The following is a 110,589-nucleotide window of genomic DNA, read 5'->3' as shown; positions in this document are numbered from 1 at the left end:
CGGGTGGGCGACGGTGTGCTCGCGGGAAAGCTTGCTGGTGGCGTCGGACTCGCCGGCGAGCAGCGGGCGCAGGCCCGCGTAGACCCCCTGGACGTCGTCGCGGGAGAGCGGGGTGGCGAGCACGGTGTTGACGTGCTCCAGGAGGTAGTCGATGTCGGCGCTGGAGGCGGCGGGGTGGGCCTTGTCGAGGTCCCAGTCGGTGTCGGTGGTGCCGATGATCCAGTGCCGTCCCCAGGGGATGACGAAGAGGACGGACTTCTCGGTGCGCAGGATGAGGCCGGTGGTGGAGTGGATCCGGTCCTTGGGGACGACGAGGTGGATGCCCTTGGAGGCGCGGACGTGGAACTGGCCGCGCTCGCCGATGAGGGCCTGGGTGTCGTCGGTCCACACCCCGGTGGCGTTGACGATCTGCTTGGCCCGGATGACGTACTCGCCGCCGGTCTCGACGTCCTGGACGCGGGCGCCGACGACCCGCTCGCCCTCGCGGAGGAAGCCGGTGACCCGGGCCCGGGCGGCGGCCAGGGCGCCGTAGGAGGCGGCGGTGCGGACGAGGGTGAGGACGAAGCGGGCGTCGTCCATCTGGGCGTCGTAGTACTGGAGGGCGCCGGTGAGGGCGTCCTTGCGCAGGCAGGGCGCGACGCGGAGGGCGCCCTTGCGGCTGAGGTGGCGGTGGACGGGGAGGCCGCGGCCGTGCCCGGAGGAGACGGACATGGCGTCGTACAGGGCGACGCCGGAGCCCGCGTAGAGCCGCTCCCAGCCCTTGTGCTGGAGGGGGTAGAGGAACGGCACCGGCTTCACCAGGTGGGGGGCGAGCCGCTCCAGGAGCAGGCCGCGCTCCTTGAGGGCCTCGCGGACCAGGGCGAAGTCGAGCATCTCCAGATAGCGCAGTCCGCCGTGGATGAGCTTGCTGGAGCGGCTGGAGGTGCCGGAGGCCCAGTCGCGGGCCTCGACGATGCCGGTGGAGAGCCCGCGCGTGACCGCGTCGAGGGCGGTGCCCGCGCCGACGACGCCGCCGCCGACCACCAGCACGTCCAGCTCGTGCTCGGCCATGGCCGCCAGTGCCGCGGCGCGCTCGGCGGGTCCCAGTGTCGCTGTCCTCACGGCTGCCGCCTTCCCGTCGTCGTGTGTCGTCCCTGTCCCTCGTCGTCGCAGCGGCGAACCGGACCGCGTGCGGCCCGGCTCCCCGTCCCGATTCTGGACCGGTCCGGCGGCTTCGGCCACCGCCCCCGTGCGGACCTGTGGATAACACTCGGCGGCCTTCGATCATGCAATGCCGCATATCGGTCATATTTACTCCTAGTCTGACATTGGTTACCTGTTGCGCACGCGACAGACAACGGCTACCGGGAAGGACGGCCCACCCCCCATGCCCGCAGACCTCGCCGTCATCGGCCTCGGCCACCACGGACTCCCCCTCGCCCAGGCCGCGACCGCCGCGGGCATCGCCACCGTCGGCTTCGACACCGACCCCCGCCCGGTCGCCGAACTCGCCGCGGGCCGCCCCCCGGTCGACGGCTCCCTCACCGCCCCCGAGATCCGCCGCATGCTCTCCGGCGGCTTCCGGGCCACCACCAGCCCGGTCGAGCTCGGCCGGGTCCGCACCGCCGTCCTCTGCGCGCCGACCCCCCTCGGCCCCGACGGCGCCCTCGACCTCACCGCCGTCGCCGGCGCGGCCCGCGCGCTCGCCGCCCGGCTCCGCCCGCACACCACCGTCGTCCTGGAGTCCCCCGTCCCGCCCGGCACCACCGAGGGCCTCCTCCGCGAGCTCCTGGAGGACGGCTCGGGCCTGCGCGCGGGCCGCGACTTCCACCTCGCGTACTCCCCCGGCCGCTTCGACCCGGGGCGCGTCGACCCCGGCACCCGGCCCGGCCCCGCCGGCATCCCGAAGGTCATCGGCGGCCTCACGCCCGCGTGCACCGAGTCCGCCGCCGCCTTCTACGGCCGCTTCACCGACAAGGTGGTACGCGCGCGTGGCCCCCGCGAGGCGGAGACGGTCAAGCTCCTGGAGACCAACTTCCGGCACGTCAACATCGCCCTCGTCAACGAGATGGCGGTGCTCTGCCACGAACTCGGCGTCGACCTCTGGGACGTCATCCGCTGCGCCGAGACCAAGCCCTTCGGCTTCCAGGCCTTCCGCCCCGGCCCCGGCGTCGGCGGCCACGGCGTCCCCGTCGAGCACCTCGGCGCCCACGGCCCGCTCCGCCTCGTCGAACTCGCCGGCCAGGTCAACCAGCGGATGCCCCGGTACGTCGTCCAGCGCGCCGCCGCCCTCCTCAACGAGCACGGCAAGTCCGCCCGCGGCGCCCGGATCCTGCTCCTCGGCATCACGTACAAGCCCGACCTCGCCGACCGCGAGGGCTCCCCCGCCGACGAGATCGCCGGCCGGCTCATGGACCTCGGCGCGGCGGTCAGCTTCCACGACCCGCACGTCCCCGACTGGCGGGTGCGCGACCTGCCCGTCCCCCGCGCCGACTCCCTCTACGAGGCCGCCGCCCACGCCGACCTGACCGTGCTGCTCCAGCACCACCGCGTCTACGACCTCCAGGGCCTCGCGGTGAAGGCCCAGCTCCTCCTCGACACCCGCGGCGCCACCCCCGGCGGCACCGCGCACCGCCTCTGAGCCACGGGTAACGGGTGGGCCACTGTCGGAGCGGGCTGCTAGTGTCCGGCCCCATTGATCGCACGCCCGTGCGGCATCCGTCTTGGGGGACCACCATGAGCCAGCCCGTTCCGCCGCCCGGCAACCCGTACGCCCAGGGCTCGCCCGACCAGCCCGCCGGCCAGAACCCCTACGCCCAGGGCGTTCCCGGCCAGCAGCCCGCCGGCCAGAACCCGTTCGCCCAGGGCGTGCCCCCGCAGCCCTCGGGCCAGAACCCGTTCGGCGCCTACCCGCCGGCCCCGGCGCCCGCGCCCCGCCGGAACAACGTCGGCCTCGGCATCGTCGCCGCCGTCGTCGCCGCGCTGGTCACCGCCGGTATCTACGGCGCCATCCTCGGCGGCACCGAGACCGAGATCGGCTGGGCCGCCGTCGGCGTCGGCTTCGCGGTCGGCTTCGCCGCCGGCAAGGTCGGCGGCGCCAACCCGGCCCTACCGGTCGTCTCCGCGATCCTCTCCCTCGGCGCCGTCTACCTCGGCCAGCTCGTCGGCATCGCGGTCTACGCGGCCAAGGAGTTCAACGTCTCCTTCACCGAGATCTTCTTCCAGGAGTTCGGCATGCTGACGGAGGCGTGGAGCGAGGGCAAGGACGCCATGACCTTCCTCTTCCTCGCGCTCGGCGCGGCCGCCGCCTTCTCCGGCGCCAAGAAGGCCGCCTGATCCACGCGGACACGCGCGAGGGGCCCCGCACCGGTCGGTGCGGGGCCCCTCGCGTACGTACAGGGAGTACGGAAGTGCGGGAGTGCGGAACGCGTCAGCGGCGGTGCTGCGAGTCCGCGACGGTGACCTCGACGCGCTGGAACTCCTTGAGCTCGCTGTAGCCCGTGGTGGCCATCGCGCGGCGCAGGGCGCCGAAGAAGTTCATCGAGCCGTCCGGGGTGTGCGACGGACCGGTGAGGACCTCCTCGGTGGTGCCGACGATGCCCAGGTCGACCAGCTTGCCGCGCGGCACGTCCTCGTGGACGGCCTCCATGCCCCAGTGGTGGCCCTTGCCGGGCGCGTCCGTGGCACGGGCCAGCGGGGAACCCATCATGACGGCGTCGGCGCCGCAGGCGATGGCCTTCGGGAGGTCGCCGGACCAGCCCACGCCGCCGTCGGCGATGACGTGCACGTACCGGCCGCCGGACTCGTCCATGTAGTCGCGGCGGGCCGCGGCCACGTCGGCGACGGCGGTCGCCATCGGGACCTGGATGCCCAGGACGTTGCGGGTGGTGTGCGCGGCGCCGCCGCCGAAGCCGACCAGGACGCCCGCGGCGCCGGTCCGCATCAGGTGCAGGGCGGCGGTGTACGTGGCGCAGCCGCCGACGATGACCGGGACGTCCAGCTCGTAGATGAACTGCTTCAGGTTCAGCGGCTCGGCCGCGCCGGAGACGTGCTCGGCGGAGACCGTGGTGCCGCGGATGACGAAGATGTCCACGCCCGCGTCGACGACGGCCTTGGAGAACTGCGCGGTGCGCTGCGGGGAGAGCGCGGCGGCGGTGACGACGCCGGAGTCGCGCACCTCCTTGATGCGCTGCCCGATCAGCTCCTCCTTGATCGGAGCGGCGTAGATCTCCTGCAGACGGCGGGTGGCGGTGGCCTCGTCCAGCTCGGCGATCTCGTCGAGCAGCGGCTGCGGGTCCTCGTACCGGGTCCACAGGCCTTCGAGGTTCAGCACGCCCAGGCCACCGAGCTCGCCGATGTGGATGGCGGTCTGCGGGGAGACGACCGAGTCCATCGGGGCGGCCAGGAAGGGCAGCTCGAAGCGGTAGGCGTCGATCTGCCAGGCGATCGAGACCTCCTTCGGGTCCCGGGTGCGCCGGCTCGGTACGACGGCGATGTCGTCGAACGCGTACGCCCTGCGGCCGCGCTTGCCGCGCCCGATCTCGATCTCAGTCACGATGTGTGGCCTTTCCCTCTATGTCTGCGCCTACCAGTATCCCCGACACGCGCGCGAGGGGCGGCTCCGGCCACATGCCGGAACCGCCCCCTGGGTCACGCGGTGTTACTTCCTGCTGTAGTTCGGCGCCTCGACGGTCATCTGGATGTCGTGCGGGTGGCTCTCCTTGAGGCCCGCGGAGGTGATCCGGACGAAGCGGCCGTTCTCCTGGAGCTCCGGGACCGTCCGGCCGCCGACGTAGAACATCGACTGGCGCAGACCGCCGACCAGCTGGTGGACCACGGAGGCGAGCGGGCCGCGGTACGGCACCTGGCCCTCGATGCCCTCGGGGATCAGCGCGTCGTCGGAGGCGACGCCCTCCTGGAAGTAGCGGTCCTTGGAGAAGGACTTGCGCTCGCCGCGGGTCTGCATGGCGCCCAGCGAGCCCATGCCGCGGTACGACTTGAACTGCTTGCCGTTGATGAAGAGCAGCTCGCCCGGGGACTCCTCGCAGCCCGCGAGCAGCGAGCCGAGCATCACCGTGTCGGCACCCGCCACGAGCGCCTTGGCGATGTCGCCGGAGTACTGCAGGCCGCCGTCGCCGATGACCGGGACACCGGCCGCCTTGGCGGCGAGGGAGGCCTCGTAGATGGCGGTGACCTGCGGGACGCCGACGCCGGCGACCACGCGGGTGGTGCAGATGGAGCCGGGGCCGACGCCGACCTTGATGCCGTCGGCACCGGCGTCGACGAGCGCCTGGGCGCCGTCGCGGGTGGCGACGTTGCCGCCGATGACGTCCACCGAGGAGTTCGACTTGATCTTGGCGATCATGTCGCCGACGAGCCGGGAGTGGCCGTGCGCGGTGTCGACGACGATGAAGTCGACACCGGCCTCGATGAGGGCCTGGGCGCGCTCGAAGGAGTCGCCGGCGACGCCGACGGCCGCGCCGACGAGCAGGCGGCCCTCCTTGTCCTTGGCGGCGTTCGGGTACTTCTCGGCCTTGACGAAGTCCTTGACCGTGATGAGGCCCTTGAGGATGCCGGTCTCGTCGACCAGCGGAAGCTTCTCGATCTTGTGGCGGCGCAGCAGGTCCATGGCGTCGACGCCGGAGATGCCGACGTGGCCGGTGACGAGCGGCATGGGGGTCATGACCTCGCGCACCTGGCGGCTGCGGTCCGACTCGAAGGCCATGTCGCGGTTGGTGACGATGCCGAGGAGCTTGCCGGCCGGGTCGGTCACCGGGACGCCGCTGATGCGGAACTTGGCGCAGATCGCGTCGGCCTCGGCGAGCGTGGCGTCCGGGTGGACGGTGATCGGGTCGGTCACCATGCCGGACTCGGAACGCTTCACCAGGTCGACCTGGTTCGCCTGGTCGGCGATGGAGAGATTGCGGTGCAGAACACCGACACCACCCTGTCGGGCCATGGCGATCGCCATGCGCGACTCGGTGACCTTGTCCATCGCGGCGGAGAGCAGCGGGATGTTCACCCGCACGTTCTTCGAGATGTACGAGGCGGTGTCGATCTGGTCGGGCGCCATGTCGGACGCGCCGGGCAGCAGCAGCACGTCGTCGTAGGTCAGCCCGAGTGTCGCGAATTTACCGGGCACTCCGTCGACGTTGGCAGTCATGACACCTTCCCAAATGGCCTTGATCGGTGCGGGATGTCCATGCTAACGGGCCGGAGCGGTGTCTCATTCCACGATCAAGATCAGCGGGAAGCTTTGGACCTTCGTACGTGTACGAAAGGGATGATCGGGTGCGGTGAGGCTTACTGCTCGGCCAGGGCGCGGAGCCGGCTGAGGGCGCGGTGCTGGGCGACCCGGACGGCACCCGGGGACATGCCGAGCATCTGGCCGGTCTCCTCGGCGGTCAGGCCGACGGCGACCCTGAGGACGAGGAGCTCGCGCTGGTTCTCGGGGAGGTTGGCGAGGAGCTTCTTGGCCCATTCGGCGTCGTCGCTGAGGAGGGCGCGCTCCTCGGGGCCGAGGGAGTCGTCGGGCCGCTCGGGCATCTCGTCGGAGGGCACGGCGGTGGAGCCGGGGTGGCGCATGGCGGCCCGCTGGAGGTCGGCGACCTTGTGTCCGGCGATGGCGAAGACGAAGGCCTCGAAGGGGCGGCCGGTGTCCTTGTAGCGGGGCAGGGCCATCAGGACGGCGACGCAGACCTCCTGCGCGAGGTCCTCGACGAAGTGGCGGGCGTCACCGGGCAGGCGGTTGAGCCGGGTGCGGCAGTAGCGCAGCGCGAGCGGGTGGACGCGCGCGAGCAGGTCGTGGGTGGCCTGGGCGTCCCCTTCGACGGCGCGGTGGACGAGCGCACCGATCTCCCCCTGCCCGGCAGGCATGGGGGAACCCATGGTCTCGTCGTCGCGCATCGCTCCATGGTGCCTTGACGCCGGTCCGTCCGTGGCACCCTGTCCGTAGTTGTGCACCGAAGCGTTATGAGCAGGTGCGCCGGGATTCATCTCTGGCGCCCTCCCCTTCCGCTCGATCGACTCGTCCCCGAGGAACTCCACATCTCAAGGATGCGGCATCGGACGAGGAAGTGACACAGGCCCGCCCCGTCCGCCCCTCGGCGGACGGGGGTACGGACGGGGAGACGGCCGGTGCGCGGCGGCTCAGCGGACCAGGCCCCACCGGAATCCGAGCGCGACGGCGTGCGCGCGGTCGGAGGCGCCGAGCTTCTTGAAGAGGCGTCGGGCGTGCGTCTTGACGGTGTCCTCGGAGAGGAAGAGCTCGCGCCCGATCTCCGCGTTGGACCGGCCGTGGCTCATGCCTTCGAGGACCTGGATCTCGCGTGCGGTGAGGGTGGGCGCGGCGCCCATCTCGGCCGAGCGGAGCCGGCGCGGGGCGAGCCGCCACGTCGGGTCGGCGAGCGCCTGGGTGACGGTGGCCCTCAGCTCGGCGCGCGAGGCGTCCTTGTGCAGGTAGCCGCGGGCGCCGGCGGCGACCGCGAGCGCCACGCCGTCGAGGTCCTCGGCGACGGTGAGCATGATGATCCGGGCGCCGGGGTCGGCGGAGAGCAGCCGGCGGACGGTTTCCACCCCGCCCAGGCCGGGCATGCGCACGTCCATCAGGATGAGGTCGGAGCGGTCCGCGCCCCAGCGGCGGAGGACTTCCTCGCCGTTGGCCGCGGTGGTCACGCGCTCCACGCCGGGCACGGTCGCGACCGCGCGGCGAAGCGCCTCTCGGGCAAGCGGGGAGTCGTCGCAGACGAGAACGGACGTCATGACTGACCTCCGCGGCTCTCGCAGCTGATGCGCGTCACCTTGAGCCTCCAGGGCTGGTACGTATCGTCACCTGTGCGGTTGACGCTCCCGGACACTTGCCCGATCGCTTGTTCATCCAACCGCCTCGCACTCTCAACGATGGTCACTCGAAAGAGTTACGGGTCGGACGGGACCTTCGGCACTCCTTGTGAGGGGCCGTGCACGGAGAAGAGCGTCGCAGGTCGTTGCGTCCACCATCAGAAGCTATGCCCCATTTAGCGGGTTTTCTTCCCTTTTCGCGGTGTCTGTGGCTAGATTCGCAATGAGTCATATTTACATCTACTTCGACAGTAGTCGGACCCATCCGGCCCGCCGGGGTCCGAGGAGCCCCGGACCGACAAGCCACTTCCCGCCCACCCACCAACCCGTCTCGACACGGTTTCAAGGGGACTAGCGCAATGGCAGATTTCTCCCGCCTTCCCGGACCCAACGCCGATCTGTGGGACTGGCAACTGCTCGCGGCCTGCCGCGGGGTCGACAGCTCCCTGTTCTTCCACCCCGAGGGAGAGCGCGGCGCGGCACGGAGTGCGCGTGAGAACTCGGCGAAAGAGGTCTGCATGCGGTGCCCGGTCCGCGCGGAGTGCGCGGCACACGCACTCGCCGTGCGGGAGCCCTACGGCGTATGGGGCGGCCTCACCGAGGACGAACGCGAAGAACTCATGGGCCGAGCGCGCAACCGCCTGATCACGGCGGCGCCGGCGCCGGCCGCGTCCGCCGGCCGATCGATCATGGGACATGCATGAAGGAACGTTTCCCCTCATGAGCTGAGGCGCTGACGGCCCCGGCGCGCGCGGACTACGCGCGCGTGGCGGCGCGGGTCAGCTCGTCGAGGGTGGCCGCGACCGCCGGGACCTGGGCCAGGTCCGGCAGCGTCAGCGCCACGATCTCCCGCTCCACGGCGGGCTCGACGGCGACGGTCCGCGCCCCCTTGGGCCGTACGGACTCGATGGCCAGCTCCGGCAGGACGGCCACGCCGAGCCCCGCGCCGACCAGGCCCACCACCGCCGGGTAGTCGTCGGTGGCGAAGTCGATGCGCGGGGCGAAGCCGGCCTCCTCGCAGACGTCGACGAGCTGGCGGCGGCAGCGCGGGCAGCCCGCGATCCAGGAGTCGCCGGCCAGCTCGGCGATGGAGACGGAACCGGCGTCCGCGAGCGGGTGGGACTCCGGGACCAGGCCGACGAGCCGGTCGGTGAGGAGCGGGCGGACCACCAGGTCGTCCCACTCGCCGGGGGCGTGGGACGACCCGTACCGGAAGGCGAGGGCGAGGTCGCAGTCGCCCTCGCGGAGCATCTCGACGGAGCGCGGCGGTTCGGCCTCGACCAGGGAGACCCGGGTGCCGGGGTGGGCGGCGCGCAGGGCGGCGAGGGCCGTGGGGACGAGGGTGGAGCTGCCGCTGGGGAAGGAGACCAGGCGGACCCGGCCGGCCCGGAGGCCCGCGATGGCGGCGACCTCCTCCTCGGCGGCGGTGAGCCCGGCGAGGATGCCGGCGGCGTGCCGGACGAGGACCTCGCCGGCCTGGGTGAGGCGCATCTCGCGGCCGGTGCGGATGAGCAGCGGGGTGCCGGCCGAGGCCTCCAGGGCCTTCATCTGCTGGCTGACGGCGGGCTGGGTGCAGCCCAGTTCGCGTGCGGCGGCGGAGAAGGAGCCGGTGGCGGCGACGGCGCGCAGGACGCGGAGGTGGCGTGCCTCGATCATGGATCGAGCATAAGCGACTCTTGGATCCGACCGCGAATGTTCAAGCTGGGCTTTGAGGCGGGCGAAACTCCGAGGTGGGGTGGAGAAGGCCCGCCTAGGCTGCCCGCATGACCTTGTTGAGCGTGAACGCGGGCCGGGCGAAGAGCGTCGGCTACACCGACTCCCCCGCCGGGAGGACGGGCATCGACAAGCGGCCCGTCGACGGGCCCGTACGGATCGAGTCGCCCGGGCCCACCGGCGTGGGGGCGAGCGGGGTGGCCGGGGACGACGTGTGCGACCTGCGCTTCCACGGCGGCGCCGACCGGGCGGTGTACGCCTTCGCCCGCGAGGACCTGGACCGCTGGGAGCGGGAGCTGGGCCGGGAGCTGGCGAACGGCTCCTTCGGCGAGAACCTGACGACGAGCGGCGTGGACGTGAACGGGGCGCTGATCGGCGAGCGCTGGCGGATCGGCGAGGACGTGGTCGTCGAGGTCACCGGCGGCCGGATCCCCTGCCGCACCTTCCAGGGCCACCTGGAGGAGCGGGGGGTCGACGCCCGGGGCTGGGTGAAGCGGTTCACCCGGGCGGGGGCCGGTCCCGGCGCGCTGCTGCGGGTGATCGAGCCGGGCGAGGTGCGGGCCGGCGACCCGGTCACGGTGGTGCACCGGCCGGACCACACGGTCACCGTCGCCTTCCTGCACCGCGCGGCGACCACCGAGCGGGAGCGGCTGGCGGAGACGCTGGTGGCCGCCGAGTGGATGGAGTCGGGACTGCTCGACCTCGCCCGCACGTACGCGGAGAAGTACGCGGACGGGCACGGCGGCTGAGGCGGGGCCGTACGGGGGCCGGGGGCGCGCGTCCGGGCACTACGGTTCCGGTATGACCACTGCACTGATCACGGGAGCCACCGCCGGCATCGGAGCCGCCTTCGCGCGCAGGCTGGCGGCCGACGGCCACGATGTCGTCCTGGTGGCGCGGGACCTGACGCGCCTTCGGGAGCAGGCCACCGAGCTGCACGACCGGCACGGGGTGGAGGCCGAGGTGCTCGCCGCGGACCTCTCCGAGGAGAAGGGGATCGCCGCGGTCGAGGCCCGGCTCTCCGACCCGCGCCGCCCGGTCGACCTGCTGGTGAACAACGCGGGCTTCGGCAACAAGGGCCGTTTCCTCGACGTGTCGATGGCCGACGAGCTGAAGATGCTGACCGTGCACTGCGAGGCGGTGCTCCGGCTGACCTCGGCCGCCGCGGCGGCGATGAGGAAGCGCGGGCGGGGCGGGGTGGTCAACGTGGCCTCGGTGGCCGCCTTCGTGCCGCGCGGCACGTACGGCGCCTCGAAGGCGTGGGTCGTGCAGTTCACCCAGGGCGCGGCCAAGGACCTCGCGGGCAGCGGGGTGCGGCTGATGGCGCTCTGCCCCGGCTTCGTGCGCACCGAGTTCCACGAGCGGGCCGGGATGGGCACGGACAACATCCCGGGCTGGATGTGGCTCGACGCGGACAAGCTGGTGTCGGCGGCCCTGGCCGACCTGGCGCGGGGGAAGACCCTGTCGATCCCGGACCCGCGCTACAAGGCCCTCATGGGCGTGGTGAAGCTGGCCCCGCGCTCGCTGCTCGGCGGGGTGTCGTCGAAGGCCGGGCGCAAGTACGGACCTCAGTAGGTACGTCCGTGGTACGTCCCTGGTACTCAGGGGCGGTTGAGTACCTTCCCGGCTGCGTGGACCCGACCGCGTGCACGAATCTCGGACGCATGGACGGAATCCTTCGACGCACGCGCTCCCTCTCCCCGGCCGCCGCGGTGACGGCCCTGCTCGCGGTGGCCTCCTGGGCCGTCTGGCTGGGCTGGGACCAGAAGCGCGACGTGCACCCGGACGGCTCGCAGACGGGTCCGTACGAGGCCTGGCAGGTCGTCGGCCTCGCGCTGACGCTGCTGGTGCCGGTGGTCTGGGCGGCGGTGCGGGGGCACGGCCGGGACGGCGCGCTCGCCACCACGGCCGGGCTCTCGCTCGCCGCGTTCTACGACTGGTCGGACGACGCCAGCGGCCTCTACGCGATCGGCACGTTCATGGTCGCCGCCGGCTCCCTCGCCGCGACCATGACGGTGCAGGCGCTGGTCACCGCGTGGTCGGACCGGCGGACGCCGCGTCGAGGCGCGTGGACGCACCGTCCCACCACCTGACGTACAGCCCGGTGCCGCCGGTGGCCCGGACCTCCGCGAGGGCGGCGGCCGGGGCCGGGCCGGGCTCGCCGGTGAGCGAGGCGACGGCGGCGAAGAGCGCGACGGGCCCCCGGGTGGTGCCGTGGACGGCGGGGGTACGCGTCGGGGCCGGGCCCTGGAGGGTGGCCCCGGTGGCCAGGACGGTGACCCCGGGGTCGTAGCCGTGGACGGGGTGGAGCTGGGAGACCGGCGCGCCGGGTCCTTCGGCGGCGGCCCAGCCGGTCTGCCGTACGGGGGTCCCCTCCGGGGCGTCCAGGACGAGGTGGACGCGGAGTTCGGCGCGGCCGTGGACGACGGTGGTGGAGACGACCCGGACGCCGGGGAGCGGGGAGTGCGCGGACGCGGCGCGGTCGGGGCCCGTGGCGAGCGGTTCGGCGGGGCCGCGGTGGGTGGCCGTGCCGTCGGGGCCGAGCAGCGCGAAGTGGTTGTCGGCCGGGTCGGGGGCGCCGGTGGGGCCCGTACGGGTGGCGTAGGCGAAGCGGGCGTAGCCGGGGTCGTCGCCGTCCTCGCCGCCGGCGGCGACGTGGTTGCTGCCGTGGTTGTGGAGGCGGACGAGGCCGTCGGCGGCGGTGGTCTGGACGAGGAGTCCGGTGGGGCCGAGGGGGCGGGCGGTGTCGGCTCGTTCGGCCGGGAGGGGTTCCTCGGGGTCGGTCCAGGCGGGGTGGTCCGGCGGGAGCAGCAGTCCGAGGAAGCCCTTGGCGGCCCAGTAGGGGGAGCCGGGACCGGAGTACGCCTGGACCAGCGGCGGGTGGGGGCCGTGCCAGCCGAGGGTGAGGAGTCCTCCGGCGTCGGTGGCGCCGCGGTCGAGGAAGTACCGCAGGGATCCGGAGGCGAGGCGGCGGGTGGCTCCGGGGGTGAGCGGGGTGTGGCCGGTGAGGGTGCCGAGCCAGGGGGCGGCGGCCGCGGCGAAGCGGTAGATCAGCGAGCGCCCGTAGGGGACGGGGGCGCCGTTCGCGTCGAAGAGGTGGGCGTGGTCGGCGAGGTGGGCGCGGAGCCGGGGCCCGTACCGGTCGAGGAGGGCGCGGTCGCCGGCGAGGTGGGCGTGGAGCACCGGGTAGAGGTGCAGGGCCCAGGAGTTGTAGTGATCGAAGGCGCGGTTGTCGCCGTCGCTGTACCAGCCGTCGCCGAGGTACCACTCCTCGATGCGGGCGAGGGAGCGGTCGATCGTCGCGGCGGCGCGGTCGGTCTCGGTGCCGGCGTCCTGGAGGAGGCCGGCGACGGTGAGGCCGAAGAGCCACCAGTTGTTGTCGACGGGGGACGGGCCGAGGGCGGGGAGCAGCCACCGTACGAGGCGTTCGCGGACCGGGGTGTCGAGGCGGTCCCAGAGCCAGGGGCGGGTGAGGCGCAGGGCGAGGGCGATCGAGGCGGACTCGACGACCGCCTGGCGGGTGCCGGCCATCAGGGGCCAGGACTCCCGGTCCTCGCGGCCGGGGTGCGCGGTGCCGGCGGCGAGGCCCGAGGCGTACCGGTCGAGGTGGCCGTACGGGTCCGCCCCGCGGGCCCCGGCGACGCGGAGGGCCGCGAGGAGGAACGTACGGGCGAAGCCCTCCAGGCCGTCGGAGCGGGCGCCGGACCAGCTGGGGCGGGGGCCCGGCAGGTCGACGAGGGCGCCGCGCGGGGAGGCGTGGGGTCGGACGGCGAGGAGGAGCCGGTCGGCGGTGTCCTCCCAGTGCGCGCGGGTCCAGCCGGTGTACGGACTGAGCACGCGGTCCTCGGGCGGGGTGGGCATGCTGCTCCGATGCTCCCTCGGCTCCGGGGGCGTACGCGTCGGCGTCGACATCGACATCGACATCGACATCGACATCGACATCGACATCGACATCGACATCGACATCGACATCGACATCGACATCGACATCGACATCGACATCGACCGGAATCCTCGGCGGGGCCGATCGAATCGTCAAGAGATTCGGATCGAATGATCGAAACTCCCTCCGTTCGATCATCTTCGACTAAGGTCGGGGGACCACCACCACCGCGAGGGGGAACCGCACGTGCGCGAGAGTGCCGCCGAACGACACGCCCGACTGCTGGACCTGGTGCGCGAGCGCGGCACGGTCCGCGTCGCCGAACTGGCCGGCCTCCTGGGGGTCTCCCCCGTGACCGCCCGCCGCGACGCCGAGGCGCTCGCCTCGCGCGGAGTGCTCGACCGGGTGCACGGCCAGGTCTCCTGGCCCCGGGCCGCCGCGCCCGGCGCCCCGGCCGGCGAGGGACTGGTGCTCGGCCTGCTCGCCCCCTCCGCCACGTACTACTTCGCCGAGGTCATCCGGGGCGCGCACGAGGCGGCGGCCCGGGCGGGCGCCCGGCTCGTGCTGCGGATCTCGGACTACCGCCCCGAGGAGGACCGGGCCCGCGCCGAGGGGCTGCTCGCGGCCGGCGCCGAGGGCGTGCTCGTGGCGCCGGGGTGGCGCCGGCCCGAGGACCGGCTCGCGTACGGCGACTGGCCGGCGGAGCTGCCCGTGCCCGCGGTGCTCCTGGAGCGGCGCGCCGAGCCGGGCAGCCCGCTCGACGGCCTGGACCGGGTCTCCTCCGACCACGCCCACGGGGTGCTGCTCGCCCTGCGCCATCTGCTGGGGCTCGGGCACGCGACGCCGCTGCTCGTGGCGCGCGCGGACTCGCCGACGGCGCTGGCGGTGCGGGCCGGGTACGCGGAGGCCCTCGCGGTGCTCGGCCTGGAGCAGCCGCTCCCGGTCATCGAGTCCGTGCCGGCCGAGGCGGATCCGGAGGGCTTCGAGCGTGCGGTGCGGGCGCTGCACGAGGCGGTCCGCTCGGGCCTGGCGAGCGCGGCACTCGTCCACAACGACGTGGACGCGATCGAGATCACCCAGCGGCTCGCCCCGCTCGGCGTGCGGGTCCCGCGGGACCTCGCCCTCATCGCGTACGACGACGAGGTCGCCGCCCTCGCCGACACCCCGCTGACGGCGGTCGCCCCGCCGAAGCGGCAGGTGGGCCGGCACGCCACGGAGCTCCTCGTGGAGCGGCTCGCCGGCGGCGCGGACGAGGAGGAGCCGGCGGCGAGGCACGTGAGCCTGCTGCCGCGGCTGCGGGTCCGCGCCTCCTGCGGTGCCGCCCGCTGAACCGCCTGCCCTCCCCCTGATCGATCTGATCTTTTTTCGATCATTCAATCTTTCGCTCTTGACTTCGCTCAGGAACGGTCCCAGGATCACGGCCAACCCCCGTCCACGCCCTTCGATCAGGAGCCGTGCCGTGAGCCTCAGCCGGAGCAGAACGACCCGCGTCATAGCCTCCACCGCCACCGCCCTCGCCGTCCTCACGGCCTGCGGCGGCGGCGGTGACGCCACCGATTCCGCCGGCGGCAAGCCGGTCACGATCACCTTCTGGGGCTGGGCCAAGGGCACGAAGGACGTCGTCGACGCCTTCAACGCCTCCCACACCGACATCGAGGTGACCTTCGAGGAGATCCCCTCCGGCAACGCCGGCGGCTACGCCAAGATCTCCAACGCCGTGAAGGCGGGCAACGCCCCCGACCTCGTCTCCGTCGAGTACCCCTCGCTCCCCGAGTTCGTCTCCTCCGGCGCCCTCCAGGACATCGGCGACGCCTTCACCGAGGCCGACCGCGCGAAGTTCCTCCCCCAGGCCGTCGACCTCACCACCCTCGGCGGCCGGTCCTGGGCCGTCCCCTTCGACGCCGCCCCGCAGGCCTTCTACTACCGCAAGGACCTCTTCGAGAAGCACAGGATCGAGGTCCCCACCACCTGGGACGCCTTCCGGAAGGCCGCCGAGCAGGTGAGGAAGGCCGACGCCGAGGCCCGCATCGCCACCTTCTTCCCCGACGACCCCACCACCTTCGAGGCCATGGCCTGGCAGGCCGGCGCCCAGTGGTTCAAGGCCGAGGACGACACCTGGAAGGTCGACACCACCGACCCGGCCACCACCAAGGTCACCGCCTACTGGCAGGGCCTCCTCGACGACGGACTCGTCCACAAGAACGCCTCCTTCAGCCCCGAGTGGACCGGCTCCCTCAAGAACGGCACCACCCTCGGCTACCTCGGCGCCTCCTGGGGCGCCGGCGTCCTCAAGGGCACCCTCCCCGAGCAGTCCGGCAAGTGGGCCGTCGCCCCCGTGCCCAGCTGGGACGGCAGGCCCGCCTCCGGCATGCTCGGCGGCTCCACCTTCGCCGTGCCGAAGAACAGCACGAAGAAGGCGGCCGCCGTCGAGTTCGCGAAGTGGATGACCACCACCGAGGAGGGCGTGAAGGCGCGCATCGCCTCCGGCACCTCCAGCGCCTTCCCCGCCGCGACCGCCCTGCGCCCCGCCGCCAAGAAGGCCTTCGACGCGAGCTACTACGGCGGCCAGGACATCTACGCCCTCTTCGAGGCGGCCGGCGCCTCCATCTCCCCGCAGTGGTCCTGGGGCCCCACCACCGGCACCACCAACACCGCCATCAAGGACCGCTTCGGCGCCGTCGCCCCCGGCGGCCCCACCCTCGCCGAGGCGGTGAAGGCCGGCCACGACGCCACCGTCGCCGAGCTCACCAAGCGCGGCCTGAAGGTCGAGGGCTGAGCACGTGAAGGCCCGCACCCGTGCCGCGGCACTCCTGCTGACCCCCTTCTTCCTGCTCTTCACCGCGGTGCTGGTGGTGCCGATCGGCTACGCGGTCTGGCTGAGCCTCTTCACCGAGAAGCAGTCGGGACTGGGCTTCGGCGGCTCCGAGACCGTCTTCACCGGCCTCGGCAACTACGCCACGGCGCTGGGTGACCGGGCCTTCCGCGAGGGCTTCGGCGTGCTGCTCGGCTACTGCCTGCTCTATCTGCCGCTGCTGCTCGGCGGCGCCCTCGGCCTCGCCCTCCTCCTCGACTCCGCCCTCGCCCGCGCCCGCCGCCTCTTCCAGCTCGCGCTCTTCCTGCCGCACGCCGTGCCCGGCATCATCGCCGCGCTGATCTGGGTCTACCTCTACACGCCCCAACTCAGCCCGGTCGTCCGGGCGATGGAGGCCGGCGGGATCGGCTTCGACTTCTTCTCCCCCGAGGGCGCCCTGCCGTCCGTCGTCAACATCGCCCTCTGGGAGTGGCTCGGCTACAACCTGATCATCTTCTACGCCGCCCTCCAGGCCATCGACCGCTCCGTCCTCGAAGCCGCCACCGTCGACGGCGCCGGCGCCTGGCGCACCGCCTTCTCCGTCAAGATCCCGCTGCTGCGCGGCTCCCTGGCGATGGTCGGCCTCTTCACCGTCATCGGCTCCCTCCAGCTCTTCACCGAACCGCTGATCCTCAGCAGGGGCACAGGCTCCGCCGTCACCTCCACCTGGACGCCGAACATGTACGCGTACTCCGCCGCCTTCGACCGCAACGACTACGGCCTGGCCGCGGCCGCCTCGATCCTGCTCGCCCTGACCGCCGCGCTGCTCTCCTTCGCCGTCACCCGCCTCACCCGGGACCGGAAGGAGAAGGCCGCATGAGCGCCCGCCCTTCCCGCGCCCTCCGCTCCCGCTGGCTGTCGAAGGGCGCCGTCAACGGCGTCCTCCTCCTCGCCACCTGCTACATGCTCTTCCCCCTGGTCTGGCTGGTCACCGCCGCCACCAAGGACGCCGGCGGCCTCCTCGCCGGGAACGCCTTCTCCTTCGAGGGCTTCGACCTCGGCGGCAACCTCGCCCGGCTCGCCGCCTACAACGACGGCGTCTACTTCCGCTGGTACCTCAACAGCCTCCTCTACGCCGGCGTCGGCGCCGCCGCCTGCGCGCTGATCAGCGTCGCCGCCGGATACGCCTTCCACGTCTACGACTTCCGCGGCAAGGAGAAGCTCTTCGGGCTCGTCCTGCTCGGCGTCCTCGTCCCCACCACCGCGCTCGCCCTGCCGATGTACCTGCTCGCCAGCGAACTCGGCATCGTCAACACCTACGCCGCCGTCCTCCTCCCGGTCCTCGTCAACCCCTTCGGGGTCTACCTGTCCCGGGTGCTGTGCGCCGCCTACGTCCCCGACGAGGTCCTGGAGGCCGCCCGCATCGACGGCGCCGGCGAACTGCGCGTCTTCTGGTCGATCGGTCTGCGCACCGTCATGCCGGGCTTCGTGACCGTCTTCCTCTTCCAGTTCACCGCCGTCTGGAACAACTTCTTCCTCCCCCTGGTGATGCTCTCGGACCAGAAGCTCTTCCCGCTGAGCCTCGGCCTGTACGCGTGGAACAGCAACGCCCACGCCGAACCGGACTACTACCCCCTGGTCGTCACCGGCTCCCTGCTCGCCGTCGTCCCCCTCGTCCTCGCCTTCGTCTCGCTCCAGCGCCACTGGAAGGCCGGCCTCACCGCCGGCAGCGTCAAGTGAGGAGCCCCGTCACGTGAGGAGCTCACCTCCCACCATGCACCCGACCACCGACAACCGCCCCGCGCTGCTGCTCGCGATGGGCCCCGGCGTCGCCGACCGCCTCCTCACCGACGCCCACCGCGCCCGCCTCGCCGCCCTCACCCGCACCGACCCGCACCTGGTCGCCCACGACCTGACCGCCCCCGGCCCGCGCACCGCCGCCGCCCTCGCCGAGGCCGAACTCCTCCTCACCTGCTGGGGCGCCACCCCGCTCACCCCCGAGGTCCTGGCCCGCGCCCCCCGCCTCAAGGCCGTCGTGCACGCGGCCGGTTCGGTCAAGCACCACATCACCGACGCCTGCTGGGAACGCGGCCTGAAGGTCACCAGCGCCGCCGCCGCCAACGCGCTCCCGGTCGCCGAGTACACCCTCGCCGCGATCCTCTTCGCCGGGAAGCGGGTACTGCGCTCGGCCCGGCGCTACGCCGAACTCCGCGCCGGCCACGGCTGGCTCGCCGAGTCCGCCTCCTGGGGCAACTACCGCCGCACGGTCGGCATCGTCGGCGCCTCCCGGATCGGCCGCCGGGTCGTCGACCTGCTGCGCCCCTTCGACGTCGAGGTGCTGCTCCACGACCCGTACCTGACGACTCCCCCGCCCGGTGCGACCCTCGCCGGCCTGGACGAACTCTGCGCCCGCAGCTCGGTGGTCTCCGTGCACGCGCCGCAGCTCCCGTCCACGTACCGCATGATCGGCGCCCGCCAGCTCGCCGCCCTGCCCGACGGCGCCACCCTGATCAACACCTCCCGGGGCTCCCTCGTCGACGAGGACGCCCTCCTCCCGCACCTCACCGCGGGCCGCCTCCACGCCGTCCTCGACGTCACCGACCCCGAGCTTCCGCCGCCCGACTCCCCGCTCTACACCCTCCCCAACGTCCTGCTCACCCCGCACATCGCGGGCTCCCTCGGCAACGAGCTGCACCGGATGACCGACCAGGCGCTCGACGAGATCGTCCGCTACACCCGCGGCGAACCCTTCGCGGAGGAGGTAAGAGCCGCCGACCTCGGCCACTCGGCCTAGACTGGAGGGGTCCATCCGCGGCTTCGCCCGGTCGGAGGCGGCCATGACCTTCGTGCAGATCATCGATTGCAGGACGAGCCAGGTCGAGGAGCTCAACCGGCTCATGGACCGCTGGGTCGAGCAGACCCGGGGGAAGCGGACCGCCACCCACTCCATCGTCGGGACCGACCGGTCCGACGCCCAGCACGTCGTGGAGATCGTGGAGTTCCCCTCGTACGACGTGGCGATGCGCAACTCCCAGCTGCCGGAGACCGACCGGATCTTCCGGGAGTTGGTCGCCCTCTGCGACGAGATGCCGACCTTCACCGACCTGGACGTGGTCCGGGACGAGGCGCTGTACAAGGCGAACGCGCGGCAGCTGTTCGAGCGCCTTGCGGACGGCTCGGACCTGGCGCTGCTCGACGTCCTGCTCGCCGAGGGCTACCACGACCACGACCCGACCAACCCGCAGGACACCATCGGGCTCGACGCGGTCCGGCGCGAGGTGGAGATGTGGCGCGCGGGCTTCGACTTCGCCTTCGCGATCGAGGACCAGATCGCCGACGGCGACCGCGTGTGCACCCGCTGGACCTGGACCGGCTCCCACGTCGGGGACTTCATGGGCCTCCAGCCGACCGGCATGGAGGTCACCATGACCGGCACCACCATCCACCGCTTCCGTGACGACGGGAAGATGGTCGAGGGCTGGTGGCAGTACGACCTGCTCGGGCTGATGGGCCAGCTCGGCGCGGTCGAGGCGTGAGAAGCACCGAGGCCCGGTGCCCCCGCGACGGGGGCACCGGGCCTCGGTGATCGGTCAGTGGCCTCAGTGGGAGTGGCCGTGCGAGTGGCCGTGGCCCGCGTCCGCCGGCTCCTCTTCCTTCTTCTCCACCACGAGGGTCTCGGTGGTGAGCAGCAGGGAGGCGATCGACGCGGCGTTCTCCAGGGCGGAGCGCGTGACCTTCACCGGGTCGATGACGCCGGCCTTGACCAGGTCGCCGTACTCGCCGGTGGCGGCGTTGAAGCCCTGGCCCTTGTCGAGCTCGGCGACCTTGGAGGTGATGACGTAGCCCTCCAGGCCGGCGTTCTCGGCGATCCAGCGCAGCGGCTCGACGGCGGCGCGGCGGACGACGGCGACACCGGTGGCCTCGTCGCCCTCCTTGCCGAGGTTGCCCTCCAGGACCTTGACGGCGTGGACGAGCGCGGAGCCACCACCGGAGACGATGCCCTCCTCGACCGCGGCGCGGGTCGCGGAGATGGCGTCCTCCAGACGGTGCTTCTTCTCCTTCAGCTCCACCTCGGTGGCGGCGCCGACCTTGATCACGCACACGCCGCCGGCCAGCTTCGCGAGGCGCTCCTGGAGCTTCTCGCGGTCCCAGTCGGAGTCCGTGGACTCGATCTCGGCCTTGATCTGGGCGACGCGGCCGGCGACGTCGGCGGACTCGCCGCCGCCGTCGACGATGGTGGTGTCGTCCTTGGTGACGGTGACGCGGCGGGCGGTGCCCAGCACGTCGAGGCCGGCCTGGTCGAGCTTGAGGCCGACCTCCTCGGCGATGACGGTGGCACCGGTGAGGGTGGCCATGTCCTGGAGCATCGCCTTGCGGCGGTCGCCGAAGCCGGGGGCCTTGACGGCCACGGCGTTGAAGGTGCCGCGGATCTTGTTGACGACGAGGGTGGAGAGCGCCTCGCCCTCGACGTCCTCGGCGATGATCAGCAGCGGCTTGGAGCCACCCGCCTGGATGACCTTCTCGAGGAGGGGCAGGAGGTCCTGGATGGAGGAGATCTTGCCCTGGTTGATCAGGATGTACGGGTCGTCGAGGACGGCCTCCATACGCTCCTGGTCGGAGACCATGTACGGGGAGAGGTAGCCCTTGTCGAAGGCCATGCCCTCGGTGAACTCCAGCTCCAGGCCGAAGGTGTTGGACTCCTCGACGGTGATGACACCGTCCTTGCCGACCTTGTCCATGGCCTCGGCGATGAGCTCGCCGACCTGCTGGTCCTGGGCGGAGAGCGCGGCGACGGCGGCGATGTCCGACTTGTCGTCGATCGGGCGCGCGGTGGCGAGCAGCTCGTCGGAGACGGCCTTGACCGCGGCGTCGATGCCCTTCTTCAGGGAGGCCGGGGAGGCGCCGGCGGCGACGTTGCGCAGACCCTCGCGGACGAGCGCCTGGGCGAGCACGGTGGCGGTGGTGGTGCCGTCACCCGCGATGTCGTTGGTCTTGGTCGCCACCTCCTTGACGAGCTGGGCGCCGAGGTTCTCGTACGGGTCCTCGATCTCGACCTCGCGGGCGATCGTGACACCGTCGTTGGTGATGGTGGGGGCGCCGAACTTCTTGTCGATGACGACGTTGCGGCCCTTGGGGCCGATCGTCACCTTCACCGTGTCGGCAAGCTTGTTGACGCCGCGCTCAAGGGCGCGACGGGCGTCCTCGTCGAACTTCAGGATCTTCGCCATGGGAGCGGTTCAGCCCTCTCGGAATTCGTGTGGGAAAAGCGAACCGCGCCCCTGGACGCCCGTGGAATCAGGGGGTCAGGGGCGCGGTGTCACAGCAGGTACTGCTCGTCTTACTTCTCGATGATCGCGAGCACGTCGCGGGCCGAGAGGACGAGGTACTCGTCGCCGTTGTACTTCACCTCGGTGCCGCCGTACTTGCTGTAGAGCACGACGTCGCCGACCTTGACGTCGAGCGGCAGGCGCTCGCCGTTCTCGAAGCGGCCCGGGCCCACGGCGAGGACGGCGCCCTCCTGGGGCTTCTCCTTCGCGGTGTCCGGAATGACCAGGCCGGAGGCCGTGGTCTGCTCGGCGTCGAGCGGCTGGACCACGATGCGGTCCTCAAGCGGCTTGATGGCAACCTTGGAGCTGGCGGTCGTCACGATCCGACCTCCCCCTTCGGAGATCTCGCGGGGTTAACTGTCTGGGGTCGCGACCAGCGGGATCCGTCGTCGCGGGTGCCGGACCTGCCCGTCGCTGTCCTGGCACTCTCCTGCGGGGAGTGCCAGAGCCGAGACTATGACCGCGATTAGCACTCGGTCAAGCGGAGTGCCAATTCCTCACTCCGTGGCGCCCTCCGCGCGGACGGTTCCGCCGGCCGGACCGCGGTCGCCGACCCGCTCGACGGCCTTGCGGCCGAGGCGTTCGAGCGGGTCGACGGCGGAGGCGCAGCCGGTGAGGGCGAGGAGGAGGGCGGCGATCAGCAGGGGCCGCAGGCGGCTCATACGTAGTCCTCCAGCTTGGCGACGGCGTACCCCTTCGAGGTGATCACGTTCATCACCCGACGGATCATGTCCGGCATGCTGCCCTTCCACTCCTCCTCGCCGCGGAAGTGGGTGAGGACGATGTCGCCGGGGTGGAGGTCGCGGTCCCACTCGCGCCACTCCATGTGGTCGGGGAAGGCCTCGGAGGCCCAGAGCGGGACGGCCTTGACGCCGCAGGACTTGGCGGCGCGCAGGGTGTCCTCGTTGTAGTTGCCGTACGGCGGGCGGAAGAGCTCGGGGCGCTTGCCGTACTTCTTCTCGATGACGTCCTGCATGCCGCAGATCTCGCGCTTCTGGCGGGCGTAGGAGAGCCCGGGCAGGTACTTGTGGTTGAGCGTGTGGTTGTGGAGGGCGACCCCGCGCGGCTGGGACTTCCGCATCTTCGCGAAGTACGGGTAGTCGTCGCTGACCACGTAGTCGCTGAGGAAGGCGCTGTACGGGATGTCGAGGTCGGCCATCATCCGGATGAGATCGGGATCCTTCTCGGAGCCGTCGTCGATCGTCAGGAAGACGATCTTCTCCTTGGTGGGGACGGTGGTGAAGACGGGCGGCAGGCCCTCGCCGTCGGTCTCGAAGCCCTTGCGGGTGGTGATCTTCGGCTTGGTCTTCGGCGGGGCGGGGGCTTCGAGGGGGGTCCGCTTGAGCCCCCACTTCTTCGCGGCGGCGGCCCGCGCGGCCCGCCGCTTCGCCAGCGCGGCCTTCTTCGCGGCGGCGCGCTCGGCGGCGAGCTGGGCGGCGGTCTTCGCCGGGGCCTGCTGGCCCGCGGCGGGCGCGGGGGCGCCGCCGGAGCCCGCTCCCGAGCCGGTGCCGGAGCCACCGGAGCAGGCGGCGGTGGAGGTGAGCGCGGCGACGAGGAGCGCGGCCCCCAGGACACGGCGCGAGCCACCCTTTGTCATCATTTCTTCCTTTTGTCGCACGAGTCGTATGGCGCCGCATCCTGTCAGCGCGACCCGCCCCTCCGGCCGCGACACCGCCGAGGCGGCCCCACCGTCCCCCGCCCGGCCCACAGGGAGAATGGGACGGTGACCGACCTCGCCGCCTTCACCGCCCTGCTCGCCCCCGAGGGCCAGACGCTCCTCGCCGCCCTCCGCGACTACGACCCCGCCCGGGAACTGGCGGTCGCCTCCCGGCTGCGCCGCGACCACCCCGCCGAGCTGGTCTCGGCCGCCCTCGGGCAGGCCCGGCTGCGGCAGCGCGCGGTGGCGAAGTTCGGGCCCGAGGACGCGTACCGCATGTACTTCACGCCGAACGGCGTCGAGCAGTCCACCCGCGCGACCGTCGGCACCTACCGCGCGGCCCGCCTCAAGGCCCTCGGCGTCGGCTCGGTCGCCGACCTCTGCTCCGGCATCGGCGGCGACGCCCTCGCGCTCGCCCGCGCCGGCATCTCCGTCCTCGCCGTCGACCGCGACCCGCTCACCGCCGAGGTCGCCCGCGCCAACGCCGCCGCGCTCGGCCTCGACGGCCTGATCGAGGTGCGCTGCGCCGACGTCACCGAGATCGACACCAGCCCCTACGACGCCGTCTTCGTCGACCCGGCGCGGCGCGGCGGCCGGGGCCGTGTCTTCGACCCCGAGGCGTACTCCCCGCCGCTCTCCTGGGCGATCGACGCCGCCCGCAAGGCGCCGCGCGCGGCCCTGAAGATCGCCCCCGGCATCCCCCACGAAACCGTCCCGGACGAGGCCGAGGCCGAGTGGATCTCGGACGGCGGGGACGTGAAGGAGGCCGTCCTCTGGTTCGGTACGGAGCCGGGCGCGCGCCGCGCCACCCTGCTGCCCTCCGGCGCGAGCCTCACCGGCCGCGGCCTGCCCGACCCGGCGGTCCGCCCCGTCGGCCGGTACCTCTACGAGCCCGACGGCGCCGTCATCCGCGCGCACCTGGTCGCCGAGGCCGCCGAGGAGCTGGACGGCGGCCTGATCGACGGGACGATCGCGTACGTCACCGCGGACGAGCTGCGCCCCACCCCGTACGCCTCCGCCTACGAGATCACCGACACGCTGCCCTTCAACCTCAAGAAGCTGAAGGCCCTGCTGCACGAGCGCGAGGTCGGCCACCTGACGGTGAAGAAGCGCGGCTCGGCCGTCGAGCCGGAGGAGATCCGGCGCAAGGTGAAGCCGAAGGGCCCGAACGCGGCGACGGTCCTGCTCACACGTGTCGCGGGGGCCCCGACGATGCTGATCGGCCGGCCGGCACCAGCCTGAGCGCCATCCGGAAGTGCCCGACGGCCTTGAAGAGCCCGATCAGGCCGTTGATCCAGAGGATCAGCGCGACGCCCATGCCGTACGCGACGAGGCCGTAGCCGTCCGCCGGGTCCGTCCCGGCGGGCACGGCGAAACCCAGCCACAGCCCGAGCCCGCACAGGGCGGCGGACACCGCCATCCAGCAGGCGCTGGCGACGGGCGCCCGCAGCCGCGCGTCCGTCGGCCCGTGCCGGTCCAGGGCGGCCCAGGCGAGCAGCCGTGCGCGCACCACGCGGTCCCGGCGCACCCCGCGCACCGCGAGCCAGACGCCCGGGACCATCACCCCGAGGCCGAGGGCGGCGATGACCAGCCCGACGAGGAAGCCGATCGGGTCGAGGACCGCCCCGCGGCCGAGGTCGACGAGCAGCACGCCGACCATGCCCCAGCCGAGCTGGAGCACCAGCACCGCCCCGGCGAACAGCGCGAACCTCCCCCCGCCGAGCAGCCGCCGGGTCGACTCCCCCATCGCCAGCGCCCGGTCCGCGAGCAGCGCCTCCCGGCCGGGCCAGCTGCGGAGCTCGACGGGCGGGGGCGGCGGGGGCAGCGGTATGCGCGCGGACATGCCCAGCACCCTAGCCGTCCCGTCATCCGGTCCGGTGACCTCAGACGTAGTCCTCCAGGCGGGCCACCGTGAAGCCCTGTTCCTGGATCTTCCGCAGCATCGTCGCCGTCATCTCGGTCATGGTGCGGCCCTTGAGTTCGCCGGGGCCGCGGAAGTGGGCGAGGACGATGTCGCCGGGGTGGAGCTTCCGGTCGCCGCGCTGGTACTGCATGTTCTTGATCTGCATGGACTCGCGCCAGAGGACGATCGCGTCGACGCCGCAGGTGCCGGCGGCGGCGCGGGTGGCCTCGTTCCAGTTGCCGTAGGGCGGGCGGAAGAGGCGCGGGGCGGTGCCGTACCGCTTCCGCAGCTTCTCCTGCTGGCCGCAGATCTCGCGGCGCTGGGCCTCCGGGGAGAGGGTGCGCAGGTTGGGGTGGGTGAGCGTGTGGTTGGCGACGCCGTGGCCCTGCGCGACGAGCGGAGCGAAGTACTTGTAGTCCCCGCTGATCACCGAGTCGGTGAGGAACATGGTGAAGGGGACGCCGAGTTCGTCCATCATCCGCACGAACTCGGGGTCCTTCTCGGCCCCGTCGTCGATGGTGAGGAAGACGACCTTGTCGGTGGTCGGGATGTCGCTGATCACCGGGACCGGCCCGCCCGGCTTCCGCTTCACCGGCTTGGCGGCGGGCGGGGCGGGCGGCGCGGGGAGGGGCTTGATCCCCCACTTGCGGTACGCGGCCGCCCTGGCCGCCTCCGGGGCGGGCGCCGGTTCCGGGGCGGCGGCGACCGTCTTCGACGGCGTCGCCCGGGCCGGGGCGGGGGCCACGGCCGTGGGCGGGACCTCGGCCGTGCAGCCCGTCATCAGGAGGGTCACTGCGGTCAGCGCCGCCCACACCGCGATCTGCTTCTTCACGGGCTGTGGGATGCCCGATCCGATGGAAAGGTTGCCCAATCGTCGAACTATTCGCCTATTCGACCGATTCGAAGCGCCAGCGGTGGACCGGACGGGTGATCAGCTCCGCGTCCGGCTCCGGCAGCTCGGGCAGCTCGTCGTCGAACGCGTCCGCCTCCCACCAGGTGAGGACGAGGACCCGGTCCTGGGGCGCGCGGAAGACCTCCCGGCGGAGCGGCTCGCGCGCCAGGACCCGGGCCCGGGCCCACTCCAGGAGCTCGGGGCCGCGGCCCTGCACGGCCCGGGCCTCCCACATGAGCGTGACCCTCACGAGTAGAGGTTCTCCTTGCTGATCTCGTGCACGTGGTCGTGGGCGTGTCCGGGGACGTGCGGGTCGGTCACCGGGAGGGACGAGTCCGCCGACAGTTCCAGGTCGGAGGCGGCCCGGTTGCGGGCGACCATCTCGGCGCCGAGCGCGGCGACCATCGCGCCGTTGTCGGTGCACAGGCCCGGCCGGGGCACCCGGAGCCGGATCCCGGCCCGCTCGCAGCGCTCCTGCGCGAGCGCCCTCAGCCGCGAGTTCGCGGCGACGCCGCCGCCGATCATCAGATGGTCGACGCCCTCGTCCTTGCAGGCCCGGACGGCCTTGCGGGTGAGGACGTCGACGACGGCCTCCTGGAAGGACGCGGCCACGTCCCGCACCGGCACCTCCTCGCCGGCCGCCCGCTTCGCCTCGATCCAGCGGGCCACGGCGGTCTTGAGCCCGGAGAAGGAGAAGTCGTACGCGGGGTCCTTGGCGCCCGACAGGCCGCGCGGGAACGCGATGGCGGCCGGGTCGCCCTCCCGGGCGAGCCGGTCGATGACCGGGCCGCCGGGGAAGCCCAGGTCGAGCACGCGGGCGATCTTGTCGAAGGCCTCGCCGGCCGCGTCGTCGATCGTCGCGCCCATCGGCCGCACGTCGGAGGTGATGTCGGCGGAGAGCAGCAGCGAGGAGTGCCCGCCGGAGACGAGCAGCGCCATCGTCGGCTCGGGCAGCTTGCCGTGCTCCAGCTGGTCGACGCAGATGTGCGAGGCCAGGTGGTTGACGCCGTACAGCGGCTTGCCGAGCGCGAAGGCGTACGCCTTGGCCGCGGAGACGCCGACGAGCAGGGCGCCCGCGAGGCCGGGGCCCGCGGTGACCGCGATGCCGTCGAGGTCCTTCGCGGAGACGCCGGCGGTCTTCAGGGCCCGCTCGATCGTCGGGACCATCGCCTCCAGGTGCGCCCGGGAGGCGATCTCGGGCACGACGCCGCCGAAGCGGGCGTGGGTGTCGACGCTGGAGGCCACGGCGTCGGCGAGGAGGGTGGTGCCGTGCACGATGCCGACGCCGGTCTCGTCGCAGGAGGTCTCGATGCCGAGCACGAGGGGTTCGTCAGCAGCCATCAGATTTCGGTCCCAGTTCCTTGAACAGTCAGTCGCATCACGAGCGCGTCGACGTTGCCCGGCTGGTAGTAGCCGCGCCGGAAGCCGATGGGCTCGAAGCCGAAGCGCTCGTACAGCTTCTGCGCCCGGGTGTTGTCCACGCGCACTTCGAGCAGGACCTCGTCGCACTCGAAGGCGGTGGCGTGCTGGAGGAGGTCGGTGAGGAGCCGGGCGCCGAGCCCGGTGCCCCACTGCGCGCGGGCGACGGCGATGGTCTGCACGTCCCCGAGCCCGCCGGCCGCCGCCAGACCCGCGTACCCGGCGAGCTCCCCCGAGGGGGTCTCGGCGACCACGTACCGCCGGGTGGCCCGGGGCCCGCGCGCGTGCGCCAGCTCGGACCAGAACATCCCCTCCGACCAGGCGTCCTCGGGGAAGAGGTCGGCCTCGAGGGCCAGCACCTGCGGCAGGTCCCACCAGCGCATCTCGCGCAGCACGGCCTCGCCGCCCGCCACGTCCCCGCTCACTGGGGGGTGACCACCTTGTAGTTCTTCGGCACCTGCGCGTCGGGCCGCCGCAGGTACATCGGCTGCGGGTCGAGGAAGCCCTCGCCGCCCGCCGCGAGCCGCTCCGCCGCGAGGGCGGCGAGCGCGCCGGCGGACTGGTGCTCGGGGCCGCGGGCGTCGGGGAAGGCGTCCGGGTAGAGCAGGGCGCCCGCGCCGACCACCGGGAGCCCGGCGAGCCGGTCGGCGATGTCGGCGGGCCGGTCGACGGAGGCGTCGGTGACGCGGGTGCGGGCGTCGTCGTACCGCGCCCAGTAGACCTCCTTGCGGCGGGCGTCGGTCGCCACCGCGAAGGGGCCCTCGATGCCGGAGGCGTACGCGAGGCCGTCGAGGGTGCACAGGCCGTGCACCGGCACCCCGCCGAGCGCGGAGGAGAAGGCGGCGGCGGTGACGAGTCCCACCCGCAGTCCGGTGTAGGGGCCGGGGCCGACCCCGACCACGATCCCGGTCACCGCGTCGAGCGCGGTCCCGGCCTCCTTGAGGACCCGGTCGACGGCGGGGAGCAGCAGCTCTCCGTGGCGGCGGGCGTCGACGCGGGTCGACTCGGCGACGACGGCCGTGCCGTCGTGGAGGGCGACGGTGACGGCGGGGGTGGCGGTATCCATGGCGAGCAACAGCACGCGAACAGCCTACGGCGCCACGGGCGGGCGATGCGGCGCGCGGCCGTGCCGGGGCCCGGCTGCTACCGTCAGGCGCGACAGCTCGTCAGGCTCGGCACGTACGTACGAAGAGGTGGAGACGGTGGCAAGGAGCAGCTCGGGATTCGTGGCCGGGCTCACCGCGGCGGCGATCGCCGCGGTCGCCTTCCTCGCCTACCAGGCGTCGGCGAGCGTGCCGGCGGACCTCGCGGAGCCGTCGTCCCGGACGCCGGGCGCGGTCGCCCCGTCGGCGTCGGCCTCGGCCGGGGCGAAGAAGCCGGCGAAGAACCCTCTGGCGGTGCCGGCGGCCTCGGGCAAGGGCGAGCGCGTGGTGTACGCGCTCGGGGACCGCCGGGTGTGGCTGGTCGACGAGAAGAACAAGGCGGTCCGCACGTTCACGGTGATGCCGAGCTCGGTGAGCCCGGAGCCGGGGGCGTACGCGGTGACCTCCCGGTCCAATTCGGTGCGCGGCTCCGACGGGGTGCAGATCGAGCACGTGGTCCGCTTCACGACGGTGGAGAACGTGACGATCGGCTTCAGCGCGGCGGTCGACGGCTCGACGCCCGCGCCCGACCCGTCGAGGAAGACCGGCGGCATCCGGATGAAGCGGGCGGACGGCGACGCGATGTGGACCTTCGCGTCGATCGGCGCGAAGATCGTCGTCGTCTCCTGACGCCCGCCCCCGAAGCCTGACGCCTGCCCCCCCGAAGCCTGGCGTCCGCCCCCGAAACCGTCCCCGGAAGGGTTACGCGGCCTCGTCCCGCAGGTCCGCCTGGGGCTCCCGGGGCTCGGGGCGCGGCGGGGTCGAGACGGCGGTGGCCGCGGCGCAGGAGGCCAGCAGCTCGCTCATCGAGACGCGCTCCTCGGCGGTGCGGTCGTCGGCGGTGCGGTCGTCGCGCTCCGGCATCTGCGTCGCCATGCATGCCTCCCGTAGGTTAGGTTCACCTAACCAGCTCGTGCCTCCATGTGACCACGGCGCGGAGCGGCGGCGCAACATTTTCCCGACATGCTGTCGGAACCTACGTACGTTCACAGCTGTGCCAGGTCCTCCCCGGCCCAGCGGTCCCCGATCCCGCGCAGCACGACGGTGCGCCGGTCGTCGTCGGTGTCGCCGGTGACGCGGTGGATGAGGACGTGCAGCCGGTCGTCGGTCAGCTCCTCGACCTTGCCGTCGCCCCACTCCACGACCACCACGGACTCGGGCAGCGAGACGTCGAGGTCCAGGTCCTCCATCTCGTCGAGCCCGCCGCCGAGCCGGTACGCGTCCACGTGGACGAGGGCCGGGCCGCCGGTGAGCGAGGGGTGGACGCGGGCGATGACGAAGGTCGGCGAGGTGACCGCGCCGCGCACGCCCAGGCCCTCGCCGAGGCCGCGGGTCATGGTCGTCTTCCCGGCGCCCAGCTCGCCGGTGAGCATGACGAGGTCGCCGGGGCGGAGGATCTTCGCGAGGCGGCGGCCGAGCTCCTGCATGCGCTCGGGGGAGTCGACGGAGACGGTGGCGCCGGAGACGGGCGGGTGCGCTGCTTCCATACCCGCCAACCTATCCGTTGTCCGTGCCCTCCCCGGCCCTGGCCAGCAGGCCGGCGAGCGCCCCGGTGACCGCCTCGGGCCGCTCCAGCATCACCAGGTGGCCGGCGTCGGGGACGACGACCGGCTCGGCGCCGGGCAGGGCCTCGACGATGGCCTCGGTGTGCGCGGCCGGGGTGACGAGGTCCTGGTCGCCGACGAGGGCGAGCGCCGGCAGGCCGCGGAAGGCGGCGAGGGCGGCGAGCTTGTCGTGCGCGCCGAAGGCCGGGTAGAACTCCGCCACCACGTCGACCGGGACGGACTCGATCATCCGCTCGGCGAAGCGGACGACGGCCGGGTCCACGTCCTTCGAGGCGAAGGAGTACCTCTTCACGAGCCCGGCGAAGAGGTCCGCGGTGGCCCGGCGGCCCTTCTCGACCAGTTCGGCCTGGGAGCCGAGGGCCCGCAGCACCCCCGGCAGGACCCGGCGGACCGCGTTGACGCCGACGAGCGGCAGCCCGTACGAGACCTCCTCCAGACGGCCCGGGGAGGTACCGACGAAGGCGACGCCGACGACCCGGTCGCGGACCAGCTCCGGGTACTGCTCGGCGAGCGCCATCACCGTCATCCCGCCCATCGAGTGCCCGACCAGCACGAGCGGCCCCTCGGGCGCGGCAGCGTCGATCACGGCCTTGAGGTCCCGGCCGAGCAGGTCGATGCCGACCGGTCCGCCGTCCCCGCGCTCCGAGCGGCCGTGGCCGCGCTGGTCCCAGAAGACGGCCCTGACCCGGCCGCGCAGGGCGGCCCGCTGGTAGTGCCAGGAGTCCTGGTTCAGGCAGAAGCCGTGCGAGAAGACGACGGTGACGGGCGGGTCGGGGACCTCGTCCGTCTCGTACGCGAGGATCGTGCCGTCGTCGGCGAGTGCCCGGCCCGGGGTGCCGCGCAGGGTGCCGTACGGGCCGGTGGCGTCCAGGGCGAGCCGGGCCTTGCGGCGCACCGAGCGGCTCACGGTCAGCCGCTCGACGGCGACGCCCGCCGCCGCGCCGGCCGCGAGCACGCCTATCGCCGCGCCCGCGATCCCCGCGCGCCGCCAGCCCCCGCCCGACTCCCCCACGGCCGGCTACTCCCCGACGTACACGCGCGGCACGCGCGCGCCGATCCGGGTGACGATCTCGTACGCGATGGTGTCGGCGGCGTCCGCCCAGTCCTGGGCCGTCGGCTCGCCGTGCTCGCCGGAGCCGAAGAGGACGGCCTCGGTGCCGGGCGCGGGCCGGTCGCCGCCGAGGTCGACCACGAACTGGTCCATGGCGACCCGCCCGGCGACCGTGCGGACCTTGCCGCCGACGAGGACCGGGCCGCGGCCCGAGGCGTGCCGGGGGACGCCGTCGGCGTACCCCACCGGGATCAGGCCGAGGGTGGTCTCGCCGCCGGTGACGTAGTGGTGGCCGTAGGAGACGCCGTGGCCGGACGGCACCTCCTTCACAAGTGCGACGCTCGCCTTCAGCGACATCACCGGGCGCAGGCCGAGCTCGGCGGAGGTGCCGAGCTCGGGCGCGGGCGAGACGCCGTACATCGCGATGCCGGGGCGGACCAGGTCGAAGTGGGCCTCGGGGAGGGTGAGGGTGGCCGGCGAGTTGGCGATGTGCCGGACCTCGGGCTCGATCCCGGCCTTCTCCGCGTGGTCGAGCATCGAGCGGAAGACGTCGAGCTGGGCGGCGATCGAGGGGTGCCCCGGCTCGTCCGCGCAGGCGAAGTGGGACCAGAGGCCGGTGACCTTGACCAGCCCCTCCTTCTCGGCCTTCAGCGCCTCGGCGACGAGCGCCGGCCAGTCGGCGGGCTGGCAGCCGTTGCGGCCGAGGCCGGTGTCGGCCTTGAGCTGGACGCGGGCCGTGCCGCCGGTGCGGCGGGCGGCGGCGGTGACCTCGTCGAGCGCCCACCGGCCGCTCACCGCCATGTCGAGCCCGGCCTCGATGCCGGCGTCCCACGGGTCGCCGGGCGTCCACAGCCAGCACATGACCGGGACGCCGGTGATCCCGGCGGCGCGCAGCGCCAGCGCCTCCTGCGGGGTGGCCGTGCCGAGCCAGTCCGCGCCCGCGTCGAGGGCGGCGCGGGCGCAGCGCACGGCGCCGTGCCCGTACGCGTCGGCCTTGACCACGGCCATGATCCGGACGTGGGGGGCGACGCGGGCGCGCAGCGCGCGGACGTTCGCGCGCAGCGCCCCGAGGTCGATCTCGGCGCGGGCTCGGCGGGGCGGCGGTGCTGTCTCAGTCATCGCGCCCAGTCTCTCAGGTGGTCACAGCCCCGGCCGCTTGCCCCAGATGTAGACCCGGTCACCCTTGCGGAGGACCGACCACAGCTTCTCCGCGTTCTTGTAGGTCAGGTTCACGCAGCCATGGCTTCCGGTGGGAGTGGCGATGGCGCCGTAGACGCCGTGGAAGGCCTGGCCGCCGTCGAAGAACTGGGAGAACGGCATCGGCGTGTCGTAGATGGTCGACCAGTGGTCCTTGTGGCGCCAGTAGACGGAGTGCCAGCCGGTGCGGGTGCGGTAGCCGGCCCGGCCGCTGCGGATGTTGACCACGGCGTAGGTGATCTTCTTGCCCTTCTGCACCCACATCAGCTCGCGGTTCAGGTCGACGCAGGCGACGGGGTAGGAGCGGACGGGGCACTTCTTGGCGGCGTTGGGGTTCTTCCGCGCGGCGAGGAGTTCGGCGCGGGCCCAGGTGACGGGCCCGGCGTAGCCGTTGGCGGGCTTGATCTTCTGCTGGGTCTGGAAGGCGCGGATCGCCCGGCAGTCGGCGGCGGACTGCTTCCCGTCGACCTTGAGCTTCAGCAGCCTTTCGACCTGCCGCTGGTAGAGCCCCTTCTGGGCGGTGCAGGCGGCTTTGACGGCGTTGCGCGGGAGGTACTCGACGAGTTCGTCGACCTCCTCCTCCGGCGCGGGGACGGGGATCTCGCCGTCGGGGGCGGTCGGCGGGAGGACCTGGTCGGGGGTGTCCATGGGGTACTCGGGGAGCCCGGCGCCGGCGTTGCCGGGGACGAGGACGTCGGGATCGGTCTCCTCGGCGGAGGCGGAAGCGCCCCCGGCCAGCAGGGCGGCGGCGAGCAACGGCGGCAGGATGCGGTGTCTCCATCTGATCACCCGTCCATCCGAACCCGCCCCCGCCCGGCCCGGCACGCGCTGACCCCCGCCCGGAGCAACGGCGTTGGGCCGACCGGCGGCGCGCCGGGGTCAGGGCTCGCGCACGTCCTGCCAGGCGCCTGACAGGGCGTCGGCGACCTCGGTCGCGGTGATCGGCCCGCCCTGGCCCGCGGCCCGCCGGGCGGCGAGTCCGTGCAGGTAGGCGGCGCAGGAGGCGGCGTCCACGGGGTGGAGCCCTGCGGCGAGGAGGGAGCCGGCCAGGCCGGAGAGGATGTCGCCGGAGCCGGCGGTGGCGAGCCACGGGGTGCCGGTCGGGTTGACCCGCACGGGGCCGGTGCCGCCGGGCCCGGCGACCAGGGTGGTGGAGCCCTTGAGGAGGACGGTGGCGCCGTACCGGTCGGCGAGCTCGCGGACGGCGGCGAGCCGCCGGGCCTCCACGTCCGCCCGCTCGGTGCCGAGCAGCGCCGCCGCCTCGCCGGCGTGCGGGGTGAGCAGGGTGGGCGCGGACCGGTCGCGTACGGCGTCGGCGTCGAGGGCGCGCAGTCCGTCGGCGTCGACGAGGACGGGCACCTCGGAGGCGAGGACCTCGGCGACGGCGGCCTCCGCGCCGGGCCCGTCGCCGAGGCCGGGGCCGACGACCCAGGCCTGGACGCGGCCGGCCTTCTCCGGCGGCCCCGCGTGCACCAGGGTCTCCGGGTGGGCGGCGATCACCGCCTCGCGGGCGGGGCCCACGTACCGCACGGCCCCGGCGCCGCCGCGCAGCGCGCCCGCGACGGCGAGGACGGCGGCACCCGGGTAGCGGGCGGAGCCGGCGACGACGCCGAGGACGCCCCGCCGGTACTTGTCGCTCTCCGCGCCGGGCGCGGGCAGCAGCCGGGCCACGTCCTGGTGCTGGAGCGCCTCGGCGGCGGGCACGGAGGGGAGGGTGGCGGCGAGCCCGATGTCCACGAGCCGCAGGGCGCCCGCGTACTCCCGCGCCGGGTCGACGAGCAGCCCCGGCTTGTACGTGCCGAAGGTGACGGTCACGTCGGCGCGCAGGGCCTCGCCGGCGACCTCGCCGGTGTCGGCGTCGACGCCGCTGGGCAGGTCGACGGCGACGACGACCGCGTCGGAGCCCCGCGCGGCGCGGGCGACGGGCACGGCCTCGGGGCGCAGTCCGCCGAGCCCGCCGATGCCGGTGATGCCGTCGAGGACGAGGTCGGCGGCGGCCAGCGCCTCGTACGGGTCCTCGGTGACGCGTCCGCCGGCCGCCCGCAGCGCGGCGAGCCCGGCGCCGTGTGCGCGGGCGCCGAGCAGCACGGCGGTGACCCCGGCGCCGCGCCGGGCGAGCCGGGCGCCGGCGTAGAGGGCGTCGCCGCCGTTGTCGCCGCTGCCGACGAGGAGCACGACCCTGGCCCCGTACACCCGTCCCTTGCCGAGCAGCGAGCAGCAGGCGGCGGCGAGCCCGGCGGCGGCCCGCTGCATCAGGGCGCCCTCGGGCAGCCCCGCCATCAGCTCGGCCTCGGCGGCCCGGACGGTCTCCACGTGGTGAGCGGTACGCATGGGCAGCAGTCTGCCCCAGGTGAGGGGCGGCCGCCGGAGGAACGGCTTGACACCCCCACCCCCATAAACTTAGGTTTGCCTTACCTAACCGGGCTGGCCCCCGAATCGAGGACGGGGCCCGGCAGCGCCTCCCCGCAGCCGGGCCCCGCTCTCGCACCCATGGGCACCCGCTCTCGCCCCCGTAGGCACCCGCTCTCGCCCCCGTAGGCACCCGCTCTCGCCCCCGTACGCACCTACCGGCGCCTCAGCCCTCCGCGATCACCACCGCCGAGGCGACCCCGGCGTCGTGGCTCAGCGAGATGTGCCAGTGCTTCACGCCCAGCTCGGCGGCGCGCGCCGCCACCGTGCCGCGCACCCGAAGCCGGGGCTGCCCGGTGGACTCGGCGTACACCTCGGCGTCCGTCCAGTGCAGGTTCCCGGGCGCGCCCAGCGCCTTGGCCAGGGCCTCCTTCGCGGCGAAGCGCGCCGCCAGGGAGGCGGGGCCGCGCCGCTCCCCGCTCGGCAGCAGCAGCTCCTCCTCGACGAAGAGCCGCTCCAGGAGCGCCGGCGTCCGTTCGAGCGACGCGGCGAAGCGGTCGATCTCCGCCACGTCGATCCCCACCCCGATGATCATTTCTCTCCTCACTCCACCGTCACGGACTTGGCCAGGTTGCGCGGCTGGTCCACCTCGTTGCCCCGGGCTGTGGCCAGCTCGCAGGCGAAGACCTGGAGCGGCACCGTGGAGACGAGCGGCTGGAGCAGCGTGGGCGTGGCGGGGACGCGGACGAGGTGGTCGGCGAAGGGGACGACGGCCTCGTCGCCCTCCTCGGCGATCACGATCGTCCGGGCGCCGCGGGCCCGGATCTCCTGGATATTGGAGACGATCTTGTCGTGGAGGACCGAGCGCCCCTTGGGCGAGGGCACCACGACGACGACCGGCAGGTCCTCCTCGATCAGGGCGATCGGCCCGTGCTTCAGCTCGCCCGCCGCGAAGCCCTCGGCGTGCATGTACGCCAGCTCCTTCAGCTTCAGCGCGCCTTCGAGGGCCACCGGGTAGCCGACGTGCCGGCCGAGGAAGAGGATCGTGTCCTTGTGGGCGAGGGAGCGGGCGAGGGCCCGTACGGGCTCCATGGTCTCCAGGACCCGCTCGACCTCCTCGCCGATCCGCGCCAGCTCGCGGACCACGGCGTGGATCTCGTCGCCCCACTTGGTGCCGCGCACCTGCCCCAGATAGAGGGCGAGCAGATAGCAGGCGACGAGCTGCGTGAGGAAGGCCTTGGTCGAGGCGACGGCGACCTCGGGCCCGGCGTGCGTGTACAGCACGGCGTCGGACTCGCGCGGGATGGTCGAACCGTTGGTGTTGCAGATCGCCAGCACCTTGGCGCCCTGCTCGCGGGCGTGCCGCAGCGCCATCAGGGTGTCCATGGTCTCGCCGGACTGCGAGACGGCGATGACGAGCGTCCGCTGCCCGAGGATCGGGTCCCGGTAGCGGAACTCGCTGGCCAGCTCCACCTCGCACGGGATGCGGGTCCAGTGCTCGATGGCGTACTTGGCGATCAGGCCGGCGTGGAAGGCGGTGCCGCAGGCGACGATGACGACCTTGTCGGCCTCCCGGAGCACGGCGTCGGGAATCCGCACCTCGTCAAGGGTCAACCTCCCGTTCGCGTCGATCCGCCCGAGAAGGGTGTCGGCGACCGCCTTCGGCTGCTCGGCGATCTCCTTGAGCATGAAGTGGTCGTAGCCGCCCTTCTCGGCGGCGGAGGCGTCCCAGTCGACGTGGAAGGCCCGGACGTCGGCCGGCGCGCCCTCGAAGTCGGTGACGGTGACCCCGTCCCGGCTCAGCTCGACGACCTGGTCCTGCCCGAGCTCGATGGCGGACCGGGTGTGCGCGATGAAGGCGGAGACGTCGGAGGCGAGGAAGTGCTCCCCCTCCCCCACCCCGACGACCAGCGGCGAGTTCCGCCGCGCGCCGACGACCACGTCCGGCTGGTCGGCGTGGACGGCGACCAGCGTGAAGGCCCCGTCGAGCCGCCGGCAGACCAGCCGCATCGCCTCGGCCAGGTCACCGACGGACGAGAACTCCTCGGCCAGCAGATGGGCGACGACCTCGGTGTCGGTCTCGGAGAGCAACGCGTGCCCCCGCTCGGCGAGTTCCTCCCGCAGCGCGGCGAAGTTCTCGATGATCCCGTTGTGCACGACGGCGACCCGCCCCGCGTTGTCGAGGTGCGGGTGCGCGTTGGCGTCCGTCGGCCCGCCGTGCGTCGCCCACCGCGTGTGCCCGATCCCCACCGACCCCCCGGCCAGCGGCCGGTCGACCAGCTCCTTCTCCAGATTGACGAGCTTCCCGGCCTTCTTCGCCGCGGCCAGCCCCCCGTCCGCGAGCACGGCGACCCCGGCCGAGTCGTACCCCCGGTACTCCAGCCTCTTCAGCCCCGCGACGACCACATCGAGCGCCGACTGCCCACCGACGTATCCCACGATTCCGCACATGACGGCAGCCTACGGCCGAACCCCGCCCCCGGCCCGGACCCCGCACGGAGTCGGGGCCGCCGCCGTCCGCGGCTCGCCACGTGACCCACCCCACCCCCCACACCCCCCGCCGACCCGGGACAATGGGCGCGTGATCACTTCGCCGCCACGAAGCGCCAACGGCAACGGCAACGGCAACGGAGCCGGCACGGGGACCGGGGGGAGTCGTCGGGCGCCCGAGCCGACTCCGTACGTCGACCTCACCCGTGCCGAGTGGAGCGCGCTGCGCGACAAGACGCCCCTGCCGCTGACCGCCGACGAGGTCGAGCGGCTCCAGGGGCTCGGGGACGTCATCGACCTCGACGAGGTACGGGACGTGTACCTGCCGCTGTCGCGGCTGCTCAACCTCTACGTGCAGGCCACCAGCGGGCTCCGCGGGGCGCTGAACACCTTCCTCGGGGAGAAGGCGGAGCAGCGCGGCACGCCGTTCGTCATAGGGGTCGCCGGGTCGGTCGCGGTCGGGAAGTCGACCGTGGCGCGGCTCCTCGAAGCGCTGCTCGCGCGGTGGCCCGAGCACCCGCGGGTGCAGCGGATCACCACCGACGGGTTCCTCTATCCGATGGAGGAGCTGAAGGCGCGCGGGCTCATGGCCCGGAAGGGCTTCCCCGAGTCGTACGACCGGCGGGCGCTGACCCGGTTCGTCGCCGACGTGAAGGCGGGCAAGGACGAGGTCACCGCGCCCGTCTACTCGCACCTGATCTACGACCGGGTTCCGGGCGAGCAGCTCGTGGTGAGCCGGCCCGACATCCTCATCGTCGAAGGCCTTAACGTCCTCCAGCCGGCGCTGCCCGGCAAGGACGGCCGGACCCGGGTCGGCCTCGCCGACTACTTCGACTTCTCCGTGTACGTGGACGCCCGCGCCGAGGACATCGAGGGCTGGTACCTCAACCGCTTCCGGAAGCTGCGCGAGACCGCGTTCCAGGACCCGTCCTCGTACTTCCGCCGCTGGACGCAGGTCACCGAGGAGGAGGCCCTGGACTACGCCCGCACGATGTGGCGGACCGTCAACAAGGTGAACCTCCTGGAGAACGTGGCGCCGACGCGCGGCCGGGCGACGCTCGTGATCCGCAAGGGCCCGGATCACAAGGTGCAGAGGCTGAGTCTCCGTAAGCTCTGACCATGCTGCACCTGCGGATGATCGTCCCCCCGGATCGCACCGAGGCCGTGGTCGAGCTGATCGGGAGGACGGTCGGCACCGCCCACCTCGCCGTACTGCCGGGTGCGGCCCGGGACCCGTCCGGGGACCTCGTGCTGTGCGACGTCGCCCGCGAGGCCGGCGACGAACTCCTGCACGGGCTGCGTGAGCTGAGGCTCGATCAGGACGGGTCGATCGCCGTCGAGAACATCGACCTGTCGATGTCCGAGCGGGCCGACACGGCCGAGGAGGACGCCCCCGGCGAGGGCGCCGACGCGGTGCTCTGGGAGCAGCTGGCGACCTCCACGCACGAGGAGTCGACGCTCTCCTTCACGTACCTCGCCTTCATGCTGCTCGCGACGATGATCGCGGCCTGCGGCGTGGTCCTGGACAACGCGATCCTGATCGTGGGCGCGATGGCGGTCGGCCCGGAGTTCGGCCCGCTCGCCGGGGTGTGCACGGCGATCGTGAAGCGGGCCCCGCGGCTCGCGGTCCGCTCGCTGATGGCGCTGCTCGTCGGCTTCCTCGCGGCGATCGCGGCCACGACGGCGTTCAGTCTGCTGATGGACTGGATGGGCCTGTTCAGCAGGGAGCAGCTGGACGCCGAGCGCCCGCAGACGGCCTTCATCTGGCAGCCGGACCCCTTCTCCTTCGTCGTCGCCCTCCTCGCGGGCGCCGCCGGCACCCTCTCGCTGACCTCGTCGAAGGCGGGCGCCCTGGTGGGCGTGGCGATCTCGGTGACGACCGTCCCGGCGGCGGCGAACGCGGCGGTGGCGCTCAGCTACGGGGAGGTCGGCCAGACCGGGGGCTCGGTCCAGCAGCTGCTGCTCAACCTCCTGGGCATCATGCTCGCGGGCACCCTGACGCTCCTCGCGCAGAAGTGGCTGTGGGAGACCCAGCGCGGCAAGGTGAAGCGCCGGCTGCGCCGGGGCTGAGTCCCCGGATACGGAGAAGGGCCCCGCCGCACCGGAGTGCGCGGGGCCCTTCCCGTACCGCTCAGGAGGTTCAGCCGAGGGCGGACTTCACGACGTCGGCGAGGCGCTGCGCGACCGAGCGGGCCTGCTCGATGTCGGCGGCCTCGACCATGACGCGGACCAGCGGCTCGGTGCCGGAGGAGCGGAGCAGGACCCGGCCGGTGGTGCCCAGCTCGCGCTCGGCGTCGGTGACGGCGGAGGCGAGCTCGCCGGAGGTGGCGACGCGGGACTTGTCGACGTCCTTGACGTTGATCAGGATCTGCGGCAGCCGCTCCATGACGGAGGCCAGCTCGGCGAGGGACTTGCCGGTGGCGGCGACCCGGGCGGCCAGCATGAGGCCGGTGAGGGTGCCGTCGCCGGTGGTGGCGTGGTCGAGCACGATGACGTGCCCGGACTGCTCGCCGCCGAGGGCGTAGCCGTGCTGCTTCATGGACTCCAGGACGTAGCGGTCGCCGACCGCGGTCTGGAGGAGGGTGAGGCCCTCGCGCTCCATGGCGAGCTTGAAGCCCAGGTTGGACATGACGGTGGCGACGACGGTGTCACCGCGCAGGGTGCCGGCCTCGCGCATGGCGAGGGCGAGCACGGCGAGGATCTGGTCGCCGTCCACCTCGGCGCCGGTGTGGTCGACGGCGAGGCAGCGGTCGGCGTCGCCGTCGTGGGCGATGCCGAGGTCGGCGCCGTGCTCGACGACGGCGGCCTTGAGGAGCTCCAGGTGGGTGGAGCCGCAGCCGTCGTTGATGTTGAGGCCGTCGGGGGCGGCGCCGATGGTGACGACCTGGGCGCCGGCGCGGGTGAAGGCCTCGGGCGAGACGCGGGCGGCGGCGCCGTGGGCCTCGTCGAGGACGATCTTCAGGCCGTCGAGGCGGTTGGGCAGCACGCCGAGGAGGTGGGCGACGTACGTCTCGAAGCCCTCGGTGTAGTCGCGGACGCGGCCGACGCCGGCACCGGTCGGGCGGTCCCACGGGGCACCGGTGCGGTGCTCCTCGTAGACGGCCTCGATCTTGTCCTCCAGGTCGTCGGCGAGCTTGTGGCCGCCGCGGGCGAAGAACTTGATGCCGTTGTCGGGCATGGCGTTGTGGCTGGCGGAGAGCATCACGCCGAGGTCGGCGCCGAGGACGCCGGTGAGGTGGGCGACGGCCGGGGTCGGCAGGACGCCGACGCGCAGCACGTCGACGCCGGCGCTGGCGAGACCGGCGACGACCGCGGCCTCCAGGAACTCTCCGGACGCCCGCGGGTCCCGTCCGACCACGGCCGTCGGCCGATGGCCCTCGAAGGTCCCCGCTTCGGCGAGCACGTGCGCCGCCGCGACCGACAGGCCGAGCGCGAGCTCCGCCGTCAGGTCGGCGTTGGCTACGCCGCGTACGCCGTCGGTGCCGAAGAGTCGTCCCACAGCTGTCCTCCGAAAATGCGTGCCCAAAGACTGGAAGGTGAAAAAGGTTGAGAAAAAACGTACGCCCCGACGGCACGCGCAGTGCGCCGGGGCGTACGAACAAGCAGTGCGAGCAGGCGATTAACGCTTGCTGTACTGCGGAGCCTTGCGGGCCTTCTTGAGACCGGCCTTCTTCCGCTCGACCGCGCGGTCGTCACGGGAGAGGAAGCCGGCCTTCTTCAGCGCCGGGCGGTTGTTCTCGACGTCGGCCTCGTTCAGGGCACGGGCCACGCCGAGGCGCAGGGCGCCGGCCTGGCCGGAGACACCGCCACCGGCGATGCGGGCGATGACGTCGTAGCGGTTGTCGAGCTCGAGCACCTTGAAGGGCTCGTTGACTTCCTGCTGGTGGACCTTGTTCGGGAAGTAGTCCTCGAGCGTACGCCCGTTGATCTTCCACTTGCCGGTGCCCGGGACGATCCGGACGCGGGCGATGGCGTTCTTGCGACGGCCCAGGCCGGCGGCCGGCTGCGGGTCGCCGAAGCGGGACGCGAGGGACTCGGAGGTGTAGTCACCCTCGACGATCTCGGTCTCGGTGGTGTACTCCTCGACGCCCTCGAACTCGTCGACGGGGGTCTCGGGGGTGGTCTCGGCCACGATGCTCCTCAGATTTCTTTCGTTCTTAGGGGGTGTGGCCGGAACTACTGCGCGACCTGGGTGATCTCGAACGGGACCGGCTGCTGGGCAGCGTGCGGGTGCTCGGCGCCCGCGTAGACCTTCAGCTTCGAGAGCATCTGACGGCCCAGGGTGTTCTTGGGGATCATGCCCTTGATGGCCTTCTCGACAGCCTTCTCGGGGTTCTTGTCGAGCAGCTCGTCGTAACGGACGGAGCGCAGACCACCCGGGAAGCCGGAGTGGCGGTACGCCATCTTCTGGGTCTTCTTGTTGCCGGACAGGTGAACCTTGTCGGCGTTGATGATGATGACGAAGTCGCCCATGTCCATGTGGGGGGCGTAGACCGGCTTGTGCTTGCCTCGCAGGAGGTTCGCAGCCGTCGTCGCCAGACGGCCCAGGACGATGTCCTGCGCGTCGATGATGTGCCACTGGCGAGTGACATCGCCGGGCTTGGGGCTGTACGTACGCACTTCGTAGCCTTCGCTTCTTCAGTGGATGGAGTCCAGACACACCTGAAGCGATCATGCAGCTGGGGCCTGCACTGCCGGGTCACCGCCCGTATGCGAGCCACTGGTAACTGCTCCAGGGAACCTGCGCACGGCCTCTTCGCGTGAGAACGACGAAGCCACTACGCATAACAAACCGCAACAGTACCCGCGCCACCCCCGACGGGTCAAAATGCCACAGCCCCCCAGCTCAGCGCGCCCGCTCGACCAGGGGGGACCCCCACCTCGTCCCACACCGGCTCCGCGGACCCCGCTCCTGACGCCGCCCTCGCACGGCTCGGCCCCAGGGGGCCTCCCCGGCTTCGGCCGGCTGCGCCGGACTCCGCCCACCGATCGTCGGATGGACCTCGCCGCCATGCCGACCGCGCCGCCCGCCCGAACCTCCCCGTCCCGCCGACCGCCAGGTCAGCGCGCCCGCTCGACCCGCCGCTCGTCCCACACCGGCTCCGTGGTCTCCCTCACGACGCCGTCCGAGCCGAAGACCAGGTAGCGGTCGAAGCTCTTGGCGAACCAGCGGTCGTGGGTGACGGCGAGGACCGTGCCCTCGTACGACTCCAGGCCGTCCTGGAGGGCCTCCGCGGACTCCAGGTCCAGGTTGTCCGTCGGCTCGTCCAGGAGCAGCGCGGTCGTGCCGGCCAGCTCCAGGAGGAGGATCTGGAAGCGGGCCTGCTGGCCGCCGGAGAGCTTGTCGAAGGGCTGGTCGCCCTGCCGCTCCAGCTCGTACCGCCGCAGCATCGACATCGCCGCGCCCCGGTCCTTGGCGTGCTCCGTCCACAGGATGTCGACGAGCGGCCGCCCGGCGAGCTCGGGGTGGGCGTGGGTCTGCGCGAAGTGCCCGGGGACGACCCGCGCGCCCAGCTTCCACAGGCCCGTGTGGGCGACCGACCCGTCGCCGGCCAGGAGGCGGAGGAAGTGGGACTTGCCGGAGCCGTTCGAGCCCAGGACGGCGACCCGCTCCCCGTAGAAGATCTCCAGGGAGAAGGGCTTCATCAGGCCCGTGAGCTCAAGGTTCTCGCAGGTCACGGCGCGGACGCCGGTACGGCCGCCGCGCAGCCGCATCCGGATGTCCTGCTCGCGCGGCGGCTCCGGCGGCGGACCCGCCTCCTCGAACTTCCGCAGCCGGGTCTGCGCCGCCGCGTACCGGGACGCCATCTCGTGGCTGACCGCGGCCGCCTGCCGCAGGTTGACGACCAGCTTCTTCAGCTGCGCGTGCTTCTCCTCCCAGCGCCGCTTCAGCTCCTCGAAGCGGGCGAACCGCTCCCGCCGCGCCTCGTGGAAGGTGTCGAAGCCGCCGCCGTGCACCCACACGTCGGAGCCGCCCGCGCCGGGCTCCACCGCGATGATCTTCTGCGCGGCCCGGGAGAGCAGCTCCCGGTCGTGGGAGATGAAGAGCACGGTCTTACGGGTCTCCCGCAGCCGCTCCTCCAGCCACCGCTTGCCCGGCACGTCCAGATAGTTGTCCGGCTCGTCGAGGAGCAGCACCTCGTCGGTGCCGCGCAGCAGCGACTCCAGGACCAGCCGCTTCTGCTCGCCGCCGGAGAGCGTCCGCACCTGCCGGAACTGCGCCTTGTCGTACGGCATGCCGAGCGCGGCCGTCGTGCAGATGTCCCACAGCGTCTCGGCCTCGTAGCCCTGCACCTCGGCCCAGTCGGCGAGGGCCTGCGCGTACCTCATCTGCGCGGCCTCGTCGTCGACGGTCATGATCAGGTGCTCGGCCTCGTCGACGGCCTTCGCCGCCTCCCGGATCCGCGGGTGCGCCACGGAGACCAGCAGGTCGCGGACGGTCGACTCGTCCCGTACGGAGCCGATGAACTGCGGCATCACGCCGAGCCCGCCGCTGACGGTGACGGAGCCGCCGTGCGGCTGGAGGTCCCCGGCGATCATCCGCAGGAGGGTGGTCTTGCCGGCGCCGTTGGCCCCGACGAGCGCGACGACGGCGCCCTCCCCCACCCGGAAGGAGGCGTCCCCGAGGAGGACCCTCCCGTCGGGAAGGTAGTACTCCAGATGCGCGGCCTCGACGTGTCCCATGAGGTGCATTGTCACCGCCCGCGCCCGCTTCTCCCAAGCGGTTTAGGATGCGCGGCATGAGCTTTGGGGGACCGCAGTGGCCGCAGGAGCCGCAGCAGCAGGGGCAGCAGGGGCAGCAGGGGTACGGACAGCAGCAGCCGCAGCACGGGTACGGGTACCCGCCGCCGCAGCAGCAGCCCGGCTACGGACAGCAGCCGCCACCGTGGCAGCAGCCCCAGGGCGGCGGCGACGGCACCCCTGACTGGGGCGCCCTCGCGGACGCCTCCGCGGCCGGCAGCCGCCGCAGGCGCAAGCTGCTGATCGCCGGCGGGGTCGTCGCGACGCTCGCCGTCGGCGCGCTCGTCGCGACCGCCGTCGTCGCCACGAACAAGAAGAACGACGAGGCCAAGAACGGCGGCCCGACCCCCACGGGCTCCGTCACCGCGACGGCCTCCCCCACCCCCGCGCCGACCTTCTCCTCCGTCGCCCCGCCGCCCCCGCCGGACCCGAAGGACTACATCACCGACCCGAAGAAGGACACGGCGCCGCTGACCGCCGAGGGCCTCTTCCCCGGCACGAAGCTCACCATGTTCGGCCGCCCGTACAAGAAGGGCGCGACCTCGGCGACGACGAACTGCGCCTCGGTCACCTCGGGCGGGCTCGGATCGGTCCTGCAGAAGAACGGCTGCGAGCGCGTGCTGCGCGCCACCTACGTCAAGGACGGCGTGGCGATCACCGTCGGCGTGGCCGTCTTCCCCTCCGAGAAGGCGGCCCTGGCCGCGAAGAAGCAGGCCACCGGCGGCATCGCACCGCTCGCCGGCAAGGGCGTCGGCACCTTCTGCCACGCCACCGTCTGCCTGCGCCGCGCCAACTCGGTCGGCCGCTACGCCTACTTCACCCAGGGCGGCTTCGCGAACGGCAAGAAGGTCACCACCAAGGACAAGCCGGTCTTCACGGCCAGCGACGACCTCGGCACCTTCGTCTTCAACCAGATCTACGCCCGCGGCAAGAGCCAGGCGAAGGCGGCCGCCGCCGCCTCGGCCCCGCCCCGCTAGCCCGGCGGGGCCGGATGGGCTTCCCCCTGGTCAGCGCCGCAGCGCTTCGACCGGTTCGATCCGCGCCGCACGCCAGGCGGGATAGAGCCCGGCCACCAGGCCGGTCAGGAGACCGATAGCGGGAGCGGAGGCCACCGTCGCCGGGTGCAGGACCGGAGTCCAGTCCCGCGCGACCGCCACGCCGACGACCACGGCGGTCCCCAGGCTCGTACCGATCAGCCCGCCGAAGGCCCCGAGCGCGCCGGACTCGGTGAGGAACTGAGCCGTGATGTCCCGCGCCCGGGCCCCCAGGGCCCGGCGCAGCCCGATCTCGGCGGTCCGTTCAAGGACGGCGACCAGCGTGGTGTTGGCGATTCCGACGGCGCCGATGATCAGGCAGATCCCGGCGAGCAGCAGGAAGAGCTCACCGAGGTCGGACGAGACGTCGGAACGAAGCGTTCTGGGGTCGGGCGGCGGCACTGCCTTCACGTACTCCGGATGGTCCGGCCGGAGTGCGTAGGGCGCTTCCTCGCTCACCTGCCGGGCCGCGCCCATCCGCGTCGAGATCAGCATCTTGGCGCCCGTGGACGGGGCGCCCCAGATCCTCTCGGCCGTGGTGCGAGGCACGACGACGGAGAGGAGCAGGTCGGCCTTGCGCTCCACGTCCTTGACGATGCCGATGACGGTGAACGCCTCACCCCCGATGAACAGCGCGGGATGTGTCTCCAGGGTCGTGACGCCCAGTTGGGAGGCCAGCCCCGAGCCGATGAGCGCGACGGATTGCCCTGTCCGGTCGTGCCAGGGATCGAAGGTCCGCCCCTGCGACAGGACCGGGCGGGCGGCGTCGATCACCCCGGAGGAGGCGGCGAGCACCTGCATGTCCATACCGGCTCCGGTCCCGCCCCCGAACGGAACCGTGCTCACTTTCAGGGCCCGGTCGGGCTGCACCGTCCAGTAGACGCCCGCGTGCTCGACTCCGTTGAGCCGGCCCACCCGGCCGTCCGCATCCGGCGGAAAGGCCGCTCCGGCGAACTCGTTCTGCTCCTTGGCGACGTCCTCCACCGTCACCTCCGTCGCGGTGAGCACATTGAACCGAGCGTCGATCTGGGACGACGTGGTCGCCGTCAGCCCGAGGACGGCGACGAAAGAACCCACGCCCAGGACCGTGCCCAGCATGGTCAGGACGGAGCGCGCCGGTCTCTGCAGGACGCCTGCCACGGACTCCGCGATCAAATCGCGCGGACTGAAGCGGGAGGGGAGGACGGATGCCGCGTCTCTCCTCCTGCGGCCCTGGAGCCTACTCCGCTCGCTGAACCATCGGAGCGCCCGCCTCATACCGACACCTGCTCACTCATCACACCATCACGGATGGTGACGGTTCTGGCTCCGCGTGCCGCGACAGCCTGGTCGTGGGTGATGACCACCAGGGTCATTCCGTCGGCGTGCAGTTCGTCCAGCAGGGTCAGGATGGAGGCCGCGGTGGCGGAGTCCAGGTTTCCGGTCGGCTCGTCGCACAGCAGCAGCGACGGTCGGGACACCAGGGCGCGGGCGATGGCGACACGTTGCCGCTCGCCTCCGGACAGCATGGTCGGCAGGGAGTGCACCCGGTGCCCGAGCCCGACTCTTTCCAGTGCGTCACGCGCGGCGGCGCGGCGCCCCGCGCGCTCGAATCCGTTGTAGACCGTCGCGAGCGCGACGTTCTCAAGAGCGCTGCGGTGCGGCAGGAGGTGGAAGGACTGGAAGACGAACCCGATCCTGCGACCGCGCAGTGCCGTACGGTCCACATCCCTGAGCGTGCCCGTGTCCATACCGTCGAGCAGGTAGCTGCCCTGGGTGGGTACGTCGAGCAGCCCCGCTATGTTCAGGAAGGTCGACTTGCCCGATCCGGACGGCCCGACCACCGTGACGAACTCACCGCGCCGAACGGTGAGGTCACAGGGCTTGAACGCCTCCACCGGCGGCGGTCCTGGGTAGCTCAGACCTACGCGGCGGAACTCGATCACCGGTGCGGCGCCGCTCATTCCCCGCCCTCCCCGCCCCGCTCCGCCGCCGGTCCGGACCGCTCCCTCACCCCGACGACCACGTCGTCCCCCTCAGCGAGACGCTCACCGGCGACCGGTCGCACCTCCACGAAGCCGTCTCCCTGCGCGCCGGGGGTGACGCGTACGCGCTGCCGCCGGTCGCCGGGCCCGAGAACCGTGACGGTGGTCCGGCCGTCCGCGCCCGAGCTCACGGCCGATACGGGTACCACCAGCGCCTCGGATCTCGTTGCTGCGGCCTGCACCGTGAGCCGTACCTCCTGGCCGTTCAGAACCGGGGCGAGCTTCTTCTCGGGAGCGACGGTCATGAGGAAGCCCCGCCACTCCGGCCCGGTCGCGCCCGCGCCGTCCTGACCTGTGGCCGTCCCATCAGGGGTGCCGTCGGCCGGCTGTGCCTGCGCGACACGGTCCGCGACCGCGGCGACCTTGGCCGCCACCGTCTCACCGGACTCCTCGGAAAGGATCTCCACCTTCTGACCGGGCCGCACCAGGCTCTTCTGATGCGGCTGCAGATAGCCCTGGACGACCAGGTCGCCGGTGGAGGCGGTCAGTACCTTTCCCGTCACCTGTGAACCGACCTGGGCGGACACCGCGTCCACCCGCGCCGGGAAGCCGGGCATGAACACGACCTCGGACGCCGGCAGCATGGGGCCTGACTTCAGCCTGGCCTCCGCGAGCACACCGCGGGCCTTCACGAGATCCTCCTCGGCACGTTTGCGTTCCTGCCGGTCCGGATTCTCGTTCGCCGGGCGCTCGGCGCTCTTGTCGGCCGCGCCCGCCTCCCCGCCCCGCTCGCCCTCGTCCGCGGGCCGGCGGGCCGACCGGCGGACGTCCTCCAGGCGCCGTTCTGCGGCGGTCACCTCGTCCTGCGCGGAGGCGACCAGGGCTTCGCCGTCCGGCTCGGCCGGCTGCGGCGTGTATCCGATGCTCGCGTAGAAACCGGACAGCGCCCGCATGGTCCCCTGGCCGAACCGCCCCTTGCGGTCCGATCCGGTGGAGCGGCCGAGCTCGTTCAAGGCCCTCTGGAGCTGAGCCACGTCGTCCCCCGTGGCCCCGGGCTTCAGGTCCCGGTAGACGGGAAGCGTGCCCCGCAGCGCGAAGATCGGCCGACCGGAGACCTCCACCAGTACCCGGCCCGCCTGGAAAGTGCCCCCGGCCTTCACCCACAGCTTGGTGACGACCTGCTTACCGGCCCCGTCGGCGCCGGTTCCGGAAGGCGTCACGTCGACGGACTGCCGGGCGGTCACCTTCCCCCTGATGATGACGCTCTCTTCGAGGACCCGGCGTTCCACCGGCGCGGTCAGCACACTCGGCGGCGGTGCGGAGGTGTCCGCCGCCGCCTGGGCCGGCGACTTCACGACCTGTGCCGCGATCACCCCCGTACCGGACATGAGGACGGCACCGACTCCCACCACCACGACCCAGATCCGCTTCCCTCTGATCCCGGCCGAACGGCCCGCACTATTCGAGAGGTCGGATTCCGCTTTCCTCTCGGAGAACATGGTCTCCCCCTTCCCCCGGCATGATGGTCAATCCCTTCACTCATATCACAGCGAGGCAATCGCACACTCCGGGGAGAGGAAGCTCAAATCTAGCTCAAATAAGATGACGGATCGGCACGCTGCGTTGATAGGTTGATCACGCATCGACTGCACGGGGGGCGCATCGCAGCCATTCGGATGCAATGCGACAGGGGGACGTCCCGGGATGCACCGGCCGGGCATTCAGGACAAAGAATCACACCCCCTTTTTCTCTCCGCCACCTCACTGACCACGAGGAAGAGAAAGAGGAATCAATGTTCGCTCAGAACATCGCAGGAAAGATCGGCACCGTCGCAGCCGCCGGCGCCCTGGCGCTGGGTGTCGGCCTCATGGCCGCTCCGGCGGCCAGCGCCTCGACGGGCAACGGCTCCTGCAGCTCGACCGACCTGTGCGTCTACGACGCCACCCACTTCAACACGTCCAAGGGCTACTACGACCTGGGCACCCCCAACGACAAGAACTTCCACGGGAAGTACTGGTACCAGGGTGACCACGGCTACATCGGCGACGACATCAGCTCCGCCCGGGGCGGCGGCGGCACCTCCTGCCGCGGCTACTCGCTCTTCCCGCACGTCGACTTCAAGGGCATCCCGCTCAACATCCCCAAGGGCACCCAGCTGGGCACGCTCGTCTACCGCTACGGCCCCCAGGTCCAGCAGGTCGTGAACTACGACAACATCGCCTCCTCGTACTCCAAGTACGGCTGCTGAGAACTTCAGGTACAGGGGTGGGCGGCCCGGGCCGCCCACCCCTTCCGCGTAAGCAGGGAAGGCTAATAGCGTGCGCAGAAAACTCGCTCTTGCAGGATTGACGGCACTGGCACTGACCGGCTGCACAAGCTTCCAGGACCCGCAAGGGCCACCGAAGCCCACAGAGCCGAAAATCGCCGCCATACCGGCAATTCACGAGTTCAAAGCCAGTGCCGTGACGTCACCCATGGACGATTACTGGCCCAAGGAATCCGAGTACCTGGCGCTGCAGCAGGCAGAGGCAATCCTCGTCAATAAGTGCCTGAAAGACCTTGGCTACACAAAGAACCCGCAGCCCATCCCCCGAGCGGTCTCGTCCACCCAGGACTACTCCGAGATGGAGTTCCCGACCAAGGACGAAGCCGCCGCTCTCGGATACAAGAAGCCGGACAAGAGTACGACTGATATCGAGAACAGCCAGGGCGCCCAATGGGACATGCGCGCGGACAAGGTACAGCTCTCCCTCCTCAATGGAGAAACGACCTCGTTTGCCGGGAAGAAGGTCCCGGAAGGCGGCTGCACCAACCACGTGAACAGGGCCCTGACCGAAGGCGCCGAACCGCCGCGCACGGTGAAGTCCGACAACGGCCCGCCCCTGGAAGTGATCGACGGGCAGTCGATCACTCCGCTGAGCGCGGTGGAGTCCCTGCTCGGCCTGATCCAGTACGACGCCGCCGCCTACACCCTGCAGGACAGCCGGACGCAGGACATGCAGAAGAAGTGGTCCGGCTGCATGAAGGAAAGCGGATTCGACTACAAGACGCCGGGAGACGCCTCCGGTGACGAGCGCTGGGCGCGGAGTTCGCGAGCCACCGGCGAGGAGATCGCCACCGCGAAGGCCGACACCGAGTGCCGCCGGAAGGCGAACTACCTCGGCGTCATGCTCACGGTGCGGTCGGCTTACGAGAAGCAGATCATCGAGAACCGCGCCGAGGAACTCACCACGATGAAGAGCAACCTCAAGGTCTGGCTGCGCAACGCGCACGCAGCGCTCGGCAGGTGACCACCCGCACCCGCGGCAGGAGCCCGCTCCAGCTCAGCAGCAGCCGGCGACGCCCGGCAGGGTCCGCTTGTTGCGGGCCTCGCGGCTGCGCGCGGCCAGCTGGTCGTCGGCCGGGTAGCCGACCTCTTCGAGGGTGAGGCCGTGCGGGCGTACGACGTGGACGGCGGAGTCCCGCACGCCGGCGGCCAGCACCTTCCCCGGCCACTCCACCGGCCGGTGCCCGTCGCCGACGAAGAGGAGCGCGCCGACCAGCGAGCGGACCATGTTGTGGCAGAAGGCGTCGGCCTTGACCGTGGCCTCCATGATGCCGTCGGGCCGCCGCTCCCAGCGCAGCTCCTGGAGGGTGCGGATGGTGGTCGCGCCCTCGCGCTTCTTGCAGTACGCGGCGAAGTCGTGCTCGCCGATGAGCGCGGCCGCGGCCTCGTTCATGGCGTCCATGTCGAGCGTCCAGTCGTGCCACAGGACGTGCCCGCGCAGCAGCGGGTCGACGCCGCCGGGGTGGTCGGTGACCCGGTAGGCGTACCGCCGCCAGATCGCCGAGAAACGGGCGTTGAAGCCCGCGGGGGCCTCGGCGACGCTCCACACCCGCACGTCGTGCGGAAGCCGCCCCGCGAGCCGCCGCAGCAGCTTCTCGCGGTGCTCCTGCCACAGCCCCTCCGGCAGGTCCACGTGCGCGACCTGCCCGCGCGCGTGCACCCCGGCGTCGGTCCGGCCGGCGACGGTCAGCTCGTACGTCTCCGGGGACCGCGTCACGGTCTTCAGCGCGTCCTCGATCTCGCCCTGCACGGTCCGCTGCCCGCGGGCCTGCTTGGCCCACCCGGAGAAGTCCCGGCCGTCGTACGAAAGGTCGAGCCGCACCCGTACGAACCCGGGCTGCACGTCATCACTCACCAGAAAATCCTCTCAGACACACGGGAACGGGCCCGCACCCCAGGGGGTACGGGCCCGTCCGCGAGAAACGTCGCGGGAACGCTTACGCGTCCTTCGCCACATCCTCGGTCGCCTCGACGGCGGCGGCCTCGTCGGCCTCCTTGACGGCGCGCTTGGTGGCGGCCTCGGCCTCGGCGACGGTCGCCTTCTTGGCGATCTCGCCCTCGACCAGCTCGATCACGGCCATCGGGGCGTTGTCGCCACGACGGTTGCCGATCTTGGTGATACGGGTGTAACCACCCGGACGCTCCGAGTAGCGCGGGGCGATCTCGGTGAAGAGGGTGTGGACGATGCCCTTGTCGGTGATCGTCTGCAGCACCAGGCGACGGTTGTGGATGTCGCCCTTCTTCGCCTTGGTGATCAGGCGCTCGGCGACGGGACGCAGACGGCGGGCCTTGGCCTCGGTCGTCGTGATGCGGCCGTGCTCGAACAGCGACTTCGCCAGGTTGGCGAGGAGCAGCTTCTCGTGAGCGGCGGAACCGCCGAGGCGGGCACCCTTCGCGGGACGCGGCATGGTGTTTCTCCTTGTGATCTGCACCGGCCGTATGAGGTACCGGTGTCAGTATCCGAGCAGGCGGTTACCTGTCGGAGACCCCGCCCCGCAAGGGGCGCGGGGAACTGCGCGATCAGCCGAAGCGGACCCGCAGCAAAACTGCGACCGTCAGTACTGCTCGGTCTCGACGAACCCGGCGTCCGCGTCGTCGTCCGCGCCGAAGGCGTCCGCGGCGGCGGTCGGGTCGAATCCGGGCGGCGAGTCCTTCAGCGCGAGGCCCATACCGGCCAGCTTCGCCTTGACCTCGTCGATCGACTTCGCACCGAAGTTGCGGATGTCGAGCAGGTCGGCCTCGGAGCGCGCCACGAGCTCACCCACGGAGTGGATGCCCTCACGCTTGAGGCAGTTGTAGGAGCGGACCGTGAGCTCCAGCTCCTCGATCGGCAGCGCGAGGTCGGCGGCGAGGGCGGCGTCCGTCGGGGACGGGCCCATGTCGATGCCCTCGGCGTCGATGTTCAGCTCGCGGGCGAGACCGAACAGCTCGACCAGGGTCTTGCCGGCGGACGCCATGGCGTCGCGCGGGCGCATGGCCTGCTTGGTCTCGACGTCGACGATGAGCTTGTCGAAGTCGGTGCGCTGCTCGACTCGGGTCGCCTCGACCTTGTAGGTGACCTTGAGAACCGGCGAGTAGATGGAGTCGACCGGGATACGGCCGATCTCCTGGCCCACCTGCTTGTTCTGGACGGCGGAGACGTAGCCGCGACCGCGCTCGACGGTCAGCTCCATCTCCAGCTTGCCCTTGGCGTTCAGGGTCGCCAGGACGAGGTCGGGGTTGTGCACCTCGACACCGGCCGGGGGCGCGATGTCGGCGGCGGTGACCAGACCCGGGCCCTGCTTGCGCAGGTACATCACGACCGGCTCGTCGTGCTCCGAGGAGACGACCAGCTGCTTGATGTTGAGGATGAGGTCGGTGACATCCTCCTTGACGCCCGGCACGGTGGTGAACTCGTGCAGGACACCGTCGATCCGGATGCTGGTGACAGCGGCGCCCGGGATCGAGGAGAGGAGGGTGCGGCGGAGCGAGTTGCCGAGGGTGTAGCCGAAGCCTGGCTCCAGCGGCTCGATCACGAACCGGGAGCGGAACTCGTCGACGACCTCTTCGGTCAGCGACGGACGCTGAGCGATAAGCATGTGTGTTCCTTCAGTCGTGGACGCCCACTATTTGACGCCCGACGGGGGTCTTGCGGTACTGCGTACTGCAAGGGTACGGGCGGTACGCCCCCGGAAGGGGACGCACCGCCCGAAAGTCCTGCTCAAGCAGGCCGTGCGTCAGACGCGGCGGCGCTTGGGGGGACGGCAGCCGTTGTGCGGCGTGGGGGTGACGTCCTGGATCGAGCCGACCTCGAGGCCGGTGGCCTGGAGGGAGCGGATCGCGGTCTCACGGCCGGAGCCGGGACCCTTGACGAAGACGTCGACCTTGCGCATGCCGTGCTCCTGCGCGCGGCGGGCGGCCGACTCGGCGGCCATCTGCGCGGCGAAGGGGGTGGACTTGCGCGAGCCCTTGAAGCCGACGTGGCCGGCGGAGGCCCAGGAGATCACGTTGCCCGAGGGGTCCGTGATCGAGACGATCGTGTTGTTGAACGTGCTCTTGATGTGCGCGTGGCCGTGAGCGACGTTCTTCTTTTCCTTGCGGCGCACCTTCTTGGCAGCGCCCTGACGACCCTTGGGGGGCATCTATATCTCCTACGGGAGGTGGTCGGTCCTACAGCGAAGACCGTGTGGTCAAGCGTCCGCTGAGGACTACTTCTTGCCCGGCTTCTTCTTGCCGGCGATGGCGCGACGCGGGCCCTTGCGGGTACGAGCGTTCGTGCTGGTGCGCTGACCGCGGACGGGCAGGCCACGACGGTGGCGGAGGCCCTGGTAGCAGCCGATCTCGACCTTGCGGCGGATGTCGGCGGCGATCTCGCGGCGGAGGTCACCCTCGGTCTGGAGGTTGGCGTCCACGTACTCGCGGATCTTGACGAGGTCTTCCTCGGCAAGGTCGCGGACACGGGTGGACGGGTTCACGCCGGTCGCGGCGAGGATCTCCTCGGACCGGGTACGCCCGATGCCGAAGACGTAGGTGAGTGCGACCACCACACGCTTTTCGCGCGGGATGTCAACACCGGAAACGCGTGCCATTCAATGGCTCCTGTGTGCTCGGGGGTCTGCTGCAGAACCGTTCCCGGCTGCCGTATGAGGTACAGGTCGGGTCCCCGGCCCCCGCCGGAGGTGCCGTCAACCGCGCGGGGCGGTCGGACGGGCTCTGCGTATGTACGTATCGCTATGCGTCGCGCGAAGAACTGCGAAGTTGCAGGTCGGTCGGCGTGCGTCAGCCCTGGCGCTGCTTGTGGCGCAGGTTGTCGCAGATGACCATGACCCGGCCGTGACGGCGGATCACCTTGCACTTGTCGCAGATCTTCTTGACGCTCGGCTTGACCTTCATGGGATGTGAGGTTCTCCGGGTCAGTGCCACCACCCGCGCGCGGAGGCGGGGTGCGGGCAAGATCTACTTGTACCGGTAGACGATCCGGCCACGCGTCAGGTCGTACGGAGACAGCTCCACGACGACCCGGTCGTCCGGGAGGATTCGGATGTAGTGCATCCGCATCTTGCCGGAGATGTGCGCGAGGACCTTGTGACCGTTCTGGAGCTCCACCTTGAACATGGCGTTCGGCAGGGACTCGATCACGGTGCCCTCGATTTCGATGGCACCTTGCTTCTTGGCCACGCTTCGCCCTTCGAATCGGCTACCTTGATCGACTCTCACTCCCCGGTGCGGACACACGGGTACACGAGAGCCGACGCATCAGTCTACGTCAGGCCCCTGGAAAAGACGAATCCGGGGAGTTTGCCCAGCACTGAAGATCGATAAGCGGACCTGCGCCAGCGGGGCAGCCCTGCCTCACGCACCGCTCGCCGGCTCGGCGCCAGGGCGCCTCACAAGCCTCGCGACGCCGCGACGGCCTCCGACCGCCGAGACGGGACCCGCCCGGCGAGACGGGACCCGCCCGGCGACGACCGCTACGCCAGCGGGTCCGGCGCCGCCGACCCAACCCCTCCCGCACCGCTCGCGGGCTCGGCGCCGGGGCGCCTCACAAGCTTCGCGACGCTGCGGCGGCCTCCGACCGCCGAGACGGGACCCGCCCGGCGAGACGGGACCCGCCCGGCGACGACTGCTACGCCAGCGGGTCCGGCGCCGCCGTCACGCCCAGTTCCGCCAGCTTCGCCTTGCCGCCGTCGACCGCGGTGAGGACCAGGGGGCCCTCCTCGGTGAGGGCGACGCTGTGCTCCCAGTGGGAGGACCAGGTGCCGTCGGTGGAGACGACCGTCCAGTCGTCCGCGAGGACCTCGGTGTGTGGCGTGCCGAGGGAGACCATCGGCTCGATGGCCAGGCAGAAGCCGGGGACCAGCTTCGGGCCCTTGCCGCGCTTGCGGGAGACGTAGTTCAGCAGGTGCGGGTCCATGTGCATCTCGGTGCCGATGCCGTGGCCGCCGTAGTCCTCGACGATGCCGTACTTCCCCAGGCTGTGGTCGCCCACGGCCGGCCGCGGCTGGCGCTTGATGTACGACTCGATCGCCTTCGAGATGTCGACCAGGCGCGCGCCCACCCGCATCGCGGCGATGCCGGCCCACATCGACTCCTCGGTCACCCGGGAGAGCTCGACCAGCTCGGGGGCGTGACCGGTGCCGACGAAGGCGGTGTACGCCGCGTCGCCGTGCCAGCCGTCGACGATCGCGCCGGCGTCGATCGAGATGATGTCGCCGTCCTTGAGGACGGTCTTCTCGTCGGGGATGCCGTGGACCACGACCTCGTTGACCGAGGTGCAGATGGTCGCGGGGAAGCCGCCGTACCCGAGGAAGTTCGACTTCGCCCCGTGGTCGGCGATCACCTTGCGCGCGACCTCGTCCAGGTCCTTCGTCGTGGCGCCCGGCACGGCCGCCTCGCGCGTCGCCGCGTGGATGGCGGCGACGACCAGCCCCGCCTCGCGCATCTTCGCGATCTGCTCCGGGGTCTTGATCTGCACCATCGTGACGGGGGCCTTTCCAGGGGAGTACGGGGACAGAACAACGATACGGCCGCGGCGCCCGTGAGGGGCACCGCGGCCGTACCGCGTGAGCGTGGGGTTACTTCTTCAGCGCGTCCATCGCACGCGCGGTGACCTCGTCCACCTTGCCGAGCGCCGAGATCGTCACGACCAGGTTCTGCGCCCGGTAGTAGTCGATGATCGGCTCGGTCTGCGTGTGGTAGACCTCCAGGCGGGTGCGGACGGTCTCCTCGGAGTCGTCCGCGCGCTGGTAGAGCTCGCCGCCACAGGTGTCGCAGACGCCCGCGGTCTTGGGGGCGTTGTACTCGACGTGGAAGACGTGCGAGGAGTCGTTGCGGCAGATGCGGCGACCCGCGATCCGCTTCACGACCTCGTCCTCGGGGACCTCGAGGTCCAGAACCGCGTCCAGCTGCATGTCGTCGGCCTTCAGGACGACATCCAGGGCCTCGGCCTGGGCCACGTTGCGCGGGAACCCGTCGAGCAGGAAGCCGTTCGCGGCGTCCGCCTGCTCCATGCGGTCCTTGGCCATCCCGATGGTCACCTCGTCCGGGACGAGCTCGCCCCGGTCCATGTAACCCTTCGCCTCCAGGCCCAGCTCCGTGCCCTGCGAGATGTTGGCACGGAACAGGTCGCCGGTGGAGATGTGCGGGATGTCCAGGTTCTTGGCAAGGAACGCGGCCTGCGTTCCCTTGCCGGCCCCGGGCGGTCCGACGAGGACGATTCGCATCAGCGGAGGAACCCTTCGTAATTGCGCTGCTGGAGCTGGCTCTCGATCTGCTTCACGGTCTCCAGCCCGACACCCACGATGATGAGGATGCTCGTCCCACCGAAGGGGAAGTTGGCATTGGCACCGCCGAAGCCCGCCAACGCCATCGTCGGCACAAGAGCGATCAGACCCAAGTACAGCGAGCCCGGCCAAGTGATCCGGTTGAGCACGTAGCTCAGGTACTCGGCAGTAGGTCGACCAGCCCGGATACCCGGGATGAAGCCACCATACTTCTTCATGTTGTCCGCGACTTCCTCGGGGTTGAACGAGATCGCCACGTAGAAGAAGGCGAAGAACACGATCAGGAGGAAGTAAACGGCGACATGGAACGGTTTGCCGTCGACCATGTTGGCCTGGATCCACCGGGACCAGCTCGAATCCCCACCCGTGAACTGGGTCACGAGGAGCGGGATGTAGAGCAGCGAGGACGCGAAGATGACAGGAATCACACCTGCCTGGTTCACCTTCAACGGGATGTACGTGGACGTACCGCCGTACGACCTGCGGCCGATCATGCGCTTCGCGTACTGCACCGGGATACGGCGCTGGGCCTGCTCGACGAAGACCACCAGGGCCACCATCACGAAGCCGATGGCGATGACGGTGCCGAACTCGATCCAGCCCTGGGCGAGCTTGCCGCTCTCCTTGATGGCCCAGAGGGCGCCCGGGAAGCCGGCGGCGATCGAGATGAACATCAGGATCGACATGCCGTTGCCGATGCCGCGGTCGGTGATGAGCTCACCGAGCCACATGACGATGGCGGTGCCCGCGGTCATGGTGATGACCATGGTGGCGATGGTGAAGATCGACGGGTCCGGGACGACCTGGTCGGCGACGTTGCAGCCGCTGAAGAGAGCGCCGCTCTTGGCGGTGGCCACGAGGCCCGTGCCCTGCAGGACCGCGAGCGCGATCGTCAGGTAACGGGTGTACTGCGTGATCTTCGCCGTGCCGCTCTGGCCCTCCTTCTTGAGGGCTTCCAGTCGCGGGATCACGACGGTGAGCAGCTGCAGGATGATGCTCGCCGTGATGTACGGCATGATGCCGAGCGCGAAGATGGTGATCTGCAGCAGTGCGCCGCCACTGAACATGTTCACCAGGCCGAACAGGCTGTTGTTGCCCTCGCTCGCCTGGTCCACGCACATCTGGACGGCCTCGTAGCTGACGCCGGGAACGGGGATGTGGGCCCCGAGGCGGTACAGCACGATGATCGCCAGCGTGAAGAGCAGCTTCTTGCGCAGGTCGGGCGTCTTGAACGCCCGGGCGAAGCCGGTGAGCACGGTGCCTCCTGCGACCCCCGCGCTATGCGTCAGAGGTGACGGTTTTGTGATTCGACAATGACTGGGTGGATCGGTCCCGGCCCCGGCGGTCTATACCGCATGAGCATGGACGGTGCACGCCACCTTACCGGCGACCATGCCCCCCTAGGAACGACCAACCGGGGATGCCCCTTTTGAGAGGCATCCCCGGTCGGATGTTCAGGCCATCGAGTCGTCTCAGACGAGCTCGGTGACGGTGCCGCCGGCGGCGGCGATCTTCTCCTTGGCGGAGCCGGAGACGGCGTCGACCGTCACCTGCAGCGCCACGGAGACCTCGCCCTGGCCCAGGACCTTGACGAGCTGGTTCTTACGAACCGCACCCTTGGCGACCAGATCGGCCACCGTGACCTCGCCACCCTGCGGGTAGAGCGCGGCCAGCTTGTCCAGGTTCACGACCTGGTACTCGGTGCGGAACGGGTTCTTGAAGCCCTTGAGCTTCGGGAGACGCATGTGGAGGGGCATCTGGCCACCCTCGAAGCGCTCCGGAACCTGGTAACGGGCCTTGGTGCCCTTGGTACCACGACCGGCCGTCTTACCCTTCGACGCCTCACCACGACCCACACGGGTCTTGGCGGTCTTGGCGCCCGGGGCGGGACGGAGGTTGTGGATCTTGAGCGGGTTGTTCTCCGCCATGATCAGTCGACCTCCTCAACCGTCACGAGGTGGCGGACGGTGTGCACCATTCCGCGGAACTCGGGGCGGTCCTCCTTGACGACCACGTCGTTCAGGCGCTTGAGCCCGAGCGAACGCAGCGTGTCGCGGTGGTTCTGCTTGCTGCCGATGTACGACTTCGTCTGCGTGATCTTGAGGCGAGCCATTACGCACCCGCTCCCGCACGCGCACGAAGCAGAGCCGCGGGGGCGACGTCCTCGAGCGGCAGACCACGGCGAGCCGCGATCTCCTCGGGACGCTGCAGGCCCTTCAGGGCCTCCACGGTCGCGTGCACGATGTTGATCGCGTTGTCGGAGCCGAGCGACTTCGACAGGATGTCGTGAACGCCGGCGCACTCGAGAACGGCGCGCACCGGGCCACCGGCGATAACACCGGTACCGGGGGAAGCCGGCTTGAGCAGGACGACGCCCGCGGCCTTCTCGCCCTGGATCGGGTGAGGGATGGTGCCCTGGATACGGGGGACCTTGAAGAAGTGCTTCTTGGCCTCCTCAACACCCTTGGCGATGGCGGCCGGCACCTCCTTGGCCTTGCCGTAACCGACACCCACGGTGCCGTCACCGTCACCCACCACGACCAGCGCGGTGAAGGAGAAACGACGACCACCCTTGACAACCTTGGCGACGCGGTTGATCGCGACTACGCGCTCAACGTACGCGGTCTTCTCGGCGGCGGCAGCGCCACCGTCGCGGCCCTTCCGGTCCCGCCGCTCGCCGCCACCGGCACCGCTGCCGCGGCGCTGGGGTCCAGCCATTGGAATACCTCTCTCTGTTACGTCCGTTAGTCCCGGAACCGGGGCTTAGAACTTCAGCCCGGCTTCGCGGGCGGCGTCAGCCAGAGCGGCAATGCGCCCGGCGTACCTGTTGCCACCACGGTCGAACACGACGGCCTCGACACCGGCGGCCTTGGCGCGCTCGGCGACCAGGGCGCCGACCTGCTGGGCCTGCGAGGACTTGGAGCCCTCGCCACCGCGGACGGAAGCGTCCAGGTGGGACGCCGACGCCAGGGTGTGACCCTTGAGGTCGTCGATGACCTGCGCGGTGATACCGCGGTTCGAGCGCGTCACGACGAGGCGCGGACGCTCCGCCGTACCCGACACGTTCTTGCGGATGCGCAGGTGACGGCGCGCCTTCGCGGCGCGCTTGTAAGCGTCGCCCTTGGCGATCTTGACACCGTATGCCATGGCTTACTTACCAGCCTTTCCGACCTTGCGGCGGATGACCTCGCCCGCGTACTTGACGCCCTTGGCCTTGTACGGGTCGGGCTTCCGCAGCTTGCGGATGTTCGCGGCGACCTCGCCGACCTTCTGCTTGTCGATGCCCTCGACCGAGAACTTGGTCGGCGACTCGACCTTGAAGGAGATGCCCTCGGGCGCCTCCACCAGGATCGGGTGGCTGTAGCCGAGCTGGAACTCCAGGTTGGAGCCCTTCGCGGCCACGCGGTAACCGACACCGCTGATTTCGAGCGCCTTGACGTACCCCTGGGTCACACCGGTGATCATGTTGGCCACCAGCGTGCGGGACAGGCCGTGCAGGGCCTTGTTCTGACGCTCGTCGTTCGGACGGGTGACGTTCAGAACGTCGCCCTCGCCCTTAACGATCTCGATCGGCGCGGCGACGGTGTGGCTCAGGGTGCCCTTGGAACCCTTCACCGTGACCGTGCGGCCCTCGATGGTGACGTCCACGCCGGCGGGAACCGTGATGGGGAGCTTGCCGATTCGCGACATTGCTATTCCTCCGTTCCCGACTACCAGACGTAGGCGAGGACTTCCCCACCCACGCCCTTCTTCTGCGCCTGCTGGCCGGTCAGGAGACCGTGGGACGTGGAGATGATCGCCACGCCCAGGCCGCCGAGGACCTTCGGCAGGTTGGTGGACTTCGCGTAAACGCGGAGGCCCGGCTTCGAGATCCGCTTGATGCCCGCGATGGAGCGCTCACGGTTCGGACCGAACTTGAGCTCGACGACGAGGTTCTTGCCGACTTCGGCGTCCTCGACCTTCCAGCCGGTGATGAAACCCTCCTGCTGGAGGATTTCCGCGATGTGAGACTTGATCTTGCTGTGCGGCATCGTCACGGAGTCGTGGTACGCCGAGTTCGCGTTACGCAGACGCGTGAGCATGTCTGCGATCGGATCAGTCATGGTCATGAATTGGCCTTCGGCCTCTCTCGCCGGGGTTTCCTGGTGCACCATCCCTCTCCCCGATCCGAGACGGGGCGGGTGCGGTGCGGTGGACCTACGGCGTAGTAAGTCGTAAGGGCGGCGGACGCCCAACCCCACTAGCCTAAGCCATGCGGGGGTGGGAGTCCGCCATCCCAATGCTTACCGAGAGACTCCGGTCATTCACCAACGCCCAATGGGCGAAGGGGAATTACCAGGAGCTCTTGGTCACGCCCGGCAGCTCGCCACGGTGAGCCATCTCACGAAGGCACACGCGGCAGAGGCCGAACTTGCGGTACACGGAGTGGGGGCGGCCGCAACGCTGGCAGCGGGTGTACGCACGCACACCGAACTTGGGCTTGCGGGCAGCCTTCGCGATCAGAGCCTTCTTCGCCATCTCGCTTACGCCTCCTTGAACGGGAAGCCGAGGTGACGGAGAAGCGCGCGGCCCTCGTCGTCGTTGGTCGCCGTGGTGACCACGGTGATGTCCATACCCCGGGTACGGTCGATCTTGTCCTGGTCGATCTCGTGGAACATGACCTGCTCCGTGAGACCGAAGGTGTAGTTGCCACGGCCGTCGAACTGCTTCGGGGACAGGCCGCGGAAGTCGCGGATGCGCGGCAGCGCGAGCGACAGGGTGCGGTCCAGGAACTCCCACATGCGGTCGCCACGGAGCGTGACGTGGGCACCGATCGGCTGACCCTCACGCAGCTTGAACTGCGCGATGGACTTGCGGGCCTTGGTGACGGCCGGCTTCTGACCGGTGATCGTGGTGAGGTCGCGGATCGCGCCCTCGATCAGCTTCGAGTCACGGGCGGCGTCGCCGACACCCATGTTGACCACGATCTTCACGAGGCCGGGGATCTGCATGACGTTCTCGTACTTGAACTCGTCACGCAGCTTGCCCGCGATCTCCTCGCGGTACTTCGTCTTGAGACGCGGAGTGGTGGTAGCCATCAGATGTCCTCACCCGTCCGCTTGGCAACGCGGATCTTGTTGCCCTCGTCGTCGAAGCGGAAACCGACACGCGTGACGACCTTCTTGCCGTCCTTCTCCACGACCAGCTGGACGTTGGAGACGTGGACCGGAGCCTCGGTCGTCACGATGCCGCCGGCCTGGTTCGGGCCGGCCTTGGTGTGCTTCTTGACCCGGTTGACACCCTCGACGAGGACGCGGGACTCGGCGGGGTAGGCCGCGATGACCTTGCCCTGCTTGCCCTTGTCCTTACCGGTGATGACCTGGACCAGGTCGCCCTTCTTGATCTTCATGCTTACAGCACCTCCGGCGCGAGCGAGATGATCTTCATGAACTTCTTCTCGCGCAGCTCACGGCCGACCGGGCCGAAGATACGGGTGCCACGAGGGTCGCCGTCGTTCTTGAGAATGACAGCGGCGTTCTCGTCGAAGCGGATGTACGAGCCGTCCTGGCGGCGGCGCTCCTTGACGGTGCGAACGATGACCGCCTTGACGACGTCACCCTTCTTCACGTTGCCACCGGGGATCGCGTCCTTGACGGTGGCGACGATGACGTCACCGATGCCCGCGTAGCGGCGACCCGAGCCACCGAGAACACGGATGCAAAGGATCTCCTTGGCACCAGTGTTGTCGGCGACGCGAAGTCGCGACTCCTGCTGGATCACGTCTATCTCCTGATTGTCTGCCGGTTCCCGGCGGGGGCCGCTGGTCGCGACCCCCGCCGAGCCTGGCGGAACTGACCTGAGGGAAACCCCTCAGGTGATTACTTGGCCTTCTCGAGGATCTCGACGACGCGCCAGTGCTTCGTCGACGACAGCTTCCGGGTCTCCATCAGGAGGACGCGGTCGCCGATGCCGGCAGCGTTCTGCTCGTCGTGAGCCTTGAGCTTGTTCGTACGGCGGATGACCTTGCCGTACAGCGCGTGCTTCACGCGGTCCTCGACGGCGACGACGACGGTCTTGTCCATCTTGTCGCTGACGACCAGGCCCTCGCGGACCTTGCGGGCGTTGCGCTCGGTCTTCTCAGTCACGTTGTTCTCGCTCATCAGGCGTTCTCCACCGTCTCAATGCCGAGCTCACGCTCTCGCATGAGGGTGTAGATCCGGGCGATGTCCTTACGGACCGCCCGAAGACGGCCGTGGTTCTCGAGCTGGCCCGTCGCCGCCTGGAAGCGGAGGTTGAACAGCTCTTCCTTGGCCTCGCGGAGCTTGGCGACAAGCTCCTCGTTGCCCAGCTCGCGCAGCTCGGACGCCTTGGTACCGGCCGACATCACAGCTCACCTGCCTCGCGCTTAACGATCTTGCACTTCATCGGCAGCTTGTGAGCCGCACGAGTCAGAGCCTCACGCGCGATCTTCTCGTTCGGGTAGGACAGCTCGAACATCACCCGACCGGGCTTGACGTTCGCGATCCACCACTCCGGCGAACCCTTACCGGAACCCATGCGGGTCTCGGCAGGCTTCTTCGTGAGCGGACGGTCCGGGTAGATGTTGATCCAGACCTTGCCGCCACGCTTGATGTGGCGGGTCATCGCGATACGCGCGGCCTCGATCTGGCGGTTGGTCACGTAGGCCGGGGTGAGGGCCTGAATGCCGTACTCGCCGAACGCAACCTGCGTGCCACCCTTGGACATGCCGTCGCGCTTCGGGTGGTGCTGCTTGCGGTGCTTGACCCTACGGGGGATCAGCATTTCGGTCAGGCCTCCGTTCCGGTGCTCTCAGCAGCCGGAGCGGCGGCGGCCTCGGCCTTGGGGGCCTCGGCAGCGGGAGCCTGCTGCGGCTTGCGACCGCGACCGCCACGCTCGCCACCGCGGCCACCGCGGCCGGCCGGGCGGTCAGCGCCGCCACGGGCCGGGCGGTTGCCCGCACGGGCAGCAGCGTTCTCGGCGCGGACCTCGGCGATGTTCTTGACGTCGCCCTTGTAGATCCAGACCTTCACGCCGATGCGGCCGAAGGTCGTCTTGGCCTCGAAGAAGCCGTACTCGACGTTCGCGCGGAGCGTGTGCAGCGGCACACGACCCTCGCGGTAGAACTCCGAGCGGGACATCTCGGCGCCGCCGAGACGGCCACCACACTGGATCTTGATGCCCTTGGCGCCGGCCTTCATGGCGGACTGCATGCTCTTGCGCATGGCCCGACGGAAGGAGACGCGGGAGGAGAGCTGCTCGGCGACGGCCTGGGCCACGAGCTGAGCGTCGACCTCGGGGTTCTTGACCTCGAGGATGTTCAGCTGGACCTGCTTGCCGGTCAGCTTCTCCAGCTGGCCGCGGATCTTGTCGGCCTCGGCGCCACGGCGACCGATGACAATGCCCGGGCGAGCGGTGTGGATGTCCACGCGGACGCGGTCGCGGGTGCGCTCGATCTCAACCTTCGAGATGCCGGCGCGCTCCATGCCGGACGTCAGCATCCGACGGATGGCGACGTCTTCCTTGACGTAGTCCTTGTACAGCTTGTCGGCGTACCAGCGGGACTTGAAGTCCGTGGTGATGCCGAGCCGGAACCCATGCGGGTTAACCTTCTGGCCCATTACCGGGTTCCTTCCTTGCTGCTGACGACCACGGTGATGTGGCTGGTCCGCTTGCGGATCCGGTAGGCACGGCCCTGGGCACGCGGACGGAACCGCTTCAGGGTCGGACCCTCGTCGACGAACGCCTCGCTGATGAACAGCGAAGAGGCGTCCGTGTGGTCGTAGTTGTGCGCGGCGTTGGCGATGGCGCTGTCGAGCACCTTGCCGACCGGCACGGAGGCTGCCTGCGGAGCGAATCGCAGAACAGCCTGAGCCTCCGTGGCATCCATGCCACGGATCAGGTCCACCACGCGGCGGGCCTTCATGGGCGTGACGCGGATGTACCGCGCCTGGGCCCTGGCTTCCATGGTTGTCCCTCTCAGTTACTTACGTGTCTGAATGCGATCCGCTACTAGCGGCGCTTCGACTTCCGGTCTTCCTTGACGTGACCCCGGAAGGTGCGCGTCGGCGAGAACTCGCCGAGCTTGTGCCCGACCATCGACTCGGTGACGAACACCGGGACGTGGGTCTTGCCGTTGTGCACCGCGATCGTGTGCCCGAGCATCGCCGGGATGATCATGGAGCGACGGGACCAGGTCTTGATGACGTTCTTGGTACCGGCCTCGTTCTGAGCGTCCACCTTCTTGATGAGGTGGCCGTCGACGAAGGGTCCCTTCTTGAGACTGCGCGGCATCTAAACCCGCTCCTAGCGCTTCTTGTTCGTCTTGCGGCGGCGGACGATGTACTTGTTCGAAGCCTTCTTCGGCGAACGAGTACGACCCTCCTTCTGACCCCACGGGGAGACCGGGTGGCGACCACCGGAGGTCTTGCCCTCACCACCACCGTGCGGGTGGTCAACCGGGTTCATCGCCACACCGCGAACGGTCGGGCGGACGCCCAGCCAGCGCTTGCGGCCGGCCTTGCCCCAGTTGATGTTCGACTGCTCGGCGTTGCCGACCTCGCCGATGGTGGCACGGCAGCGGGCGTCGACGAGACGGATCTCGCCGGACGGCATGCGGAGGTGGGCCATGGTGCCCTCCTTCGCGAGCAGCTGCACGGAGGCACCCGCGGAGCGGGCGAACTTGGCGCCACCGCCGGGACGGAGCTCGATCGCGTGGATCGTGGTACCGACCGGGATGTTGCGGAGGGCCAGGTTGTTGCCGGGCTTGATGTCCGCGCCCGGGCCGTTCTCGACGCGGTCACCCTGCGTCAGACCCTTGGGAGCGATGATGTAGCGCTTCTCGCCGTCCGCGTAGTGGAGCAGCGCGATGCGCGCGGTGCGGTTGGGGTCGTACTCGATGTGAGCGACCTTGGCCGGCACGCCGTCCTTGTCGTGACGACGGAAGTCGATCACGCGGTAGGCACGCTTGTGGCCACCGCCCTGGTGACGGACGGTCACACGACCGGTGTTGTTACGGCCGCCCTTGCTGTGCAGGGGGCGGACCAGCGACTTCTCCGGCGTGGACCGCGTGATCTCGACGAAGTCGGCTACGGAGGAGCCACGACGGCCCGGCGTAGTCGGCTTGTACTTGCGGATACCCATTTCTCAGTCCTCGTCCGATATCGGACGACTCGACCGCCGTCAGGCGGTCGGGCCGCCGAAGATGTCGATTCGGTTGCCCTCAGCAAGGGTCACGATGGCGCGCTTGGTGTTGGCGCGCTTGCCGAAACCGGTGCGGGTGCGCTTGCGCTTGCCCTGGCGGTTGATCGTGTTGACCCCGGTGACCTTGACCGAGAAGACCGCCTCGACGGCCTGCTTGATCTGGGTCTTGTTGGAGCCGGGCGCGACGATGAACGTGTACTTGTTCTCGTCGAGCAGGGCGTAGCTCTTCTCGGAGACGACCGGCTTGACGAGGACGTCGCGCGGGTCCGTGAAGGTCTTGCTGGTGATCTCGGCCATCAGGCTTCGTTCCCCTCGTTGTCGTCGGCCTTGGGGCCAGACACGAAGGACTCGAGGGCGGCCTGGGTGAAGACCACGTCGTCGGATCGCATCACGTCGTACGTGTTCAGCTGGCCCGGCTCCAGGATGTGCACCTGGGGCAGGTTGCGGGCGGACAGCCACGCGGCCTCGTCGGAACGCTCGACGACCAGGAGCAGGTTCTTGCGCTCCGAGATCTTGCCGAACAGCGTCTTGGCGGCCTTGGTGGAGATGCCACCCTCGACCACGCCGGAGACGACGTGGATGCGGGAGTGGTTCGCCCGGTCGGAGAGGGCACCGCGGAGGGCGGCGGCCTTCATCTTCTTCGGGGTCCGCTGCGAGTAGTCACGCGGCACGGGACCGTGCACGACGCCACCACCGGCGAACTGCGGGGCGCGGGTCGAACCCTGACGGGCGCGGCCGGTGCCCTTCTGGCGGTAGGGCTTCTTGCCACCACCACGGACCTCGCCACGCGTCTTGGTCTTGTGCGTGCCCTGACGGGCCGCGGCCAGCTGCGCGACGACGACCTGGTGGATCAGCGGGATGCTGACCTTGGCCTCGAAGATCTCGGCCGGGAGCTCGACGGTCCCGGTCTTGTCGCCCGCGGGCGACAGAATGTCAATGGTGCTCATATCCTCAGGCCCCCTTGGCCGCGGTGCGGACCAGGACGAGGCCGCCGTTCGGACCAGGAACCGCGCCCTTGATGAGCAGCAGGCCCTTCTCCGCGTCAACGGCGTGAACGGTCAGGTTCTGGGTGGTCACGCGCTCGTTGCCCATGCGGCCGGCCATGCGCATGCCCTTGAAGACACGGCCCGGGGTGGCGCAGCCACCGATCGAACCGGGCTTGCGGTGCACGCGGTGGGCACCGTGGGAGGCCTTGCCACCACGGAAGTTGTGGCGCTTCATGACACCGGCGAAGCCCTTGCCCTTGCTCTTGCCGGTCACGTCGACCTTGATGCCCGCCTCGAAGACCTCGGCGGTGATCTCCTGGCCGAGGGTGTACTCGCTGGCGTCAGCGGTACGCAGCTCGACGAGGTGACGGCGCGGGGTGACGTCGGCCTTGGCGAAGTGGCCCTTGAGGGGCTTGTTCACCTTGCGCGGGTCGATCTCGCCGAAGGCGATCTGGACCGACTCGTAGCCGTCGACGTCGTTCGTACGCACCTGGGTCACGACATTGGGGCCGGCCTTGACGACGGTCACCGGGACGACCCGGTTGTTCTCGTCCCAGACCTGCGTCATGCCGAGCTTCTCGCCCAGGATGCCCTTGATGTTCTTAGCCATCTCGCGCGTCACCTCAGAGCTTGATCTCGATGTCGACGCCAGCCGGGAGGTCGAGACGCATCAGCGAGTCAACCGTCTTCGGCGTGGGGTCGAGGATGTCGATGAGGCGCTTGTGCGTGCGCATCTCGAAGTGCTCGCGCGAGTCCTTGTACTTGTGCGGCGACTTGATGACGCAGTACACGTTCTTCTCAGTGGGCAGCGGCACCGGGCCCGCGACCGACGCACCAGTGCGGGTCACCGTCTCGACGATCTTCTTCGCCGAGGAGTCGATGACCTCGTGGTCGTAGGCCTTGAGCCGGATGCGGATCTTCTGTCCCGCCATGGCTACTTCGTAGTCCTGTCTCTTTGTTAACGCCCTGGAACCCGGTCGGTTCGCGTTCTTCCTCCGACCCACGCGGTCGGGCGTGTCGCACTCCCTCTACGAAGAACTCCCGAAGGATTTCCCAACCAAGGGGGTGCGGGCCGAAGACCGCGGTGCGGGGGTGAACACCCACCGGACGCCTGGCTGGTACCCCGCTGACACTTCCCGGAAGATTCCCGTACGTCCGCCCCAAAAGGAGCGACGAGTACTGTGGGACTCGCTTCCGGTCCTCCCGGCGGGAGGCGCGCAGCATCGGCACTCAACCGAGCAACCCCGCTAGTCTGCCATACGGCCCCTGCGGGCCGCCAATCGGGGTCGAAGACTGTACCCCACGTCACGTACGGGTACACGCAGGGGGCGCGCGGGGTCCGGGACGCGCCGACTTCACCCTCCGGGGTGGTCATATCCCAAAGGCATATTCCGAATCGTGTCGGCGGTCGTACGTTGCGCCCCATGGTCACTTCCTCCCACGAAGCGTCCCACCGGATCTTCCAGGACCGCCCGGAGCTCCTCTCCCCCGTCTTCCGGGTCCTGGGGCTACGGCTGCCGCCGAAGGCCGCGGTCGAGGTGCTGACGCCTTCGCCCCAGGTCGACAGCGTGCTGCGGATCAGCCCCTCCGAGGGGCCCGGCTTCCTGCTCGCGATCGAGACCCGCGTCCGGCGCGATCCGGAGCAGGCGTCGGGCTGGACGCATCACCTCGCCCACCTCAGAGCCAAGTACGACGTCCCCGCCCTGCTGCTCGTCGTCTGCCAGGACCGGGCGACCGCCCGGTGGGCCACCGGCCCGTTCCTCACGGGCATCGACGGCTGGACGGCGCTGCGGACGCACCCACTCGTCCTCGGGCCCGACAACGTGCCCGTCATCACGGACCCGGAGGAGGCGGGACGGAACCTCGCCATGGCCGCCTTCTCCGCCATGACCCACGGCCACGACCAGGACCTCTCCACCATGCTGGAGGCACTGGCACAGGCCCTGTCGACGGCCGAGCCGGACTCGGTCGCGTACTACTCGGAACTGCTGGAGATCGGCCTGGGCGACACCCCGGCCAGGAACACCTGGAGGCACCTGATGCGGCACGTGGGCAGCTTCTTCCCCGGGCGGGGCACGCTCGTCGAGGAGACCTTCCTGGAGGGCCAGGCCAAGGGCCAGGCCAAGGGCCAGGCCCAGGCCGTGCTCCGCGTCCTGCGGGCGCGCGGGATCGACGTTCCCGAGGCCGTCGCCGAGCGGGTCACCGCCGTGACCGACCCCGACGAGCTCGACCTCCTCCTCGACCGCGCGGTCACCGCCGCCTCCGCCGAGGAGCTGTTCGACGCCGAGTAGGCGGTACGAGCCTCAGCCCAGCCCCCGGGCCCGCTCCGTCAGGTGGCGGCGCTCCGGGGCGCTGGACGTGCGGCGGGCCGCCTCGCGGTACGCCTCCGCCGCCGCGGCCCGGTCACCGGTGAGCTCAAGGAGGTGCGCGCGGGTCGCCAGGAGCCGGTGGTGGCGGGCGAGGCGCTTGTCGGCGGCGAGGGTGTCGAGGAGGGCGAGCCCGGCCCCGGGTCCCTGGACCATGGCGACCGCGACCGCCCGGTTCAGGGTGACCATGGGGTTCGGGGCCGCGTGCTCCAGGAGTTCGTACAGGGCGAGGATCTGCGGCCAGTCGGTCGCGTCCGCGGACTCCGCCTCGTCGTGGACGGCCGCGATCGCCGCCTGGAGCTGGTACGGGCCCACCCGGCCCAGCGGAAGGGTGCGGCTGATCAGGGCGACGCCCTCGGCCACCAGGCCCGCGTCCCAGCGGGTCCGGTCCTGCTCGGCCAGCGGCACGAGCTCGCCGTGCGGGCCGGTACGCGCCGGGCGGCGGGCGTCGGTCAGCAGCATGAGGGCCAGCAGGCCGGCGGTCTCGGCGTCGTCCGGGACGAGCCGGCACAGCAGCCGCGCGAGCCGGATCGCCTCCGTCGACAGCTCGGGCGCGGTCAGCTCCTCCCCGCCGCTCGCCGTGTACCCCTCGTTGAAGACGAGGTACAGCACGTGCCGGACCTCGGCGAGCCGGGCGGTGCGGTCCTCCCCCTCCGGCAGGGCGAGCGCGTCCCCCGCGGCCCGTACGGTCTGCTTGGCGCGACTGATCCGCTGCGCCATCGTCGCCTCCGGCACGAGGAACGCGGCGGCGATCTGCGCGGTGGTGAGACCGCCGACCGCGCGCAGGGTGAGCGCGATCCGGCTGGACGGCGACAGGTCCCGGTGGCAGCAGAGGAAGAGCAGCGCGAGCGAGTCGTCCGCGGCCCCCTCCCCCGCCTCGTCGGCGGCGGGCGCGAGCAGCTCCGCCGCCGGGGTGGCCAGGGCCACGGTGTCCTCGCGCCGCCGGCGGGCGACCTCGCTGCGCACCTGGTCGACGTACTTCCGCTGGGCGACGGTCAGCAGCCACGCCCCCGGCCGCTCCGGCACCCCCTGCCCCGGCCACTGCCGCGCCGCCGCGATCAACGCCTCCTGGACGGCGTCCTCACACCCGTAGAAGTCCCCGTGCCGACGGACGAGCGCGCCGAGGACGCGCGGGGCACACGCCCGCAGCACGTCCTCGACGCCGGCCTGCTCCGTGCTCACAGATCCGCCGCGGACTCGTGGAGGATCGGCCAGAGCTCTACCGGGTCGGTGTCCGCGAAGGGCATGTCGGCGGCGATCTGCTGGGCGCGTTCCAGGGAGTCGCAGTCGAGGAGGTAGAAGCTGGCCAGGTACTCCTTGGTCTCCAGGTAGGGGCCGTCGGTGACCGTCGGGGCGCCGGCCTCGCGGCGGATCAGCTGGGCGGCCGCGGCGTCGGCGAGGCCGTAGGCGCCGAGGAGTTCGCCGGTCTCGCGGTAGCGGCGGTTGAAGGCCTCCTGGCGGGCGATCGCCTCGGGCCAGGCCTCGGCCGGGAAGGAGTCCCACTTGGCCTGGTTGCCGTAGATCATCGCGACGTACTTCATGGTGGGTGTCCTCCCCGTACCCGCGCGCCCCTGTGACGCGCTGTCACCCTACGGTCGGAGCCGCCGCGCCGGTCTCGACAACGCCCCGGAGAAATCTTCGGAGAAGGTCTCCCCGGGCGCGCGCATCAGATCACGCCCTGCGCGACCGCCGGGGGTGCCGTAGCGGTCGGCGGTCTCGACGCGGGTGCGGTGGAAGTCCGTCATGACGGCCTCCGGCTCCTCGACGCGGGCCGCGGACCAGGACGTACGGGAGTGGTTCTGGTTCTGGGCCGTCTCCAGGGCGACGGCCTTGGCGCCGTCGCGGATCAGGGCCGCCGCGTCGGACCCGTTCCGTTCGTTCTGGGTGGCGGAGGGGAGGGGTCACGTCGGCGGGGACCTCCCGGCCCCGGCCGCCGGGGACGAAGCGGGCGGAGGCGCCGCGCCGTTCGGCGTCGTCGGCGGCCCGGCCGCGTTCGGCCTCCTTGATCTGCTTCAGGAGGGCCAGGTCGGTGCCCTCGTCGTCGTGGACGTGACCGCCGGAGTCGGAGACGACCGCGGTCCGGCCCTCCGGGTCCTCGCCGCGCTCGCGCAGCATCGCCGTGGCGAAGAGCACGCTGCCGTGACCCGTCGCCTCCGGCCGGATCGCGGAGCCGCCCCGGCCGGTGCCCTTGCCGGTGAGGACGCCGGCCTCCCAGCGGTCGGTGATCGGCCGGTACCGGCCGAAGGGGCAGCCGATCTCCCGGCCGGCGATGACGGCCAGTTCCTCGGCGCGTTCGCGGGCGGCCTCCAGGGTGGCGCGCGCCCTGGCCTCGGCCGCGGCCCGTACCCCTTCCGCGTACGCCCCGGCCGCCTCCCCGGCCTCCCGGGCCGCCACGCCCGCCGCCTCCGCGACGGCCCGGGAGGCGTGCGCGGCGGCGGGCAACCCGGGCCCCGCGCCGCCCGTCTTGCCAGGGACCGACCTTGGGGGAAGGGCCATCCGCCGTGCACCGACCGTCCCGCCGTACGCTCCTGGCCGCCGCCGTGACCACGGCGCTCGCCGCGGGCTGCTCCGTGCCCGCGGCCCCGCGCCGGACCTCCCCGGCCGCGGACCCCGCGCCGGGCAAGCCGTTCGCCGGCGGGGAGCCGCGCCGCGCGCTGCTGCTCCAGATCGTGGCCCACCCGGACGACGACCTGTACTTCATGAACCCGGACGCGCAGCGGCTGCTCGACGCCGGGGTGCCGCTGGTCTCCGTCTACGTGACGGCCGGCGAGCACACCGGCGTCAACCGCGTCGAGGGCATGCCGAGGACCCCGCCGGACCGGGCCGCGTACTCCTCCGCCCGCCGCCAGGGCCTGCGGCAGAGCTACGCCCGCGCCCTCGGCCTGCCGCTCTTCACCCCCTGGCGCCGCGAGGCGCTGGCCCTCGGCGGCGGCCGGACGGCCGAGCGGGCGGTGCTCGCGCACGGCGGGCGCCGGGTCGAGCTGGTCCACCTCGACCTGCCGATGCACACCCCGCGCCGGTACATGGCGCTGCCGGCGCTGTGGGAGGACCGGGCCCTGGAGCTGTCCGCGCACCGCTCGGCGGGCTCGCCGGTCGCGCGCCCGGGGACGTACGACCACGAGGGCCTGGTCGCGGCGCTGACCGGGCTGCTGCGGCGCTACCGGCCCACCGTGGTGCACACCCTCGACCCGGACCCGGACGTCCAGCCGAGCCCCGAGGCGGTCCGCCGCCGGGACTCCGAGCAGCCGGGCTACTCGGACCACGGGGACCACACGGCGGCGGCCTGTTTCGCCTGGTCGGCGCTGGTGCGCTGGGTGGCGGAGGAGATACGGGACGGGGCCCCGGTCCCGCTCTTCACGGCGGCCGCCTTCCGCGGCTACTACAACCGCCACTGGCCCAAGAACCTGCCGCCCGCCGTGCTGGCGGGGAAGGCGGCCCGCCTGGTGCCGTACGGCGGCGACCCGTCCTGGGAGTGCGGCAATCCGTCGGGGTGCGGCGACTACGGCGTCGGCGGCGACCGGCCGCTGACCAACCGCAAGGGCTGGGTCCGCTCCACCCACCGCCGCTGGCCGGGCCCGGGCCTCGCGCTCGCCGCGGAGCCGGACGGGCGGCTCGCCGCGTACGGGGTCCTCGGGCTGCGCGCGGTGCGGTGGCGGGAGTCCGCGCCCGGGGTGTGGGGCGGTCCCGAGGACCTGGGCGGCGGCCCGCTGGCGCCGGGCCTCGGTTCGGCGGTGCTGCCGGACGGGCGGGTGCTGCTCCTCGGGGTGCGGTTCGCGGCCCTGGAGGGGCACGGCGGCCCGAACCGGCGGGAGGTGGTCGTCCTGGAGCAGCGCTCCCCCGGCGGCCCGTTCCTCGCCTGGCGCGGTCTCGGCACCCCGGACCTGGGGGCGGACCGCAGCCGCCGGCTCGGCGCGCCGGTGGCGGTGGCGGATCCGGACGGCCGGGTGCGGCTGTACGTGCGGAACGCGGCGCGGGGCGTCGCCGAGCGGGTCCGCGAGCCGGACGGTTCCTGGGGGCCGTGGCGGACGCTTCCGGGTGACGCCGTCGTGCAGGACGGTTTCGCCGTCTCGACGGACCCGGACGGGCGAACGCATCTGTACGCGGCGGGGCCGGAGGCCGTACGCCACTGGGTGGACGGCCGGGAGGCGCCGGGCGCGCTGCCGCTGTCGGGTTCGACGGTGGCGAGCGCGGCCGGCGGGCTCTACCACCGGCCGCCGGCCTCGGCGCGGCTGCTCGGCCCGGACGGCGGGGACGCGGGCCTGGACGGCTACGGGGAGGTGCGGGCGGCGCGCTCGGCGGCGCTCGGCACGGTGCTGCTCGGCACGGACGCCGAGGGCCGGGTGTGCGTCCGGGCCGGCGGGCGGCTGCGTACCCGGAGGGAGGAGCCCGCGGCGGTGGCGGCCGCGCTGCACCTGGGCGCCGGCGGGGTGACGGTGGTGGGGCTCGGCCCGGACGGCCGGCCCTGGTCCTGGCGGCCGTAGGAGGTCGCCGTGCGAACGGCGCCAGGAAAGTGTCGCCGGGAACGTGTCGCCGGGAACGCGAGAAGGCCCCGCACCTTCCGGTGCGGGGCCTTCCCTCACTGCTAGCAGCTCGTACGAGCTACCAGGTCAGTTCAAGATCAGGCAGTGATCTTGACGACCTGGCCGGCGCCGACGGTCCGGCCACCCTCACGGATGGCGAACTTGAGGCCCTCCTCCATGGCGACGGGCTGGATCAGCTCGACGGACATGGAGGTGTTGTCGCCCGGCATGACCATCTCGGTGCCCTCGGGGAGGGTCACGACGCCGGTCACGTCCGTGGTACGGAAGTAGAACTGCGGGCGGTAGTTGTTGAAGAACGGGGTGTGACGGCCACCCTCGTCCTTCGACAGGATGTAGGCCTGGGCCTCGAACTTGGTGTGCGGCGTGACCGAACCCGGCTTGATGATGACCTGGCCGCGCTCGACGTCCTCGCGCTTGATGCCACGGAGGAGCAGACCGACGTTCTCACCGGCCTGGCCCTCGTCGAGCAGCTTGCGGAACATCTCGATGCCGGTGACCGTGGTGGTGGTCTTCTCGGTCTTGATGCCGATGATGTCGACGGTCTCGTTGACCTTGAGGACACCACGCTCGATACGACCGGTGACGACGGTGCCACGACCGGTGATCGTGAAGACGTCCTCGATCGGCATCAGGAACGGCTTGTCGACGTCACGCTCGGGCTGCGGGATGGACTCGTCCACGGCCTTCATGAGGCCGAGGAGCTTCTCGCCCCACTCCTTGTCGCCCTCGAGGGCCTTGAGCGCCGAGACACGGACGACCGGAAGGTCGTCGCCCGGGAACTCGTACTCGGAGAGGAGCTCACGGACCTCGAGCTCGACGAGCTCCAGGATCTCCTCGTCGTCCACCATGTCGGCCTTGTTCAGGGCGACGACGATGTACGGAACGCCGACCTGGCGGGCCAGGAGCACGTGCTCCTTGGTCTGCGGCATCGGGCCGTCGGTGGCGGCGACCACGAGGATGGCGCCGTCCATCTGCGCGGCACCCGTGATCATGTTCTTGATGTAGTCCGCGTGACCGGGGCAGTCGACGTGGGCGTAGTGACGCGACTCGGTCTGGTACTCGACGTGCGCGATCGAGATCGTGATACCGCGCTGGCGCTCCTCGGGAGCCTTGTCGATCTGGTCGAAGGCCGAGGCCTCGTTGAGCTCCGGGTACGCGTCGTGCAGCACCTTGGTAATGGCGGCCGTGAGGGTCGTCTTACCGTGGTCGATGTGACCGATGGTGCCGATGTTGACGTGCGGCTTAGTCCGCTCGAACTTCGCCTTCGCCACTGGGGTCCTCCTGTGGAGTGGTTCTGAACGCCTTGCTTCATCGGCGCCAGGTGATCTTTGCTGGGGTGCCGCCCGGCAGGGGGTATCCCTCTCGGGACGGCCCCCCACCGGTCGGTGTCAAGCCTAAAGCGTGTGGACGCGGTGCGTTGAACGCGGTGCGTTACTCGCCCTTGGCCTTCGCGATGATCTCCTCGGCGACGTTCCGCGGAACCTCGGCGTAGGAGTCGAACTGCATCGAGTAGCTTGCGCGACCCGAGGTCTTGCTGCGGAGGTCGCCGACGTAGCCGAACATCTCCGACAGGGGCACGAGGCCCTTCACGATGCGGGCACCGTGACGCTCCTCCATGGCCTGGATCTGGCCACGGCGGGAGTTGATGTCGCCGATGACCTCGCCCATGTAGTCCTCGGGCGTGGTGACCTCGACGGCCATCATCGGCTCAAGGAGCACGGGAGAAGCCTTGCGCGCGGCCTCCTTGAAGGCCTGCGAGCCGGCGATCTTGAACGCGAGCTCGGAGGAGTCGACCTCGTGGTAGGCACCGTCGAGAAGAATGACGCGGACGCCCGTCATCTCGTAGCCGGCCAGGATGCCGAACTGCATGGCCTCCTGCGCACCCGCGTCGACCGAAGGGATGTACTCCTTCGGGATGCGGCCACCGGTGACCTTGTTCACGAACTCGTACGACGCCTCGCCGCCCTCGATGGGCTCGATCGCGATCTGCACCTTGGCGAACTGACCGGTACCACCGGTCTGCTTCTTGTGGGTGAAGTCCACACGCTCGACGGCCTTGCGGATCGTCTCGCGGTACGCGACCTGCGGCTTGCCGACGTTCGCCTCGACCTTGAACTCGCGACGCATGCGGTCGACGAGGATGTCGAGGTGGAGCTCGCCCATGCCACCGATGATGGTCTGGCCGGTCTCCTCGTCCGAGTGGACCTGGAAGGAGGGGTCCTCCTCCGCGAGACGCTGGATGGCGACACCCAGCTTCTCCTGGTCACCCTTGGACTTGGGCTCGATCGCGACCTGGATGACCGGCGCCGGGAAGTCCATGGACTCCAGGATGACCGGGTTCTTCTCGTCGCACAGCGTCTCACCGGTGGTGGTCTGCTTCAGGCCCATGACGGCGACGATGTCGCCGGCGCCCACCGAGTCGATCTCCTCACGCTTGTTCGCGTGCATGCGGTAGATCTTGCCGATGCGCTCCTTCTTGCCCTTGACGGAGTTCAGCACCGCGGTGCCGGCCTCCAGGCGACCGGAGTAGATCCGGACGAAGGTGAGCTTGCCGAGGTGCGGGTCGCTCGCGATCTTGAACGCGAGGGCCGACAGCGGCTCGTCGTCGGACGGCTTGCGCTTGACGACGACCTCGGCGTCCTTGACGTCGTGGCCCTCGATGGCCTCGACGTCGAGGGGCGACGGCAGGTAGCGGACGACGGCGTCGAGCAGGGGCTGAACGCCCTTGTTCTTGAACGCGGTGCCACAGAACACCGGGGTGACCGTGGTGTCGCCGCCCTTGCCGGAGGCGATGGTGATGCGACGGATCGCGGTGTAGAGCTGCTCCTCGGTGGGCTCGACGCCCTCGAGGAAGAGCTCCATGAGCTCCTCGTCGTTCTCGGCGACGGCCTCGACGAGCTTGCCGCGGTACTCCTCGGCGAGCTCCTGCTTGTCGGCCGGGATGTCGACGGTGTCGTACATCTCGCCCTTGGTGGCCTCGGCGGACCAGACGAGGGCCTTCATCTTCACGAGGTCGATGACGCCCTCGAAGTCGGCCTCGGCACCGATCGGGAGCTGCATGACGATCGGGGTCGCACCGAGGCGGCTCACGATCATGTCGACACAGCGGAAGAAGTCGGCACCCGTGCGGTCGAGCTTGTTGACGAAGCAGATGCGCGGAACGCCGTAGCGGTCCGCCTGACGCCAGACGGTCTCGGACTGGGGCTCGACGCCGGCCACGCCGTCGAACACGGTCACGGCACCGTCGAGCACGCGCAGGGAACGCTCCACCTCGACGGTGAAGTCGACGTGACCCGGCGTGTCGATGATGTTGATCGTGTGGTCGACGTTCTCGAGCGGCCAGTGGCAGGTGGTGGCAGCGGACGTGATCGTGATGCCACGCTCCTGCTCCTGCTCCATCCAGTCCATCGTGGCAGCGCCGTCGTGGACCTCACCGATCTTGTACGAAACGCCGGTGTAGAACAGGATCCGCTCGGTGGTGGTCGTCTTGCCCGCGTCGATGTGGGCCATGATGCCGATGTTGCGCACCTTGGCCAGGTCAAGCGAAGTGGTAGCCATAAGGCTTCAGTCTTCTCTCGGTCTCGATGGGGGTTGCGACTACCAGCGGTAGTGCGCGAAGGCCTTGTTGGACTCGGCCATCTTGTGCGTGTCCTCGCGCTTCTTGACCGAAGCACCCAGGCCGTTCGAGGCGTCCAGGAGCTCGTTCATGAGGCGCTCGGTCATGGTCTTCTCGCGGCGGGCGCGGGAGTAACCGACGAGCCAGCGCAGCGCGAGGGTGGAGGCACGACCGGGCTTGACCTCGATCGGCACCTGGTAGGTGGCGCCACCGACACGGCGGGACTTGACCTCGAGAGCCGGCTTGACGTTCTCGAGGGCGCGCTTCAGCGTGACGACCGGGTCAGCACCGGTCTTCTCGCGCAGGCCCTCCATGGCGCCGTAGACGATGCGCTCAGCGGTGGAGCGCTTGCCGTCGAGCAGGATCTTGTTGATCAGCGACGTGACAAGAGGAGAACCGTAGACCGGGTCGATGATGACCGGGCGCTTCGGGGCGGGGCCCTTACGAGGCATTCTTACTTCTCCTTCTTGGCGCCGTAGCGGCTGCGGGCCTGCTTGCGGTTCTTGACACCCTGGGTGTCGAGGGAGCCGCGGATGATCTTGTAACGAACACCAGGCAGGTCCTTCACACGGCCACCACGCACGAGCACGATGGAGTGCTCCTGCAGGTTGTGTCCCTCACCCGGGATGTAGGCCGTGACCTCGATGCCGCTGGTCAGACGCACACGCGCGACCTTACGGAGGGCCGAGTTCGGCTTCTTCGGGGTGGTCGTGAACACACGCGTGCAGACGCCACGGCGCTGGGGCGAACCCTCGAGTGCGGGCGTCTTGTTCTTCTCGACCTTGTCCTGCCGGCCCTTCCGGACCAGCTGCTGGATCGTAGGCACTACTTCTCCGGTTTCTGTGTGCCGTAAGTACTACTAACCTGGAACATTCACCGACCCACGCGGTCGGGCGTGTCGGATCCGGTGGACCTTCCGCTGAGCGCGGAAAGGCGCGGATCACGGTGGCCGATCTTGGACTCACCGTGCGGTTGTGGACACGCACAGGAGCCCAGGCACACCCCAGGCACAAGGCATGAGCGTACCTATCGCACGGACTGCGGTCAAAAGAAAAGCCCACGCCGTCAACATCTCGGGCTATTCCGGTCCGGCCTCACGCTCCGGCCCCGGCCGCGACTCCCGTTCCGGCTCCGGCCGCGGGTCCTGCCGCGGGTCCGGCTCCTGGGGGCGGCCGGGCTGCGGGCCCCCGCCCGGAGGGCGGCGCCGGGGGCGGTCCGTCGCGTCACCGGACACCGGGCCTCGCCGGGTGCCCCTCCCCTGAGGGGAGGCGAGGCGCGGGATCGTCGGCACCTTGGACTTCCGGCTCTTCGCCTCGAACGCGGGCGTGCCGCCACGGGGCCGCGGCGGGGCCGAGCCCGGCACCGCGTCGGCCGCCGGGTCGTCCTCCGGGTCGGCCGCCGCCGGCCCTCCGGTCGCGGCGCCATGCCCCGGGGGCGGCTCCGGGAGGATCCTCTCCCCCGGATCCCGGGCCGGAACCGAGGCCGGGTCCGGGACCGAGGCCGGGTCCGGGGCGGACCCGGTCCGCTCGGCCGAGGCCGCACCCCCCGCCCCGGCGCGGTCGCCCGCACCGGAGTCGGCCCGACCGCGGGGGAAGGGGATCACCGCGGCCTGGCCGGGCAGCCGCCCCACCAGCCGCAGAGGAGGCGCTCCGGCGCGGCGCCGGGCTTCCTCCAGGGCGATGGCGTACGCCTCCGCCGCGTCACGCCAGCCACTCGCGTAGGCGGCCGCCTCACGCCGGTCGAGCTCCTCGCGCAGGATGACCTCGACCTCGTCCGGGGCGTGCCCTTCGAGGAGCTGGCCGAGAAGGGCCAGCAGGCCCGGCAGGTCCTCCGAGGGAGGCGGCAGGTTCGGGGGCGGCATGGTCGCCGCGGCATCGCCGTCGTCGGGTGGCGACACTTCGCCCCCCTCGCCACCGCGACGCTCACGCTCCTGCCCCACTGCCTCACTGCCCCCGCCCGCCGGCCCCGACCTGCGTCACACGAGGCGGGGGAACGGATCGCAACAGCGTACTCGGGCGCCTCGGCCGACGGCGAAGCAGGCGGCCGACGGCGGAGCCGACGGCGGGGTGGACGACGTGACGGACGACGTGACGGACGGCGGGCCGGCGGCGGGGTGGTGGGCTCCGGGACGGGCGACGCCGGGACGGGCGGGGCGCGGGCGGATCAGTCCCGGACCGCGGGAGCGTGCCGCACCGCGGGCGAGGGCGGCAGGAACTGGCCGGCCACCCGGATGAACATCTCCCGCTGCTCGGCGGGGACACCGAGGGCGGCAGCCGCCTCCTCCAGGGTGAGGCGCGACCCCTCGGCCGCCACGGCCGCCCGTTCGGTGGTGTCGTCCGGAAGCGGCAGGTCCTCCTCGGTGAGGCGGCCGGACCGGATGAGCATGTCCCGCACGGGCACGCCCAGCACGTGGGCGAGGCGCCGCGTCGTCTCCAGGTCGGGCATCGACTGGCGTTGGAGCAGGCGGGTGATGGCGGCGCGGTGCACGCCGGCTTCGTCCGCGAGGCGGGACTTGCCCCCGCCCCGGGGGCTGTCGATGTCGAAGCCGCGGCGCCGGATGAGCTCTTCGATCCAGGCGGCGAACTGGTCCAGGTCACTGGCGGTCATGGTGGGTCGCCTCCCTCCGAAGCGGACCTCAGAATATCGCGCTTGCGCGCACAGAATTACGTGCTCCTGCGCGCGCACGGTGCTGATTCGAGGGAATCCTCTTCACAAATTAGTTGCGAGCGCACTCGCAACATGACAACGTGCGTGTTCGCAACGACACTTCCGAGCCCGGGAGCCGCCCCATGCCCCTGCCCGAAACCGCGGAGCCCGACGACTGGCGCGCCGCGGCCGCCTGTCTGGGCCTGCCGCCCCGGGTGATCTTCGCCCGTCGGGAATCGGAGGCCCTGCCTGCGTTGATGGCATGCCGAGCCTGCCCGGTCACGCACCACTGCGAGGAGACCGTGGCACCGGCCGACACCTTCTTCGACGGTGTCGCCGCGGGCCGCCTGTGGCGCAACGGCCGACCGGCGCGCCTGCGGCTCACCTCCGTTGCGAGGTCGCACGAACCATTCGGATGTTCCCGGACAAAGGTCGATGACTGACGCGTACTCCGCGCGTAGGGAAGCTACGCCGTCTCCGCCGGTCCCTCGACGACGTCCCGCGTACACCGACCGGCGCCGGCCGCCCGCGCACCCCGGGCCCGCCGCCCGCCGACCCCACCACCGCACCGCCAGGAGGCCCCATGACCACGCCGGCACAGGACGCGTCGCTCTGGATCGAAGCGTTGCTGCGGCAGTTCCCCGAGCTGCTCACCGAACTCGCCCCCGGGCGGACCGGCCCGTCCGGGAGGCCCGCTCGGCAGGCGACCGCCCAGGACGCCGAGGCGTCGCGCCAGGAGCGCCGCGAGGCCCTGCTCATGGAGCAGCGGCACGGACTCACCGTGCCCGGCCACTCGACGGCGCCCCTGCGCCTGCACGTCTCCGACGCCATCCGTGACATCACCGACGGTGTCGTCGAGCTCGACGAGGCCGTGCACGCCGGGCTCGGGCTCGGCCGGCCCCCGCGCGCACGGGTGCCCGAACGGCTCGCCCGGATCCTCGCCCTGCTGGACCGGACGGAGAACGAACCGGCGCTCCTCGCACACGTGCGGAACGAGGCGCGGCGGATGGCCCGGCGCTGCGGCCGGACGCTCGGGGACTCCGAGACCATCGTGCGGGTCCGCGGCCGGTGCCCCTGGTGCGACTCGGTGTCCCTGCGGGCCTTCCCGGCGCGCCGTGCGGTCCTGTGCGTGAACCCCGCCTGCCGCTGCACCGACGAGGAGTGCGACTGCCGCACCGATCCGGCCCTGCGCCACGTCTGGCCGGAGGGCGCCTGGGAGGTGCTGGCGGAGGCCGGGGGCGCCGACCGCGCCGAACTCGCACGGTCCATGGACGTCGCCGACGGAGGAGTACGCCGATGACCACCGCCGCGGTCTCCCCCTTGATCAACGCCGCGCTGGCCGCCGAGGAGGCCGGTGTCGTGCCCGCGACCATCCGCAAGTGGGTCCAGCTGGGCCATCTCGCGCCGGCGGGCCGGCAGGGGCGGTCCCTGCTCTACCGGCTGGAGGACGTGTTCGCCGCCGAGCGGACCGTACGCCTCGGACGCCCGGGGCCGGAGCGCGCGAGCGGGTGACGGTCCGGGCCGCACCACAGCACGTCGGTCCCGGCAGGCCCCGGGACCGGAGGCCGGCCCGACCGGACCGAAGACGCGGAGAGGCGGTCGCCCTGTGGGGCGGCCGCCTCTCCGCGTCTGTCCGCGCTCATGTTCCGACGCCCCCCTCGGGACCCGTCCGCACCTGCGCGCCCCTCCGCGACCCGGCTCGGACGGTCCGGGCCGCCGCCCCGCCCAGGGCCTCCTGCCATCCGCTGGCGAAGCCGCGGACCTCCGCGTCCACGGCGATCCTCGCGCCGACCTTGCCCACCACCGCGGCGAGGGTCCGTCCGACATCCCCGGTGTACCGCCCGGCCTCCCCCGCCTCGGCGGCGACCTCCACGGCCGCCACGACCACCTCGGTCAGCCGCTCCTGCGCACTGCCGCCTCCGCCGACCACACGCACCCCCACCTCTCCACCATCGAATCGAATGTTCATTCGAATATCTACGGATGCCCGAGGGTAGCGCCCCCTCGGGATCCGAACCACTCACCACGCCCCCACGCGCCGGAACCGGACCCACCCGCTCGAACGAAACGATCGCTCTCGCACGAACTAGTTGCGCGCTCGCGCGCTATCAATCACAATGGATGCAGCGGCGGAGCTGTGCCCGCATCCCTCCAGGGCACGGCTCCGCCGTCGCGTTTCCCACGCCCCCTCCCCCGTCCCCTTCCCACAGGAGTGATGCCACGTCATGAGCTCAGCACCGAGCACCTTCCCGGACGTGGAGGCCATCGTCGTGGACCTCCTCTCCGACCGGCCGGAGCTGGCGGACGCGATCGTCGACGACACCCCGCCGGCGGGCTTCGACGGCACGCAGAAGGCGGTGATCGTCTCCCGCCGCGGCGGGGCCTGGATCGACGACCTCCATCTCGACCAGCCCCTGATCGAGCTGGAGTGCTACGGGCCCGACAAGCCGACCGCGCACCTGCTCGCCAACGCGGCCCGGGCGGAACTGCTGCACGCCGCCGGCACCACGTACGGCACGACGTTCATCAGCGACGTCGCCGAGGCGGACGGCCCCCGCTGGCTGCCCGACTACGTCTACACCGCGGCCAACCGCTACCTCTGCGTCCTGCGGTTGTCCCTCCGCACGGGCTGACCCACCCGCCCGTGCCCACAGACAAGGCCCCGCCGACCGGCGGGGCCTTCGCCGTACCCACGGCGGACACCCCGCACCACCCAACCCATCAAGGAGTACACATGGCAGGCAACAACGCCTCCGAGATCCGCGTCGCCGGCACCGGCCGCATCCTCGTCGCCGAGGTCGGCGCGGCGCTGCCGACGACCTTCACCGACAACCCCGCCACCGACTGGGGTGCCGGCTGGACGGACCTCGGCTACACCTCCACCGACGGCGTGACCTTCTCCAAGAAGGACAAGCTCGACCCGGTGGAGACCTGGCAGTCGATCAGCCCGGCCCGCTTCGTCTACGCGGACCGCGACCTGACGCTGAAGTTCTCGATGCTGCAGTTCAACGAGGACACGCTGCCGTTCTTCCTCGGCGGCAAGAAGACGGACTTCCGCAACGACGCCACCAACAACCCGGGCGTCTACGAGTTCGACGTGCCGGACGGTCCGACCTTCGACGAGCGGGCCCTGGGCCTGGAGTTCACCGACGGCTCCGCGGTCACGTACCGCTTCGTCATCCCGCGCGGCCAGGTGACGGCCACCGACGACCTCAAGCTCGCCCGCAAGGCCGCGGCGATGCTCGGCGTCACCTTCACCGCCCTGTCGCCGGGCGAGGGCCAGGCCCTGGCCACCTTCGTCATGAAGGACGGCGCCTACGCCGCCGTGTAACACCCCGTGGGGGCGGGGCCGGCCGACGACCTCGGCCGGCCCCGCCCCCGCTCCCTCCCCCCCTTCCTCTACGTACGGAGAACACGTCCATGGCTTCCTTCGACGTCAACGCCGCCCGCGCCCAGCGCATGGAGGCACTCGGCCGCTCCTGGTCCTTCGAGCTCGACGGCGACACCTTCCAGCTGCCCACCGAACTCTCCCGCTCCGTGGCCAAGTCGCTGCGCGGGCTCGACGACAACGACGTGGACGGCCTGCTGAAGCTGCTGATGGGCGAGGAGCAGTTCGGACGCTTCGAGACCCACGACATCACCATGCAGGACATCGCCGCGATCCTTGAGGCGTACGGCAAGGAGACGGGGCTGGGCCTGGGGGAAGGCTGAGCCTCGACGCGTTCGCCGAAGAACACGCCGAGGCCCTCGAAGCCGACCTGCTCCGGCACTACGGCGTGGACCTGCTCGACTGGCACCGCGGCCGGCTCTCCTCCCGCCGGCTCGCGGTGCTGATCAGGCACATGCCACAGGACAGCGCCGTGGCCCGGGCCCAGAGCGGCGAGGACTCCCAGTGGACGGTCACCGACTATCTGCTGGCCGCCGCCGTCGACCATCTCGCCGCCGCCAACTGGATGTTCGCCTCCGTCAACACGGACGAGGACGCCGACCCGCCGGAGGCGCCGGTCCCGGTGCCGCGGCCGGGCGACGATGCCCCGCCCGACACGGACGGTGCGGGGCCGAACGCGGAACCGGAATCCGGAGGGTCCTCACCCGGCCCCATGGAAATCGCCCGCTTCTTCAGTTGAGCACGGCCCGCCCACGATTCGATCGGAGTCGGGCCGTGCTCAACGTGTGAAGTAGTACAGGGTGAAAACCATGAGCCCGGTCGTCTGCGCGACGATCACCACCCCTCCGGCAATCCTGCCGAAGGTGACCGGAGCTGCCGCCGAGACACTCGGGAACGACGGGATGTACACCACGTCCCAGATCTCCCCGGGAAGCCCCTGCGCAAGCGAATGCGTGCGCGCCTTCGTGAAGCGCGTCTTTCCGTCGGGCGCCGCGTAGGCGATATGAGCGGTGCTGGCATTCTTCCCCAGCGTGACATCGAGGCACCTTCCTTCCGTCGCCACCCCCTTCCATTTCAGCCACACGAGGGAGAAGAGGCGGGCGGCGGAGAAGAGGAAGAGCGCCACCACGCCGCCGATGACCACAGTGCCGAACAGTACGTCCACAAGAGTCTGCACGGTCGCCCATCATGCCAAAACGATCACCGCGGAGGAAGGAGACCTCATGACCACTTCCCCGAATCCGGAGGGCAAACCGGACTATGTGACCAGCCAGGAACTCGAAGAAAGAATCAGCGCGAGACTCGACGCGAGGCTCAGCGCGGAGGACTTCGTCGGCTCCGGTGAAGTCGAATCCGTCGTCCGTGGCCTCAACGAGCAGAAAGAGCTGCCCGAGACGGAGGTCTCACGACTCGTCAGGGCCCTCAAGGAAAGCATTGCGAAAGATCAGGACCAGGCCGCTGCGGACAACAAGAACTGGCTTTTCTGGAATGTCTCGGAAACCAGCATCGGGCCGGTGGACCTCGGCGAGCAGAACGTCGCCCAGCAGATGGTCTACTCCAGCAACCAGGTATTCAAGTGGGACCCCAGCCTTTTCACCATCGACGAGTCCGGGGTCAAGGTCGCCGGTGTCACCGTCCTGAAGAACCCCCTCACCACCTGGCTCGAAGGCACCGCCCTGTCGGCCGACGAGCGGGCAGCGAGGAGGACGAGCGGCACCGGCGTGCCGGGCATCCTCGACGGCACGTCCGGGAACACGCCCGACGACTCCCGGCCCTCGACGGACGGGCGGGCCGACGCGCGGCCCGCCCGCGGCGAATCGTCGAACAACAAACTGATCCAGAAGGTGCTCAACCGGCTGGATCCGTGGCGGAAGGGCGTCGACCGCAAGCTGTCGGCCCACGACAGCGCCCTCCGAGCTCTCCTGAAGGACCGCCAGACCCAGGCGCGTACCACCAGGGAGCGCGTCTCCGGCCAGGCCGAGCGGCTGGGCCGGCGGCGTGCCTTCGGGACCCTCCCCGCGTCCCGTGCGAACCGGCGGGCCCAGGTCCGCATGGACCAGGAGGTCAGCCAGCTCCGGGCGCTCGAGTCGGCAACGGCCACCTTGATCTCCCGGCTCGGATGATCCGCCGGACGCACAGCCCCTCATCAGACCACCATCCGGGACAGGGACACACCCATGTCATTGAGAAGCTCCCTCGGGCGGGCGTCCGGCTCGCTCAGACAGTTCAAGTCGGCTACGGATACGGCGAACCGCGCCACCGCAGGGCTCGGACGCCAGGCGGTCACCGCCGACCGCGGCGTCTCCAAGGTGCGTACGAGTTCGCAGCGGGCGGCCACAGAGCTGCAGAAGATGCAGCGCGCCGCGGACAAGGCCGAGCGGTCCATGGCCAAGGCCGGGAGGACCGGGCAGAAGAGCGGCACCCAGGTCGGGAAGTTCAAGTCCGGCGCCGACAAGGCGTCCAAGGGCATGAAGGGCCTGAACAAGTCGATGAAGGGCAACATCATCGGCACCCTGCTCGCGCTCTTCGCGCCGCTCATCGAGAAGGTGGTCGAGATGGCCACCCGCTCCAAGACCATGCAGAAGATCCTCAAGGTCGCCTTCGGTGCGATCAAGAAGGTCATCAGCTCGGTCATGAAGGTCGTCGGCCCGATCATGAAGAAGGCCGGGGCGCTGATCAAGAAGGTCTGGAACGGCATCAAGAAGGCGATCACGGTCGTCATCAAGGCCGTCGCCAAGGTCATCAAGACCTACTTCAACGCCTGGAAGAAGATCATCACGACGGTGATGAACGCCGTCAAGAAGGTGATCTCCAGCGTCTGGAACGGCATCAAGAAGGTCATCACCCCCGTCGTCAACTGGATCAAGAACGTCGTCCCGAAGGCGTTCACCGCCGTCAAGGACAAGCTCTCCCGCATCTGGGGCGGGCTCAAGGACATCGCCGGCCGGGCCTTCGACAAGATCAAGGGCGCCGTCAAGGGCCCGATCAACGCCGTCATCGACCTCATCAACTCCGCGATCCGCAAGCTCAACGGGATCAAGGTCTCGATCCCCGGCTGGGTACCCCTGGTCGGCGGCAAGACCTTCGGCGTCAGCCTGCCCACCATTCCCCGGCTCGCCCAGGGTGGTGTCGTCCAGCCCCGCCGGGGCGGCGTCCACACCATCGTCGCCGAGGCCGGTGAGGCCGAGGCCGTCCTGCCGCTGTCCAAGCTGGACCGCCTGATGCGCCACACCGCCCGCCGCGCCCGCGCCGAGGCGCTGAACGCCGGTACCGGCGCGACCGCCGGATTCCAGATCGAGAACTACTACGAGGCGTCCTCCAGCGACCTGCGCGAGACCGCCCACGCCCTGCTCTTCCTCTCCAAGGCCCGCGGATGAGTGCGGCGGCGCTCGCCCCCCGCCTGGACCCGCTCGCCGGGGTCGCGGGGGCGCTGACGGGCTTCCGCACCCGGCTCGGCGAGGCGGGGCGGGCACTCAAGGGCTTCGGGGGCTCCGCCCACCGGGCGGGTTCCGCCGTGGACGGGATCAGGAGCGGCGCCGCCTCCACCGGTACCGCGCTGCGCCAGGTCAGGACCCGCGCGGAGGCCGCCGGAAGGTCGCTCACCAAGACCGGCCGGACGGCCGGCACCACCGCCACCCGGCTCAAGGGCACGGGCACCAGGGCCCGCGGGGCGACCCGGCCGCTGAACTCGATCGCCTCCGGCTCCGGCCTGTTCGGCTCGATGGCGGGGCTGCTCGGCAAGGCGTCCGGCACCGTCTCCACCCTCATGGGCCTGCTCGGCGGCGGGCTCACCGTCGCCGCCGGCGCGATGACGGCCGTGAACGTGGCGATGCGTGCCAACCCGCTCGGCTTCGTCCTGGGCCTGATCGTGCCGCTCGTCGCCGCGATCATCACCTTCGCGATGAACTCCGAGACCGGACAGAAGATCATGAAGCAGGTCTTCGACCAGGTGCTCAAGGTCTTCCGGGCGATCGGGAAGTTCCTCGGTCCGGTGATCCAGGCGTACGCCAAGGTGATCTCGACCTACTTCACCGTGGTCAGGACGATCATCACGGGTGTCGTGAAGGTGATCGGCGGCGCCCTGTCGAAGGGGTTCGCCGGCGCCCGCTCCGCCATCTCCGCGGCGACCCGCGCCGTCACCGGCCTCATCCGCGCCGCCTGGGGCGGCTTCAAGAAGGTCCTCCAGCCCGTCCTCGACTGGATCACGAAGAAGATCCCCGACATGTTCACCCGGGTGAAGGACGCCATGTCCGGCACCCTGCGCGGCATCGGCGACTTCGTCACCACCGGCATGCAGAACCTGCTGGGCGTGATCAAGGGCCCGCTGAACGGCCTCATCGCCTTCGCCAACTGGGTCATCGACGGCCTCAACAGCATCAGCGTCAACATCCTCGGCAAGAAGTTCGGCGTCGACCTGCCGAAGATCCCGCAGCTCGCCGAGGGCGGCGTCGTCGAGCCCCCGTCCGGCGGCGGACCGGGCTCCGTCCGTCCACTGGCCTCCCTGGACCGGCTCCGGCCCGCCGAGGCCGGGCACCGCACGCAGGCCGCGTCCCGTCCCGCGGAGCGGGTCAGGCTGCACGCCTACCACGCGGCCGAGGGGCGCGGCCCGCTCGCCGTCGCCGCCGACCTGCTGTTCCTCCACCGGACAGCGGCCGCCTGAACGCGCCCCCGACAGAAGTGAGGTGACGGCCCGTCATGGCCGAGACCGCAGACAGGTACCAGACCGACACCGCACCCGGCTCACTGATCACCCGCGACGGGCAGATCCAGTGGGCCGGCCTGCTGATGGGGCCCGGTACCCCGTATCAGATCGACCGCACCGGCATCACCGGCTGGGACGACCTCCCGGTCCTGGACACCGGTGACATCCCCCGCCCCGACCAGCACGGCTCCTGGCCCGGCGCCCGCTGGGCCCAGCCCCGGCTGGTCGGCGCGACCGTCTGGCTGCTGCCGGACGCGGCCGACCGGGCCCACGAGGTGACCGCCGCCTTCCGCGCCGCGACCGGAGCCGACGGCGGCGAGGAATGGCTGGCCGTGCGCCTGCACGGCGAGACACTCGCGGTACGGGCCCGGCTCAGCCGCAAGGTGGTTCCGCAGGACCGCTCCTACGTCCGCGAGGGCACCACGAAGACCAGCCTGCAGTGGACCGCCACCGATCCCCGGCGCTTCGGCGCCCGGCTCCTGAGGGGCGAGGCCGCACTGCCCGTCATGGAACCGGGCCTGTCCTGGCAGGGCCCCGCGGCCGGCGGTCTGGAGTTCCCGCTCGACTGGGGCGGAGCCGGCGTCGCCGGCACCCTCACCGCGGTCAACTCGGGCTCGGCCGCGAGCCACCCGGTGGTCGAGTTCCGGGGGCCGCTGCGCCGGCCGACCCTGACCCGGCTCTCCGACGGCCGCCAGCTCCAGTACGACATCGTGCTCGGCCCGCAGGACGTCCTGACCGTGGACACCGAGGCGGGCACCGTCCGGCTGAACGGGACCACGTCCCGGCTCTACACCGCCACCTCCGCCTCCGCCCCCGAGCAGCTCTTCACGCTCGCCCCCGGCGAGACGGCCCTGGCCTTCCGCTCCAACGACAGCACTCCGGACCCCGCTGCCTCGGTGACCGTGCTGTGGCGCGACTCCCACTGGTGAGAGCACCGCCCCACCCCACCCGCTCCCCCTCTTCACCCGCCCCTTTTCCCTCCAGGAGGACGACATGCCCGTGCGCAGCGCATGGCTGATCAACCGCACCGAGACCGAGTCCGGCCAGTCCCGCACCGACACCCGGCTCTCGCCGCTGGGCACCCTGGCCCCGAGCGGCGCCCTGACCACCGCCTCCGGCATCATCCCGGGCTCCACCGACGGCAAGTACCTGATGTCCGCGCTGTACGTCTTCGGCGACACGGCCGGGATGACGGCGAACGTGGCCCCGGGCCGGGCCGTCATCCAGGGCAGCCCCGCCGCCGGCGCGTACCCGGTCGTCCTGACGGACTACACCACGATCACCTTCGACGACGGCGACGCGAGCAACCCGCGCGTCGACCTGGTCGTCCTCCGCGTCTACGACGCCCAGTTCGACACCGTCAACGGGCGCACCGAGGCGGTCCTGGAGATCGTCAAGGGCCAGCCGTCCGCCACGCCCGAGCCCCCGCTCCTGCCGGACGTGTCCCTGCCGCTCGCCCGGGTCACCGTCCCGGCGGGCGCCTCCGTCGGAACCGGCGGCCTCGACTGGAGCACCGCCGTCTACGACCTGCGCCACACCACCGTCGCCGTCGGCGGCATCCTCGCCGAGGGCTGGAACCGGGACGTGCCCGGCGGCTACACCGGCCAGTACCGCGACACCTCCGCCCACCTCCAGCGCTGGGCCGGCGACCGCTGGGTGTCCTACCCGCGCCAGGTCGGCGGCATCGCCCCGCAGGGGGCGCTGGCGGCCGGCGAGTACACCGGCCAGTACCGGGACGAGGGAGGCAGGCTCCAGCGCTGGGACGGCACCGTGTGGCGCCCGGCCACCGCCGTGCCCTCGACCGCGTGGGCGTACCACAACGACGGCGGCTTCTGCGCGTCCACCAGCTGGGTCGAGGCGGTCACCGACACCACCGGCCCCACCATCACCGCGACCTTCACGGTCCCGGTGTCCGGGGCGGTCTACGTCACGGTCGGCTACATGGGACAGGTCGCGGTCGACGGCCAGTGGGGCCGGATGTCGGCCAACATCCGCAAGAACGGCGCGCTGGTGCTCGGCGCCGACGAGGTCCGCTCGGCGCAGATCGCCCACAAGGGCCAGGCGCAGTCCGTCTCCCACACCTTCCGCGTCACCGGCCTGGAGGTGGGTGCCACCCACACCGCCGTCTCCGCCTACTGCTCCTCGGCGACCAGCAGCCGCGTCTGGTACGACAACCGGTTCATCCGCGTCGACCCGGCCCTGTGAGGCGGACCGTGGCCGAATCCCCGACGACGCCCGCCTACCGGGCGCTCTTCTGCGACCTGCGCACCGACCGCGTGGTGGACGTGCTGCCGCTCACCGAGGCGAAGTTCGACGACTTCATCGGCAAGCCGGGTTCGCTCACCGCGACGATCCCCCTCCCGGACGGCTCCCTGGCCGCCCGGGCCCGGGAGGCGCTCCAGCCGGGCCGCACCGCGGTCTGGCTGGAGCGGGACGGCGACATCTGGTGGGGCGGTGTGCTGTGGACCTGTACGCCGGTCTCCGACGAGCAGGGACGCCTGAAGGTGCAGTTCCAGGCCGGCACCTTCGACTCGTACCTCGACCACCGCATCCTCTCCACCGACCTCCTCGGCACCGCCACCGACCAGTTCGACATCGCCCGGCTGATCGTCGCGCACGCCGAGGAGCAGCCCGGCGGACGGATCGACATCAGCCTCGGCCACGAGATGTCGGGCGTCCGGCGGGACTACGCGTACGCCTACTCCGCCCTCGCCCGGATCCGTGAACTGCTCGACAAGCTGGCCCAGCTCGCCGACGGGTTCGAGTGGCGGATCCACTGCTACCGCGACGCCCAGGGGCGCCGCGTCAAGCGGCTCCAGCTGGGCCACCCGACGATCCAGACGGGCACCACCGACATCGTGCTCGACCACCCGGGCCAGATCCTCACCTACAGCCTGCCCACGGACTCCACCGTGCAGGCGAACGTGTGGGTGGCCCGCGGCGAATCGGCCAACACCGACCAGTCCCAGGAGTCCCAGCCGCTCACCGTCGAGGCGGAGATGTCCGAGGACCTGCTCGGCGGCTGGCCCCGGCTGGAACGGACCTCCGACCACAGCGGGGTGAAGGACCAGGAGACGCTGCGCTCCCTGGCCGCCGCCGAACTGTCGCGCCAGAACCGCCCCGAGACCATCCCGGAACTCACCGTCGTCCTCGACGGGCGGATCACCCCGGCGCTCCTCGGCGCCCGCGTCCGGCTGCGGATCCACGACCTGTGGCATCCGGAGGGCCTCGACCGGCAGTACCGCGTCGTCGGCCTGGCGGTGAACCCGCCGCAGCGCACCAAGGCCGAGACGGCCACGCTCTACCTGGAAGGGGTCTGACGGTGGCGATCATCCCCACCGACCTGCTCGACCGCATCCGCGCCCTGGAACGCCAGGTCCGCGAGCTGATGGGCAGCGCGAACACCAGCCCGGCACTCAACCAGATCAGCAGCGGCGAGGTCGTCATCGGCGACGGCGGCCGGCTGCGGGTCCGCACGGCCGGCGGCGAGGACCTGCTCTACCTGGGCCGGGTCGAACCCGGCCGGGACGAGAACACCCCGCAGCAGGGCCTCGTCGTCCGGCGGGACGACGGCTCCCTCGCGCTGACCGTCTGGACCGGCAGCCCCGACACGCTCCCGGTCCAGCCCGTGCAGATCCTCGACCGGCGCGGGAACGTGGTCGTCGCCGACGACGCCGCCCAGCGCGGCCTCGCCCGCCCCTACATCCCCTATCCGCTGCCGGAGCCCGTGGACACCACCCGCTGGGTGTCCACCGGATCGACCACGTGGACCACGCTGTACCGCGGTCCTGGCATCGTCCAGCACCCTCGCCTGCACTGCCGGGTCGCCGCCGAGGGGACCGCCGGCGCCGAGGTGCGGGTCCTGGTGAACGGCACCCCGGTGGGTCCGTCGGGCACGCCCGGAACGGGCCTGGTCTTCACCGAGAGCCTCACCGCCGACTACGGCGCGACGGTCACCTTCGAGGTCCAGGCGAAGGTCGCGGCGGCGGGCGGCACCGTCCGCTGCCGCCCGCTGGCGCTGTACGGCGTCCAGTCCTGACGCCTCCCGCCGCCCGGCCGGCCGCGCACCGCGGCCGGCCGGGCGCACCCGCACGCCCGCCGCGCCCGGCCCGTCGTGAACTTCCCGCCCGTGGCGTACGCCCGTCCCGGCGTCCCCCGCACCACCCGTAAGGAGCCCCCGTGCTGCCTCCGTCCCTCTCCACCGTCCAGGTCACCGCCCGGTACCTCACCCCGGACGGCGGCCCCATGAGCGGGTCCGTCGAGTTCCGGCCGCCCGCACTGCTCACCCACGCCGAGGCCGATGTCTTCGTGGGCGGTCCGACCCGGGCCACCCTCGACGCCGAGGGCCGGTTCACCGTCGTCCTGCCGGCGACCGACCTCCCCGGCTGGAACCCCGTCGACTGGACGTACCAGGTCACCGAGAAGCTCGGCGGCCTGGACCGGGTACGCGTCTACCAGATCGCCCTGCCCGCCGCGAACCCCGTGGTCGACCTGGCCGACATCCGCCCGGCGGACCCGAACACCCCGCACTACGTCGCCGTGCCGGGCCCGCCCGGCCCCGCCGGAGAACTCGGCCCGCAGGGCCCCGCAGGACCGGTGCGGTCCGTCAACGGCCAGACCGCGGCGGACATCGTGCTGACCGCCGCCGACGTCTCCGCCCTCGCGGCCACCACCGCCGGCACCGCCGGCGGGGTGGCCACCCTGGGCGCCGACGGGAAGGTGCCGGTGGAGCAGCTGCCGGCCGCGGGCGGCGCGGTCGCCTCCGTGAACGGCCGGACCGGCGACGTGGTGCTGGCCGCCGCCGACCTCGGCGCACTCACCCCGGCCGCCGGCGACCTGCGCTATCTGGCGATCGACGGCGCCCCCGTCACCTCCGTCAACGGGCAGGCGGGCGCGGTGCAGCTGAGCGCCGCCGACGTGTCGGCGGTGGCGGCCGGGGACGCGGTCCTGCTCACCGGGGCGCAGACCATCGAGAGCGCCAAGGTGTTCACCACCCCGCCGTTCTCCACGACCGCGCCGACCAACCCCGACCACCTCACGCGCAAGAGCTACGTCGACTCCGTCGCGGCCACCGGGACCTGGACCCCCGGCGCCCTGGGCTTCTCCGGCTGGGCGTTCGACCCGGCGGCGGCCTCGGCGGACCAGGTGCAGTACTGCACCAACGGCACGGTCTACCTGATCGGCGTGCCGCTGCACGCCGCGACCACCGTACGGAACGTGGTGTTCTACGTCCCCGGCTATGTCGGCGGCACCCTGAGCGCCTCCTCGTACGCCGGTCTCTACACCAGTGCCGGAGCCCGGGTCGGCCTCACCGCCAGCCTCACCACGCTGATCCCCGCCACCGAGGGCAAGACCGTGGTGTGCCCGCTGACCACCGCCTACAACGCGCAGCCGGGGCACTACTGGGTCGCGCTGGTGGTCAACGGGCCGAGCCCCAACTACAACGGTCCGGCCTTCCTCCGTGCCGCGAGCGTGGGCGAGTTCCCGGGCGGCAGCGCCCGGATGCCCGGCGCCTTCGTCCGGCACGGCCGGCTGTCCACCACGGGCCAGACCTCGCTCCCGGCGTCCTTCACCCCCTCCACGGTGGTGGCCGACGCCAACGCCATCTGGGCCGCCCTGGCCGCCTGACCCGTACCTCCTGCCCCCTCCGGAGCGCCCCGCGACGGCCGAGCCGCCGCGGGGCGCTCCGGCCGTCGAAGGGAATTCCATGGCCACTCCCCTCTCCGCGGACCGGCTCCTCGCCGCGCTCCGCGCCGAAGGCGTCACCGTCGTCGAGCACCCCGGCTGGCGCGGCCACCACCGCAACCGCGTCGGCGCCTGGGGTCCGGTGAACGGCGTCATGATCCATCACACGGTGTCCAGCGGCACCGCATCCTCCGTAGCCCTGTGCTTCGACGGCTACGCAGGACTCCCCGGCCCGCTCTGCCACGGCGTCATCGCCAAGGACGGCACCGTCCACCTCGTCTCCGACGGCCGCGCCAACCACGCCGGCGGCGGCGACCCGTCCGTCCTGCGGGCCGTCGTCACCGAGGCGTACGGCGACCGGCCCCCGGCCCCGCGCGAGCACCAGGGCAGCGCCGGCGCCGTCGACGGCAACTCCCGCTTCTACGGCTTCGAGTGCGTCAACCTCGGCAACGGCACCGACCCCTGGCCGGCCGCCCAGCTCGACGCGATCGAACGGGTCTCCGCCGCGCTCTGCCGGGCCCACGGCTGGGGCGCCAAGTCCGTCATCGGCCACCTGGAGTGGTCCGACTGGAAGAGCGACCCCAAGGGCTTCGCCATGCCCGTCATGCGCGACCGGGTGCAGAAGCGGCTCGGCGCCGCCCCCGCCTCCAGGCCGACCGCCCCGGCGAGGCCCGCCACCCCGAAGTACCACCCCTTCCCCGGCACCCAGTTCTTCCGGGACGCCCCCAGCTCCCCGGTGATCACGGCGATGGGCCGCCGGCTGACGGCCGAGGGCTGCGCCCGCTACCGGATCGGCCCCGGCCCCCGCTGGACCGAGGCCGACCGCCAGTCGTACGCGGCCTGGCAGCGCAAGCTCGGCTTCCGCGGCGCCGACGCGGACGGCTGGCCCGGCGCCACCTCCTGGAACGCGCTGAAGGTCCCGCACACCCCGTAAGGAGAGACCCCCATGTCCGAAGCCGCGAAGCGCACGGCCCGCACCGTCCTCCAGACCGCCGTCGCCCTCGCCCTGGTCCTGCCCGCGCTCGTCGACGCCTCCGGCATCCCCGCCACCCTCCCCTGGGTCGCCGGCGCGCTCACCGTCGCCGGCGCCCTGACCCGGGCCATGGCGGTCCCCGCCGTCCAGCTCCTGCTGCCCTCCTGGCTGCGGACGGAACAGGGCGGCGCCGATGACCGAGGCTGACCCGAACGACCCGGTCGCGGTCGCGCTCGAACTGGAACGGCTCCGCGGCACCCTCGAAGCCGGCTTCGCCCGCGTCGACGGCTCGCTCGCCCTGCTCGTCCAGCGCAGCGACCAGACCGACAAGCAGCTCGCCGACCACGAGGCCAGGCTCGACGACCTGGAGCGGTCCCGCTGGCCGCTCGCCTCCGTCGCCGCGCTCACCGCGGGCGCGGGGGTACTGCTCGCGATCTGGGAACTGGCGGGACGCTGACCGCCCCCGGGTGGCCTTCCCTCGTCCCGTACGGGACGGAGGCCACCCGGCACCCGGCACCCGCCGCTGCCGGGCCCCGCTCCTGCCGGGTCCCGGCAGCGAACCGAACCTCGGCGTGCCCGCCGCCCCACCTGACGTCTCCGCCCGCCCGCCGGAACAATCACCGTCGGGGAGCGACAGCGAGGGGGAGGGACACATGGCGAGCCGCCCGAAGTCCGACGACACACACGACGTGATCGGCCTCGTCCTCGGCGGGGCGTTCGGCGCCGCCCTCACCGCCCTGCTCGGCGGGTGCGGGCTCACCCTCAGCGAGACCGGTGGGGACGCACCGGCCATCTGGGGCTTCGTCGGGTTCATCGGCCTCATCGTCACCACTCCGCTGTTCCGCGTCGGACTGTCCCTGTCGTCCAGCGGGGCGCTGGCCGGCTCCCTCGGCGGCGCCGCCGTGATAGGCGCCCTGCTGTACACGACGCTCGGCGAGGGCGCCGTCGGCGTCTGGGAGGCACGCACGGAACGCCCGCTCGGCATCGAGGCGGTCGGCAGCTGGCAGACCGACGACCTGGTGATCCGGGCCCGGCCCGACCGGGTGACCGCCCGCGCGCTCTCCGACGGCACCGCCGCCTGGTCCTGGGCGCCGCCCGGCCGGGACGTCGTGTGCGCGATGAGCCGCGAGACGACCGGCGGCGTCGGCCTGATCGGGCACGCCCCCGAGGGCAGGCCCTGCACCACCGTCCGCGCCCTCGACCTCACCACCGGCGGTCCGCGCTGGACGGCGACGCTTCCCGTACGGGCGGTCAAGGCCGGCGGGCCGCGCCCCGACCTGGTGGCCGCCGGGCACGGTCTGGCCCTACTGCCGACCGCCGACGGCTGGCGGGCCCTCGACGCCAAGGACGGCAAGGACCGCTGGCTCACCCGCGCCGAGCCCGGCTGCGTACCCCTGCTCGTCCACACGGACCCCGACAACGACCCCGACACCGACACCGACACCGGCCCCGGAACCGGCGCCGGAATCCGCCCCGGAACCCTCGTCACGGTCGCGGACTGCGGAGCCGGGAAGGCTCCCGTCCTGCGCACCCTCGCCCCCGGAACCGGGCGGCAGACCGCCCGCGCCGCGCTGCCCGCGCGGGGTGTCCCGGAGCAGCTGGCCGTGCTCTCGGCCCGCCCGCTCGCCGTCTGGGTGTGGGAGCGCGAGGTACGGGGCACCCGCGCGGTCCTCTCGTACGACGAGCTCGGCAAGCGGCGCGCCACCATCCCGGCCTCCGCGCCCCGCCACGAGCTCCGCGTCGTTCCCGCCCTCGGCGACCTGCCGGAACCCGTCTTCGCCGCCCGCCCCACCCGTACCGCCGTCGTCGTCGGCGACACCCTGGTCATGCCCGGGGTGCGCCCCGGGGACAACGAGCATCGCGGCACCGGCAAGGGGGCCACCTGGGTGAAGCGGTCCCGGCTCGTCGGCCACTCACTCGCCACGGGCCGCCGACTGTGGACCACGGAGGAGCTGAAGAACCACCTCCACGGCCTGACGAGCGACGGGTCCGCGGTCTGGGCGCTGAAGGACACCGACCTGCTCCGGATCGACCCGCGCACCGGCCGTATCGTCCGCGACGTCTCGCTCCACGAGCTGGACGACACCCCCCGGCACCCGGTCGACCTGCGGGTCTCGGGTGACCGGTACACGCTCGTCAACGAGGACGGGACGAACGGCCGCGCACCGGTCCGCGTCCTGCGCCACAGCTGACACCACAGCCCACCCTGCCGCGCCACCTGCCGGACCCCGGCAACAAGCGGGCCCCAACACGGCCTGATACAGGCCCTGTTGCCAGGGTCCACCTGCCCGGACACTGCACATCAGCAACAACTGCCCAGTCGCCGAAGAACCGGAGGCCCGCCATGGCCACGGACGACCGTGCCCTGCCCACACCCGGCAGGACCCCGCCGACCGATCTCGACGTGGAGGTACGCCTCACCGTCCTCGCGTACGGCACGATCGCCGCCGAGTACGCGTCCGCCGCCGGCCATCCCGACACACCCCAGGCGATCGTGGACGACTACGCGATCGTGGTCGACGCCCTCGCCCTGGCCCACCGGGTACCGGAAGCCGACGTCCCGGCGGTCCTCGCCATCGGCACCCGGGCCCTGCTCCGCGTCCACCGGGCGCTGCTCGGCTAGTCACGCGAGGGGGATCTCCATGACGCGCGACCGGCATCACGACCGACACCACACCCGCGACCGCGACTGGCGGCGCGACTGGCACCGCGACGACGACCGCGACCAGCTCGACGACTGGCTCCGCGACCCCGGCAGGCACCGTTCCGACGACTGGTCGCACGACCGGTACGAGGCCCACGTCGGCGAGCAGCTCCCCTTCCGGCTCCGCGAGCCCGACGAGGACGCGCTCCCCTCCTGGCTCCGCGACCCCGACGAGGACCGGCTCCCCGAGGACCGGCTCCCCGAGGACCGGCTCCCCGAGGACCGGCACCACGCGCGTACCCCAGCCATCCCACCCACCACGCCCACCGAGCCGCCCGGGCCACCCCGGACCGGCCGCCGTCGCCGCACCGTCCCGCGGCACGTCGTGTGCCTCGGCCTGGCCCTGGGCGCCCTGCTCCTCGCCTTCGGCGTCACCCCCGCGACAACGCTCGGCGCCTCCATGGCGCTCACCGTCCTCGGCCACTCGGCCGCCGTCCACCTGCGCGGTCGCCGTACGCGGGCCTCGGGGCCCGACCCGCTGCCGCCCCACACCGACCGGGCGGCCGCGGACGCCGCGATCACCCGGTACGGGGAGCGGCTCGCCCGGCACCCCCTGCACGGGCACGCAACCCCGGCGACCGCCGCCTCCTGGCGTATCGCGTTCGACGCCTACGACGAGGCGAAGCGGGCCGAGCCGGGGCAGGTGCCCGAGATCCTCGCCCGCGGAGGCGCCGCGCTCGACGGCCTCGCCCGCCCCGCCGTGCACCGGCCGCCCGCGCCGCTCGACCCGGAGCTGAGCAGTCACGGCACCGGCCCCGCGACCGTACGCCTCCCCAAGCCGGAGGGGTGGTCGGGGCCGTGTCTGCTGGTCTTCGAGGGCACCGACCCGGAGGGCTTCACGGTGCACGCCCGGACCGGTGGCCGCCGCAGCAACCGCACCGTGCGGCTGGCGCGCCAGCTACGCGGCCCGGGGGCCGTACGCGTCCCCGTGCCGAACACCGCGGAGGACGCGCTGACCGTCGAGATCACTACCGAGGGCCCGTGGTGGACCGCCCTGCTCCCGGCACGCAGAGCACGCGTCCTCCACGGCACGCTCCACGGCATGGGCTCGGAGCTGCTGTCGAACGCGGCCCGGCACCACGCCGCCGTCTTCGAGCACCACGGCGAGGGCGAGTTCCTCGTCCGCGAACCCGACGCCCAGAACGTCACCACCGGCCGGATCCTGGCCGAGGGCGAGGGCCCCGCCCGGCTCTACCTCGGCCTGGACGACGTCGCCAGTGTCCACGTCGACACCGAGGACTGGTGGAGCCTGGCCCCCCATCACCGCCGCGTCTGAGCCCGGAAACCCCGAAGGGCGGCACCCCGTACGCAACGGGGTGCCGCCCTTCGGTCGGTCAAGCGACTCGCTTACTGGTTGTACGGACCGTAGTCGTAGTCCTCCAGCGGAACGGCCTGGCCGGAGCCGGTGCCGAACGGCGAGTAGTCGAGGTCGTCGTAGCCGACGGACGAGTACATCGCCGCCTTGGCCTCCTCGGTCGGCTCGACCCGGATGTTGCGGTAGCGGGACAGACCCGTACCGGCCGGGATGAGCTTACCGATGATCACGTTCTCCTTGAGGCCGATGAGGCTGTCGGACTTGGCGTTGATCGCCGCGTCCGTCAGGACTCGGGTCGTCTCCTGGAAGGAGGCGGCCGACAGCCAGGACTCCGTGGCCAGCGAGGCCTTGGTGATACCCATCAGCTGCGGACGGCCGGAGGCGGGGTGACCGCCCTCGGTGACCACACGACGGTTCTCCTGCTCGAACTTCGAGCGCTCGACCAGCTCGCCCGGGAGGAGCTCCGCGTCGCCGGACTCGATGATCGTCACGCGGCGGAGCATCTGCCGGATGATGATCTCGATGTGCTTGTCGTGGATCGACACGCCCTGCGAGTTGTAGACCTTCTGGACTTCGCCGACCAGGTGGACCTGGACCGCGCGCTGACCGAGGATCCGGAGCACGTCGTGCGGGTTGGTGGCACCCACGGTGAGCTTCTGGCCCACCTCGACGTGGTCGCCCTCGCCCACGAGCAGACGGGCACGCTTCGAGATCGGGAACGCCGTCTCGTCGCTGCCGTCGTCCGGGGTGACGACGATCTTCTTGGTCTTCTCGGTCTCCTCGATGCGGACGCGACCGGCCGCCTCGGAGATCGGGGCGACACCCTTGGGCTGACGCGCCTCGAAGAGCTCGACGACACGCGGCAGACCCTGGGTGATGTCGTCACCGGCCACACCACCGGTGTGGAAGGTACGCATCGTCAGCTGGGTACCGGGCTCACCGATGGACTGGGCGGCGATGATGCCGACCGCCTCACCGATGTCGACCAGCTTGCCGGTGGCGAGCGAGCGTCCGTAGCAGAAGGCACAGGTGCCGACGGCCGACTCACAGGTCAGGACCGAGCGGGTCTTGACCTCCTCGACGCCCGCGTTGACAAGTGCGTCGATCAGCACGTCACCCAGGTCGACGTTGGCCGGCGCGATGACCTTGCCGTCGACGACGACGTCCTCGGCGAGCATCCGCGCGTACACGGAGGTCTCGACGTCGTCCGTCTTCCGCAGGACACCGGCCTCGTCCTTGGCCGCGATCCGCAGCTTCAGACCGCGCTCGGTGCCACAGTCCTCCTCGCGGATGATCACGTCCTGCGAGACGTCCACCAGACGACGGGTCAGGTAACCCGAGTCGGCGGTACGCAGGGCGGTGTCGGCGAGACCCTTACGGGCACCGTGCGTCGAGATGAAGTACTCGAGGACGGTGAGGCCCTCACGGAACGACGCCTTGATGGGACGCGGGATCGTCTCGTTCTTGGCGTTGGACACCAGACCACGCATACCGGCGATCTGACGCATCTGCATCATGTTTCCTCGGGCGCCCGAGTCCACCATCATGAAGATCGGGTTCGTCCGCGGGAAGTTCGCGTTCATCGCCTCGGCGACCTCGTTGGTCGCCTTGGTCCAGATCGCGATGAGCTCCTGAGTGCGCTCTTCCTTGGTGATGAGACCGCGCTCGTACTGCTTCTGGACCTTCTCGTCCTGCTCCTCGTAGCCCTTGACGATGGCCTTCTTGGCCTCGGGCACGACGACGTCGGAGATGGCCACGGTGACACCCGAACGGGTCGCCCAGTGGAAGCCGGCCGCCTTCAGGTTGTCGAGCGTCGCCGCCACGATGACCTTGGGGTAGCGCTCCGCCAGGTCGTTGACGATCTCGGAGAGCTGCTTCTTGCCCACCGAGTAGTCGACGAACGGGTAGTCCTCGGGCAGCAGCTCGTTGAAGAGCGCGCGGCCCAGGGTCGTCTTCAGACGGAAGCTGTCACCCTGCTGCCACTCCGGCTCGCCCTCCTCGGCGACCGGGGGAACCCAGCCGCGCGGCGGAACGGTGCCGATCGGGAAGCGGATGTCGATCTCCGACTGGAGCGCGAGCTCGCCGGCGTCGAAGGCCATGATCGCCTCGGCCGTGGAGCCGAACGCGCGGCCCTCGCCCTTGGTGTCACGCAGCTCGCCGTCGGTGGTGAGGAAGAACAGACCGAGGACCATGTCCTGGGTCGGCATCGTCACCGGGCGGCCGTCGGCCGGCTTGAGGATGTTGTTCGAGGACAGCATCAGGATGCGGGCCTCGGCCTGCGCCTCCGCGGAGAGCGGCAGGTGCACGGCCATCTGGTCACCGTCGAAGTCCGCGTTGAAGGCGGTGCAGACGAGCGGGTGGATCTGGATGGCCTTGCCCTCGACCAGCTGCGGCTCGAAGGCCTGGATGCCGAGGCGGTGCAGCGTGGGCGCACGGTTCAGCAGAACCGGGTGCTCGGCGATGACCTCTTCGAGGACGTCGTACACGACCGTGCGGCCGCGCTCGACCATCCGCTTGGCGCTCTTGATGTTCTGCGCGTGGTTCAGGTCGACCAGGCGCTTCATCACGAACGGCTTGAAGAGCTCCAGGGCCATGGCCTTCGGCAGACCGCACTGGTGCAGCTTGAGCTGCGGGCCGACGACGATGACGGAACGCGCCGAGTAGTCGACACGCTTGCCGAGCAGGTTCTGACGGAAACGACCCTGCTTGCCCTTCAGCATGTCGCTGAGGGACTTCAGCGGACGGTTGCCGGGGCCCGTGACCGGGCGACCGCGACGGCCGTTGTCGAAGAGGGCGTCGACCGCCTCCTGGAGCATCCGCTTCTCGTTGTTCACGATGATCTCGGGGGCACCGAGGTCGAGCAGACGCTTCAGACGGTTGTTGCGGTTGATCACACGGCGGTACAGGTCGTTCAGGTCGGAGGTCGCGAAGCGGCCACCGTCCAGCTGCACCATCGGACGCAGGTCCGGCGGGATGACCGGCACGCAGTCGAGAACCATGCCCTTGGGGCTGTTCGCGGTCTGCAGGAACGCGGAGACGACCTTGAGGCGCTTGAGCGCGCGGGTCTTCTTCTGGCCCTTGCCGGTACGGATGATCTCGCGGAGCTTCTCGGCCTCCTCCTCCAGGTCGAAGGACTCCAGGCGCTTCTGCAGCGCCGCGGCACCCATCGAGCCGTCGAAGTACGTGCCGAAGCGGTCACGCAGCTCGCGGTAGAGGAGCTCGTCGCCCTCCAGGTCCTGGACCTTGAGGTTCTTGAAGCGGGACCAGACCTCGTCCAGACGGTCGATCTCGCGCTGCGCACGGTCGCGCAGCTGCTTCATCTCGCGCTCGGCACCCTCGCGCACCTTGCGGCGCACGTCGGCCTTGGCGCCCTCGGCCTCCAGCTCGGCCAGGTCGGACTCGAGCTTCTTGGCGCGGTTCTCCAGGTCGGAGTCGCGGCGCTGCTCGATCTGCTGGCGCTCGACGGAGACGTGGGCCTCCAGCGACGGCAGGTCGCGCGTGCGGCGCTCCTCGTCCACGAAGGTGATCATGTACGCCGCGAAGTAGATGACCTTCTCCAGGTCCTTCGGGGCGAGGTCGAGCAGGTACCCGAGGCGCGACGGGACGCCCTTGAAGTACCAGATGTGGGTGACGGGAGCGGCCAGCTCGATGTGGCCCATCCGCTCACGGCGCACCTTGGCGCGGGTGACCTCGACGCCACACCGCTCACAGATGATGCCCTTGAAGCGGACACGCTTGTACTTGCCGCAGTAGCACTCCCAGTCCCGGGTCGGACCGAAGATCTTCTCGCAGAAGAGTCCGTCCTTCTCGGGCTTGAGCGTGCGGTAGTTGATGGTCTCCGGCTTCTTGACCTCGCCGTGGCTCCACTGACGGATGTCGTCAGCGGTGGCCAGACCGATCCGGAGCTCGTCGAAGAAGTTGACGTCGAGCACTATGCGTCAATCCCTCTCAGGGTTGTAAGGCTGTGGGGTCTGATACGGGGGTCCTGGGGCCGGCGGGCCTTGATCGCTCAAGGCCCGCCGGACTCCCGTCAGACCTCTTCGACGCTGCTCGGCTCGCGCCGGGACAGGTCGATGCCGAGCTCCTCCGCTGCGCGGAAGACGTCCTCGTCGGTGTCGCGCATCTCGATGGACATGCCGTCCGAGGACAGCACCTCCACGTTGAGGCACAGGGACTGCATCTCCTTGATGAGCACCTTGAAGGACTCGGGGATGCCGGGCTCAGGGATGTTCTCGCCCTTGACGATGGCCTCGTAGACCTTCACGCGGCCGGTCACGTCGTCGGACTTGATCGTCAGCAGCTCCTGGAGGGCGTACGCGGCGCCGTAAGCCTCCAGCGCCCACACCTCCATCTCACCGAAGCGCTGGCCACCGAACTGGGCCTTACCACCCAGCGGCTGCTGGGTGATCATCGAGTACGGGCCGGTCGACCGGGCGTGCAGCTTGTCGTCGACCAGGTGGTGGAGCTTGAGGATGTACATGTACCCGACCGAGATCGGGTCCGGGAACGGCTCGCCGGAGCGGCCGTCGAACAGGCGCGCCTTACCGGTCGGGAGCACCATGCGCTCGCCGTCGCGGTTCGGGATGGTGTGCTGGAGCAGACCGGCGAGCTCGTCCTCGCGGGCACCGTCGAAGACCGGGGTCGCGACGTTGGTGCCGGGGGCGACCTGGTCGGCGCCGATGGCCTGGAGGCGCTGCGCCCACTCGTCCGCGAGGCCGGAGACGTCCCAGCCGCGGCTGGCGAGCCAGCCGAGGTGGATCTCCAGGACCTGTCCCGGGTTCATTCGGGACGGGACACCCAGCGGGTTGAGGATGATGTCGACCGGGGTGCCGTCCTCCAGGAAGGGCATGTCCTCGATCGGGAGGATCTTGGAGATGACACCCTTGTTGCCGTGGCGGCCGGCGAGCTTGTCACCGTCGGTGATCTTGCGCTTCTGGGCGACGTAGACGCGGACCAGCTGGTTCACGCCCGGGGGAAGCTCGTCCCCCTCCTCGCGGTCGAAGACGCGGACACCGATGATCTTGCCGGTCTCGCCGTGCGGGACCTTCAGGGAGGTGTCGCGGACCTCGCGGGCCTTCTCACCGAAGATCGCGCGGAGCAGGCGCTCCTCCGGGGTCAGCTCGGTCTCGCCCTTGGGCGTGACCTTGCCGACCAGGATGTCGCCGGCGACGACCTCGGCACCGATGCGGATGATGCCGCGCTCGTCGAGGTCGGCGAGGACCTCCTCGGAGACGTTCGGGATGTCCCGGGTGATCTCCTCGGGGCCGAGCTTGGTGTCACGGGCGTCGACCTCGTGCTCCTCGATGTGGATCGAGGAGAGGACGTCGTCCTGCACGAGGCGCTGCGACAGGATGATCGCGTCCTCGTAGTTGTGGCCCTCCCACGGCATGAACGCCACGAGGAGGTTCTTGCCGAGCGCCATCTCGCCGTCTTCGGTGGCGGGACCGTCGGCGAGGACCTGGCCCTCGATGACGTGGTCACCCTCGGCGACGACGACCTTCTGGTTGACGGAGGTGCCCTGGTTCGACCGGGAGAACTTGTGCAGGCGGTACGTGTTGTACGTGCCGTCGTCGTTGGCGACCGTGATGTAGTCGGCCGACAGCTCCTGGACGACACCGGCCTTCTCGGCCTTGAGGACGTCGCCGGCGTCGGTGGCACAGCGGTACTCCATGCCGGTGCCGACGAGCGGGGCCTCCGCCTTGATGAGCGGGACGGCCTGGCGCATCATGTTCGCGCCCATGAGGGCACGGTTGGCGTCGTCGTGCTCGAGGAAGGGGATCATGGCGGTCGCGACCGACACCATCTGGCGCGGCGAGACGTCCATGTAGTCCACGTCCGACGGCTCGACGTAGTCGACCTCGCCGCCACGCTTGCGGACCAGGACGCGCGGTTCGGTGAACTGCAGGTCGTCGTTGAGCGCGGCGTTGGCCTGCGCGATGACGAACCGGTCCTCCTCGTCGGCGGTGACGTAGTCGACCTCGTCGGTGACCTGGCCGTCGACGACCTTGCGGTACGGCGTCTCGATGAAGCCGAACGCGTTGACGCGGCCGTACGAGGCGAGCGAACCGATCAGACCGATGTTCGGGCCTTCGGGGGTCTCGATCGGGCACATGCGTCCGTAGTGGGACGGGTGCACGTCTCGGACCTCGAAGCCGGCCCGCTCACGGGAGAGACCACCCGGGCCGAGCGCGGACAGACGACGCTTGTGCGTCAGCCCGGACAGCGGGTTGTTCTGGTCCATGAACTGGGACAGCTGGCTGGTGCCGAAGAACTCCTTGATGGAGGCGACGACCGGCCGGATGTTGATCAGGGTCTGCGGCGTGATCGCCTCGACGTCCTGGGTGGTCATGCGCTCGCGGACGACGCGCTCCATACGAGCCAGACCCGTGCGGACCTGGTTCTGGATGAGCTCGCCGACGTTGCGCAGACGACGGTTGCCGAAGTGGTCGATGTCGTCGGTCTCGACGACGATCTCGCTGCCGTTCTCACCGATCGTCTCGGTCTCGCCCGCGTGGAGCTTCACGAGGTACTTGATCGTGGCGATGATGTCGTCGGTGGTGAGGATGCCGGCGTCGAGCGGCTCGTCGGCGCCGAGCTTCTTGTTCACCTTGTAGCGGCCGACCTTCGCGAGGTCGTAGCGCTTCGGGTTGAAGTAGAGGTTCTCGAGCAGCGTCTGAGCGGCCTCGCGGGTCGGCGGCTCGCCCGGACGCAGCTTGCGGTAGATGTCGAGCAGCGCGTCGTCCTGGCCCTGGGTGTGGTCCTTCTCCAGGGTGGCGCGCATGGACTCGTACTCGCCGAACTCCTGGAGGATCTGCTCGGTGGTCCAGCCGAGAGCCTTGAGGAGGACGGTGACGGACTGCTTGCGCTTGCGGTCGATGCGGACACCGACGAGGTCGCGCTTGTCGATCTCCATCTCCAGCCAGGCACCCCGGGACGGGATGATCTTGGCGGAGAAGATGTCCTTGTCGGACGTCTTGTCGATGGAGGAGTCGAAGTAGACGCCCGGCGAGCGGACGAGCTGCGAGACGACGACACGCTCGGTGCCGTTGATGACGAAGGTGCCCTTGTTCGTCATGAGCGGGAAGTCGCCCATGAAGACCGTCTGGGACTTGATCTCGCCGGTCTCGTTGTTGGTGAACTCGGCGGTGACGAAGAGCGGGGCGCCGTACGTGAAGTCACGGTCCTTGCACTCGTCGATGGAGTTCTTCGGAGGCTCGAAGCGGTGGTCGCGGAAGGTCAGCGACATCGACCCGGAGAAGTCCTCGATCGGAGAGATCTCCTCGAAGATCTCCTCCAGACCGGACTTCGTGGGGACGTCCTGTCCCGACTCGAGGGCAGCCTCGACGCGAGCCTTCCAGGCGGCGTTGCCGAGCAGCCAGTCGAAGCTCTCGGTCTGCAGCGCGAGGAGGTTCGGAACCTCGAGGGGCTCCTTGATCTTTGCGAAGGAGATGCGCAGCGGGGCGGTGCTGGCGGCGTTGTTCATGTTGTTCGAGGCGTTGCGCGAGGCGGCCAAGAGGGGGTCCTTCCGAGGGCTCGGACTCACTACGCGCGTACCGGTCCCCAGCAACGCTTCACGGCAGACGTTTCCTGAATTGACCAAATGGCCAGGTCAGACGGGGTCGGTCCACGAAGCTGATGCGAAGGTATGCCCCTGGTGACGGGCAGGGGGCAGCTAACAGGCAGCGCAAAGGGACAGTGTAGCCACTTGGCCCACTGATGTCCAGGGCGACTTCCTCGCGACCCTCGTTGCTCTCAACTCCGCGGTACTCGCGCCGTGCGGCGCACCTCGATACTGCCCGTTCGGTCGTCGATCCATGCCTCGGAAACGGATCGTTGTGACGACGCGTCCTGAGAATTGCGCGCGGCGTGCCGTTCGTCAAGGCCCCCGCCCCTGGGCGGCGCACGGCGAAGATCACCATACTCCGCTTCCGGGGGCCCCGAGGACCCCCGCCACGCGGGTCCCGGGAACGCCGAAAGGCGACCACCCAGATGGATGATCGCCTGTCGGTGCCTCCGCGTTACACGGGGGCGGGAGTCAGCTCAGCGAGCCGAAACGGCCTTACTTGACCGTGACGGTGGCGCCGGCGCCCTTGAGGGCCTCGGCGGCCTTCTCGGCGGCGTCCTTCGCGACCTTCTCGAGGACCGGCTTCGGGGTGCCGTCGACGAGGTCCTTGGCCTCCTTGAGGCCCAGGGAGGTGAGCTCGCGCACGACCTTGATGACCTGGATCTTCTTGTCGCCGGCACCCTCGAGGATGACGTCGAACTCGTCCTGCTCGGCCTCGGCCTCGGCCGGGGCACCAGCGGCGGCCGGGCCGGCGACGGCGACGGCGGCAGCGGCGGTGACGTCGAACTTCTCCTCGAAGGCCTTCACGAACTCGGAGAGCTCGATGAGGGTCATCTCCTCGAACTGGGCGAGGAGGTCGTCCTGAGAGAGCTTCGCCATGATGGGCGATCCTTCCACTAATTCGGCAGGTGCCGGTTGTATAGAGAGGCGGGCGTAACGGCCCGCTGCGATCCGTGCACGAGAGTGGCGCGGATCAATGCGCGAGCCGAATTACTCGGCACCGCCCTGCTCGGCCTGCTTGGCACGGAGCGCGTCCACGGTGCGGACGAGCTTCGACGGCAGAGCCTGGAAGAGCTGAGCAGCCTGAGACTGCTTGCCCTTGAAGGCGCCGGCCAGCTTGCTGAGCAGAACCTCGCGGGACTCGAGGTCCGCAAGCTTCTTGATGTCGTCGGCGGAGAGAGCCTTACCGTCAAGGACACCGGCCTTGATGATGAGGTTCGGGTTCTCCTTGGCGAAGTCACGCAGGGCCTTCGCCGACTCCACCGGGTCACCGGTGACGAAGGCGACCGCGGTCGGACCAGCGAAGTGCTCGTCCAGTGCGGTGATCCCGGCCTCGTTGGCCGCAATCTTGGTCAGCGTGTTCTTCACCACGGCGTACTGGGCGTTCTCACCGAGGGAACGACGCAGCGTCTTGAGCTGCGCCACGGTGAGACCCCGGTACTCGGTCAGCACGGCGGCGTTGGAGCTGCGGAACTGGTCCGTGAGCTCGGCCACCGATGCAGCCTTGTTGGGCGTCGGCATAGTGCGTTCGCCTCCTTCCGGGTGATGAGGACCGCTCAGAAGGGGCTGAACAAACGAAAACGCCCCGGGCGCAGGCGCACGGGGCAAAGCTCGACCGGATGAAACACCCGGGAACTCTCCACAGTCACCTGCGCGGGTCGTCCGTCGTCAACGGATCCTTCGGCCACCGCACCCGGTAAGGGCACAGCAACGACCAGCGGTCTTTGGCTTCTGTGGAAGAGTACGTGATGGCTCGGGCCAGGGGCAAATCAGCCCTGGGCGCCCGCGCCCTCGCCGGCACCGGCCTCCTGGAGCATCTTGAAGAGGTCGACGGTCTCGCTCGCCGGCGGGGCCTGGACGGCGGCCTTGGTGCCGTAGTCGCTGTAGTCGGCGCGGATCTGCACGGTGCCCTCGGCCATCTCCATGCCGATGTCCATGCGGGCCGGGTAGCCGTCCTTGTTGACCCAGACCTCGGTGTCGTAGCCCTTGAGGCCGGTCTTCTTCACGTTCTCGATGAGCTTGTCGTGCTCCTCCTTGGAGAGGAGCTTCGAGGACTCGTTCGCCGCGAGCATCTGCTCGAAGGTGAGCGTGCCCTTGTAGTGCTCGGTCTCCATGCCGTTGACCTTCTCGGCACCGACGTGCTTGAGGTCCGGGGAGTCGATGAGCAGGGCCAGCTGCTGGGCCGGGTCCTGGTTCATGTTGTCCAGGCCGCCGGTCATCTGCTTCTGGAGGGCCTTGTCGCCGGAGGCCTCCGCCGCCGCCTTCATGTCCAGCTTCATCCAGCGCTTGCCGTCCATCTCGGCGGCCTGCTTCTCGCCCATGTCCATGTACATGACGTTGTCGAGCATGACCATGCGCATCTGCTCGGGCGCCTCGGGGTTGCCCGCGCTCAGCATGGAGCCCTTCATGGTGATGTCCATCGACGCGGGGGCCCAGCCCTGGACGCCGGTCATCTCCATGGTGCCGGACTCGGCACCGACGCCCTTGATGCTCATGGTCATCGTGACCTTGGCCGCCTTCGCCGCCGAGGTCTTCTCGTACGCCGCCGTCAGGGCCTGCAGCGGGTCGCCGAGGGCCTCGCCGACCGCCTTCGCGTCCCCGTCGTTGCAGCCGGCCAGGCCCGCGACGAGAGCCGCCGCGGAGAGGGTCGCGACGCCCGCGCGCTTCCAGGTGGACTTGCTCATAGGTGTTCCCCACCCCTTGATCTTCGGATCATCGTCTTTGCGTTCTCTTGAACCGTATCCGACGGCCACGACAGAAGGAGACGCAAATAAAGCCGCCCCCCGTTCCTCCGGAGAGGAACGGGGGGCGGCTTCAGGACTGACTGCTACCGAGCCGGAAGGGCTCAGACCGCGGCCGGGTCCTCCTCGACGAGGAGGTTGCGGGTGCGGTTGCCGTCGACCGGGATGCCGGGGCCCATCGTGGTGCTGATGGCGGCCTTCTTGATGTAGCGGCCCTTGGCGGCGGACGGCTTCAGACGGAGGATCTCCTCCAGGGCCGCGCCGTAGTTCTCCACCAGCTGCGTGTCGTCGAAGGACGTCTTGCCGATGATGAAGTGCAGGTTCGAGTGCTTGTCGACGCGGAACTCGATCTTGCCGCCCTTGATGTCGTTGACAGCCTTGGCGACATCGGGGGTCACGGTGCCGGTCTTCGGGTTCGGCATGAGACCACGCGGACCGAGCACGCGGCCGAGGCGGCCGACCTTGCCCATGAGGTCCGGGGTGGCGACCACGGCGTCGAACTCGTTCAGGCGCTGGCCCTTGGCGATCTCGTCGATCAGCTCGTCGGAGCCGACGATGTCGGCGCCCGCGGCGACCGCGGCCTCGGCACGCTCACCGGTCGCGAAGACCAGGACCCGGGCGGTCTTGCCGGTGCCGTGCGGAAGGTTCACGGTGCCACGGACCATCTGGTCGGCCTTGCGCGGGTCGACGCCCAGACGGAAGGCCACCTCGACGGTGCCGTCGAACTTGGTGGTGGAGGTCTCCTTGGCAAGGCGGACGGCCTCGAGGGGAGCGTAGAGCTTCTCCCGGTCGATCTTGGCGTCGGCAGCCCGGAGGGACTTGCTGCGCTTCACTTCTGCTCCTGGTTACGTTTTCACCATGCGGCTTCGCCGCGTGGCGGGTGTGGAGTCGTGGTGCGGACCAGCGCTTGGCCCTACCACTGAGGTCACGAGGGGGGTGATCAGCCCTCGACCGTGATGCCCATGGAACGGGCGGTGCCGGCGATGATCTTCGACGCGGCGTCCAGGTCGTTCGCGTTGAGGTCGGGCATCTTCGTGGTGGCGATCTCGCGGACCTGCGCCTCGGTGATCTTGGCGACCTTGGTCTTGTGCGGCTCGCCGGAGCCCTTCTCCACGCCCGCGGCCTTGAGGATCATCTTGGCGGCCGGCGGAGTCTTGGTGATGAAGGTGAAGGAACGGTCCTCGTAGACCGTGATCTCCACCGGGATCACCCAGCCACGCTGCGACTCGGTCGCGGCGTTGTAGGCCTTGCAGAACTCCATGATGTTGACGCCGTGCTGACCGAGCGCGGGGCCGACCGGCGGGGCCGGGTTGGCCGCACCGGCGTTGATCTGGAGCTTGATAAGCCCCGTGACCTTCTTCTTCTTGGGAGGCATTGCTCTCTCCGGGTCCTAGTGAGAGTTTTCAGCCGATCCATCCGGTCATCCGGATGGAGGCATACCGCACAACGATAACGGGTATGGCTGCGCGTCCAAAAACCGAGCAGGTCAGAGGGGCTGTAGCAGCCCCTCTGACCTGTCCGGAAACTTGTGTCGTCAGTTCTTCTGGATCTGGTCGAAGCTGAGCTCGACCGGGGTCTCGCGACCGAAGATCTCGACGAGGCCCTTGACCTTCTTCGAGTCCGGGTTGATCTCGTT

Annotated in this window: 124 protein-coding genes and 1 pseudogene (2 of these 125 running past the window's edge); 43 read left to right on the top strand and 82 right to left on the bottom strand. The window is 70.9% G+C overall.

Annotated elements, in window-relative coordinates; genetic code table 11:
* On the bottom strand, positions 1-1,101 hold the 5' portion of the coding sequence (locus HHL19_RS12310) for a glycerol-3-phosphate dehydrogenase/oxidase (RefSeq protein ID WP_169088579.1). It extends 606 nt beyond the left edge of the window; the window shows 1,101 of its 1,707 coding nt (coding positions 1-1,101); it begins with the start codon at positions 1,099-1,101; the stop codon falls past the left edge of the window.
* A 265-nt stretch (positions 1,102-1,366) separates the two neighbouring features.
* On the opposite strand from HHL19_RS12310, the gene HHL19_RS12305 reads away from it, so the two are divergent.
* Together HHL19_RS12305 and HHL19_RS12300 are read left to right on the top strand one after the other, a co-directional pair.
* Positions 1,367-2,620: a nucleotide sugar dehydrogenase gene (locus HHL19_RS12305; RefSeq protein WP_169088577.1), complete on the top strand. Its 1,254-nt coding sequence runs from the start codon at positions 1,367-1,369 to the stop codon at positions 2,618-2,620.
* Positions 2,621-2,715: 95 nt separating this feature from the next.
* Positions 2,716-3,315 carry a hypothetical protein gene (locus HHL19_RS12300; RefSeq protein ID WP_169088575.1) on the top strand — a complete coding sequence of 200 codons (600 nt, stop codon included), beginning with the start codon at positions 2,716-2,718 and terminating at the stop codon, positions 3,313-3,315.
* Between the two features lie 94 nt (positions 3,316-3,409).
* On the opposite strand, the gene HHL19_RS12295 is transcribed toward HHL19_RS12300, so the two are convergent.
* From HHL19_RS12295 to HHL19_RS12280, 4 genes are all read right to left on the bottom strand, one after another.
* On the bottom strand, positions 3,410-4,534 hold the full coding sequence (locus HHL19_RS12295; RefSeq protein WP_169088572.1) for a GuaB3 family IMP dehydrogenase-related protein: 1,125 nt from the start codon (positions 4,532-4,534) through the stop codon (positions 3,410-3,412).
* 105 nt (positions 4,535-4,639) lie between these two features.
* On the bottom strand, positions 4,640-6,142 hold the full coding sequence (gene guaB, locus HHL19_RS12290; RefSeq protein ID WP_169088570.1) for an IMP dehydrogenase: 1,503 nt from the start codon (positions 6,140-6,142) through the stop codon (positions 4,640-4,642).
* 140 nt (positions 6,143-6,282) lie between these two features.
* A complete protein-coding gene (locus HHL19_RS12285; RefSeq protein ID WP_030750140.1) occupies positions 6,283-6,885 on the bottom strand; it encodes a sigma-70 family RNA polymerase sigma factor in 603 nt (200 codons plus the stop codon).
* Between the two features lie 243 nt (positions 6,886-7,128).
* Positions 7,129-7,740 carry a response regulator transcription factor gene (locus HHL19_RS12280; RefSeq protein WP_003948568.1) on the bottom strand — a complete coding sequence of 204 codons (612 nt, stop codon included), beginning with the start codon at positions 7,738-7,740 and terminating at the stop codon, positions 7,129-7,131.
* Between the two features lie 437 nt (positions 7,741-8,177).
* On the opposite strand from HHL19_RS12280, the gene HHL19_RS12275 reads away from it, so the two are divergent.
* The gene (locus HHL19_RS12275) at positions 8,178-8,522 is read left to right on the top strand and encodes a WhiB family transcriptional regulator (protein WP_169088568.1); all 345 of its coding nucleotides are present in this window, start codon (positions 8,178-8,180) and stop codon (positions 8,520-8,522) included.
* 52 nt (positions 8,523-8,574) lie between these two features.
* Here HHL19_RS12275 and HHL19_RS12270 read toward each other — a convergent pair whose 3' ends face one another.
* A complete protein-coding gene (locus HHL19_RS12270; protein ID WP_169088566.1) occupies positions 8,575-9,474 on the bottom strand; it encodes a LysR family transcriptional regulator in 900 nt (299 codons plus the stop codon).
* Positions 9,475-9,581: 107 nt separating this feature from the next.
* Here HHL19_RS12270 and HHL19_RS12265 point away from each other — a divergent pair, with 107 nt between their 5' ends.
* The 3 genes from HHL19_RS12265 (at position 9,582) to HHL19_RS12255 (ending at position 11,624) form a co-directional block, all read left to right on the top strand.
* Positions 9,582-10,280 carry an MOSC domain-containing protein gene (locus HHL19_RS12265; protein ID WP_169088564.1) on the top strand — a complete coding sequence of 233 codons (699 nt, stop codon included), beginning with the start codon at positions 9,582-9,584 and terminating at the stop codon, positions 10,278-10,280.
* A gap of 52 nt (positions 10,281-10,332) precedes the next feature.
* Positions 10,333-11,106, top strand: coding sequence for an SDR family oxidoreductase (locus HHL19_RS12260; protein ID WP_169088562.1), 774 nt, complete (start codon positions 10,333-10,335; stop codon positions 11,104-11,106).
* An 89-nt stretch (positions 11,107-11,195) separates the two neighbouring features.
* Positions 11,196-11,624 (top strand): hypothetical protein, encoded by a 429-nt coding sequence (locus HHL19_RS12255; protein WP_169088560.1) that lies wholly within the window; start codon positions 11,196-11,198, stop codon positions 11,622-11,624.
* Here HHL19_RS12255 and HHL19_RS12250 read toward each other — a convergent pair.
* Entirely contained in the window at positions 11,560-13,392 is a 1,833-nt protein-coding gene (locus HHL19_RS12250; protein WP_169088558.1) for a DUF2264 domain-containing protein, read from the bottom strand. The genes HHL19_RS12255 and HHL19_RS12250 overlap by 65 nt on opposite strands.
* Between HHL19_RS12250 and HHL19_RS12245 the strand changes: the two genes are divergently transcribed.
* From HHL19_RS12245 to HHL19_RS12215, 7 genes are all read left to right on the top strand, one after another.
* Positions 13,391-13,588, top strand: a complete 198-nt coding sequence (locus HHL19_RS12245; RefSeq protein ID WP_169088557.1) for a hypothetical protein — start codon at positions 13,391-13,393, stop codon at positions 13,586-13,588. The two genes, HHL19_RS12250 and HHL19_RS12245, sit on opposite strands and share 2 nt — an antisense overlap.
* 72 nt (positions 13,589-13,660) lie before the next feature.
* Complete coding sequence (locus tag HHL19_RS12240) at positions 13,661-14,743, top strand: substrate-binding domain-containing protein (RefSeq protein WP_169088555.1); 1,083 nt, start codon at positions 13,661-13,663, stop codon at positions 14,741-14,743.
* A gap of 130 nt (positions 14,744-14,873) precedes the next feature.
* Positions 14,874-16,190: a sugar ABC transporter substrate-binding protein gene (locus tag HHL19_RS12235; protein ID WP_169088553.1), complete on the top strand. Its 1,317-nt coding sequence runs from the start codon at positions 14,874-14,876 to the stop codon at positions 16,188-16,190.
* A gap of 4 nt (positions 16,191-16,194) precedes the next feature.
* Positions 16,195-17,085 (top strand): sugar ABC transporter permease, encoded by an 891-nt coding sequence (locus tag HHL19_RS12230; RefSeq protein ID WP_169088551.1) that lies wholly within the window; start codon positions 16,195-16,197, stop codon positions 17,083-17,085.
* Positions 17,082-17,945 carry a carbohydrate ABC transporter permease gene (locus HHL19_RS12225; RefSeq protein WP_169088548.1) on the top strand — a complete coding sequence of 288 codons (864 nt, stop codon included), beginning with the start codon at positions 17,082-17,084 and terminating at the stop codon, positions 17,943-17,945. The genes HHL19_RS12230 and HHL19_RS12225 overlap by 4 nt, the downstream gene beginning before the upstream one ends.
* Positions 17,946-17,979: 34 nt before the next feature.
* Entirely contained in the window at positions 17,980-18,999 is a 1,020-nt protein-coding gene (locus HHL19_RS12220; protein WP_169088546.1) for a hydroxyacid dehydrogenase, read from the top strand.
* Between the two features lie 43 nt (positions 19,000-19,042).
* Positions 19,043-19,741 (top strand): ester cyclase, encoded by a 699-nt coding sequence (locus HHL19_RS12215; RefSeq protein WP_169088544.1) that lies wholly within the window; start codon positions 19,043-19,045, stop codon positions 19,739-19,741.
* 63 nt (positions 19,742-19,804) lie between these two features.
* Here HHL19_RS12215 and groL read toward each other — a convergent pair whose 3' ends face one another.
* The 4 genes from groL to HHL19_RS12195 form a co-directional block, all read right to left on the bottom strand.
* Entirely contained in the window at positions 19,805-21,433 is a 1,629-nt protein-coding gene (gene groL / locus HHL19_RS12210; protein ID WP_169088542.1) for a chaperonin GroEL, read from the bottom strand.
* A gap of 110 nt (positions 21,434-21,543) precedes the next feature.
* Positions 21,544-21,852 (bottom strand): co-chaperone GroES, encoded by a 309-nt coding sequence (groES, locus tag HHL19_RS12205; RefSeq protein WP_004955293.1) that lies wholly within the window; start codon positions 21,850-21,852, stop codon positions 21,544-21,546.
* A 177-nt stretch (positions 21,853-22,029) separates the two neighbouring features.
* On the bottom strand, positions 22,030-22,194 hold the full coding sequence (locus HHL19_RS12200) for a hypothetical protein (RefSeq protein WP_240981536.1): 165 nt from the start codon (positions 22,192-22,194) through the stop codon (positions 22,030-22,032).
* A complete protein-coding gene (locus tag HHL19_RS12195; RefSeq protein WP_169089015.1) occupies positions 22,191-23,129 on the bottom strand; it encodes a polysaccharide deacetylase family protein in 939 nt (312 codons plus the stop codon). The genes HHL19_RS12200 and HHL19_RS12195 overlap by 4 nt, the downstream gene beginning before the upstream one ends.
* A gap of 126 nt (positions 23,130-23,255) precedes the next feature.
* Between HHL19_RS12195 and HHL19_RS12190 the strand changes: the two genes are divergently transcribed.
* Positions 23,256-24,431, top strand: a complete 1,176-nt coding sequence (locus tag HHL19_RS12190; RefSeq protein WP_169088540.1) for a class I SAM-dependent methyltransferase — start codon at positions 23,256-23,258, stop codon at positions 24,429-24,431.
* On the opposite strand, the gene HHL19_RS12185 is transcribed toward HHL19_RS12190, so the two are convergent.
* From HHL19_RS12185 to tsaB, 6 genes are read right to left on the bottom strand one after another with little or no spacing between them, the layout of a single operon-like run.
* Positions 24,376-25,032, bottom strand: a complete 657-nt coding sequence (locus tag HHL19_RS12185; RefSeq protein ID WP_169088538.1) for a hypothetical protein — start codon at positions 25,030-25,032, stop codon at positions 24,376-24,378. The two genes, HHL19_RS12190 and HHL19_RS12185, sit on opposite strands and share 56 nt — an antisense overlap.
* A 40-nt stretch (positions 25,033-25,072) precedes the next feature.
* Positions 25,073-25,924, bottom strand: coding sequence for a polysaccharide deacetylase family protein (locus tag HHL19_RS12180; protein ID WP_169088536.1), 852 nt, complete (start codon positions 25,922-25,924; stop codon positions 25,073-25,075).
* A 55-nt stretch (positions 25,925-25,979) separates the two neighbouring features.
* On the bottom strand, positions 25,980-26,219 hold the full coding sequence (locus HHL19_RS12175) for a hypothetical protein (RefSeq protein WP_206324850.1): 240 nt from the start codon (positions 26,217-26,219) through the stop codon (positions 25,980-25,982).
* Positions 26,220-26,230: 11 nt separating this feature from the next.
* The gene (gene tsaD, locus HHL19_RS12170; RefSeq protein ID WP_169088532.1) at positions 26,231-27,325 is read right to left on the bottom strand and encodes a tRNA (adenosine(37)-N6)-threonylcarbamoyltransferase complex transferase subunit TsaD; all 1,095 of its coding nucleotides are present in this window, start codon (positions 27,323-27,325) and stop codon (positions 26,231-26,233) included.
* Positions 27,325-27,786: a ribosomal protein S18-alanine N-acetyltransferase gene (gene rimI / locus HHL19_RS12165; RefSeq protein ID WP_169089013.1), complete on the bottom strand. Its 462-nt coding sequence runs from the start codon at positions 27,784-27,786 to the stop codon at positions 27,325-27,327. Before rimI ends, tsaD begins: the two co-directional genes overlap by 1 nt.
* 38 nt (positions 27,787-27,824) lie before the next feature.
* Complete coding sequence (tsaB, locus tag HHL19_RS12160; RefSeq protein WP_169088530.1) at positions 27,825-28,484, bottom strand: tRNA (adenosine(37)-N6)-threonylcarbamoyltransferase complex dimerization subunit type 1 TsaB; 660 nt, start codon at positions 28,482-28,484, stop codon at positions 27,825-27,827.
* A 145-nt stretch (positions 28,485-28,629) separates the two neighbouring features.
* On the opposite strand from tsaB, the gene HHL19_RS12155 reads away from it, so the two are divergent.
* On the top strand, positions 28,630-29,175 hold the full coding sequence (locus HHL19_RS12155; RefSeq protein ID WP_169089011.1) for a hypothetical protein: 546 nt from the start codon (positions 28,630-28,632) through the stop codon (positions 29,173-29,175).
* Positions 29,176-29,247: 72 nt separating this feature from the next.
* Here HHL19_RS12155 and HHL19_RS12150 read toward each other — a convergent pair whose 3' ends face one another.
* The 8 genes from HHL19_RS12150 to glmS all read right to left on the bottom strand — a co-directional run bounded on the left by HHL19_RS12150 (position 29,248) and on the right by glmS (position 37,158).
* Positions 29,248-29,421, bottom strand: coding sequence for a hypothetical protein (locus HHL19_RS12150; protein WP_169087653.1), 174 nt, complete (start codon positions 29,419-29,421; stop codon positions 29,248-29,250).
* A 110-nt stretch (positions 29,422-29,531) separates the two neighbouring features.
* A complete protein-coding gene (gene tsaE / locus HHL19_RS12145; protein ID WP_169088528.1) occupies positions 29,532-30,032 on the bottom strand; it encodes a tRNA (adenosine(37)-N6)-threonylcarbamoyltransferase complex ATPase subunit type 1 TsaE in 501 nt (166 codons plus the stop codon).
* 10 nt (positions 30,033-30,042) lie between these two features.
* A complete protein-coding gene (locus tag HHL19_RS12140) occupies positions 30,043-31,122 on the bottom strand; it encodes an alpha/beta hydrolase (protein ID WP_169088526.1) in 1,080 nt (359 codons plus the stop codon).
* 6 nt (positions 31,123-31,128) lie between these two features.
* Positions 31,129-32,280 carry an alanine racemase gene (gene alr, locus HHL19_RS12135; RefSeq protein ID WP_169088524.1) on the bottom strand — a complete coding sequence of 384 codons (1,152 nt, stop codon included), beginning with the start codon at positions 32,278-32,280 and terminating at the stop codon, positions 31,129-31,131.
* Between the two features lie 21 nt (positions 32,281-32,301).
* A complete protein-coding gene (locus HHL19_RS12130; protein WP_346768293.1) occupies positions 32,302-33,147 on the bottom strand; it encodes a L,D-transpeptidase family protein in 846 nt (281 codons plus the stop codon).
* Between the two features lie 90 nt (positions 33,148-33,237).
* Complete coding sequence (locus tag HHL19_RS12125; protein ID WP_169088522.1) at positions 33,238-34,689, bottom strand: NAD(P)H-hydrate dehydratase; 1,452 nt, start codon at positions 34,687-34,689, stop codon at positions 33,238-33,240.
* Positions 34,690-34,933: 244 nt separating this feature from the next.
* The gene (locus HHL19_RS12120) at positions 34,934-35,302 is read right to left on the bottom strand and encodes a holo-ACP synthase (RefSeq protein WP_169088519.1); all 369 of its coding nucleotides are present in this window, start codon (positions 35,300-35,302) and stop codon (positions 34,934-34,936) included.
* 8 nt (positions 35,303-35,310) lie between these two features.
* Entirely contained in the window at positions 35,311-37,158 is a 1,848-nt protein-coding gene (glmS, locus tag HHL19_RS12115; protein ID WP_169088517.1) for a glutamine--fructose-6-phosphate transaminase (isomerizing), read from the bottom strand.
* Between the two features lie 130 nt (positions 37,159-37,288).
* On the opposite strand from glmS, the gene coaA reads away from it, so the two are divergent.
* Together coaA and HHL19_RS12105 are read left to right on the top strand one after the other, a co-directional pair.
* The gene (coaA, locus tag HHL19_RS12110) at positions 37,289-38,314 is read left to right on the top strand and encodes a type I pantothenate kinase (protein WP_169088515.1); all 1,026 of its coding nucleotides are present in this window, start codon (positions 37,289-37,291) and stop codon (positions 38,312-38,314) included.
* Positions 38,315-38,316: 2 nt separating this feature from the next.
* Complete coding sequence (locus tag HHL19_RS12105) at positions 38,317-39,267, top strand: DUF389 domain-containing protein (RefSeq protein ID WP_169088513.1); 951 nt, start codon at positions 38,317-38,319, stop codon at positions 39,265-39,267.
* A 70-nt stretch (positions 39,268-39,337) separates the two neighbouring features.
* Here HHL19_RS12105 and glmM read toward each other — a convergent pair whose 3' ends face one another.
* The 4 genes from glmM to HHL19_RS12085 form a co-directional block, all read right to left on the bottom strand.
* Positions 39,338-40,696: a phosphoglucosamine mutase gene (gene glmM, locus HHL19_RS12100; protein WP_169088511.1), complete on the bottom strand. Its 1,359-nt coding sequence runs from the start codon at positions 40,694-40,696 to the stop codon at positions 39,338-39,340.
* Between the two features lie 120 nt (positions 40,697-40,816).
* Positions 40,817-41,329: a 30S ribosomal protein S9 gene (gene rpsI / locus HHL19_RS12095; RefSeq protein WP_030750225.1), complete on the bottom strand. Its 513-nt coding sequence runs from the start codon at positions 41,327-41,329 to the stop codon at positions 40,817-40,819.
* Positions 41,330-41,373: 44 nt separating this feature from the next.
* Positions 41,374-41,817 carry a 50S ribosomal protein L13 gene (rplM, locus tag HHL19_RS12090; RefSeq protein ID WP_169088509.1) on the bottom strand — a complete coding sequence of 148 codons (444 nt, stop codon included), beginning with the start codon at positions 41,815-41,817 and terminating at the stop codon, positions 41,374-41,376.
* A gap of 441 nt (positions 41,818-42,258) precedes the next feature.
* Positions 42,259-43,881, bottom strand: a complete 1,623-nt coding sequence (locus HHL19_RS12085; protein WP_206324746.1) for an ATP-binding cassette domain-containing protein — start codon at positions 43,879-43,881, stop codon at positions 42,259-42,261.
* A gap of 56 nt (positions 43,882-43,937) precedes the next feature.
* Here HHL19_RS12085 and HHL19_RS12080 point away from each other — a divergent pair, with 56 nt between their 5' ends.
* Positions 43,938-44,915 carry a hypothetical protein gene (locus tag HHL19_RS12080; RefSeq protein ID WP_169088508.1) on the top strand — a complete coding sequence of 326 codons (978 nt, stop codon included), beginning with the start codon at positions 43,938-43,940 and terminating at the stop codon, positions 44,913-44,915.
* A gap of 30 nt (positions 44,916-44,945) precedes the next feature.
* On the opposite strand, the gene HHL19_RS12075 is transcribed toward HHL19_RS12080, so the two are convergent.
* The 3 genes from HHL19_RS12075 to HHL19_RS12065 are packed head-to-tail and all read right to left on the bottom strand — an operon-like array spanning position 44,946 to position 48,435.
* Positions 44,946-46,229 (bottom strand): ABC transporter permease, encoded by a 1,284-nt coding sequence (locus HHL19_RS12075; RefSeq protein ID WP_169088506.1) that lies wholly within the window; start codon positions 46,227-46,229, stop codon positions 44,946-44,948.
* Positions 46,226-46,915: an ABC transporter ATP-binding protein gene (locus HHL19_RS12070; RefSeq protein WP_169088504.1), complete on the bottom strand. Its 690-nt coding sequence runs from the start codon at positions 46,913-46,915 to the stop codon at positions 46,226-46,228. The genes HHL19_RS12075 and HHL19_RS12070 overlap by 4 nt, the downstream gene beginning before the upstream one ends.
* Positions 46,912-48,435, bottom strand: a complete 1,524-nt coding sequence (locus tag HHL19_RS12065) for a peptidoglycan-binding protein (protein ID WP_240981535.1) — start codon at positions 48,433-48,435, stop codon at positions 46,912-46,914. The genes HHL19_RS12070 and HHL19_RS12065 overlap by 4 nt, the downstream gene beginning before the upstream one ends.
* Positions 48,436-48,729: 294 nt before the next feature.
* Here HHL19_RS12065 and HHL19_RS12060 point away from each other — a divergent pair, with 294 nt between their 5' ends.
* Entirely contained in the window at positions 48,730-49,185 is a 456-nt protein-coding gene (locus HHL19_RS12060; protein ID WP_169088502.1) for a hypothetical protein, read from the top strand.
* Between the two features lie 70 nt (positions 49,186-49,255).
* Positions 49,256-50,227 (top strand): hypothetical protein, encoded by a 972-nt coding sequence (locus HHL19_RS12055; RefSeq protein ID WP_169088500.1) that lies wholly within the window; start codon positions 49,256-49,258, stop codon positions 50,225-50,227.
* A 33-nt stretch (positions 50,228-50,260) separates the two neighbouring features.
* On the opposite strand, the gene truA is transcribed toward HHL19_RS12055, so the two are convergent.
* From truA to rpsJ, 31 genes are all read right to left on the bottom strand, one after another.
* The gene (truA, locus tag HHL19_RS12050) at positions 50,261-51,118 is read right to left on the bottom strand and encodes a tRNA pseudouridine(38-40) synthase TruA (protein ID WP_169088498.1); all 858 of its coding nucleotides are present in this window, start codon (positions 51,116-51,118) and stop codon (positions 50,261-50,263) included.
* Between the two features lie 82 nt (positions 51,119-51,200).
* The gene (rplQ, locus tag HHL19_RS12045; protein ID WP_169088496.1) at positions 51,201-51,671 is read right to left on the bottom strand and encodes a 50S ribosomal protein L17; all 471 of its coding nucleotides are present in this window, start codon (positions 51,669-51,671) and stop codon (positions 51,201-51,203) included.
* Positions 51,672-51,818: 147 nt separating this feature from the next.
* Positions 51,819-52,841: a DNA-directed RNA polymerase subunit alpha gene (locus HHL19_RS12040; RefSeq protein ID WP_004946635.1), complete on the bottom strand. Its 1,023-nt coding sequence runs from the start codon at positions 52,839-52,841 to the stop codon at positions 51,819-51,821.
* Between the two features lie 138 nt (positions 52,842-52,979).
* Positions 52,980-53,384, bottom strand: a complete 405-nt coding sequence (gene rpsK / locus HHL19_RS12035) for a 30S ribosomal protein S11 (protein WP_003956432.1) — start codon at positions 53,382-53,384, stop codon at positions 52,980-52,982.
* 66 nt (positions 53,385-53,450) lie between these two features.
* The gene (rpsM, locus tag HHL19_RS12030; RefSeq protein ID WP_015035595.1) at positions 53,451-53,831 is read right to left on the bottom strand and encodes a 30S ribosomal protein S13; all 381 of its coding nucleotides are present in this window, start codon (positions 53,829-53,831) and stop codon (positions 53,451-53,453) included.
* 190 nt (positions 53,832-54,021) lie between these two features.
* Entirely contained in the window at positions 54,022-54,135 is a 114-nt protein-coding gene (rpmJ, locus tag HHL19_RS12025; protein ID WP_003956441.1) for a 50S ribosomal protein L36, read from the bottom strand.
* 63 nt (positions 54,136-54,198) lie between these two features.
* Entirely contained in the window at positions 54,199-54,420 is a 222-nt protein-coding gene (gene infA / locus HHL19_RS12020) for a translation initiation factor IF-1 (protein WP_003956442.1), read from the bottom strand.
* Positions 54,421-54,868: 448 nt separating this feature from the next.
* Positions 54,869-55,720 carry a type I methionyl aminopeptidase gene (map, locus tag HHL19_RS12015; RefSeq protein WP_169088494.1) on the bottom strand — a complete coding sequence of 284 codons (852 nt, stop codon included), beginning with the start codon at positions 55,718-55,720 and terminating at the stop codon, positions 54,869-54,871.
* A gap of 97 nt (positions 55,721-55,817) precedes the next feature.
* Positions 55,818-56,465 carry an adenylate kinase gene (locus HHL19_RS12010; RefSeq protein ID WP_169088492.1) on the bottom strand — a complete coding sequence of 216 codons (648 nt, stop codon included), beginning with the start codon at positions 56,463-56,465 and terminating at the stop codon, positions 55,818-55,820.
* Entirely contained in the window at positions 56,465-57,781 is a 1,317-nt protein-coding gene (gene secY / locus HHL19_RS12005) for a preprotein translocase subunit SecY (protein WP_169088490.1), read from the bottom strand. The genes HHL19_RS12010 and secY overlap by 1 nt, the downstream gene beginning before the upstream one ends.
* A 216-nt stretch (positions 57,782-57,997) precedes the next feature.
* A complete protein-coding gene (gene rplO, locus HHL19_RS12000; RefSeq protein ID WP_169088488.1) occupies positions 57,998-58,453 on the bottom strand; it encodes a 50S ribosomal protein L15 in 456 nt (151 codons plus the stop codon).
* Between the two features lie 2 nt (positions 58,454-58,455).
* Positions 58,456-58,638: a 50S ribosomal protein L30 gene (rpmD, locus tag HHL19_RS11995; protein WP_005313525.1), complete on the bottom strand. Its 183-nt coding sequence runs from the start codon at positions 58,636-58,638 to the stop codon at positions 58,456-58,458.
* On the bottom strand, positions 58,638-59,243 hold the full coding sequence (gene rpsE, locus HHL19_RS11990; protein WP_030201551.1) for a 30S ribosomal protein S5: 606 nt from the start codon (positions 59,241-59,243) through the stop codon (positions 58,638-58,640). The genes rpmD and rpsE overlap by 1 nt, the downstream gene beginning before the upstream one ends.
* A 45-nt stretch (positions 59,244-59,288) precedes the next feature.
* Positions 59,289-59,672: a 50S ribosomal protein L18 gene (rplR, locus tag HHL19_RS11985; protein ID WP_169088486.1), complete on the bottom strand. Its 384-nt coding sequence runs from the start codon at positions 59,670-59,672 to the stop codon at positions 59,289-59,291.
* A gap of 3 nt (positions 59,673-59,675) precedes the next feature.
* On the bottom strand, positions 59,676-60,215 hold the full coding sequence (gene rplF, locus HHL19_RS11980; RefSeq protein WP_169088484.1) for a 50S ribosomal protein L6: 540 nt from the start codon (positions 60,213-60,215) through the stop codon (positions 59,676-59,678).
* A gap of 20 nt (positions 60,216-60,235) precedes the next feature.
* The gene (gene rpsH / locus HHL19_RS11975) at positions 60,236-60,634 is read right to left on the bottom strand and encodes a 30S ribosomal protein S8 (RefSeq protein WP_169088482.1); all 399 of its coding nucleotides are present in this window, start codon (positions 60,632-60,634) and stop codon (positions 60,236-60,238) included.
* Positions 60,635-60,857: 223 nt separating this feature from the next.
* On the bottom strand, positions 60,858-61,043 hold the full coding sequence (locus tag HHL19_RS11970) for a type Z 30S ribosomal protein S14 (RefSeq protein WP_003956452.1): 186 nt from the start codon (positions 61,041-61,043) through the stop codon (positions 60,858-60,860).
* A gap of 5 nt (positions 61,044-61,048) precedes the next feature.
* The gene (gene rplE / locus HHL19_RS11965) at positions 61,049-61,606 is read right to left on the bottom strand and encodes a 50S ribosomal protein L5 (protein WP_106979021.1); all 558 of its coding nucleotides are present in this window, start codon (positions 61,604-61,606) and stop codon (positions 61,049-61,051) included.
* Entirely contained in the window at positions 61,603-61,914 is a 312-nt protein-coding gene (rplX, locus tag HHL19_RS11960) for a 50S ribosomal protein L24 (RefSeq protein WP_030759367.1), read from the bottom strand. The genes rplE and rplX overlap by 4 nt, the downstream gene beginning before the upstream one ends.
* Before the next feature lie 2 nt (positions 61,915-61,916).
* A complete protein-coding gene (rplN, locus tag HHL19_RS11955; RefSeq protein ID WP_003956455.1) occupies positions 61,917-62,285 on the bottom strand; it encodes a 50S ribosomal protein L14 in 369 nt (122 codons plus the stop codon).
* Positions 62,286-62,383: 98 nt separating this feature from the next.
* The gene (gene rpsQ, locus HHL19_RS11950) at positions 62,384-62,665 is read right to left on the bottom strand and encodes a 30S ribosomal protein S17 (protein WP_169088480.1); all 282 of its coding nucleotides are present in this window, start codon (positions 62,663-62,665) and stop codon (positions 62,384-62,386) included.
* Positions 62,665-62,889, bottom strand: coding sequence for a 50S ribosomal protein L29 (rpmC, locus tag HHL19_RS11945; protein WP_030494258.1), 225 nt, complete (start codon positions 62,887-62,889; stop codon positions 62,665-62,667). The genes rpsQ and rpmC overlap by 1 nt, the downstream gene beginning before the upstream one ends.
* Positions 62,889-63,308 (bottom strand): 50S ribosomal protein L16, encoded by a 420-nt coding sequence (gene rplP / locus HHL19_RS11940; RefSeq protein ID WP_105868301.1) that lies wholly within the window; start codon positions 63,306-63,308, stop codon positions 62,889-62,891. The genes rpmC and rplP overlap by 1 nt, the downstream gene beginning before the upstream one ends.
* A 5-nt stretch (positions 63,309-63,313) precedes the next feature.
* The gene (rpsC, locus tag HHL19_RS11935; protein ID WP_030759375.1) at positions 63,314-64,144 is read right to left on the bottom strand and encodes a 30S ribosomal protein S3; all 831 of its coding nucleotides are present in this window, start codon (positions 64,142-64,144) and stop codon (positions 63,314-63,316) included.
* Positions 64,144-64,491: a 50S ribosomal protein L22 gene (rplV, locus tag HHL19_RS11930; protein WP_030359020.1), complete on the bottom strand. Its 348-nt coding sequence runs from the start codon at positions 64,489-64,491 to the stop codon at positions 64,144-64,146. The genes rpsC and rplV overlap by 1 nt, the downstream gene beginning before the upstream one ends.
* Before the next feature lie 44 nt (positions 64,492-64,535).
* Positions 64,536-64,817, bottom strand: coding sequence for a 30S ribosomal protein S19 (gene rpsS / locus HHL19_RS11925; protein ID WP_030759378.1), 282 nt, complete (start codon positions 64,815-64,817; stop codon positions 64,536-64,538).
* Between the two features lie 12 nt (positions 64,818-64,829).
* Entirely contained in the window at positions 64,830-65,666 is an 837-nt protein-coding gene (gene rplB / locus HHL19_RS11920; protein ID WP_030494254.1) for a 50S ribosomal protein L2, read from the bottom strand.
* Positions 65,667-65,705: 39 nt separating this feature from the next.
* A complete protein-coding gene (rplW, locus tag HHL19_RS11915) occupies positions 65,706-66,023 on the bottom strand; it encodes a 50S ribosomal protein L23 (protein WP_030759382.1) in 318 nt (105 codons plus the stop codon).
* A complete protein-coding gene (gene rplD / locus HHL19_RS11910) occupies positions 66,023-66,673 on the bottom strand; it encodes a 50S ribosomal protein L4 (protein ID WP_169088478.1) in 651 nt (216 codons plus the stop codon). The genes rplW and rplD overlap by 1 nt, the downstream gene beginning before the upstream one ends.
* Before the next feature lie 4 nt (positions 66,674-66,677).
* Positions 66,678-67,322 (bottom strand): 50S ribosomal protein L3, encoded by a 645-nt coding sequence (gene rplC / locus HHL19_RS11905; protein ID WP_043230269.1) that lies wholly within the window; start codon positions 67,320-67,322, stop codon positions 66,678-66,680.
* Between the two features lie 13 nt (positions 67,323-67,335).
* Positions 67,336-67,644, bottom strand: a complete 309-nt coding sequence (gene rpsJ / locus HHL19_RS11900; RefSeq protein ID WP_003948644.1) for a 30S ribosomal protein S10 — start codon at positions 67,642-67,644, stop codon at positions 67,336-67,338.
* A 492-nt stretch (positions 67,645-68,136) separates the two neighbouring features.
* Here rpsJ and HHL19_RS11895 point away from each other — a divergent pair, with 492 nt between their 5' ends.
* Positions 68,137-69,003, top strand: coding sequence for a hypothetical protein (locus tag HHL19_RS11895; protein ID WP_169088476.1), 867 nt, complete (start codon positions 68,137-68,139; stop codon positions 69,001-69,003).
* A 12-nt stretch (positions 69,004-69,015) separates the two neighbouring features.
* Here the strand turns inward: HHL19_RS11895 and HHL19_RS11890 are convergent, their stop codons facing one another.
* From HHL19_RS11890 to HHL19_RS11880, 3 genes and pseudogenes are all read right to left on the bottom strand, one after another.
* Positions 69,016-70,260, bottom strand: a complete 1,245-nt coding sequence (locus tag HHL19_RS11890; RefSeq protein ID WP_169088474.1) for a DUF6596 domain-containing protein — start codon at positions 70,258-70,260, stop codon at positions 69,016-69,018.
* Positions 70,257-70,619: a YciI family protein gene (locus HHL19_RS11885; protein WP_169088472.1), complete on the bottom strand. Its 363-nt coding sequence runs from the start codon at positions 70,617-70,619 to the stop codon at positions 70,257-70,259. The genes HHL19_RS11890 and HHL19_RS11885 overlap by 4 nt, the downstream gene beginning before the upstream one ends.
* Before the next feature lie 147 nt (positions 70,620-70,766).
* Positions 70,767-71,349: pseudogene (locus HHL19_RS11880) on the bottom strand (glutamate dehydrogenase); the annotation flags it as partial.
* A 230-nt stretch (positions 71,350-71,579) separates the two neighbouring features.
* Between HHL19_RS11880 and HHL19_RS11875 the strand changes: the two are divergent.
* Complete coding sequence (locus HHL19_RS11875) at positions 71,580-73,559, top strand: PIG-L family deacetylase (RefSeq protein ID WP_346768292.1); 1,980 nt, start codon at positions 71,580-71,582, stop codon at positions 73,557-73,559.
* A 137-nt stretch (positions 73,560-73,696) separates the two neighbouring features.
* On the opposite strand, the gene tuf is transcribed toward HHL19_RS11875, so the two are convergent.
* The 6 genes from tuf to HHL19_RS11845 all read right to left on the bottom strand — a co-directional run bounded on the left by tuf (position 73,697) and on the right by HHL19_RS11845 (position 79,842).
* Positions 73,697-74,890 carry an elongation factor Tu gene (gene tuf / locus HHL19_RS11870; protein WP_169088468.1) on the bottom strand — a complete coding sequence of 398 codons (1,194 nt, stop codon included), beginning with the start codon at positions 74,888-74,890 and terminating at the stop codon, positions 73,697-73,699.
* A 160-nt stretch (positions 74,891-75,050) separates the two neighbouring features.
* A complete protein-coding gene (fusA, locus tag HHL19_RS11865; protein ID WP_169088466.1) occupies positions 75,051-77,177 on the bottom strand; it encodes an elongation factor G in 2,127 nt (708 codons plus the stop codon).
* Between the two features lie 39 nt (positions 77,178-77,216).
* On the bottom strand, positions 77,217-77,687 hold the full coding sequence (gene rpsG, locus HHL19_RS11860) for a 30S ribosomal protein S7 (protein WP_030494244.1): 471 nt from the start codon (positions 77,685-77,687) through the stop codon (positions 77,217-77,219).
* 2 nt (positions 77,688-77,689) lie between these two features.
* The gene (gene rpsL / locus HHL19_RS11855; RefSeq protein WP_003948652.1) at positions 77,690-78,061 is read right to left on the bottom strand and encodes a 30S ribosomal protein S12; all 372 of its coding nucleotides are present in this window, start codon (positions 78,059-78,061) and stop codon (positions 77,690-77,692) included.
* 252 nt (positions 78,062-78,313) lie between these two features.
* On the bottom strand, positions 78,314-79,132 hold the full coding sequence (locus HHL19_RS11850) for a hypothetical protein (protein WP_169088464.1): 819 nt from the start codon (positions 79,130-79,132) through the stop codon (positions 78,314-78,316).
* 266 nt (positions 79,133-79,398) lie between these two features.
* The gene (locus HHL19_RS11845; RefSeq protein ID WP_169088463.1) at positions 79,399-79,842 is read right to left on the bottom strand and encodes a helix-turn-helix transcriptional regulator; all 444 of its coding nucleotides are present in this window, start codon (positions 79,840-79,842) and stop codon (positions 79,399-79,401) included.
* 182 nt (positions 79,843-80,024) lie between these two features.
* Between HHL19_RS11845 and HHL19_RS11840 the strand changes: the two genes are divergently transcribed.
* The 3 genes from HHL19_RS11840 (at position 80,025) to HHL19_RS11830 (ending at position 81,393) form a co-directional block, all read left to right on the top strand.
* On the top strand, positions 80,025-80,324 hold the full coding sequence (locus tag HHL19_RS11840) for a WhiB family transcriptional regulator (RefSeq protein ID WP_169088461.1): 300 nt from the start codon (positions 80,025-80,027) through the stop codon (positions 80,322-80,324).
* 140 nt (positions 80,325-80,464) lie between these two features.
* Positions 80,465-81,181 (top strand): hypothetical protein, encoded by a 717-nt coding sequence (locus HHL19_RS11835; RefSeq protein WP_169088459.1) that lies wholly within the window; start codon positions 80,465-80,467, stop codon positions 81,179-81,181.
* Entirely contained in the window at positions 81,178-81,393 is a 216-nt protein-coding gene (locus HHL19_RS11830; protein WP_169088457.1) for a hypothetical protein, read from the top strand. The genes HHL19_RS11835 and HHL19_RS11830 overlap by 4 nt, the downstream gene beginning before the upstream one ends.
* A gap of 127 nt (positions 81,394-81,520) precedes the next feature.
* Here HHL19_RS11830 and HHL19_RS11825 read toward each other — a convergent pair whose 3' ends face one another.
* A complete protein-coding gene (locus HHL19_RS11825) occupies positions 81,521-81,823 on the bottom strand; it encodes a hypothetical protein (protein ID WP_346768291.1) in 303 nt (100 codons plus the stop codon).
* A gap of 283 nt (positions 81,824-82,106) precedes the next feature.
* On the opposite strand from HHL19_RS11825, the gene HHL19_RS11820 reads away from it, so the two are divergent.
* From HHL19_RS11820 to HHL19_RS11805, 4 genes are all read left to right on the top strand, one after another.
* On the top strand, positions 82,107-82,514 hold the full coding sequence (locus HHL19_RS11820; protein WP_169088456.1) for a hypothetical protein: 408 nt from the start codon (positions 82,107-82,109) through the stop codon (positions 82,512-82,514).
* A 101-nt stretch (positions 82,515-82,615) separates the two neighbouring features.
* On the top strand, positions 82,616-83,212 hold the full coding sequence (locus HHL19_RS11815) for a phage tail protein (RefSeq protein ID WP_169088454.1): 597 nt from the start codon (positions 82,616-82,618) through the stop codon (positions 83,210-83,212).
* A gap of 89 nt (positions 83,213-83,301) precedes the next feature.
* Positions 83,302-83,592, top strand: coding sequence for a hypothetical protein (locus HHL19_RS11810; RefSeq protein ID WP_169088452.1), 291 nt, complete (start codon positions 83,302-83,304; stop codon positions 83,590-83,592).
* A 65-nt stretch (positions 83,593-83,657) separates the two neighbouring features.
* The gene (locus HHL19_RS11805; RefSeq protein WP_169088450.1) at positions 83,658-84,008 is read left to right on the top strand and encodes a hypothetical protein; all 351 of its coding nucleotides are present in this window, start codon (positions 83,658-83,660) and stop codon (positions 84,006-84,008) included.
* 39 nt (positions 84,009-84,047) lie between these two features.
* Here the strand turns inward: HHL19_RS11805 and HHL19_RS11800 are convergent, their stop codons facing one another.
* Positions 84,048-84,446: a hypothetical protein gene (locus HHL19_RS11800; protein ID WP_169088448.1), complete on the bottom strand. Its 399-nt coding sequence runs from the start codon at positions 84,444-84,446 to the stop codon at positions 84,048-84,050.
* Positions 84,447-84,492: 46 nt separating this feature from the next.
* On the opposite strand from HHL19_RS11800, the gene HHL19_RS11795 reads away from it, so the two are divergent.
* From HHL19_RS11795 to HHL19_RS11730, 14 genes are all read left to right on the top strand, one after another.
* Positions 84,493-85,392: a hypothetical protein gene (locus HHL19_RS11795; protein WP_169088446.1), complete on the top strand. Its 900-nt coding sequence runs from the start codon at positions 84,493-84,495 to the stop codon at positions 85,390-85,392.
* A gap of 54 nt (positions 85,393-85,446) precedes the next feature.
* Positions 85,447-86,646: a phage tail protein gene (locus HHL19_RS11790; protein ID WP_169088444.1), complete on the top strand. Its 1,200-nt coding sequence runs from the start codon at positions 85,447-85,449 to the stop codon at positions 86,644-86,646.
* Positions 86,643-87,929: a tape-measure protein gene (locus HHL19_RS11785; protein WP_169088442.1), complete on the top strand. Its 1,287-nt coding sequence runs from the start codon at positions 86,643-86,645 to the stop codon at positions 87,927-87,929. Before HHL19_RS11790 ends, HHL19_RS11785 begins: the two co-directional genes overlap by 4 nt.
* 35 nt (positions 87,930-87,964) lie before the next feature.
* Complete coding sequence (locus HHL19_RS11780; protein ID WP_169088440.1) at positions 87,965-88,900, top strand: phage tail protein; 936 nt, start codon at positions 87,965-87,967, stop codon at positions 88,898-88,900.
* A gap of 64 nt (positions 88,901-88,964) precedes the next feature.
* Positions 88,965-90,176 carry a hypothetical protein gene (locus HHL19_RS11775; protein WP_169088438.1) on the top strand — a complete coding sequence of 404 codons (1,212 nt, stop codon included), beginning with the start codon at positions 88,965-88,967 and terminating at the stop codon, positions 90,174-90,176.
* Between the two features lie 8 nt (positions 90,177-90,184).
* Positions 90,185-91,291: a hypothetical protein gene (locus HHL19_RS11770; RefSeq protein ID WP_169088436.1), complete on the top strand. Its 1,107-nt coding sequence runs from the start codon at positions 90,185-90,187 to the stop codon at positions 91,289-91,291.
* Positions 91,292-91,293: 2 nt separating this feature from the next.
* Complete coding sequence (locus tag HHL19_RS11765; RefSeq protein WP_169088434.1) at positions 91,294-92,010, top strand: hypothetical protein; 717 nt, start codon at positions 91,294-91,296, stop codon at positions 92,008-92,010.
* 140 nt (positions 92,011-92,150) lie between these two features.
* Entirely contained in the window at positions 92,151-93,599 is a 1,449-nt protein-coding gene (locus HHL19_RS11760; protein ID WP_169088432.1) for a phage tail protein, read from the top strand.
* A 79-nt stretch (positions 93,600-93,678) separates the two neighbouring features.
* Complete coding sequence (locus HHL19_RS11755) at positions 93,679-94,590, top strand: peptidoglycan-binding protein (RefSeq protein ID WP_169088430.1); 912 nt, start codon at positions 93,679-93,681, stop codon at positions 94,588-94,590.
* Between the two features lie 12 nt (positions 94,591-94,602).
* Entirely contained in the window at positions 94,603-94,836 is a 234-nt protein-coding gene (locus HHL19_RS11750) for a hypothetical protein (protein ID WP_169088428.1), read from the top strand.
* A complete protein-coding gene (locus tag HHL19_RS11745; protein WP_169088427.1) occupies positions 94,823-95,086 on the top strand; it encodes a hypothetical protein in 264 nt (87 codons plus the stop codon). The genes HHL19_RS11750 and HHL19_RS11745 overlap by 14 nt, the downstream gene beginning before the upstream one ends.
* A gap of 196 nt (positions 95,087-95,282) precedes the next feature.
* Positions 95,283-96,821 (top strand): PQQ-binding-like beta-propeller repeat protein, encoded by a 1,539-nt coding sequence (locus HHL19_RS11740; protein ID WP_169088425.1) that lies wholly within the window; start codon positions 95,283-95,285, stop codon positions 96,819-96,821.
* A 152-nt stretch (positions 96,822-96,973) separates the two neighbouring features.
* The gene (locus tag HHL19_RS11735) at positions 96,974-97,252 is read left to right on the top strand and encodes a hypothetical protein (RefSeq protein WP_169088423.1); all 279 of its coding nucleotides are present in this window, start codon (positions 96,974-96,976) and stop codon (positions 97,250-97,252) included.
* Between the two features lie 19 nt (positions 97,253-97,271).
* On the top strand, positions 97,272-98,609 hold the full coding sequence (locus HHL19_RS11730) for a hypothetical protein (RefSeq protein ID WP_169088421.1): 1,338 nt from the start codon (positions 97,272-97,274) through the stop codon (positions 98,607-98,609).
* A gap of 71 nt (positions 98,610-98,680) precedes the next feature.
* On the opposite strand, the gene HHL19_RS11725 is transcribed toward HHL19_RS11730, so the two are convergent.
* The 8 genes from HHL19_RS11725 to nusG form a co-directional block, all read right to left on the bottom strand.
* Entirely contained in the window at positions 98,681-102,580 is a 3,900-nt protein-coding gene (locus HHL19_RS11725) for a DNA-directed RNA polymerase subunit beta' (RefSeq protein ID WP_169088419.1), read from the bottom strand.
* 98 nt (positions 102,581-102,678) lie between these two features.
* Positions 102,679-106,161, bottom strand: coding sequence for a DNA-directed RNA polymerase subunit beta (gene rpoB / locus HHL19_RS11720; RefSeq protein ID WP_169088417.1), 3,483 nt, complete (start codon positions 106,159-106,161; stop codon positions 102,679-102,681).
* 546 nt (positions 106,162-106,707) lie between these two features.
* Positions 106,708-107,091: a 50S ribosomal protein L7/L12 gene (gene rplL / locus HHL19_RS11715; RefSeq protein ID WP_169088415.1), complete on the bottom strand. Its 384-nt coding sequence runs from the start codon at positions 107,089-107,091 to the stop codon at positions 106,708-106,710.
* A 111-nt stretch (positions 107,092-107,202) separates the two neighbouring features.
* Entirely contained in the window at positions 107,203-107,733 is a 531-nt protein-coding gene (rplJ, locus tag HHL19_RS11710; protein ID WP_030494216.1) for a 50S ribosomal protein L10, read from the bottom strand.
* A gap of 248 nt (positions 107,734-107,981) precedes the next feature.
* Positions 107,982-108,896 (bottom strand): hypothetical protein, encoded by a 915-nt coding sequence (locus tag HHL19_RS11705; RefSeq protein ID WP_169088413.1) that lies wholly within the window; start codon positions 108,894-108,896, stop codon positions 107,982-107,984.
* A 161-nt stretch (positions 108,897-109,057) separates the two neighbouring features.
* Positions 109,058-109,786 (bottom strand): 50S ribosomal protein L1, encoded by a 729-nt coding sequence (gene rplA, locus HHL19_RS11700; RefSeq protein WP_169088411.1) that lies wholly within the window; start codon positions 109,784-109,786, stop codon positions 109,058-109,060.
* 107 nt (positions 109,787-109,893) lie between these two features.
* Complete coding sequence (gene rplK / locus HHL19_RS11695; RefSeq protein ID WP_030494213.1) at positions 109,894-110,328, bottom strand: 50S ribosomal protein L11; 435 nt, start codon at positions 110,326-110,328, stop codon at positions 109,894-109,896.
* A 159-nt stretch (positions 110,329-110,487) separates the two neighbouring features.
* Positions 110,488-110,589: the final stretch of a transcription termination/antitermination protein NusG gene (gene nusG / locus HHL19_RS11690; protein ID WP_169088409.1), read on the bottom strand. The gene runs 789 nt beyond the window's last position; 102 of the gene's 891 nt are visible here — the last part of the coding sequence; its start codon lies beyond the right edge, outside the window; it ends in the stop codon at positions 110,488-110,490.

This window comes from Streptomyces sp. R302 (assembly GCF_012927245.1).
Taxonomy (GTDB): domain Bacteria; phylum Actinomycetota; class Actinomycetes; order Streptomycetales; family Streptomycetaceae; genus Streptomyces.
Note: the sequence above shows the minus strand (reverse complement) of the source record. Positions and strands in the feature narration are given on the sequence as shown.

Coding starts and splice junctions, on each gene's coding strand:
- HHL19_RS12305 (WP_169088577.1), top strand. CDS start 1,367: ATGCCCGCAGACCTCGCCGTCATCGGCCTCGGCCACCACGGACTCCCC.
- HHL19_RS12300 (WP_169088575.1), top strand. CDS start 2,716: ATGAGCCAGCCCGTTCCGCCGCCCGGCAACCCGTACGCCCAGGGCTCG.
- guaB (WP_169088570.1), bottom strand. CDS start 6,142: ATGACTGCCAACGTCGACGGAGTGCCCGGTAAATTCGCGACACTCGGG.
- HHL19_RS12285 (WP_030750140.1), bottom strand. CDS start 6,885: ATGCGCGACGACGAGACCATGGGTTCCCCCATGCCTGCCGGGCAGGGG.
- HHL19_RS12280 (WP_003948568.1), bottom strand. CDS start 7,740: ATGACGTCCGTTCTCGTCTGCGACGACTCCCCGCTTGCCCGAGAGGCG.
- HHL19_RS12275 (WP_169088568.1), top strand. CDS start 8,178: ATGGCAGATTTCTCCCGCCTTCCCGGACCCAACGCCGATCTGTGGGAC.
- HHL19_RS12270 (WP_169088566.1), bottom strand. CDS start 9,474: ATGATCGAGGCACGCCACCTCCGCGTCCTGCGCGCCGTCGCCGCCACC.
- HHL19_RS12265 (WP_169088564.1), top strand. CDS start 9,582: ATGACCTTGTTGAGCGTGAACGCGGGCCGGGCGAAGAGCGTCGGCTAC.
- HHL19_RS12260 (WP_169088562.1), top strand. CDS start 10,333: ATGACCACTGCACTGATCACGGGAGCCACCGCCGGCATCGGAGCCGCC.
- HHL19_RS12255 (WP_169088560.1), top strand. CDS start 11,196: ATGGACGGAATCCTTCGACGCACGCGCTCCCTCTCCCCGGCCGCCGCG.
- HHL19_RS12245 (WP_169088557.1), top strand. CDS start 13,391: ATGCTGCTCCGATGCTCCCTCGGCTCCGGGGGCGTACGCGTCGGCGTC.
- HHL19_RS12250 (WP_169088558.1), bottom strand. CDS start 13,392: ATGCCCACCCCGCCCGAGGACCGCGTGCTCAGTCCGTACACCGGCTGG.
- HHL19_RS12225 (WP_169088548.1), top strand. CDS start 17,082: ATGAGCGCCCGCCCTTCCCGCGCCCTCCGCTCCCGCTGGCTGTCGAAG.
- HHL19_RS12220 (WP_169088546.1), top strand. CDS start 17,980: ATGCACCCGACCACCGACAACCGCCCCGCGCTGCTGCTCGCGATGGGC.
- HHL19_RS12215 (WP_169088544.1), top strand. CDS start 19,043: ATGACCTTCGTGCAGATCATCGATTGCAGGACGAGCCAGGTCGAGGAG.
- groL (WP_169088542.1), bottom strand. CDS start 21,433: ATGGCGAAGATCCTGAAGTTCGACGAGGACGCCCGTCGCGCCCTTGAG.
- HHL19_RS12200 (WP_240981536.1), bottom strand. CDS start 22,194: ATGAGCCGCCTGCGGCCCCTGCTGATCGCCGCCCTCCTCCTCGCCCTC.
- HHL19_RS12195 (WP_169089015.1), bottom strand. CDS start 23,129: ATGACAAAGGGTGGCTCGCGCCGTGTCCTGGGGGCCGCGCTCCTCGTC.
- HHL19_RS12185 (WP_169088538.1), bottom strand. CDS start 25,032: ATGTCCGCGCGCATACCGCTGCCCCCGCCGCCCCCGCCCGTCGAGCTC.
- HHL19_RS12175 (WP_206324850.1), bottom strand. CDS start 26,219: ATGTGGGAGGCCCGGGCCGTGCAGGGCCGCGGCCCCGAGCTCCTGGAG.
- tsaD (WP_169088532.1), bottom strand. CDS start 27,325: ATGGCTGCTGACGAACCCCTCGTGCTCGGCATCGAGACCTCCTGCGAC.
- rimI (WP_169089013.1), bottom strand. CDS start 27,786: ATGCGCTGGTGGGACCTGCCGCAGGTGCTGGCCCTCGAGGCCGACCTC.
- HHL19_RS12150 (WP_169087653.1), bottom strand. CDS start 29,421: ATGGCGACGCAGATGCCGGAGCGCGACGACCGCACCGCCGACGACCGC.
- tsaE (WP_169088528.1), bottom strand. CDS start 30,032: ATGGAAGCAGCGCACCCGCCCGTCTCCGGCGCCACCGTCTCCGTCGAC.
- alr (WP_169088524.1), bottom strand. CDS start 32,280: ATGACTGAGACAGCACCGCCGCCCCGCCGAGCCCGCGCCGAGATCGAC.
- HHL19_RS12125 (WP_169088522.1), bottom strand. CDS start 34,689: ATGCGTACCGCTCACCACGTGGAGACCGTCCGGGCCGCCGAGGCCGAG.
- HHL19_RS12120 (WP_169088519.1), bottom strand. CDS start 35,302: ATGATCATCGGGGTGGGGATCGACGTGGCGGAGATCGACCGCTTCGCC.
- glmS (WP_169088517.1), bottom strand. CDS start 37,158: ATGTGCGGAATCGTGGGATACGTCGGTGGGCAGTCGGCGCTCGATGTG.
- HHL19_RS12105 (WP_169088513.1), top strand. CDS start 38,317: ATGCTGCACCTGCGGATGATCGTCCCCCCGGATCGCACCGAGGCCGTG.
- HHL19_RS12085 (WP_206324746.1), bottom strand. CDS start 43,881: ATGGGACACGTCGAGGCCGCGCATCTGGAGTACTACCTTCCCGACGGG.
- HHL19_RS12080 (WP_169088508.1), top strand. CDS start 43,938: ATGAGCTTTGGGGGACCGCAGTGGCCGCAGGAGCCGCAGCAGCAGGGG.
- HHL19_RS12075 (WP_169088506.1), bottom strand. CDS start 46,229: ATGAGGCGGGCGCTCCGATGGTTCAGCGAGCGGAGTAGGCTCCAGGGC.
- HHL19_RS12070 (WP_169088504.1), bottom strand. CDS start 46,915: ATGAGCGGCGCCGCACCGGTGATCGAGTTCCGCCGCGTAGGTCTGAGC.
- HHL19_RS12065 (WP_240981535.1), bottom strand. CDS start 48,435: ATGTTCTCCGAGAGGAAAGCGGAATCCGACCTCTCGAATAGTGCGGGC.
- HHL19_RS12060 (WP_169088502.1), top strand. CDS start 48,730: ATGTTCGCTCAGAACATCGCAGGAAAGATCGGCACCGTCGCAGCCGCC.
- rplQ (WP_169088496.1), bottom strand. CDS start 51,671: ATGCCGCGTCCCGCGAAGGGTGCCCGCCTCGGCGGTTCCGCCGCTCAC.
- HHL19_RS12040 (WP_004946635.1), bottom strand. CDS start 52,841: ATGCTTATCGCTCAGCGTCCGTCGCTGACCGAAGAGGTCGTCGACGAG.
- rpsK (WP_003956432.1), bottom strand. CDS start 53,384: ATGCCCCCCAAGGGTCGTCAGGGCGCTGCCAAGAAGGTGCGCCGCAAG.
- rpsM (WP_015035595.1), bottom strand. CDS start 53,831: ATGGCACGCGTTTCCGGTGTTGACATCCCGCGCGAAAAGCGTGTGGTG.
- rpmJ (WP_003956441.1), bottom strand. CDS start 54,135: ATGAAGGTCAAGCCGAGCGTCAAGAAGATCTGCGACAAGTGCAAGGTG.
- map (WP_169088494.1), bottom strand. CDS start 55,720: ATGGTGCAGATCAAGACCCCGGAGCAGATCGCGAAGATGCGCGAGGCG.
- HHL19_RS12010 (WP_169088492.1), bottom strand. CDS start 56,465: ATGCGAATCGTCCTCGTCGGACCGCCCGGGGCCGGCAAGGGAACGCAG.
- rplO (WP_169088488.1), bottom strand. CDS start 58,453: ATGGCGGAGAACAACCCGCTCAAGATCCACAACCTCCGTCCCGCCCCG.
- rpmD (WP_005313525.1), bottom strand. CDS start 58,638: ATGGCTCGCCTCAAGATCACGCAGACGAAGTCGTACATCGGCAGCAAG.
- rpsE (WP_030201551.1), bottom strand. CDS start 59,243: ATGGCTGGACCCCAGCGCCGCGGCAGCGGTGCCGGTGGCGGCGAGCGG.
- rplR (WP_169088486.1), bottom strand. CDS start 59,672: ATGGCATACGGTGTCAAGATCGCCAAGGGCGACGCTTACAAGCGCGCC.
- rplF (WP_169088484.1), bottom strand. CDS start 60,215: ATGTCGCGAATCGGCAAGCTCCCCATCACGGTTCCCGCCGGCGTGGAC.
- rpsH (WP_169088482.1), bottom strand. CDS start 60,634: ATGACCATGACTGATCCGATCGCAGACATGCTCACGCGTCTGCGTAAC.
- HHL19_RS11970 (WP_003956452.1), bottom strand. CDS start 61,043: ATGGCGAAGAAGGCTCTGATCGCGAAGGCTGCCCGCAAGCCCAAGTTC.
- rplX (WP_030759367.1), bottom strand. CDS start 61,914: ATGAAGATCAAGAAGGGCGACCTGGTCCAGGTCATCACCGGTAAGGAC.
- rpsQ (WP_169088480.1), bottom strand. CDS start 62,665: ATGAGCGAGAACAACGTGACTGAGAAGACCGAGCGCAACGCCCGCAAG.
- rpmC (WP_030494258.1), bottom strand. CDS start 62,889: ATGTCGGCCGGTACCAAGGCGTCCGAGCTGCGCGAGCTGGGCAACGAG.
- rplP (WP_105868301.1), bottom strand. CDS start 63,308: ATGCTGATCCCCCGTAGGGTCAAGCACCGCAAGCAGCACCACCCGAAG.
- rpsC (WP_030759375.1), bottom strand. CDS start 64,144: ATGGGCCAGAAGGTTAACCCGCATGGGTTCCGGCTCGGCATCACCACG.
- rplV (WP_030359020.1), bottom strand. CDS start 64,491: ATGGAAGCCAGGGCCCAGGCGCGGTACATCCGCGTCACGCCCATGAAG.
- rpsS (WP_030759378.1), bottom strand. CDS start 64,817: ATGCCGCGCAGTCTCAAGAAGGGACCCTTCGTCGACGGCCACCTCATC.
- rplB (WP_030494254.1), bottom strand. CDS start 65,666: ATGGGTATCCGCAAGTACAAGCCGACTACGCCGGGCCGTCGTGGCTCC.
- rplW (WP_030759382.1), bottom strand. CDS start 66,023: ATGGCCGAGATCACCAGCAAGACCTTCACGGACCCGCGCGACGTCCTC.
- rplD (WP_169088478.1), bottom strand. CDS start 66,673: ATGAGCACCATTGACATTCTGTCGCCCGCGGGCGACAAGACCGGGACC.
- rplC (WP_043230269.1), bottom strand. CDS start 67,322: ATGGCTAAGAACATCAAGGGCATCCTGGGCGAGAAGCTCGGCATGACG.
- rpsJ (WP_003948644.1), bottom strand. CDS start 67,644: ATGGCGGGACAGAAGATCCGCATCCGGCTCAAGGCCTACGACCACGAG.
- HHL19_RS11895 (WP_169088476.1), top strand. CDS start 68,137: ATGGTCACTTCCTCCCACGAAGCGTCCCACCGGATCTTCCAGGACCGC.
- HHL19_RS11885 (WP_169088472.1), bottom strand. CDS start 70,619: ATGAAGTACGTCGCGATGATCTACGGCAACCAGGCCAAGTGGGACTCC.
- fusA (WP_169088466.1), bottom strand. CDS start 77,177: ATGGCTACCACTTCGCTTGACCTGGCCAAGGTGCGCAACATCGGCATC.
- rpsG (WP_030494244.1), bottom strand. CDS start 77,687: ATGCCTCGTAAGGGCCCCGCCCCGAAGCGCCCGGTCATCATCGACCCG.
- HHL19_RS11845 (WP_169088463.1), bottom strand. CDS start 79,842: ATGACCGCCAGTGACCTGGACCAGTTCGCCGCCTGGATCGAAGAGCTC.
- HHL19_RS11840 (WP_169088461.1), top strand. CDS start 80,025: ATGCCCCTGCCCGAAACCGCGGAGCCCGACGACTGGCGCGCCGCGGCC.
- HHL19_RS11835 (WP_169088459.1), top strand. CDS start 80,465: ATGACCACGCCGGCACAGGACGCGTCGCTCTGGATCGAAGCGTTGCTG.
- HHL19_RS11830 (WP_169088457.1), top strand. CDS start 81,178: ATGACCACCGCCGCGGTCTCCCCCTTGATCAACGCCGCGCTGGCCGCC.
- HHL19_RS11820 (WP_169088456.1), top strand. CDS start 82,107: ATGAGCTCAGCACCGAGCACCTTCCCGGACGTGGAGGCCATCGTCGTG.
- HHL19_RS11815 (WP_169088454.1), top strand. CDS start 82,616: ATGGCAGGCAACAACGCCTCCGAGATCCGCGTCGCCGGCACCGGCCGC.
- HHL19_RS11810 (WP_169088452.1), top strand. CDS start 83,302: ATGGCTTCCTTCGACGTCAACGCCGCCCGCGCCCAGCGCATGGAGGCA.
- HHL19_RS11795 (WP_169088446.1), top strand. CDS start 84,493: ATGACCACTTCCCCGAATCCGGAGGGCAAACCGGACTATGTGACCAGC.
- HHL19_RS11790 (WP_169088444.1), top strand. CDS start 85,447: ATGTCATTGAGAAGCTCCCTCGGGCGGGCGTCCGGCTCGCTCAGACAG.
- HHL19_RS11785 (WP_169088442.1), top strand. CDS start 86,643: ATGAGTGCGGCGGCGCTCGCCCCCCGCCTGGACCCGCTCGCCGGGGTC.
- HHL19_RS11780 (WP_169088440.1), top strand. CDS start 87,965: ATGGCCGAGACCGCAGACAGGTACCAGACCGACACCGCACCCGGCTCA.
- HHL19_RS11775 (WP_169088438.1), top strand. CDS start 88,965: ATGCCCGTGCGCAGCGCATGGCTGATCAACCGCACCGAGACCGAGTCC.
- HHL19_RS11755 (WP_169088430.1), top strand. CDS start 93,679: ATGGCCACTCCCCTCTCCGCGGACCGGCTCCTCGCCGCGCTCCGCGCC.
- HHL19_RS11750 (WP_169088428.1), top strand. CDS start 94,603: ATGTCCGAAGCCGCGAAGCGCACGGCCCGCACCGTCCTCCAGACCGCC.
- HHL19_RS11745 (WP_169088427.1), top strand. CDS start 94,823: ATGACCGAGGCTGACCCGAACGACCCGGTCGCGGTCGCGCTCGAACTG.
- HHL19_RS11740 (WP_169088425.1), top strand. CDS start 95,283: ATGGCGAGCCGCCCGAAGTCCGACGACACACACGACGTGATCGGCCTC.
- HHL19_RS11735 (WP_169088423.1), top strand. CDS start 96,974: ATGGCCACGGACGACCGTGCCCTGCCCACACCCGGCAGGACCCCGCCG.
- HHL19_RS11730 (WP_169088421.1), top strand. CDS start 97,272: ATGACGCGCGACCGGCATCACGACCGACACCACACCCGCGACCGCGAC.
- rplL (WP_169088415.1), bottom strand. CDS start 107,091: ATGGCGAAGCTCTCTCAGGACGACCTCCTCGCCCAGTTCGAGGAGATG.
- rplJ (WP_030494216.1), bottom strand. CDS start 107,733: ATGCCGACGCCCAACAAGGCTGCATCGGTGGCCGAGCTCACGGACCAG.
- HHL19_RS11705 (WP_169088413.1), bottom strand. CDS start 108,896: ATGAGCAAGTCCACCTGGAAGCGCGCGGGCGTCGCGACCCTCTCCGCG.
- rplK (WP_030494213.1), bottom strand. CDS start 110,328: ATGCCTCCCAAGAAGAAGAAGGTCACGGGGCTTATCAAGCTCCAGATC.